Source organism: Streptomyces sp. NBC_01317, assembly GCF_035961655.1.
GTDB lineage: Bacteria > Actinomycetota > Actinomycetes > Streptomycetales > Streptomycetaceae > Streptomyces.
This window is the reverse complement of sequence record NZ_CP108393.1, coordinates 3,480,594-3,595,061: the sequence shown is the minus strand read 5'-3', so window position 1 is coordinate 3,595,061 and position 114,468 is coordinate 3,480,594. Positions and strand designations below refer to the sequence as shown.

Genomic DNA, 114,468 nt, shown 5'->3' with positions numbered 1-114,468 from the left:
GGGCGTCCCGCTGGATGGAGTGGCCGGCGCCCTCTACGACGGACCAGTGGAAGTCCGCCTTCGTCTCCTCGATGCGGCGTCCTTCCTCCGCTGTGAAGGACGGGTCGTGGTGGGGGTCCGCGGCGAGTACGGTCACCGGGCAGGTGGAGCGCGCGAGGGCCGTTTCGTATGACCAGGGGATGTTCTGCCGGAGGACGCTCTCGACGACGTACGGGCTGGTGCGCGCCGCGGCCTGCACCTTGAGGGAGACATCCTCGGGGTGCCAGAGCGGGTGGTCGCGGAGCAGTGTGTCCGGCTCGGCACGGAGTTCGTCGGTCAGCGCGTGTACGAGGTCGTCCGCGCCGCCCGCGATGGTGATCACGGGGTCGATCAGCAGGAGGCGCGCCGCCCACCCGGGGGCGGTGTCGACGGCGGCGGTGGCGATCAGGCCGCCGAGGGAGTGGCCGACGACGAGGTCCCAGGGGCGGGGGACGGTGGTGTGCTCCGGGCTGCCGGTGTGCTCCGGAGTCAGGGCCAGGACGTCGGCGGCGAACCCGGCTATGTCGTAGCGGCGGGTGCGGGGCGCCAGGCCGTGGCCGCGCAGGTCGGGGGCGGTGACGGCCCAGCCCGCCGCCGCCAGGTCGTCCGCCAGTTGCCACCAGCACGCCCCCGCCGAGGTCAGGCCGTGGAGCAGCAGGGCGTGGCGGGAGGCGTCGGGCGGGCCCCAGCGCAGAAGGGGCAGGGTCACGGCGACCGGCGAGGCGGCAAGGCTGTCCATCTCGTCATACAACCACGCCCCCGATCCGGTCTGATCAACGCCTGGTGGACTCTGTGGGTCGCCACCTTCCTCTACGGGACTGGCGTCGCGGATGTACGGCAGGGCGGAGGAAGGACCGACATCCGTCCGGCGCCGCCTGGGCGCTCGCGACGGGGACCGTCAAGGCGAGGAGAGTGACCGCTCCGGCGGCGTACATGCTCAGCTTGTTCATTGGTCCTTCTGTACCTTTCGTGAGGGCCGACATCACGGAGTGACGCGTGACATCAGCCGTTTCGTGTGAGGGTCCGGGCGCGGCTCAGCGCCCCGTACTCCAGCGCTTTCCTGTCCCTGACCTCGGTGGGGTACCGGGCGTCGGTGTCCTCGCGACGGGCGCTCTCCAGCGCCCGCGCCGTTTCCGCCAGGCGCGAGGAGAGGGCACAACGGGCCTCCGCCGTCGCGGTTTCGGTCTCGGTACGGCCGTTGCCGTCCGGCCCGCGCAGGAAGGTCCGCCGTGCCTCGGCGGGGGAGGAGTAACGGTGTCCCTCCGCCCGCATGCACACCGACCAGCGGTCGACGGCCTTGGTGTAGACCGGGTCCGCCTCCACCGCCGTGTGTACGGCGATGACCAGCGCCTCCGTCACCTTGCGTGCGCGGTACCAGGCGCGCAGGTCGGTGTAGAGGGACTTCTGCGCCTCGGACTCGCATCCCTCGTCGCTGTGCCGGACCGTTGCCATGCCCGGCACGTCCGCTTCGAGGCCTTCCGGCTTCGCCCCGTTCGACGTCCGGACCGCCGCGGACTTCCGTTCCGCCGAAAGGCCTCTGAAATAGCGCTGGTTGGGGTTCTCCGCGGCCAGCGCCGTTCTGCGCTCCTGGAGGTCCCGTCCGTATCCGTGCGCCGCCGCCCAGGCCGGGTCGTCGATCACGTGCGGGAACAACCGCTCGACGGGGTCGGGGAGTTCGGCGGTGACCCAGAAGGAGAATCCCCGCTTCTTCATGCAGTCCCGCGTCAGGATCTTCTCCGCCCGCCGCGGCAACTCCTTCTCGGCGGGGGTGGTTTCACGGGGTGCGGTGGTGGCGCGCCGGGCGCCGGTGGCCGGCGGGGCGGTGGCCGTACCGCCCGGGGGCGTACACGCGGCCAGGAGCGGAGAGGCCAGACCCAGCAGACCCAGCAGGGCGAGGGTCACCGCACCCCTGCCCCGCCCGGTGTGTCCGCTCATGTGCGTCCCCCGCCCATGTCCGTCCCCCGTCCCGAAGCGCCGTGGTGGTGCTTCGAACGGTAGGAGGACAGGGCCGCGTGCGGTCCTGACAGATGTCAGGGTCGGGGGAGCAGGGGGGTCACCTGGTGTACTCCCGCAGGTGGCGCAGGACTTGGTCCACATGAGGCTGGACACGCGGGGGTACGCCGCCGGCGTCCACGATCGCCTTGTCGCTCGTCCGGTAGCCGGCCGCGACGAGGGCGGGCATGTTCTCCGTCAGGCCCTCCGCCGTGAAGCGCTGGCCCAGCCAGCACACGTAGACGGCCATGCTGGGGATCGCGCTCGTACGGCTGAAGTTGGACAGCCGCCAGTAGTCCTCGGCCGCCGTGATCCGCCCGGCCCTGCGGGACACCGGGATCCCGCAGCGGTACGGCGACCGGGTCGCGCGGCGTCCCGCGCCCGAAGTCCGCGCTCTCCCCGGGCCCCAGGTGCAGCAGCCTCGGCCGGGGCGCGGGGTCGTCGGGGCGCGGAGCCGCCAGGTCGGGTAACCCCACGGTCACCGTGGTCACTTCGGCCCCCCAGCCGCTCGGGCGTGCTCCGTCAGAGGCGTTCCGGCGACCGGATCCCCAGCAGCGCCAGACCCTGCTGGAGCGTGCGCGCCGTGAGCTCGCAGAGGAAGAGGCGGTTCTCCACCTGCTCCGGCGTAGGCGCCTTGAGGACCGGGCACTGTTCGAAGAACGTCGCGTAGTGCGAGGCCAGTTGGTAGAGGTACGCGGTCAGCTTGTGCGGCTCGTACGCGGCCGCGACCTCCGCCAGCGTCTCGCCGAACTGGTCGAGGTGCAGCCCCAAGGACCGCTCCGCCGGGGCCAGTTCGAGCTCCGGGTGCGCGACGGGCCGGGCGCCCTCCGCCTTGCGCAGGATGGAGCGGTTCCGGGCGTACGCGTACTGGAGGTAGACGGACGTGTCACCGTTGAGCGACACCATCTGGTCCAGGTCGAACTTGTAGTCCCGTACGGCAGAGGTCGACAGGTCCGCGTACTTCACGGCGCCGATGCCCACGTACCGGCCGTTCCTGAGGATGTCCTCCTCGCTGAGGCCGGCCTTGTCGGCCTTTTCCCGTACGACCGCGGTCGCCCGCTCGACGGCTTCGTCCAGCAGGTCCTCCAGCCGTACGGTCTCGCCCTCACGGGTCTTGAACGGCTTGCCGTCCTTGCCGAGCACCGTGCCGAACGCGAGCTGGACGGCCTTCGTCCCGTCGCCCAGCCAGCCGGCCCGCCGTGCCGTCTCGAAGACCATCTTGAAGTGCAGCGACTGCCGGGCGTCGACCACGTACAGCAGCGTCGTCGCGTCCAGCCGCGTCACCCGGTCGCGGATCGCGGAGAGGTCCGTGGCCGCGTAGCCGTACCCGCCGTTCGACTTCTTCACGATCAGCGGGACCTGATTGCCGTCCGGGCCCAGCACGTCGTCGAAGAACACGCACAGCGCGCCCTCGGAGCGGACCGCGACCCCGGTCTCCTCCAGGATCCGGCAGGTGTCCTCCAGCATGTCGTTGTAGCCCGACTCGCCCACGACGTCGGGGTCGTGGATCTCCATGTCGAGCTTGTCGAAGACCGAGTAGAAGTAGATCTTCGACTCGTCCACGAACTTCTGCCAGAGGGCGAGCGTCTCCTTGTCACCGGCCTGGAGCGCCACCACCCGGTCCCGCGACCGGGCCTTGAACTCCTCGTCGGAGTCGAAGAGCGCGCGCGAGGCCTTGTAGAGCCGGTTCAGGTTCGACATCGCCGTCTCGCCGTCGATGTCACCGCGCTGGTGGTCCAGTTCGTGCGGGTGCTCGGTCAAGTACTGGATGAGCATGCCGAACTGGGTGCCCCAGTCGCCGATGTGGTGGCGCCTGACCACCTTCTCGCCGGTGAACTCCAGGATCTCCACCATGGCCGCGCCGATCACGGCCGACCGGAGGTGGCCGACGTGCATCTCCTTGGCCACGTTCGGCTGCGCGTAGTCGATCACCGTCGTGCCCGGGTGGGCCGCGAAGGGCACCCCGAGCCGGTCGTCGGCGGCCCGTGCGGCCAGCGTCTCGGTGATCGCCCGGTCGGTGAGCGTGATGTTCAGGAAGCCGGGCCCGGAGACCTCGATCTCCTTGATCACGTCATTGGCCGCCAGCGCGGCGACGACCTGGCCCGCCAGCTCCCGCGGATTGCCCTTGAGCTTCTTCGCGAGCGCCAGGATGCCGTTGGCCTGGAAGTCCGCCCGGTCGCTTCGACGCAGCAGCGGATCGGCGGAGCCGGCCTCCGGCAGAGCTGCCGAGAGGGCGTCCGCGATGCGCTGATCGACGGTCGAGGCGAGGGAAGTGACCGGGGCCATGGCGGGGAGCCGTTCCTGTCGGGTACGGGGAGTCGTCCCAAGTATCCCATGGGCCATCAATCGATTTTCGCTCTGTCACCGGGACCTGGGACAATGACGGTCGCCGGTTTTTCTGGGGCGTAGCTGAAAGAAGGACGTGCCGATCGTGGCTCAGAGCACCGAGGCCGACTGGGTCTCCCGTTTCGCGGACGACGTCATCGCCGAGTCGGAGCGGCGTGCGCCTGGGAAACCCGTCGTCGTCGCGTCCGGAATCTCCCCCTCGGGCCCGGTCCACCTGGGCAATCTGCGGGAGGTCATGACCCCGCACCTGGTCGCGGACGAGATCCGCCGCCGGGGGTACGAGGTCAGGCACCTGATCTCCTGGGACGACTACGACCGCTACCGCAAGGTGCCGAACGGCGTCCCGGGCGTCGACGCGTCCTGGGCCGAGCACATCGGCAAGCCCCTGACCTCGGTGCCCGCCCCGGCCGGGTCGGCGTACCCGAACTGGGCCGAGCACTTCAAGGCCGCGCTGATCGGGTCCCTGGGCGAGCTGGGCATCGAGTACGACGGGATCAGCCAGACCGGGCAGTACACGGCCGGGACGTACCGCGAGCAGATCCTGCACGCGATGCGGCACCGCGGTGACATCGACGCGATCCTCGGGCGCTACCGGACGAAGGACAAGGCAGCGGGGGACGCGGCCTCGAAAACCCCCGCCAAGCAGCAGCAGAAGAAGCCCGAGGAGGCCGAGCTGGAGGCCGCCGAGGGCTCCGGCGCGGCGGAGGAGGACGACGGCAGCGGCGGGTCCGCCGGCTACTTCCCGTACAAGCCCTACTGCGGCGGCTGCGGCAAGGACCTGACCACCGTCACCGCCTACGACGACGACACGACCGAGCTGACGTACACCTGCACCGCGTGCGGCTTCTCCGAGACGGTCCTGCTGAGCGAGTTCAACCGCGGCAAGCTCGTCTGGAAGGTCGACTGGCCGATGCGCTGGGCGTACGAAGGTGTGATCTTCGAGCCCTCCGGCGTCGACCACTCCTCGCCCGGCTCGTCCTTCGTCGTCGGCGGCCAGATCGTGCGCGAGATCTTCGACGGCGTCCAGCCGATCGGCCCGATGTACGCCTTCGTGGGCATCTCGGGGATGGCGAAGATGTCGTCCAGCAAGGGCGGGGTGCCGACGCCGGCCGACGCCTTGAAGATCATGGAGGCGCCGCTGCTGCGCTGGCTGTACGCGCGCCGCAGGCCGAACCAGTCCTTCAAGATCGCCTTCGACCAGGAGATCCAGCGGCTGTACGACGAGTGGGACGCGCTGGAGCGGAAGGTCGCCGACGGCTCCGTGCTGCCGGCGGACGCCGCCGCCTACGGACGCGCCACGGGCACGGCGGCCGGTGAGCTGCCGAAGACGCCGAGGCCGCTGCCGTACCGCACCCTCGCCTCCGTCGTGGACATCACGGCGGGCGCCGAGGAGCAGACCGTACGGATCCTCAGCGAGCTGGACCCGGACCGGCCGCTGACCTCGCTGGACGAGGTACGGCCCCGGCTGGACCGGGCGGAGAACTGGATCACCACGCAGGTGCCGGCCGAGGCGCGCACGGTCGTGCGCGACGAGCCGGACAAGGAGCTGCTGGGCGCGCTGGACGAGCAGGCGGCGGAATCGCTGCGGCTGCTGTTGGCCGGCCTGGACAGCCACTGGTCGCTGGACGGGCTGACGACCCTCGTGTACGGCGTGCCGAAGGTCCTCGCGGGGCTGGAGGCGGACGCCAAGCCGACGGCGGAGCTGAAGGTCGCGCAGCGGACGTTCTTCGCGCTGCTGTACCGGCTGCTGGTCGGGCGGGACACCGGGCCCCGGCTGCCCACGCTGCTGCTCGCGGTGGGGGCGGACCGGGTGCGGAGGCTGCTGGGGGCGTGAGGGGGAGTGTGTGAAGGGGGCCCTGTCCGGCTGATTCGCCGGGCAGGGCCCCCTTCACACGTCAACTGGTCAGGCGATGTGCTCCGCGTCCAGCTCTTTCTGGAAGCGGTACGGGAACTCGTTGAGGTACTTCTTCAGCGAACCCTCGTTCAGCGGGCCGCCGTTGCGTCCCTGGATTCCGTACAGGTCCATCAGGTAGACCGCGAACTGCCGGGCGTTGGGCATTTCGTTGTTCTCCCTGACGTACTTCCGGAAGGCGGCGAAGTACGCCTCCTCGCGGTTCATGCCCTCGGGGAGGCTGGGAGCGGGCTGCTGCTCCTCGCGCTGGTCCTGGACCATGGCGTCGGGGAGGTCGTCCGTCGCCGTGTCCTGGACGAACGGGGCGCCGGGGCCCACCGGTTGGCCGGGGACGCCGCCGAGCGGGCGGCTGCGGCCGGGACCTGACGGGATCATCACCTGCGGGGACTCGGGCACGTCCGCGTAGGTCGGGTTGTACGAGCCCTCGTACGCGCCGTCCGGGACCAGCGGGGCGGCGAACCACGGGCTGACCGGGGCGGCCATCTGCTCGGCCTGGTCGATCTGCTCGACCTGACCGACCTGACCGACCTGCTCGACCTGCTCGACCTGGCCGACCTGGGCGGCCACGGTCTCGGGGTGCTCCTGCGGGCCCTGGGGATCGCCCTGCGGGGCTTGCTGCGGCTGCTGGACCGGTCCCTGGGGCTGCTGTGGGGCCTGGGCCCGCGCGTGGGGAAGCTGCGCTTGAGGCTGCTGCTGGAGCTGGTCCTGTAGCTGCGCCGGTGCCTGCGGCTGGACTTGGGGCTGGACCTGAGGCGGAAGCTGCGCCTGGGGCGGCAGTTGGGCCTGCGGTCCGGCCTGCACCACACCCGCCGCCATCTCGCCCTGCCCCTGCGGGAGTTCCGCCGGCCGGGGCGCGGGCGGCAGCAGCATCGGCTCGATGCCGGCCGCCGCCAGCCCCGCCGGGGCGGTGTCCGCGAGCGGCACCCCGTACTTCGCCAGCCGCAGCGGCATCAGCGACTCGATCGGCGCCTTGCGCTTCCAGCCGCGCCCGAAGCGCGCCTGGAGACGTGACTGGTAGATGAGCCGGTCCTGTTCGAGCTTGATGACCTGCTCGTACGAACGCAGCTCCCACAGCTTCATCCGGCGCCACAGCATGAACGTCGGTACGGGGGACAGCAGCCAGCGCGTGAGCCGCACGCCCTCCATGTGCTTGTCGGCCGTGATGTCGGCGATCCGGCCGACGGCGTGCCGCGCGGCCTCGACGGCCACGATGAACAGCAGCGGGATCACCGCGTGCATCCCGACACCCAGCGGGTCGGGCCAGGCCGCCGCGCCGTTGAAGGCGATGGTGGCCGTCGTCAGGATCCAGGCCGCCTGGCGGAGCAGCGGGAAGGGGATACGGATCCACGTCAGGAGCAGGTCGAGCGCGAGCAGGACGCAGATGCCCGCGTCGATGCCGATCGGGAAGACCAGTGAGAACTTCCCGAAGCCCTTCTCCTCGGCGAGTTCGCGCACGGCGGCGTACGACCCCGCGAAACCGATCGCGGCGATGACCACCGCTCCGGCGACCACCACCCCGATGAGTATCCGGTGCGTGCGTGTCAGCTGCATCGCGGCCACCCGCGATCCCCTCCCGAATTCGGCCCCGTGGTTCGACACCCCCGGCGCGTCGATCACACGGACCGCACGGGGACTTCGACCTCTGGCGGGGCACAGCCTGGCACATGTGTGCGGACGGCGTGGCGTGTGGCGTGGAGCCCGGCCGTCCGGTAACGGCAGGGCTCCGTGGAAATGGGGAGATAACGACGCGGAGCGACCGCGAAACGATGTCAAACCGTTTTAGGGCGACGGGATCGGAGGGACAACATCCGTAGGGGGTGGTGTCGTCCTAGGACTTGGCGCTCGCCGACGGGGAGGCCTTCTTCGACGCCGAGCCGCCCGCCGGGGCGTCCGGCGTGTCACCCGACCCGGTGGCGACCTCCGTCACCACACCCTGGGCCGCCGACACGGCGTCCTTCGTCAGATCCGCGCTGCTCGGGGACTTGGCGCCCGCGTAGCCCGCGCCGTTGTACGTGAGGGTGACGACGACGTTCTCCGTACGCGCCACGACCGTCACGTACGCGAAGTCCTCGCCGGTCTTCTTGAGCGTGTACGTGACGACGCTCGCCTGGTCGCCGATGTCGGTCGACGGGGTCGCCTTGACGGACTTGGCGCCTTCCGTGGACGTCGCCGCCGCGACCTCCTTGGTGAACTGCGCGCCCGCGCGCTTCGCGCCTGCGCCGAGCGTCACGTCGGAGTCGTACCGCATGAGGGACACGTCGAGCCAGCGGTACTGCGACCCCTTGACCCCGTTGTCGTCCAGGCCGTTCCAGGAGCAGCTGCTCCGGGTGGAGATGTCGCTCGACTTCCCCGCCGAACCGCCCTTGATCTTCGCCTTCGGCACCAGCGAGTTGACCGTCGCGCGGCTGATCGTGTCGCACGAGTCCGGCAGGCCGGTGTACTTCGCGGGCTCGACCGTGGCGGACGCCTTGGGAGCGGGGGCGCTGGAGGTGTCCGCTTCGCTCTTGTCGTCGGAGCCGGACGAGCAGCCGGCGACGACGAGCATCACCGGGACGGCGGCGCAGGCGAGGAGGCGGGTGAGTCGCGAGGCTGATCGGCGCATGGTTCCTTCAGTGTTCCTTGGGTCGGTCAGGGGCGGTCGGCGGCGGCCGGTGGTGGTCGGTGGCGGTCAGGTGGTCGTACGGTCCGATCGGCCACGGTAACCGCCGCGCCGCGTCCATGGCCCCCGCAACGGGAGGACATCCGTCACCCGCGCGGCCCGCGGACCGGTCGCGGGACCCGCTACTCGTTCATCTGGTCGGCGAGCTTCCGGGCCAGGCCACGTGCCCTTTCCTGGAGTTCCGCGCTGTCGGGGACGTCGGTGGGGTGGGCCGGCTGCTCGGTGTACTGGAGGGTCACGATCACGTTCGATGTGCGGAACACCACGCTCACGGTCCGGTTCTGCGCGGCCGAACCGGACCGGGCGACGGCGTCGTCCAGGAAGGCCGCGTCACCGAGACCGTCCAGGACGCGCGGCTGCAATCCCTCAACAGGCGCGCCAGGCGTGCCGGGTGCGCCGGAAGCCCCCGACGCGCCGGCGGAGGGCGATGTGGTGGCCGAGGGGGACACGGTCTGGGTGGTGGCGCCGGAGGCGGTGGAGGTGTCGTCCGGCGATGTGCCGTCCGTCGAGGTGTCGTCGGGGGACGGGGAGCCGGCGGGGTCGCCGTTGCTGTCGCCGTTGCCGGGGGCGGGCAGCTCCGCCGCCGTCTCCTTGCGCGCGTAGACCTCCTGCGCCCGGTCGTCGTCGCTCACGGCGGGGTCGTACGACACCACACGCTCGACGTCGATGACGAGCTGGTGGGAGGCGTCCGGGGAGTCGGCCTTCCAGCTGCACCCCACGCGGCGGTCCGTGTCGTACGTCACGGCGGCCGTGCCCCGGTAGATCTTCTCCTGCTGCTCCTCGGCCAGGCCGGGCGCGGTGGGCAGCAGCTGCTGGAGCGTGGCGAGCGGGACGGATCCGCAGGGCTCGCGGAGCGTGCGGTACTTGCCCGGCGAGGCGACGGGGGTGGGGCCGCCCGGCTTGGGGTCGGTCGGGGAACCGCCGCCGTCTCCGGCGCCGGTACAGCCGGCGGCCACCGCCACGAGGAGCGCCACCAGGCCGGGTACGTACGCCTTTCGCGCTTTTCGCTGCACGGTCCCGGGCTCCGTTCTGTACGAGGTGCTGCACGAGCTGCCGCACGAGGTGCTGTGAAGGGGGTGCTTGTGGTGGAGCGGGTGCTGGACGGGCGGCCCGTACGGGTCCCCGCCCGGGTCCCCGCACGTGGTCGCGCGCGGGAGGCCGGCGGGAGGCCGTACGAAAACAGTTTGCCGCCGCCTGACGGTCGATGGACACAATGTGTATCGCACGCGCCGCCGTCGATGCTGGTCGGGTGGGTCTTTTGACTGCCGCGGTTCCGGTTTTTGCGCTTTCTGACTTTTCGGGGGATCGAGGAATTATGTCGTACGTAGAGGTACCGGGTGAGAACGTCCCGATCCGCATGTGGACGGACCCGGCGTCGGTCGAGGACATCGCGATGCAGCAGCTGCGCAATGTCGCCACACTGCCGTGGGTGCGGGGCCTGGCCGTGATGCCGGACGTGCACTACGGCAAGGGCGCGACGGTCGGCTCGGTGATCGCGATGCAGGGCGCGGTGTGCCCGGCGGCGGTGGGGGTGGACATCGGCTGCGGCATGTCGGCGGTGAAGACGTCCCTCACGGCGAACGACCTCCCGGGCGACCTCTCCCGCCTGCGCTCCAGGATCGAGCAGGCGATTCCGGTCGGCCGGGGGATGCACGACGAGGCGGTGGACCCGGTCGGGATGGACGGGTTCCCGGCGGCGCGGTGGGACGACTTCTGGGGGCGGTTCGACGGAATCGCGGAAGCGGTCAAGTTCCGTCAGGAACGGGCGACGAAGCAGATGGGGACACTTGGAGGGGGCAACCACTTTTGGGAACTTTGCCTCAATACGGACAACTCGGTCTGGATCATGCTGCACTCGGGTTCCCGCAACATCGGCAATGAACTGGCGGACTATCACATCCAGCAGGCCCACAAGCTGCCGCACAACCAGGGGCTGGTCGATCGAGACCTGGCGGTCTTTGTTGCGGACACACCGCAGATGGCCGCATACCGGAACGACCTCTTCTGGGCGCAGGAGTACGCGAAGTACAACCGGGCGATCATGATGGCGCTCTCGCAGGACGTGATTCGTCGCGAATTCAGGAAGGCGAACGTGGCCTTCGGAGAGGTCATTTCCTGCCACCACAACTATGTGTCCGAAGAGCGCTACGACGGAATGGACCTTTTGGTGACACGGAAGGGTGCGATCCGTGCCGGGAGCGGCGACTTCGGCATCATTCCCGGGTCGATGGGGACCGGCTCGTACATCGTCAAGGGACTCGGAAACAAGGCGTCGTTCAACTCCGCGTCGCACGGGGCGGGCCGGCGAATGAGCCGCAACGCGGCGAAGCGCCGGTTCACGGCACAGGATCTGGAGGACCAGACGCGGGGCGTGGAATGCCGTAAGGATTCGGGCGTCGTGGACGAGATTCCGTCTGCGTACAAGCCGATCGAGCAGGTGATCGAGCAGCAGCGGGACCTGGTCGAGGTCATCGCGAAGTTGAAGCAGGTCATCTGCGTGAAGGGTTGAACGGGTGGGTCGGCTCGGGGTCACGTGGCCGGAGCCGACCCACCGGTGGATCCCCGCGCGGCGCTGATCGGTCGCCGTTGCCGGCGTCCGGGGCGTACGGCGGGACGGTCCAGCGCGGGACCGTCCGGTCGTCGCGACCGCGTTCGAGCGTGATCGGGTGGACCTGTGCCGTGCGGAGGGACCAGCTCTCCGCCGAACCGCGTGTGCGCGGCCTTGGCGTGGCCGCCCCAGCACAGGAGGTCGGCGAGCCCGTTGGTCGACGCGTGGTCGGCCCCCGTCCGGTGGTCGAGGGCGACCGCGTCGCCGAGCACCGTGCCGCGACGGTCGACCGGACGGTCGCCGAGGAGGACAGGCCGGTCGCCGTGCGCGGGGGCGTCCCACGGCAGTCCGAGATCGACCTCAAGGACCGCGATGGCCGGTCGTCCGTCGAAGAGAGGGAGCCGGCCCAGTCGCCCGCCCTTCCCCCGTGCCCTCACAGCTCCCGGTGGACCTTCGTGTTCGACGCCTGGGCGCGGGGGCGGACCACCAGGAGGTCGATGTTGACGTGGCTGGGGCGCGTGACGGCCCACGTGATCGTGTCCGCCACGTCGTCCGCCGTGAGGGGCTCCGCGACGCCCGCGTACACCTTCGCCGCCCTCTCCTCGTCGCCGTGGAAGCGTGTCGTGGCGAAGCCCTCCGTCTTGACCATGCCGGGCGCGATCTCGATGACCCGGACCGGTGTGCCGACGATCTCCAGACGGAGGGTCTCGGCGAGGACGTGCGCGCCGTGCTTCGCGGCCACGTAGCCCGCGCCGCCCTCGTACGTGCCGTGGCCGGCGGTGGAGGAGAGGACGACCACCGTGCCGTCGCCGGTCGCGGTGAGCGCGGGCAGGAGGGCCTGGGTCACGTGGAGCGTGCCGATGACGTTCGTCTCGAACATCTGGCGCCACTCGGCGGGGTCCCCGGTGGCCACGGGGTCGGCGCCGAGCGCGCCTCCGGCGTTGTTGACGAGTACGTCCACCGAGCCCCGGCCTTCGAGGCCGGCGGCGAAGGCGTCGACGGCCGCGCGGTCGGTGACGTCGAGGGTGTGGGCCGTGGCGCGGTGCCCGGCGGCGGTGATCTCCTCGGCGAGGGCCTCGACGCGGTCCTTGCGGCGTGCCGTGACGACGACGTGGTACCCGGCGGCGGCGAGCTGCCGTGCGGTCGCGGCGCCGATGCCGCTGCTCGCTCCGGTGATGACGGCGGTGCGGGTGGTCTCCGGGGCGGTCATGGCGTAACCCTTCGTGCGTGTGAGCGACAGAGCCCCAGGATAGGCGGGCCGCGAACGCCTCGCGGGGGTGGTGGGCCGCCCCCACGGGGGCGGGCGCGGGCTGCCACGCGGGTGACCGGGGGCGCGCCGGGCTGACGGTTGGTCAGGATCGCGGTGTGATGATGATTATGTTCGCCGCATGAGTGTCATGCGTAGGTCGCTCCTGGTCGTGGTGTCCGCCGTCACGGCGGTGGTGATGGGCGCGGGTTCCGGTACGGCGGTCGCTCCCGCTCCCACTCCGGCTTCCGCTCCCGCGCCGGGCACGGCGGAGGCGGCCGGTGCTCCCGCGCCGATCGCGCCCGAGGCCGATCTGGCCCACCACGGGCAGGTGTCGTTGTGGGACGGGCAGCTGCACGTCTGGATCGGGTCCGACAACCACGGCCCGTCCGGGCTGCCCGGCGCGACCGTACGGCTGGAGTTCTCGGTCCCCCTGGCACCCGGGCAGTCGTTGCCTCCGGCCTGCCTGTGGGGCGGGGACAGGACGGTGCTGTGCCGTACGGGCGAACTGCGCGCGGGCGGACGGGCCCACGGAACCGCGCTCGACCTCCTGGCGCCCGGTTCCCCGGCCGAGGTGGTCGTGGACGTCGACACCGCGTGGAACGGCGGCGCGAGCGACCGTAACCCCGAGAACAACCACCACCGCGTGCTGGCACCGGCGACCGGGGACCCGTACATCTTCTGAGTCCGAGGTGGGTCCGGCCCGTCACGCCGCCGCGTGGTGTCCGAACTCGCGGACCGCCTCCTCGACGATCGCCGCCAGCCGCGTGTGGTGCGCACCCCGCCAGTACACGCGCTCGCACGACTCGCACTGGGCGAAGACGTCGTACGTACGCTCCGTGCCGCGCTCCAGCTGTTCCCGTACGGCCTCCTTGTCGGCCGGGCCGAGCACGCCGTTGCAGGCGGTGCAGCGCGTCCACGGGGTGAGCGTGGGCGCGAAGCGCTCCAGCACGTCGCGGAGTTGGTCGTGGGGGCGGTCGCTGTAGACGTACGCCCCGGCCCAGATCTCGCGCCGCCGCAGGAGTCCGCGGTCCCGCGAGAGCATCACCCGGCGCTCGGTGGCCGACAGCGTGGCCAGGGCCGGGTCCCCGAGGTCCTCGCTCTCGTAGGCCGCGTCGATGCCCAGAAGCCGCAGGCGGCGGGCGAGGGTCCCGAGATGGACGTCCAGCAGGAAGCGCAGGGGCGCTCCCGGCACCTGTTGCGGCCGGGCCACGCCCCGTACCTCCACGGTCTCGCCCTCGGCGGGGATGTGGGAGAAGGGCACGGGCCGGCCGTCCACCAGCGCCGGGCCCGCCTCGGTGAGCGGGATGCCGAGCGACTCCACGACGTGGCCCAGGGTGGACGAGCCGTCGGTGACGAGGGTCGTGGGGCCCTGGCGTCGGGCGGACGCGACAAAAAGGTGCAGGTCAGGGGCGACGCTGAGCTGGATCTCGGGTCCGTTCACGCCGTCAGGATGTCACCGGGGGAGGGAACGGGCCAGGCAATTGCGGGCGTACGGGTGCCGTACGCGCGACTTTTTGCCGCTTTACGTCCGCACGTCTGTTTACGTCCGCGCGTCTGTCGCCTCCAGGTCCAGCCGCCAGTTGTTGCACCGCATGGGGTGTCCCACCGGGTACTCGAAGTCGCACTCCCCCTGGAGGACGAAGCCCGCCTTGCGGCACACCCCGTTCGACGGCGGATTCCCCACGGAGGGGAAGGCGTGCAGGTAGCGGTGTTTCCTCGCGGCCCGCGCCGCCTCCACCACGGCCCTGGTCGCGGCGACGGCCAGGCCCCGCCCCTGGAACGCGGGCAGCACCGCCCACCCCGACTCGTACACCTGCTCCCCCTGCCAGGTCTGCTCCCAGAACCCGATCGTGCCGACGGCCTCCCCCGACGACGGCAGCACGACGCGGAACATCCGGCCCTTGTCCGTACGGTCCGCGCTCAGGGCCACGTAGCGCGCGTGCCGCTTGACGAGCGCCTCCTCGGTCTCCGGGCCGCCGAGGTGGTGCATCAACTCCGGCGCGTTCGCGGCGCGGAGCAGGCCCAGGTCGTCCTCCGACCAGGGCTCGATCCGTACCGGCGGTGCTTCGATGTCCATGTCTCGCACTGTAGGACCTGGGTCTGACAATCCGGCGTCGGTGGTGTCGGGGGCCGATTCCTTCGCGGCCTGGTCTTTACGAGCCGGTGTGCAGTGGGCGGCCGGCGAGCAGGTTCCAGCGTCCGCCGCGTCCGCTCAGTTCGACGGCGGACAGGGGGCGTACGTCGATCCGCCAGAACGCCTCCGGGGGTGCGCCGAGGGCGTGCGCGGTGGCGGCGCGGACGACGTCGGGCTCGGCCACGGCGAGGACGCGCCCGCGGTGGTCCTCCTGGCCCGCCGCGCTGCCTGCCGGCGCGTCCGGCAGCGCGTCGAGCCACTCGCCCACGCGGGTCAGCAGGACCCTCAGGGACTCCCCGCCGTGCGGGGCGGCGCCGGGATCCGCCAGCCAGGCCGCCACCGCTTCCGGCTCCGCCGCGGCCACGTCGTCCAGGGTGCGGCCCTGCCAGCGGCCCATCGCGCAGGGGGCGGGGCCGGTGAGGGGCGCGGTGCCGGCGTCCAGGCCGAGGGCGCGGGCGGTCGTACGGCAGCGGCGGGTGGGGGAGACGTAGAGCCGGGACGTCCGGGGGAAGCTCTCCCGTACGGCTTCGGCCTGCCGCAGCCCGGCGGGGTCGAGCCCGCCGTCAGTACCCGAGCCAGCGTCACCCGCCCCCTCCGCCTCACCGAAGCGCGCCTCGCGCAGCGCCGTGCTCAGGGCCGGTGCGATCAGCAGCACCCGGGTGGTGGTCATGCGGCTCCCCTCGTCCGCCCCGCGCGTGCCAGTCGCCGAGACCGACCGCGTGTGTGCGATCGTCTCCGACTGTCTCCGGAGCCGACACGTAGTCCAGCACGGCCCGCGCGGTACGGGCGACGGCGCCGGGCCTGAGATCAAGCCCGTCCGGCGATTGAGGACAACGGGTGGCCGTTCAGGTCGGCGCCGCGCTCTCCCAGGGTGCCCGTGGCCCCCAAGGGCCACTTCGCTAGAGTGCGAGTTCGGTCTTCCCCCAGCTCAGAGGTGCCGTAGTGAGCCCCGCAGCCCCCGCCTCCCCGCCGCCGGAGCCCCCCGCGCCCCCCGTGTGCGTGGTCGGGATCGGCGCCGACGGGTGGCCTGGGCTGTCCGTCGCGTCCAAGGACGCGCTGCGCGACGCCGACGTACTCATCGGCGGGCCACGGCAGTTGGACCTCCTCCCCGAGGAGTGCGGCGGCGAGCGGGTCGCCTGGCCCTCGCCCCTGCGGCCCGCCGTGCCCCGGTTGCTCGCCGCACACGCGGGGCGCAGGATCTCCGTGCTGGCCAGTGGTGACCCGATGTTCTACGGCATCGGCCGCGCCCTCTCCGAGGAGGCGGGAGCGGCGGCCCTGCGGATCCTGCCCCACCCCTCGTCGGTGTCGTACGCGTGCGCCCGGCTCGGCTGGCCGGTGGAGGACACCGAGGTCGTCACCCTCGTCGGCCGCCCCGCCGCGCGACTGGCCGCCGCGCTGTACGACGGCCGCCGTGTCCTGGTGCTCAGCGCCGGCGCCTCGACCCCGGCCGAGATCGCCGCGCTGCTCCGCGACCGCGGGTACGGGCCCAGCCGTCTGCACGTCCTGGAACAGCTCGGCGCCGACCGGGAACGCCGCACCGTGGGCACCGCGCACGACTGGGCGGAACCGGCCGGCGACCCGCTCAACGTCGTCGCGGTGGAGTGCCGGCGCGACGCGGACGCGCCGCGTATCGGAGCCGTACCAGGCCTTCCTGATCATTCATACGAACACGACGGCCAGCTGACCAAACGGCATGTACGCGCGGCCACCCTCGGCGCGCTGGCACCCGCGCCCGGCGAGCTGCTGTGGGACATCGGCGGCGGGTCCGGGTCGATCGCCGTCGAGTGGATGCGGACGCACCGCTCCTGCCGCGCCGTGTCCGTGGAGCGCGACCCCGTCCGGGCCGCGCGCATCGGCCGCAACGCGCACACCCTCGGAGTGCCGGCTCTGACGGTCGTGACCGGCGCCGCACCCGCCGCGCTGGCGGGACTGCCGGTGCCCGACGCGGTGTTCGTCGGCGGCGGCCTCACCGCCCCCGGACTGCTCGACGCCTGCTGGGCCGCCCTCCCGGTCGGTGGGCGGCTGGTCGCGAACACCGTGACGCTGGAGTCCGAGGCGCTGCTGGCGCGGTGGTACGGGCGCTTCGGCGGCGAGCTGGTACGGCTGGCGGTGGCGCACGCCGTGCCGGTGGGCGGGTTCACGGGGTGGCGCCAGGCGATGCCGGTCACGCAGTGGGCCGTCACCAAGGACGGGCGCGGGGAGTCCGCCGGGTCCGCCGCTCCCGCCGGGTCCGTCGAGTCCGCTGAATCCGCTGAGTCTGGAGAAGAACGTTGACCGTGTACTTCATCGGCGCCGGGCCCGGCGCCGCCGACCTGATCACGGTGCGCGGCGCCCGCCGCCTCGCGGAGTGCCGCGTGTGCCTGTACGCGGGCAGTCTCGTCCCGCGTGAACTGCTCGCCTCGTGCCCGCCGGACGCGCGTCTGGTCGACACGGCCCGCATGGACCTCGACGGCATCACGGCCGAACTCGTGCGCGCACACGCGGAGGGCCACGACGTCGCCCGGCTGCACTCCGGCGACCCGTCCGTCTTCAGCGCGGTCGCCGAACAGATGCGGCGCCTGGACGCGGCGGGGGTGCCGTACGACGTGGTGCCCGGCGTCCCGGCCTTCGCGGCGGCCGCCGCCGCGCTCAAGCGCGAGCTGACCGTGCCGACGGTCGGCCAGACGGTGATCCTGACGCGCGTCGCCCAGCGGGCCACCCCGATGCCGGAGGGCGAGGACCTGGCGACCCTGGGGCGCAGCGGGGCGCTCCTGGTGCTGCACCTGGCCGCCCGGTACGTCGACCGCGTCGTGGAGGAACTGCTGCCGCACTACGGGCCGGAGTGCCCGGCGGCCGTCGTGGCGATGGCCAGCCGGCCGGACGAACTGGTCCTGCGCGGCACGCTCGCCGACATCGCCGGCCAGGTGAAGGCGGCGGGCGTGGTCAGGACCGCCGTGATCCTGGTGGGCCGGACGCTGGCGGCGGAGACGTTCCGCGACAGCCACCTGTACTCGGCCGCGCGGGACCGCGACGACGACGGACGCGACGACGGGCACGAGGGTCTGCCGATCGTGAGGAACAGCTCCTCCTAAGGATGTGGTCATGAAGCAGCCCCGCACACTTGTCGTCGGCGCCGGGATAGCCGGGCTGGCCCTCGTGCGCGCCCTGCGCGACCGGGGCCTCGACGCCGAGGTGGTCGAACGCGACCCCGACTGGCGGACGACCGGCGCCGGCCTGTACCTCCCCGCCAACGCCGTACGCGCCCTGGAGCGCCTGGGGCTCGGTGCGGAACTGGCCCGGCGCGCCCACCCGGTGACCCGCCAGCGGATGCTCGACCACCGGGGCCGCGCCCTGGCGGACTTCCCCGTCCGCGCGATCTGGGGCGGCGTCGGCGACTGCCTGGCGATCAGCCGCGCCGGCCTGCACGACCTTCTCCGCTCGGCGGTCGGCGACGCTGTGGTGCGGCTGGGCACCGGCGTCGCGTCCGTGGACGACGCCGGTACGGTCACCTTCGCCGAGGGCTCGTCGGAGACGTACGACGTGGTCGTGGGCGCCGACGGGGCCGGGTCCGCCGTCCGTCGTAGCGCGTTCCGGGGCGCCGAGCCGCGCTTCCTGGGCCAGATCTGCTGGCGGTTCCTCGCGCGCGAGGACCCCGCCGCCCCGCCGATCACCGACTGGACGGCGCGGCTGGGCAGCGGGGGCCGTACGTTCCTGACCGTCCCGCTGGGCGACGGGCGCCTGTACTGCTACGCGGACGTCAACAGCGCGGAGCCCGTGGCCCCCGCCGGGGACTGGCGCACGCTGTTCGCCGACTTCGCCGGGCCCGTTCCGTACCTGCTGGAGCAGGGCGCCGACGCGTACTTCGCGCCCCTGTCGGAGATCGACGACACGGACTGGGCGCGGCCCCACGCGGTGCTGGTCGGCGACGCGGCACACGCGTGCTCACCGAGCATGGCCCAGGGCGGCGCGATGGCGCTCGAAGACGTGCTTGTCCTGGCGGAGTTGCTGGGCGAGGCGGCGAGGGCGGGGACGGCCCCTCGGAAGGACATCGGGGACGTACTCGCCGCCTACCAGGCGCGGCGGGCCGACCGCGTGCGCTGGGTCCTCAGCCAGAACCAGCGCCGCGACAAGGCCCGCAACCTGCCCACGCCCCTGCGGAACCTCACCCTCCGGGTCGCCGGCGAGCGCCTCTTCAAGGCCAACCACGCCCCGTTGCACGCCGAGGCGTGATGGCATCCACAGAAGAGCCGTTGTCGGAAGAGCCGTTGCCGTCGTCCCACCTGCTGATCCTGGGCGGGACCACCGAGGCCCGCCGTCTCGCCGAGGCGCTCGACGCCCGGCCCCACGGCGGCCCGCGTGTCACCACATCCCTCGCGGGCCGGGTCGCGCGGCCGACGCTGCCTCCCGGCGAGGTGCGGATCGGCGGGTTCGGCGGCCCTGAGGGGCTGGCAGACTGGCTGCGCGCCCACCGGGTGACCGCGCTGATCGACGCCACCCACCCCTTCGCCGCCACGATCAGCTTCAACGCGGCCCGCGCCGCCGCCGCAGCGGACGTACCCCTGCTGGCCCTCCGCAGGCCCTCCTGGACCCCTGCCGGCGGCGACAACTGGCACGGCGTCGGCTCGCTGGAGGAGGCGGCGGACGCACTCACCGTCCTGCGCGCGCGCCGGGTCTTCCTCACCACGGGGCGGACGGGTCTGTCGGCGTTCGCGGGCCGGGGCGGCGCGATGTGGTTCCTCGTCAGGTCCGTGGACGCGCCGGAACCGCCGTACCCCGTACGCATGGAAACCCTGCTGGACCGTGGCCCGTTCACCCTCGACGGCGAGCGCGAGGTGCTCCGGCGGCACACGATCGACGTCGTCGTGACGAAGGACAGCGGCGGCGAGGCCACCGCGCCCAAGCTGACCGCCGCCCGGGAGGCCGGTCTTCCGGTGGTGGTCGTCCGGCGCCCGCCGGTCCCGGAGGGGGTGACCGAGGTGGCGACCCCGGCCGAGGCCCTGGCGTGGCTGGACGTTCACGCGTAAGGGCCCCGCAGCGGGGCCGGCGGCCCGTCCGGCGTCGGTGACCGTCCTGCGACCGTGCGGCCCGGCCCACGAACGGCGAGATCTCGGCCGGTGGCCGCCGCCGCGTGCGAGGCGTCACCTCGGCCGGTGGTCGGCCTCGCGTACCGCGACGCGTCACCTCGGCGGGCGGCCCGGCTCCGCCGACAGCGGCTCGTCACCGCACCTGGCGACACGCCACCACGCCCGGTGACCTGCCTCCGCCGCCCGGTGACCCGCCACCACGCCTGGCGCCTTGTCACCGCGAACAGCGCCGACGGGACCGCCCAGCCGCGCCCTCAGCCCTCCGGACACCGCCGAGCCCCTCAGCCCTCCGGATACCGCCTCGGCGTCCACACGATCTGCTCGCCGTCCCCCTCGCCCCGCCGTACCGTCACCGTCTGCGTCGAGCCGACCAGCAGGATCGTCCGCATGTCGACCTGCGCCGGGTCGAGTTCGGCGAGCCGTACGATCCGTACGCTCTCCTCAGGACCGCCGACATCGCGTCCTAGGACGACGGGTGTGTCCGGGGCGCGGTGTTCCAGGAGCAGTTCGCGTGCCTTGCCGACCTGCCAGGTGCGGCTGCGCGAACCGGGGTTGTAGAGCGCCAGCACCAGATCGGCCGCCGCCGCCGCGTGCAGCCGTTCGGCGATCACCTCCCACGGCTTGAGCCGGTCGGAGAGGGAGATCACGGCGTAGTCGTGGCCCAGCGGAGCGCCCGCGCGTGACGCGGCGGCGTTCGCGGCCGTCAGGCCGGGCAGCACCCGTACGGGCACCTCTCGGTACGGGTCCTTGGACGCCACTTCCAGTACGGCCGTGGCCATCGCGAAGACCCCGGGGTCGCCGGACGACACCACCGCCACGCGGCGTCCGCGCCGCGCCAGGTCGAGGGCGAACTCGGCCCGTTCGGACTCCACCTTGTTGTCGGAGGGGTGGCGGCGCTGCCCCGGCCGCACCGGAACCCGGTCCAGGTACGTGGTGTAGCCCACGAGGTCCTGGGCGGCGGCCAGTTCGCCGCGCGCCTCGGGCGTCAGCCACAGCGGCCCCGCCGGGCCTGTCCCGACCACCACGACCTCACCCCGGGCGCCGGGCACGGGAACCGCGTCGATACGGCTCGGCAGCACGGCCACCGAGAAGTACGGCACCGAGTCCGGGTCGATGTCGGCGAGCGCGCCGGTGCGTTCGCCGGCCATCGTGGCCCGCTCGACGTACCGCGCGTCCGCGAGCCGGCCCGAGCGTTCGATCGCCCGCCGCACGGTGGGGTACGTCCGGCCCAGCTTCATGACGACGGCGGAGTCGGCCGAGGCCAGCCGGGCGGTCAACTCCTCCTCCGGGAGGGTGCCCGGCAGGATCGTCAGGACTTCCTCGCCCTCGACCAGCGGGGTGCCGAGGCGGGCCGCGGCGGCGCTGACCGACGTGACGCCGGGGACGACCTCCGTGGGATACCGGTGGGCGAGCCGCTTGTGCATGTGCATGTACGAGCCGTAGAAGAGCGGGTCTCCCTCGGCGAGGACGGCGACGGTGCGTCCGGCGTCCAGGTGGACGGCGAGGCGGGCGGCGGACTCGGCGTAGAAGTCGTCCATGGCGCCCTGGTAGCCGCCGGGATGGTCGGTGGTGCCGGTGGTGACCGGGTAGACCAGCGGTTCTTCGATGTGGTCGGGACGTAGGTGCTCGGCCGCGATGGACCGTGCGATGGACCGGCCGTGGCGGGCGCTGTGATAGGCGATCACGTCGGCCTCGGCGATGATCCGCACGGCTCGTACGGTCATCAGGGACGGGTCGCCGGGGCCCAGGCCGACTCCGTAGAGGCGGCCGGTGCCGGACGTGCCGGACGTGCCGGACGTAGGGGCGGTGCTGGTGTCGGTGGGGGGCGTGCCGGGGACGCTGTTCTCGCTCACTATTCTTCCTCGCTCGCGATCGCGTTGACGGCCGCCGCCGCTATCGCGCTGCCGCCGCGCCGGCCCCGTACGACCAGGTGTTCCAGCCCGGAGGGATGGGCGGCGAGCGCGTCCTTGGACTCGGCCGCGCCGACAAAACCGACCGGCACGCCGATGACGGCGGCCGGGCGCGGCGCGCCCTCCTCGATCATCTCCAGCAGCCGGAACAGCGCGGTCGGGGCGTTGCCGACGGCCACCACCGCGCCCTCCATGCGGTCCCGCCACAGCTCCAGGGCCGCCGCGCTGCGGGTGGTCCCCAACGCGGCGGCCAGGCCGGGCACGGACGGGTCGGACAGGGTGCAGACGACCTCGTTGTCCGCGGGCAGGCGCTTCCGGGTGACGCCGCTGGCGACCATGGCGACGTCGCACAGGATCGGCGCGCCCGCGCGGAGGGCCTCGCGGGCGCGGGCCACCACACCGGGGGTGAAGGCGAGGTCGCGCACGAGGTCGACCATCCCGCAGGCGTGGATCATCCGGACCGCGACCTGGGAGACGTCGGCGGGCAGCCCGGTGAGGTCCGCCTCGGCGCGGATCATGGCGAAGGACTGCCGGTATATCGCCGGGCCGTCCTTCTCGTAGTCGAACGCTGTGGACACTGGGGTCTCGCTCATCTCGTCATGGTGGGGGTCGTCGTCCGTGCCGCCGCGACCGCGTCGGCGAGTTCCTGTCCCGCTGCCTGTCCCGCTCTTCGTCCCGCCGCGGTCGTACGGGCGTCTCCGTCGACGGAGACGTCGTAGGTGCCCTCACCCGTCGCGACGACGTCGACCCAGGAGGTGCCCTGGGGGTGGCCGCAGCGGCGGGCGCAGCCGGACCAGTGGACGGGCAGGCCGGGGGGTGGCGGTGAGGGCAGTTGCCTTCCGGGCGGGCGCAGGGCGCGGGCCGCGTCCGCCCGTACGTCGGAGAGGGCCTTGGCGCACCCCGGGCGGCCGGTGCAGGCGCTGACGCCGTGCCAGGGGGAGTCGGGGGCGGTGACCAGTCCGGCGGTACGGAGGCGGTCGAGCAGGTCGTCGGCGGTGTCCGGGGCGAGGCCGGGCACGATCACGCCGCGCCAGGGGGTCACGCGGAGGGTCCCGTACGGCGTGGTTCCGGCCCCGCCCGCGTCCGCCGTTGCCGCGGCCTTCGCCGCCGCCGTCCGGAGTATCCGCCACTGGGCCGCGCTCAGCCGGCCCAGCGGGGCCTGGACGGACAGCGCCACCGTCCCGTCGGGGGAGCGGACCGCTCCGGGTGCCGGGGGGCCGGCCGTAGGCCCGGGTTCCCGATCCGCCGCCGGTTCGCGCTCGGCCGCGATCCCCGCCTCCGCCAGCCGCGTGGTCACCGCCGCCTCCAGGCCGTGGCCGGCGGGCAGTTCCCGTACGCGCCAGGCGCCCGAGCCGCCCGCCGCCGCGACGGTGAGGAAGGTCTCCGCCGTCACGAACGCCGCCCGGGCCGCGTCGGTGGCGGACACTCGCCAGCCTGACGGATTTGTCTGGATGTGCAGGGTGGGGTTGCCGTAGCGTTGTGCGAGCAAGGTCACATCAGCGCCCAAGGCGGCCACATCGCCCCGGCCGTCGTCCAGCGCGAAGAGAAAACGTCCGGAGAGGGCTGTCGCGGTCGCGCTCGCGCACAGCAGCTCGTCCAGTTCCTTCGACCACAACTGCACAGAGTGCGAAGAGGATCGGCCCTGGTCCTGGTCCCTCCCCGACCCCCGGCTGTCCAGCCCGGCCAGGGGCGAGGCGACGATGTTCCGTATCCGCTCGTGCGCCTCGGACGGCAGCAGTCCGGCGTCGTACAGCACCCGCGCGAGCTGCCCGCCACAGCTCTCGCCCAGCCCCCGCAGCTGGATGTTGCCCCGCGAGGTGATGTCCAGGTGTCCGTCGCCCAGGCGCTCCGCCGCGGACTCCAGCACCTCCGCCTGGTGGTACGTCAACACCCCTGCGGGCAGGCGCAGTCGCGCCAGCCGACCGTCGTCGGCGGCGTGCAGCCGGAGCGCGCCGGGGCAGGCGTCACCGCGCTCCCGCACGGGAGCTTCGTCCCGGTTCACGGGTGTTGGCGAGGTGGGCGGCATGGCGGCGAGCATACCCACGTGCCCGGCGTCCGGCCCCGCCCGCAGGGCTCGCCGCCGCCCCGCCGCCGCGGCGCTCGTTCAGGCGCCCTCCCGGCCCTGACCTGCACCACCTACTATGCAGACGTATGCAGACGGCGGGCCGCCAGGTCCGCCACCGTCAGCGACGGCGTCAGGGGAGGAAGCCCGGTGCGAATCCGGCGCGGTCCCGCCACTGTGAGCCCGGCAGCAGCCGGGTGAGTCAGGAACTCCCGCCGTCCTCCCACCGCCCGGGGCGCGGACCCCGAGGAAGGCCAGACGCCGCATGATCCTGCTCCTGTCGACCTCCGACACCGACCTGCTCAGCGCCCGCGCCGCCAACGGGGCGGGCGGCCCGGTCCCGTTCCGGTACGCGAACCCGGCCCGGCTCGCGCCGGACGACCTGCCCGCGCTGCTGGACGGCGCCGACCTCGTCGTCGTGCGGCTCCTCGGCGGGCTGCGTGCCTGGCAGGAGGGGATCGACCTCCTCCTCGCCCACGACCGGCCCCTCGTCGTCCTCACCGGCGAACAGGCCCCCGACGCGCAGCTGATGGAGGCCTCCACCGTCCCCATCGGCATAGCCGCCGAGGCGCACGCGTACCTGGCGCACGGCGGGCCCGCCAACCTCGACCAGCTGGCGCGGTTCCTCTCCGACACGGTCCTGCTGACGGGGCACGGCTTCGAGCCGCCCGAGCCCGCGCCGACCTGGGGGCGGGTCCACCGCCGGGTGGAGACGCTGGACGCCCTCGGCCGGCAGCCGGTTGTCGCCGTGCTCTACTACCGCGCCCACCACCTGAGCGGCAACACTGCCTTCATCGACACGCTGTGCGAGGCCGTCGAGGACGCGGGCGGGCGGGCCGTGCCGATCTTCGTCGCCTCCCTGCGTGCCCCCGAGCCCGAGTTGCTCCAAGCGCTGGGCGGGGTCGACGTGATCGTCACCACCGTGCTGGCCGCCGGGGGCACCCGGCCGGCCGAGGCCTCGGCCGGCGGGGACGACGAGTCCTGGGACGCGGGCGCGCTCGCCGCCCTGGACGTGCCGATCCTCCAGGCCCTCTGCCTCACCAGCAGCCGCGCCGCCTGGGAGGAGAGCGACGAGGGGCTGTCGCCGCTGGACGCCGCGTCGCAGGTCGCGGTGCCGGAGTTCGACGGCCGGCTCATCACCGTCCCGTTCTCGTTCAAGGAGATCGACGAGGACGGCCTCCCGTCGTACGTCGCGGACCCCGAGCGGTCGGCGCGCGTCGCGGGGATCGCCGTACGGCACGGGCGTCTGCGCCACATCGCGAGCCAGGACAAGCGCCTCGCCCTGGTGCTCTCCGCCTACCCGACGAAGCACTCGCGGATCGGGAACGCGGTCGGGCTCGACACCCCCGCGAGCGCCGTCGCCCTGCTGCGCCGCCTGCGCGAGGAGGGGTACGACTTCGGCGACGAAGAGGTCCCCGGCCTGGAGTCCGGCGACGGCGACGAGTTGATCTACGCCCTGATCGAGGCCGGCGGCCACGACCAGGAGTGGCTCACCGACGAGCAGTTGGCCCGCAACCCGGTCCGGATACCCGCCGCCGACTACCGGCGGTGGTTCGGGCAGCTCCCCGCCGACCTGCGGGAAGCGGTCGAGCGGCACTGGGGCCCGGCGCCCGGCGAGATGTTCCTCGACAAGAGCCGCGCGGGCTCGGGCGGCGACCCCGACGGGGACATCGTCCTCGCGGCGCTGCGGCGCGGGAACCTGCTGATCCTCATCCAGCCGCCGCGCGGCTTCGGCGAGAACCCCATCGCGATCTACCACGACCCCGACCTGCCGCCCTCGCACCACTACCTGGCCGCGTACCGCTGGATCCAGGCCACCCGTGAGGACGGCGGCTTCGGCGCCGACGCCATGATCCACCTCGGCAAGCACGGCAACCTGGAGTGGCTGCCCGGCAAGAACGCGGGCCTGTCCGCCTCCTGCGCGCCCGACGCGGCCCTCGGCGACCTGCCGTTGATCTACCCCTTCCTGGTCAACGACCCGGGCGAGGGCACCCAGGCCAAGCGGCGCGTCCACGCCACGCTCGTGGACCACCTGGTGCCGCCGATGGCGCGTGCCGAGTCGTACGGCGACATCGCCCGGCTGGAGCAGCTCCTGGACGAGCACGCGGCGATCGCCTCCATGGACCCGGCCAAGCTGCCCGCGATCCGCGCCCAGATCTGGACGCTGATCCAGGCGGCCAAGCTCGACCACGACCTGGGGGTGGCGGACCGCCCGGAGGACGAGGGTTTTGACGAGTTCATCCTCCATCTCGACGGCTGGCTCTGCGAGATCAAGGACGCGCAGATCCGCGACGGCCTGCACGTCCTCGGCGGGGCGCCCGCCGGGGCCGCGCGCGTCAACCTGGTCCTGGCCATCCTGCGCGCCCGCCAGATCTGGGGCGGTACGTCGTCCCTGCCGGGCCTGCGCGAGGCCCTCGGCCTGGACGAGTCCGCCGCCACCCGCACCACCGCCGACGAGGCCGAGGAACAGGCCCGCGCGCTCGTGCAGGCGATGGAGGACGCCGGCTGGGACCCGGCCGCCGCGCCCCGTATCGCCGCCGGCCACGGCCAAGCCGTCGCGGACATCCTCGGCTTCGCCGCCCGCGAGGTCGTCCCGCGCCTGGCCGGCACCACCGACGAGATCGATCACGTCCTGCACGCGCTGGACGGCGGGTTCGTCCCGGCCGGGCCGTCCGGGTCTCCGCTGCGCGGCCTGGTCAACGTCCTGCCGACCGGCCGTAACTTCTACTCCGTCGACCCGAAGGCCGTCCCGTCCCGCCTCGCCTGGGAGACCGGCCAGGCGCTCGCGGACTCCCTGCTGGAGCGGTACCGCACCGACAACGGCGACTGGCCCACCTCCGTCGGGCTGTCCCTCTGGGGTACGAGCGCGATGCGCACCTCGGGCGACGACATCGCGGAGGCCCTCGCGCTGCTCGGCATCCGGCCCGTCTGGGACGACGCGTCCCGCCGCGTCACGGGCATCGAGCCGATACCCGCCGCCGAGCTGGGCCGCCCCCGCATCGACGTCACCCTCCGTATCAGCGGCTTCTTCCGCGACGCCTTCCCGCACGCGATCGGGCTGCTGGACGACGCGGTCCGGCTCGCCGCCTCGCTGGACGAGCCGGACGACATGAACTTCATCCGCGCCCACGCCCAGGCCGACCTGGCCGAACACGGCGACGAACGGCGCGCCACCACCCGTATCTTCGGCTCCCGGCCCGGTACGTACGGGGCGGGGATCCTCCAGCTCATCGACAGCCGCGACTGGCGTACGGACGCGGACCTCGCCGAGGTCTACACGGTCTGGGGCGGGTACGCGTACGGCCGCGAGCTGGACGGCCGCCCGGCGCGCGGCGAGATGGAGACCGCGTACAAGCGCATCGCGGTCGCCGCCAAGAACACGGACACCCGCGAGCACGACATCGCGGACTCGGACGACTACTTCCAATACCACGGCGGGATGGTGGCCACGGTGCGCGCGCTCAAGGGCACGGCCCCTGAGGCGTACATCGGCGACTCGACCCGCCCCGAGACGGTCCGTACGCGCACGTTGGTCGAGGAGACCTCGCGGGTCTTCCGCGCCCGGGTGGTCAACCCGCGCTGGATCGAGGCGATGCGCCGCCACGGCTACAAGGGCGCGTTCGAGCTGGCCGCGACCGTCGACTACCTCTTCGGGTACGACGCGACGACCGGCGTGGTGGCCGACTGGATGTACGACAAGCTGACGGAGACGTACGTACTGGATCCGGAGAACCGGCAGTTCCTCCAGGAGGCCAACCCCTGGGCGCTGCACGGGATCGCCGAGCGGCTGCTGGAGGCCGAGTCGCGCGGGATGTGGGAGAAGCCGGACCCGGCGGTCCTGGACGCGCTGCGGCAGGTGTTCCTGGAGACCGAGGGCGACCTGGAGGACAACGGCGCCGAGGACTGAGCGCGGGCGCCGACCAGAAGCGCGGGGCGGACGGGCCGGACAGCGCGGCGAGCGGGTCAGGTATCGGGGCGGACGGGCCAGATAGCTGTAGGGACCAGGTGGTGTCCGCCCCGTGTTTCCCCCGCCGCCACTTTCCCTTCATTGCGGAGACCGTCCGTCCGCTTAGCTTCCTCACTGATAGCTGTGCAATTCATGAGGAGCTGCTGTGAACACACGCGTGCTTGGTACGCGATGGGGCGCGCCCGTCGCCGCGGCCGTGACCGCCGCCGTCGCGACGATGGTGCTCAACCCGACGCTGGGTGCGTCGGCCGCTGCTCCGCAGTCCGCGGCGAAGGCCAAGGCGCCCGCCGCGAAGAACGTCATCTTCATCAACGGTGACGGCATGGGCGCCGCGATGCGCGAGGCGGGGCGCCTGCACCTCGCCGGCCTGGAAGGCCAGTTGGCCATGGACCGCCTCACCGCGTCCGGCCAGCTCACCACCACCCCGCACGACCCGAAGGCCGTCGTGACGGACTCCGCCGCAGCGGCGACCGCGTGGGCCACGGGCGAGAAGACGTACAACGGCGCGATCAGCGTCGACGTGGACGGCAACCCGCTGGCGACCCTCGGCCAGCAGGCCAAGGCGGCCGGCAAGGCCACCGGCCTGGTCACCACCGCCCAGGTCACCGACGCGTCGCCGGCGGCGTTCTTCTCGAACACCGCCGACCGCGGCAAGCAGGACGAGATCGCCCGCCAGTACCTCGACGTCAGCAAGCCCGACGTCATCCTCGGCGGTGGCGAGGACTGGTGGCTGCCCGCCGGTACGCCGGGCGCCTTCAAGGACAAGCCCGCCGAGGACACGTCCGAGGCGAGCAAGGGCACCAAGGGCAACCTGATCCAGAAGGCCAAGAAGGCCGGCTACTCGTACGTCACGAGTGCGAAGGAACTGGACAAGGCCAAGAACGGCAAGATCCTCGGCCTGTTCGCCAACGAGGAGCTGTTCCAGCAGCACCCCGAGGGCCAGGGCGACGTCTACAGCCCGGTCGTGGACCTCGGCACCATGACCAGCAAGGCGCTGGGCAGCCTGGACAAGAACAAGAAGGGCTTCTTCCTCGTGGTCGAGGAGGAGGGCACCGACGAGTTCGCGCACTCCAACAACGGCACGCGCGTCCTCCAGTCGATGCAGCAGCTGGAGAAGGCCGTCGCGGTCGCCCGCGCCTACGTGGCGACGCACCCCGACACCCTGCTCGTCGTGACGGGCGACCACGAGACCGGCGGTCTCGCGGTCGAGGAGAACGACGCCACCGACGAGTCCGGGGACGCGATCTCGGCCGAGGACGGGCCGTTCACCATTCGCGGCAGCGACCGTACGTTCACCATCGACTGGACCACGTCGGGCCACACCAGCGTGGACGTCCCGGTGACGGCGAGCGGCCCCCTCTCGGACCGCTTCTCGGGCAAGCACCCGAACACGTACGTGCACGACGTGCTGCGTCAGGTGCTGGCGCCGCGCCGCTGACCAGGGCGAAGCGAAGCAGGAGGGCCCGCGGGCCCCGGGGAGTGATCCCCGGGGCCCGCGGCCGTGTACGACACGTGTCACCCGACGCCCGACCGCGAATCCACTTCGTCGGAAGAAACCGTTGATCAGTCAACTGCCTTCCCCTAAGGTCGCGTTCATCGAACGACCGCCCCCGGTCGGGAGTGCACCACCAGGAGCCCAGCCGTCCCCGTGCGGCGCCGAACAAGGGAGATCCATCATGGTCAAGCACTACGTCAAGTACGCGTTCAGCACGCTCACCGCGGCCATGTTCGCCAGCATGGTCTGACGTTCGGCCCCGGCCTGGACCGGGAGGAAAAACCCCGGTCCAGGCATCAGGAGGCCCCTTGTTCGGCACCGCCCTCAGTCAGCTCCGGTACGGCATGGCGATCCTCCGCAACCGCCGCATCCGCCCGCAGGACCTCGAACGCATAGCCCGCGACCTGATCGCGACCCTGGCCGAGTTCGGCGAGCCGGGGGCGGACTCGGCTCTGCTCCCCGGCCAGGCGGGAGCCGTCGACCCCGCCGTACGACGGACCGTCACGGAGCGCAGCCTGCGGGCCACCGCGGTGGCCGCCGCCCGGCACACCGCCCACTACCGGCGGACGTTCGACGTCCTGGGACTCGACCCGGGCACGCTCACCCCGGAGACCTGGGACCGCGTACCGGTCACGCCCAAAGAGGCCCTGCGCGGTCTGCCGGCCGCCTTCGTCTCCGCCGCCTCCACCCCCGCGCTGATGGCGCTCACCACCGGGACCAGCGGCACCCCCACCGCCGTCTGGTTCTCCCGGGACGAGGTGGAGATCTCGGTCGCCATGAGTACCGTCTCCGCCGTGCTCGGCCTGGGCCTGCGGCCCCGCCACACCATGGCGTACGCGGGCTGCTCCCGGGCGACCCTGCCGCTGCTCAACGTGGAGGAGTCGGTGACCCGTATCGGCGCCTCCTTCGTCCAGATCGGCACTGTGGACCCGGCCGTGGCGCTCGACCGGCTGGCCACCCCGCTCGGCCTGCCGGGCAAGGCCCCCCAGATCACACATCTGACGGTCTCCGCGTCGTACCTCTCCGCCCTCGTCGAGGAAGCGGAGCGGAACGGCTGGCACGCGTCGGACTTCGGCCTGGAATCCATCGGCGTCGGCGGTGAGGTGCTGTCCGATCCCCTGCGGGAGCGTGCCGCCGCCGCCCTGGGCGCCCGGATCACCACGGCGTACATGATGACCGAGAGCATCCCCTCGGGCGGAACGCCGTGCACCGAGGGACATCTGCACCACACCACCGAGTTCGGGCACCTGGAGATCCTCGACCCCGTGACCCACGAGCCGACGCCGCCGGGGTCCGTCGGCGTCATCGTGCAGACGCCGTACGTCCCGTACCGGGACTGCACCTTGCTGCTGCGGTACGCGACCGGTGACCTGGTCGGGCGTCCTGAGAAGGAGCCCACCTGCGAGCTGGCCCACCTGCCCGCCACCTCGCCCGTACTCGGACGCTGGTCGGGTCCGCGGAGCATCGCCGTACCCACCCGGTCGGTGCTGAACCTGCTGGAGTCCGAACCGGATGTCCCGCTGCCGGCGCGCTACGCCCTGGCCGGCGGCCCGGGGGGCGACCACGCGGGGGCCGACAGCCCTGGAGGCACCGTGCTCCATGTCCTCGTCCGCCGGCTGCCCGCCGCCGCCCTCCTCGGCAGGCTGGAGGAGCGGGCCACGGCGGCGGGCCTCGCGCTCGACGGCATCGTGCTCCACGAGGATCCGGCCACGCTGCCGCCGACCGGCCCGGTCCGCGCCGATCTGCGCGAGCACACCTTCGAGTCGCCCCGCCCCGCCGCCGTACGCGTCGCGAGCCCCGCGTGAGTACCGCCGCCGCCCTCGTGGGCCTCAACGGCGCGGTCGCCGCGATCACGGCGGCGGGTGCCGTCTACTTCGCGCGCGTACGGATGCCCCGGCCCCCGGTCGGCAGGTACGAACTGCCCGACGTCGCCGTGATGACCGCCGTCGTGGTGGCGGCTCCCCTGGCGTATCTGGCCATGCCCCGGACCCTGGTGGCCGTCGTCTTCGGCCTGGTCCTGTGCGCGGCGCTCCAGTTCACCCTCGCGCCGCTCATCGGCGGCGGGCGCGCCTGGCTCGCCTCGGCGGTCTCCGTGGCCGCCACCGCCGTGTGCGCGTTCGCGGACCTGCCGGTCGCCGTCACGGCCCTGACCGACGTCCTGCTCGCCGTCGCCGTGGTGGGCGTGGCCAACATGTGGGCGCAGAGCGGGATGCGCTCCGTCCACGCGGCGTGGTTCGCGGGGGTGCTCTGCTGCTACGACCTGGTGGCGACCGGACTCACCTCCGTCATGGACCGGTTCGCGGCCCAGGTCATGGGACTGCCGTTCGCCCCGCTGCTGGCGGTCACCCAGGGCAGGCCACCGGTGGCCCTCGGACTGGGCGACCTGCTGCTCCTGGTGCTCTTCCCGCTGGTGGCGCTCAAGGCGTTCGGGCGGGCCGCCGGCCTTCTCGCGGCCGTAGTCGGAGTGGCGGTGTCGGCGGGCGTCAGCCTGCTGTTCGGCCTGGGAGTGCTGACGGGGGCGTTCCCGCTCCTCACGGCTCTGGGACCGCTGATCGTGCTCCAGCACGTGTTCTGGTCACGCGCCAGGCAGGGTGAGCGGACCACCGCCGAGTGGCGCGCGGGAACCCCGCGCCCGGCGTCGGCGGACACCCCCACGGACCCCGACCCGGCGCTGCTCCAGGCCCTCGAACCGACCGGCGTGGACGCGCTGCGGGCGGATCTGTCCGAGGGCGACTGGCTCGCGGTGGTCGACGGCCGGGCGGTGGGCAGCGGGAGGTCGGCAGGTCAGGCCCGCAGGGACGCCCGGCTGCGCGGCTGTGAGTCGGTGCCTGTGGTACGGCAGAAGTGAGCCGCGCGGTGGTGCGGTTCTGAACTGACGAGCTCTGAACCGCACACAGGCTCCAGGGCGTGTCCGCGAAGGGGCGTCGTTCGGCCGGAGGGCGTGCCAGGCGTCGCGAGCCAGACGCCACTTCGCGGACATGCCCTAGCCTGGCCGGGTGGCCCGAGTCGTGGAGTTGACTACGTATCCCGTCAAGGGATGCGCCGGTGTGGAGCTGACCGAGGCGCTGATGACCGAGGCGGGCCTCGCCCATGACCGCGGTTTCATGGTGGTCGACGGGGACGGGGTGTTCCGCAGCCAGCGGCGGGATCCGCGACTGGCGGTGATACGGCCGGGGATCGGCGCGGACGGTGGTCAACTGACGCTGGGGGCAGGCGGCGTCGAGGACCTGCGCATCGACGTGGACCGTACGTCCCCGCCCGTCGACGTCGAGATGTTCGGTACGCCCTACCGCGCCGTCGACCAGGGCGAGGCGGCCGCCCGCTGGCTCACCCACGTCCTGGGCGCGCCCAGCCGGCTCGTGCGCGTACCGCCCGACCACACCAGGGCGACCGACGGGCTGACCCCCGGCACCTGCGGCTTCGCCGACAGCGGAGCCGTACACCTCATATCGCGTGCGTCGCTCACCGGGCTCAACGCGCGCATCACGGAGGGCGGCGGAGCCGCGCTCCCCATGTCCCGCTTCCGCCCGAACATCGTCATCGACGACGACCGGGCGACGGAGGCGGGGGCAGGGACGGGCGACGCCTCCGTACCGCACCACGAGGACGGTTTCCGCCGGTTGACCCTGGGCGATACGGAACTGGGCTTCACCAAGCTCGCCATCCGGTGCGCGGTGACCCTGGTCGACCAGCCGACCGGCGTACGGGTCGGGCCCGAGCCGCTGCGGACGCTCGCGCTGTACCGCAGGGCGACGGTGGGCGGGGTCGCGTTCGGCACCAAGTACGCGGTGCTGCGGCCCGGCAAGCTCGCGCTGGGGGACCTGGTGGACGTCACGGAGTGGGACGAGCCGCGGCTCTGACGCCGGGGTACGGGCGCGGGCGGCGGTTAGTCTGAGTCGGCCCAAGCCCTCCGGCCCGACCACCGAGCCCCGGCTCGACCACCGAGCCCCGGCCTCACGCCCGAACTCCCGCCCGACCACCGAACCCCCGCCCCACCACCCGCCTTCGCGCCCCGGGAGAATAGTGCCGTGCCGCTGATCTCCCTCCGACCGCCGAGCGACCTCAGCGACCCACCGCTCCTCCCGGCCCGCCCCACCACCCGCCAGGCGGCCCCCGCCCTCGCGCTGTTCGTGGCGATCCGCGCCCTCTGCCTCGTCACCCTGGTCGTCTGGTCCCAGCTCGCCGGCCGGAGCGCCCACGAACTGCTCGCGCGGCGCTGGGACTCCCTCTGGTACGTACGGGTCGCCGACCTCGGATACGGCTACACCCTGCGCGCGCCGGACGGCCGGAACCTTTCGAGCATGGCCTTCTTCCCCCTCTACCCCTGGCTGGAGAAGGCGCTCTCCACGGTCCTGTCCATCGGCCCCGCCGACGCCGGCCTGCTGATCAGCGCCCTGGCCTCGGTGGCCGCCGCCTGGGGCATCTTCGCGGTCGCCGCGCACTGTTACGGCCGCAGGACGGGCGTCGTCCTGGTCGGCCTGTGGGCGGCTCTGCCCGTCGGGATCGTCCAGTCCATGGCGTACAGCGAGTCCTTGTTCGTCGCGCTCGCCGCGTGGGCGCTGTACGCGGTGCTCACCGGGCGCTGGATCGTGGCGGGTTCCCTGGCGTGCCTCGCGGGGCTGACCCGGCCGGTGGGTCTCGCGGTGAGCGCGGCGCTGATCGTCACGGCCGCGCTCGGCGCCCGCACCGCGCGGCCGACGGTACGTATCCTCGCCGGTTGCGCCCTCGCGCCGCTGGGCGCGGTGGGCTACATCCTCTGGGTGGGCGCCCGACAAGGGACCGTCTTCGGCTACCTGGACGTGCAGTCCGGGTGGGGGAACGGGTTCGACGGCGGCCTGGCGTTCGCCCGCTTCCTGGCGGAGAGCATGACCGGCACCCCGTCCGCCGCGCTCGCCGCCGTACTCCTGACCGCTCTTCTGCTTCTGGCGGCGTGGCCGCACTGGATCGGCGTACGGCAGCTCCAGCCGCCCGCGCTCCTGGTCCACAGCGCGGTGGTCACGGTCCTGGCGGTGGGAGCGGCGGGCTACTTCGGTTCCAAACCCCGGCTCCTGCTCCCCGCGTTCCCCCTCCTCCTGCCCCTGGCGGTCGTGCTGGCCCGCTCCCGCCCCTGGGTCACGTACCTCACCCTGACCGTGATGACGACGGTCGCCGCGCTGTACGGCGCCTTCTGGCTGAACGGCTCGGGCCCGCCGTGATCCCCACTCTGGAGCGTTGATGGCTGTTTCCTCCGACCGGTCCGAGAAGCCCTTCCTGTACGTCGTCGTCTGCGCGGCGGGCGTCGCGGGCGGTGTGGGTACGTTGATCACCGCCGCGCACGCGCGAGGCTGGGCGGTGGGGGTGATCGCGACGCCCCAGGGGCTCGGCTTCATCGACGCCGACGCGGTGGTGGAGCGGACCGGCTATCCGGTGCGCTCGGCGTGGAGGCGTCCCGGGGAACCGCGCCCGCTGCCGCCGCCGGACGCCATCGCGGTGGCGCCGGCCACGTTCAACACGGTCAACAAGTGGGCGGCGGGCATCTCGGACACGCTGGCGCTGGGGACGTTGTGCGAGGCGTACGGAACGGGCGTACCCACGGCCGTGCTGCCGTACCTGAACGCGGACCTGGCCGCGCACCCCGCGTACCGCCGGAGCCTCGGTCAACTCCGTGCCATGGGGGTGCTGATCAGCGCGCTCGCGCCTCACCCGGCCGGGGAGAGCGGCGCCGAGGACGCCTTCCGGTGGGAGGAGGCGCTGGACCTGCTGGAGCCTCGGGTGTTCGGGTCCCGTAACCCCTCCGAGCACTGACGGTCCTTCGCCGGACGGCGGCCCTCAGTGCTCGTCCAGCCAGATCACGATCCCCGTCAGGTCGTTGAGCACCGCCGCCACCCCCGCCCTGATCGCCGCCGCGCAGCGCGCCGCCGTGAACGACGCCGGGTCGTACGTCGAGGACGCGCCGAGCCCCTCGCCGCGGAACGACGCGCCGGACCAGTCGACCGCCGTGACATTGCCCGTCGGTTCGGCCAACTCCGCGCCCACGACGAGGAACGGCTGGGACAGGTGGTTGGGGGTGACCATCGCGAGAGGGTCCACCAGGTCGTTGCCCGCGCTGACGATCAGGTCCGGGGCCATGTCCATGGCCTCGGTGATGCTGGGGATGTAGTCGGACGGCCGGTCGGCGACCACCGTCCTGAGGTCGACGTCCTCGTCCCCGGCCCAGTCCTCGACCGCTTTCACCAGGGCCTTGGTCGGGCGGTCGTCCCCCGTGGTGAGCAGGACCACCCGGTAGTTCTCGGACGGGTGGACGTCGCTCCACGAGCCGGGCCGTGGCGTGACGGTCGCCTCCGGGGCGGGCGAGGCGGCGGCGAACTCCCGGCCGAGAGCGCCGACGGCCGTGGGCGCGGGGTGCGGCTGTGACCAGCTGTCGCCGGAGCTGGAGCCGAAGCCGAAGCCGCATCCGGCGGCCAGGACGGCCGTCGCGGCGGTCGCGGCCGACGCGGCGAGGGCCCGAAGGTGGGGGCGCAAGGGGATCGTCCTCCGAGTGATGGCGGATGGTGCGCCTACATCCTCCTATCAGATTTCCCGTCCGCTTCCTCCGCAGGTGTCGTTCTCACGCATGTTTTTCCACGGTTCGCCGCCGGGCCGGTTCGTGTTCATCCCCGACATGCAGCGTGCACACGCAACCTGAAGGAGTCACATGTCACCACGGGCGCGCCGCGTCATCATCGGGATCACCGCGGCGCTGATCGTTTTCCTGGGCACCGGTCCATCGGCGTCCGCCCACGGCTTCTCGTCGACCGTGTACGTCGACGTCGCCGCGGGCGACGAAGGTCATATACGGACGAAGCTCAAGCTCGAATACGACCTCTTCGTCGTGTCCACCGCCGACTTCGAGGACGACGACGCCCTCTTCCGTACGGGAACAGCCGCGTTCGACGCCGGTGACACCGCCCGGCAGGGCGCGGCGCTCAACGCCCACACGAAGGCGGCCGTCGCGTACGTCACCCGGCGCTTCTCGGTCACCTCGGGCGGCCAGGCCTGTGCGCCGGCCCCGGTCGGCCCTTTCACGATGAGCCGGCACGAGGGCGTGCCGTACACCGATCTGCTGCTCGACTGGACCTGCCCGGAGCGGAGCGACGCGCACGAGGTGCGCGGCGGGCTGTTCCCCGACTCCGAGAAGTACGTCACCGGTACGAAGACGATCGTCACGTACGACCTCGACGGCCGGTCGGGCAGTGCGGTGATCGACGCCGAGCATCCGTCCTTCTCGACCGGGCAGGCGTGGTACGAGCGGTTCTGGGAGTTCTTCCGCCTGGGCGCCGAACACCTGCTGAGCGGTATCGACCACATCCTCTTCCTGCTGGCGCTCATCGCCGGGTCGCGGCGGCTGCGGGAGATCGTGCTCGCGGCGACCAGTTTCACCCTGGCCCACTCGGTGACGTTCCTGCTCGCCGCGCTCGGCCTGGTCGACGTGCCCGCGCGGGTCGTGGAGCCCGTCATCGCGCTGTCGATCGCGGTGGTCGCGGGGTGGTACCTCTGGCGGATCTGGCGGCAGGGCGGCCATGCGGCGGACCTGGAGACGGAGGGGCGCGGTCACTTCAGCCTGGACCGCGCGGGCTGGACCCGCCTGGGGGTGGTGTTCTGCTTCGGCCTGGTGCACGGGCTCGGGTTCGCGGGCGCGCTGGGGATCGACGAGGCGTGGTCGTGGACGCTGTTGTGGTCGCTGCTGGTGTTCAACGTCGGCATCGAGACCGTACAGCTGACGATCATCGCCCTCGTCTTCCCGCTGCTGACACTGCTGCGGCACCGGGCGCCGAGGGCGGGGCTGTGGGTGACCGGGGCGATTTCGGCGGGGGTGTCCGCGATGGGGCTGATCTGGTGCGTGGAGCGGTTGTTCGGGATATGACCCCGGGACGGAGTGCGCGTACGGGGCGGACTGCCCGTACGAGCGGCGAAGTTCAGCCAATCCCACCATCGCATTCTCGGCCGGTTCACTCTGTGGAGAGACCTTAACAACGTCATTACATGCACCCCCCCGTGCACATAAAGGAACGAAGAACCGATGAAATTGAGCACCTCGACACAGGCCCCCGGGCTTGTGCGGCGCCGCGTGGCCACCGGGGTCACCGCGGCAGTCCTGGGCTTGACGGTCGCCCTCGGCAGCGGGATGGCGTCCCCTGCCTCCGCCGCCGAACCGGCCACGCTCTCCGGCATCATCCTCGGTGTGGGCGCGAACGAGACCCAGCGCACCGTGACGTGGTACTCCTCCGCCGACACCGCGCAGAAGCTCCAGGTCGCCCCGACCGCGGACCTGGTCAACGGCGAATTCCCCGCCGGTGCGGCCACCTTCGACGCCACCGGCGCGGCGAACATCGCCACCAGCGGCGGTTTCAACCGGCACGCGACGATCACCAGCCTGAAGGAGGACACGGCGTACACGTACCGTGTCGGCACCGAGGGCAACTGGTCCCCGGCGTACTCCTTCAAGACGCAGGACTTCGAAGGCGACTACGACTTCCTGTTCTTCGGCGACCCGCAGATCGGCTCGTCCGGCGACCTGGCGCAGGACCAGGCCGGCTGGCAGGACACGGTGGACGTCGCCACGTCGGCCAACCCGAACGCCGAACTCCTGGTGTCGGGCGGTGACCAGGTCGAGACCGCGAACAACGAGTCCCAGTGGAACTCCTTCCTGGCACCCGACAAGCTGCGCTCGTACCCGTGGGCGGCCACCATCGGCAACCACGACGTCGGCGGCAAGGCGTACGAGCAGCACTTCTCGACGCCGAACACGGACCGCTCGGCCCCGCTGTACTCCAACGGGAACCCGGCGTCCAACACGTCCGGCGGTGACTACTGGTACATCTACAAGGATGTGCTGTTCATCGACCTCAACAGCAACAGCTACGCCACCTCGCAGGGTGGCGGCGGTGACGCGGCGCACCTCGCGTACGTCACCGACGTCATCAACAAGCACGGCTCCGAGGCGAAGTGGAAGGTGCTCACGTACCACCACTCGATCTACTCGCCGGCCGACCACGCCAAGGACAGCGACAACAAGGCGCGGCGTGTCGACTTCCCGACCACGTTCTCCAAGCTCGGTGTGGACCTGGTGCTCCAGGGCCACGACCACAGCTATTCCCGCAGCTACCTGATCAAGAACGGTGAGAAGGCGGACCCGGCCGAGAAGCCCGGTGCCGCCGACGTGTACCCGGGTCCGGGCGGTGTCCTGTACGTCACGGGCAACTCGTCCTCGGGCTCGAAGTACTACGACATCACGAAGCCGGACAGCAGCGGTACGAGCGGGGCCGGCAACGGCGCCGACCCGCTGAACCCGGACAGCTACTGGTACAACTCGGTCCAGAACCAGGAGCACGTCCGCACCTACGTCAAGGTGCAGGTGCGCAACGACAAGCTCGTGGTCGAGAACGTCCGCAGTGGCACGTGCGCGGCCCCGAACTCGGCGGTCTCGCGCGGCTCCTGGTGCAACAACACCACGACCGACCAGCCCGTCGGTTCGCTGGTCGACAAGGTCAGCGTGCACCCGTACCACGGCGACAGCCAGTCGCTCGCGGTCAACGTGCCGAAGGTCGCTCCGGGTGAGTTCGGCTGGACGATCGACGGTTACAACGGCCTGGTGGACCTCGGCACCGCGCAGGAGCGGAACGGCGACCACTTCGAGGCGGCCGGCAAGATCAACCCGCTGCTCGTCTCGGACAGCCGCCGCTCGCTCGCTCCCTGGTCGGTCTCGGCGAGTGTGAGCGACTTCAAGGACGCCGACAAGACGTTCTCGGGTGCCAACCTCGGTTGGTCGCCGATGATCCTCGACGGCGGCGCGGGCGCCAAGGCCAGTGACCCGGTGGCTTCCGGGTACGACGACCACGGCAAGGGTCTGTCCATCGCGCGCGGCCTCGGTTCGGCCGAGCAGGGGCACCCGCGGGGTTCGGCGCGACTGGGCGCCGACCTCGACCTGAAGATCCCGGACAGCGTTCAGAAGGGTGGCTACCGGGCCACGCTGACGATCACGGCGCTGAGCAGCTGAGCAGCTGACATCGCACTGAGCAGCTGACCGGACCCGTTCGACAGGGCGGGGCAGGCGCCGTCCGGCGCCTGCCCCGCCTCCCGTTCCAGGAGAACCTCACGATGCACGCGCCCTTCCGTACCGCCACCCGTATCCGCACCACAGCCGTGATCCTGCTCACCGGGCTCTTCATCGCTGTCGGCCTCCCCACCGGCATGGCGTCGGCGGCCGACGGTGACGTCACCTGGACGGTCAGGACGGCCGCGAACAGCTACGGCGACGACCGGTCCAGCTTCAGCTACGCCGTCAACCCGGGCGGCCAGCTCAAGGACGCCATGGTCGTGGCCAACCACGGCAAGACCTCCCTCGACCTCGCGGTCTACACGGCCGACGGCTTCACGACGGACACGGGCCAACTCGATCTGCTGACACGGGACAAGAAGTCGGTAGGGGTGGGCGCCTGGATCCACGCGACCCGGGCCAACGTCACGATCAAGCCGGGCAAGTCGGCCCAACTCCCCTTCACGGCGAAGATCCCCGCCAACGCCCCGCCCGGCGACTACGTGGGCGGCATCCTCACATCCCTCAAGCAGCCGGACGACGCCGAGGGCATCAACGTGGACCGGCGCCTGGGAATCAAGGTCAAGCTGCGGGTGGGCGGCACACTCAAGCCACAACTCGCCATCGAGAACGTCCACCTGGACCACTCCACCCCGGCGAACCCGTTCGCGAAGGGCGACGCGACGGTCACGTACACGATCCACAACACGGGTAACGCGATCCTGTCGGCGCGCCAGTCGGTAGCGATAGCGGGCCCCTTCAACTGGCTGAAGACTGAGGCGGCCCACCTAACCGCACCCCCGGAACTGCTCCCAGGAGAAACCTGGAAGGTCAAGGTCCCGGTACACGGAGTGGCCTCGGCGATCCGCCTGAAGGCAACGGTGAAGCTCACCCCCATCCTGACGGACGCGTCAGGCTCCAAGACCTCCCTGAAACCCACAGAGGCCACCACCCGAGCCTGGTCCCTCCCCTGGCCCCTGTTGCTGCTGGCGGCAGTCCTGATCGCCCTCCTGCTGACGACACTCCACCTGACCCGCCGCCGCCGAGCCCACCGCAAACTCCGCGAGGACGCCCGCGTACAGGAAGCGGTGGAACAGGCCCTGCGCGACCAGCACACCCCAACACCGTGACCTCCTGACTGCTCCGTGCGAGACCGCTCGGAGAGCCGGCCGGCAGAGCCGGCACGTGCGTCGATCTTCCGTGCGACGACCGAGCGCCGCCGCAGACGGCGCCGGCGACCCCGACGCCCCGGGGCCGAACGTCCCGAGCGGTCAAACATCCCCGAGCGCAACCCAGTTCAGGTCCCCGGACTCGTCGAAGCATCTGACGAGCGGAGCTTCGGTACATCCCAGGGCGACGTGCTCAAGAAGCGCCGGTGACCCGGCTTCGAGCGCCACGGCGACGTCCCGAAGCATCGCCCCTGTCGAGCGCCACAGTGGCACCCCGAGGCCCCATCGCTCGTGATCCCACAAATGTACGGCCCCCTGGGCTTCACCGTCCCGGAGGTCGACAACGAGTCCGTCTCCACCTGTCCCGAGTGCGACGGGCATGAGCTCAGGCAGAAACCGATCGTCACTGTGCCCACCCCCGTGCTCGCCCGCCTCCTCGATCTCATCCTCCTGCTCCGCGACGAGGAGCCAGGTCTCCCGCGTCTCCAGGGCCTCTTCGAGCGACACGGGAGCGAACGCCCCGGGAATCCAGAAGTCAGCACTCACATCGGTCAACGCCCACCACGCCCGCAGATCGGCGGGAAACACCACGCCCAACTCGGCCGCGACCGCGTCAAGGCGCTCTTTGCCCACCGCCGGACGGACGGGGCCCTTCTGCACATGGCTCCTCAGCCAGCGGTCGATCCGATCCCCGGATTGCCGCACATCATGATCAACAGCACCCATGGCGAGCAGTCTTCCAGCGCATGAGTGGTCCGGTGCCGGTGGTCGAGCCGGCGGAGGCGGTTTCCGCATCACTCAGGGCCGGGACCCAGCAGCCCAACTTCCGGCTCCTGAAGTAGCTCGTGACCCCCGTCAGCGATCCGGGAAACGGGGCGCAGGAGGAAACTCGCGGTCAGTGGTGGCGACTTGGCCGCCGGAGCGAGACCGACAGGGGAGCATCACGATGAGTACCGATCCCGAACGGACGCTGCAGTTACGCCGTGGATGTCACGTCGGACGACGTCTGGTCGGTCATGGACTTTCCGATGCCGCGTCTGGAAGCGCTGGCGGGCGCTCACCACGTCGACATTGAGGAGCACCGCGCGGCCTCGGCGCTCATCGAGGCCATGGCCTTCCTCGCGTTGACGATCGACGGGCAGATCCTTCGTCCCGCCAAAAGGCCCCGCCTCCTGCTGCCGGCCACGCCGCGGCCTCCCGTTCCCCCGCCGACCGAGGAGGTACGGCTCGCCTCGGAAGAAGCAGCGGCTCGCCACGATCCAGGGGCGACTGGAACCAGCTGTGCGCGATCGTCGGCCCCTGGAGTGAGAGCGACGGTTACGACCGGTCCCGCTGGCACGAGCTGAGTTTCAGGGACGCCGCCCAAGAGGCAGAGTACGAACGCCGCGTCGCCGAACACGGCCTCCGGCGGCGGGACGAGGAGTGATGAGGTCAGGTCAGGGCCACACCAGGCAATACGGCTGGTGGCCCGCCTCGTGGAGTCTGTGGCTGAAGTCCTGCCATTCGTGCAGGAGTTGGTAGACGTTGAACGCGTCCCTCGGGCCGCCCCGGTCCGGGACCGTGGACCAGATGAAAGCCGCCGCGCCCACGGATTCCTCGCCGATGTCGCGGAGCGGGTCCACGACCGTCATGGGGAGTTTCACCACCGCGTAGTCCGGGTGCAGGACGACCAGTTCGAGTGGGGGCACCTTGTTCAGGGGCATGCCCTGTATGCCCGTCAGGACCATCGCGGCTATCGTCTCCGGCTTGACCTTCGAGAACATCCCGCCCATACCGAGTTCATCGCCGCCCAATTCCTCCGGACGCATGGAAATCGGGACACGGGCAGCCGTCGCCCCGTCGGGTGCGCCGAAATATTTGTAGGTCACCCCCACCCGGCCACCACTCCTGCTTTCCGGAATCTGCTCGCGCGCCTCGCGCTCGCGCCGCCGGTGCTTACCACGCCGGGCAGGCTCCGGACCGAGATCATCGGTTCCCTCGCCCAGTCCGCCACCGCGATGCATATCTCCACCCGACCACTCGCAGCCCCGGCCGCGCAACCCGATCATCGTGACAGTGACCTCCCCCACGCGCGTGCGGTGAAACACCTGACCGCAAGAACGTCCGAGCCTCTGACACCATGGATTGCGTGAGCTTCCCCTATGACGCCCCAGTTTCGCAGACGCTTTTCGACCGTGCGGCCCTCGTGACGCCCGGCGGCGTGAACTCCCCCGTCCGGGCCTTCCGCGCCGTGGGCGGTACGCCCCGGTTCATGGTGTCCGGTAACGGTCCATACCTGATCGATGCGGACGGCCGTGATTATGTCGACCTCGTATGTTCTTGGGGGCCGATGATTCTCGGTCATTCACGCCCAGAGGTCATCGAAGCGGTCCAGGCCGCGGTCGCCCGTGGCACCTCCTTCGGTACGCCGGGGGAGGGCGAGGTCGCGCTCGCCGAGGAGATCGTGGCGCGTGTGGCGCCCGTCGAGCAGGTCCGGCTCGTGTCGTCGGGGACCGAGGCGACCATGTCCGCGATCCGCCTCGCCCGTGGTTTCACCGGGCGCGCGAAGATCGTCAAGTTCGCCGGCTGCTATCACGGGCATGTGGACGCCCTGCTGGCCGCCGCCGGGTCCGGTGTGGCCACCCTCGGGCTGCCCGACACCCCCGGCGTCACCGGTGCGCAGGCCGGCGACACGATCGTCCTGCCGTACAACGATCTCGACGCCGTGCGTCAGGCCTTCGCCGCGCACCCCGGGCAGATCGCCTGCGTGATCACCGAGGCCTCGCCCGGCAACATGGGCGTCGTCCCGCCGCGCCCCGGCTTCAACGCCGGGCTCAAGGAGATCTGCGCCGCCGACGGCGCCCTCTACATCTCCGACGAGGTGATGACCGGCTTCCGTACCTCCAAGGCCGGCTGGTACGGCATCGACGGCGTCGCGCCCGACCTGATGACCTTCGGCAAGGTCATGGGCGGCGGTTTCCCGGCCGCCGCGTTCGGCGGCCGCGCCGACATCATGGGCCACCTCGCCCCCGTGGGCCCCGTCTACCAGGCGGGCACGCTCTCCGGGAACCCCGTCGCCACCGCCGCCGGGCTCGCGCAGCTGCGGCTGCTGGACGACGCGGCGTACGACACCGTCGACCGGGTCTCCGCCGAGATCCAGGGTCTCGTCGGCGAGGCGCTCAGCAAGGAAGGCGTCGCCCACCGGGTGCAGAGCGCGAGCAACATGTTCTCCGTCTTCTTCACCGCCGACGAGGTCCACGACTACGACGGCGCCAGGCGCCAGGAGTCCTTCCGCTTCACCCCCTTCTTCCACTCGCTGCTCGCCGACGGCGTCTACCTGCCGCCGTCGTCCTTCGAGTCCTGGTTCGTGTCCACCGCCCACGACGACCGCGCCGTCGAGCGTGTCGCCGCCGCCCTGCCGGCCGCCGCCCGCGCCGCCGCCCAAGCCGTAGAAGCAACGGAGAGCACCGCATGAGTGACCCCAGCGAAACGACCGTCGTCCACCTCATGCGGCACGGCGAGGTCCACAACCCCGACGGCGTGCTGTACGGCCGCCGCGACGGGTTCCACCTCTCCGAGCTGGGCCGGCAGATGGCCGACCGCGTGGCCGAGCACCTCGCCGCCCGTGACATCACTCACGTCGTGGCGTCCCCGCTGGAGCGTGCCCAGGAGACCGCGGCGCCCCTCGCCAAGAGCCACGGGCTGACCCTCGACACCGACGACCGGCTGATCGAGGCGCGGAACGTCTTCGAGGGCAAGACGTTCGGGGTCGGCGACGGCGCCCTGCGCAAGCCCGCCAACTGGAAGCACCTCACCAACCCCTTCCGGCCGTCCTGGGGCGAGCCGTACGTCGACCAGGTCGTACGGATGATGGGCGCCCTCACGGCGGCGCGCGACGCGGCCCGGGGCCACGAGGCGGTCTGCGTCAGCCACCAGCTGCCGATCTGGATCGTCCGGAGCTTCGTCGAGCACCGCAGGCTGTGGCACGACCCGCGCCGCAGGCAGTGCACCCTCGCCTCGCTGACGAGCTTCACCTTCCAGGGCGACAAGATCGTCTCGATCGGCTACTCCGAGCCGGCGCGTGATCTCGTACCGGCCCATCTCCTGGCCGGTGCCAAGCCGGTCAAGGGCGGGACCAAAGCCTTCGGGGCGTAGGCGTCTCCGCGTCTGTCGTTTCTTTGTCCGCCGTTCCTGTGTCCGCCGTCTCTGTGTCTGCTTTTGTTAAAAGATGACAAGTCCTGGAACCTCCGCGTTCGGTACGACATCTCATGTGTTGCCGCTTGTAAAACCTGCCTGAGCGGCTCACGGGACGTGCGAGCGCGGATGGGGACGGTATGCGCGACATCAGCCGAAGGGGACTGCTGGGAGCGGGAATCGGAGCCGCGGCGGCGATCGGGATCGCCGGCTGCGGGACCTCTTCCGACGGCCGGAACGGTGCGCATCGGGCGGGTACCGGCAAAGGGGACGGGAAAGGCGGGGGCCCGGGCGGGAAGGCCTCCGCCAAGCCTCTCTCTAAGGAGGCCCGGCTCATAGGTGACGGTTCCACTTCCGACACGGGAAAACAGCCGCACCAGCCCCCCGCCCCGGTCCCGCTGGAGCCCGGCCAGACCCCGCCGCAGTTCGTGGTCTTCTCCTGGGACGGGGCGGGCGAGGTCGGCAACGGCCTCTTCCCCCGCTTCCTCGACCTCGCCAAGGACCACGGCGCGGCTATGACCTTCTTCCTCTCCGGCGTCTATCTGCTGCCCGAGTCGAAGAAGGCGCTCTACCGCCCGCCCAACAACGCCGTCGGTGCCTCCGACATCGGCTATCTCACCGACGACCACATCAAGGAAACGCTCAAGAACGTCCGCCGCGCCTGGCTCGAAGGACATGAGATAGGCACCCATTTCAACGGGCATTTCTGCGCCGGCCACGGCACGGTGGACAACTGGACCCCCGCCCAGTGGCACAGCGAGGTCGAACAGGCCGTGTCGTTCGTCACGGAGTGGCGTACGAACAGCGGCTGGACCGATCTCGATCCGCTGCCGTTCGACTACCGCAAGGAATTGACCGGCGGCCGTACGCCCTGTCTCCTCGGCCAGGAGCGGTTGCTGCCGACCGCGCGCAAACTGGGCTGGCGGTACGACGCCAGCTCGCCGGGCGGCACCCAGAAATGGCCGGATAAAAAGGGCGGGGTGTGGGATTTCCCGCTCCAGGGCGTCCCGTTCCCCGGACACAGTTTCGAAGTCCTGTCCATGGACTACAACATGCTCGCCAACCAGTCGGTGAATTCGACCAAGGGCATGCCGGGGAACTACCCGCGCTGGCGCGAGCAGGCCAAGGGCGCGTACCTCAACGGGTTCAAGCGCGCGTACAAATCGAATCGCGCGCCGTTCTTCATAGGCAACCACTTCGAACAGTGGAACGGCGGAATCTACATGGACGCCGTCGAAGAGGCGCTCAAGGAGATGGCCGGCAAGAAGGACGTACGGCTCGTCTCGTTCCGCCAGTTCACCGACTGGATCGACGCCCAGGACCCCGCCGTACTCGCCAAGCTCCGCTCGCTGGACGTCGGCCAGGCCCCGGACGGCGGGTGGAACGCGTTCTTTAAGGCGGCTTGACAACGGGCCTTACGGGCAGTGCGGTCACCGAGGGGGGTGCGCAAGATCCCCCGAAACGCCCATGCGAAACTTTTCACATGAACTTTGGCCGCGCTCCTCGAAGCAGCCCGAGCCGTCGACTCCGCGCTGTTCTGCCGGTCGCCGTCGCCGCGGGCGCGTTGACGCTCTCCGCGTGCGGGGGCGGCGGGACGTCCGGCGGCGGCGGAAAGACCGGTTTTGTGTCGAACACCGGCGGGATCTCCACCGTCGCCAAGGCCGACCGCCGATCCGTCAACGACCTGTCGGGCGAGACCCTGGAGGGCAAGAAGCTCGACGTCGCGGACTACAAGGGCAAGGTCGTCGTCCTCAACGTCTGGGGCTCGTGGTGCGGACCGTGCCTCGCCGAGGCGCCGCACTTCGCCAAGGTCTCCAAGGAGACCGCGAGCCAGGGCGTGGCGTTCGTCGGGATAAACACCCGCGACCTGGAGAAGCAGCCCGCCATCAAGTTCGAGCAGGACTTCGGCATCACCTACCCGAGCCTGTACGACCCGGCGGGCAAGCTCCTCGTGTACGGGTTCCCCAAGGGCAGCCTCAACCCCCAGGCCATCCCCTCCACGATCGTGCTCGACCGGAACGGGAAGATCGCGGCCCGCTCGCTCAAGGCCGTGGACGAGGAGCAGTTGCGCAAGCTGATCGACCCGCTGATTGCGGAGAAGTGATCCCGTGCAGTTTCTCGCCGCGGTGACGGACTCGAACGACACCATCCTCACAGGTGCGCTGCTGCTCGCGTTCCCCCTGGCGGCGCTGGGCGGTCTGGTCTCCTTCTTCTCCCCGTGCGTGCTGCCCCTGGTGCCCGGCTACCTGTCGTACGTGACCGGCATCAGCGGCACCGACCTGGCGGAGGCCAGACGCGGCCGGATGGTCGCCGGGGCGTCGCTCTTCGTCGTGGGGTTCAGCGCGGTCTTCGTCTCCGGCGGCGCCTTCTTCGGCTACTTCGGCTCGGAACTCCAGGCCGAGCGCGGCGTGCTCTCCAAGATCCTCGGCGTGCTGATGATCCTGATGGGCGTGTTCTTCCTGGGGCTGATGCCCTGGCTCACCCAGCGTGAGTTCCGCTTCCACCGGCGGCCGGTGGCCGGCCTCGCCGGTGCCCCGCTGCTGGGCGCGCTCTTCGGAATCGGCTGGACGCCGTGCATGGGCCCGGTCCTCGGCTCCGTCCAGTTCCTCGCGTTCGACCAGGGGACCGCGGGCCGGGGAGCCATACTGACCGTCGCGTACTGCCTCGGCCTCGGTCTGCCGTTCGTCCTCGCCGCCGTGGCCTTCCGCAAGGCGCTGGGCGCGTTCGGGTGGATCAAGAAGCACTACACCTGGGTGATGCGGATCGGCGGCGGCATGATGATCGCGACCGGGCTGCTGCTGGTGACCGGCGCGTGGGACGGCATCGTGCAGGAGATGCAGGGTTGGTCCAACGGCTTCACGGTGGGGATCTAGTCCATGAGCACGACAGAGTCGGACAGCACGACAGAGTCAGAGACCGGCAGCACGACAGAATCAGAGAGCACGAAAGGATCGGAGCGTTCCGCCGAGTCACGCGACGCCCGGGACGTACGGGAACTCGGCGCCGCCGGCTCCCAGCTCTCCACGGCCCCCCGTGAGGAGTCCCTCCTCACCGGCCCCACCCTGAGCGTCATCGGCTGGGCGCGCTGGTTCTGGCGCCAGCTCACCTCCATGCGCGTCGCGCTGATCCTGCTCTTCCTGCTCTCCCTCGGCGCCATCCCCGGCTCGCTGATCCCGCAGACCAATGTGGACGAGCTGAAGGTCCAGGACTTCAAGGCGAAGCACACGGTCGTCTCGCCGATCTACGACCAGCTCCAGCTCTTCCACGTCTACAGCTCGGTGTGGTTCTCCGCGATCTACATCCTGCTGTTCGTCTCCCTCATCGGCTGCATCATCCCGCGCACCTGGCAGTTCGTCGGCCAGCTGCGCGCCCGCCCGCCGCGCGCGCCCAAGCGCCTCACCCGGCTGCCCGCGTACACGACCTGGCGCACCGCGGCCGAACCGGAAGCCGTACGGGAAGCCGCGCTCTCCCTCCTCAAGAGGCGCCGCTTCCGGGTGTACGGGGAAGGCGACGCGGTCGCCGCGGAGAAGGGCTACCTCCGCGAGACCGGCAACCTGATCTTCCACATCGCGCTGATCGTGCTCCTGATCTCGTTCGCCACCGGTCAGCTCTTCAAGTCCGACGGCGGCAAGCTGGTCGTGGAGGGCGACGGCTTCTCCAACACCCTCACCCAGTACGACGACTTCCGGTCCGGCTCGCTGTTCAACACGGACGACCTCGCGCCGTTCAGCTTCACGCTGGACACGTTCACGGGGACGTACGAGCGCAGCGGACCACAGCTCGGCACCCCCCGTACCTTCGAGGCGGCGATCCGCTACACCGCCGGCCCGCGGGACAAGGAGCACAAGGCGGTCGTCAAGGTCAACGAGCCGCTGAAGATCGACGGCTCCAAGGTCTTCCTGATCGGCCACGGATACGCCCCGGTCGTCACGGTCAGGGACCGTGCGAACAAGGTGGTCTTCAGCGGCGCGGTGCCGCTGCTGCCCGTCGACGGCAACTTCACCTCCACCGGCGCCATCAAGGTCGTCAACGGTTACAAGGACAAGGCCGGGAAGAGGGACCAGCTCGGTTTCGCGGCGTTCTTCGTGCCGACCTTCGCGGGAAAGGGCAACGGGCAGATGTTCTCCCGCTTCCCCGCGCTCGACCTGCCCGTCCTCAACCTGGGCGCGTACCACGGCAGCCTCGGCGTCGACTCCGGGCTGGCGCAGAACGTGTACCAGCTGAACACCTCCAAGATGACGCCCTTCAAGGACGCCAAGGGGGACATCCTCAAGAAGACGCTGCTCCCGGGCGAGAAGCTCGACCTCCCGGACGGGGCCGGATCGATCACCTTCGAGAAGGACATCAAGGAGTGGGCGAGCTTCCAGATCACGCACCAGCCCGGTGACGGCTGGGCGCTGACCGGCGCGATCGCCGCGATCGCGGGACTGGCCGGCTCCCTCTTCATCCAGCGGCGCCGGGTCTGGGTCCGGGCCGTGCGGGGCGCCGACGGCGTCACCGTCGTCGAGATGGCGGGTCTCGGCCGCAGCGAGTCCGCCAGACTCCCGGAGGAACTGGCCGACCTGGCCGGCACCCTCCACGCGGAAGCGCCCACCCACGCAGGCGCGCCCACCCACGCAGAAGAGCCTGATCCCGCCGAAGAGACGGTCGAGAAGACCGCCCGGGCGTCCGTCGAAGTCGAAGGGGTTGAGAAGTGAGTCTCGCCGCCGCAGCAACCAACGAGAGCCTGGCGCACACCAGCAACGTGCTGATCTATTCGTCCATGGCCGTCTACATGCTGGCTTTCTTCGCGCACATCGCCGAGTGGCTGTTCGGCAGCAGGAGCAAGGTCGCCAGGACCGCCTCGGCCCTGACCGGTGACACGGGCGCCTCCGCCGCCCCGGCCGTCAAGGTCAAGGCCGCGCGGGGCGGCACCACCGCCGTGCTGGACCGGCCCCGGATCGTCACCCGCTCGGCCTCCGGCTCCCGCGACCTGCCCGACGGCCCCGGCGCGGCCGGCGACGACGTCCAGGGCGACCTGTACGGCCGTATCGCCGTGTCGCTCACCGTCCTCGCCTTCGTGGTCGAGGCGGCCGGTGTGGTCGCCCGCGCCCTCTCCGTACAGCGCGCCCCCTGGGGCAACATGTACGAGTTCAACATCACCTTCTCGACCGTCGCGGTCGCGGTGTACCTCACGCTGCTCGTGCTCAGGAAGAACATCCGCTGGCTCGGACTGCCGCTGGTCACCACGGTCCTCCTGGACCTCGGCCTCGCCGTCACCGTGCTCTACACGGCCAGCGACCAGTTGGTCCCCGCGCTCCACTCGTACTGGCTGTGGATCCACGTCTCGACCGCGATCTTCTGCGGCGCGGTCTTCTACGTCGGCGCGGTCGCCACGCTGCTCTACCTCTTCCGTGAGCGGTACGAGTCGAAGCTCGCCGCGGGCGGCAAGCCCGGCGCCTTCGCCACCTCCGTCATGGAGCGGCTGCCCGCCTCCGGGAGCCTCGACAAGTTCGCCTACCGCGTCAACGCGGCCGTCTTCCCGCTCTGGACGTTCACGATCATCGCGGGCGCGATCTGGGCGGGCGAGGCCTGGGGCCGCTACTGGAACTGGGACCCCAAGGAGACCTGGTCCTTCATCACCTGGGTCGCGTACGCCTGCTACCTGCACGCCCGCGCCACCGCCGGGTGGAAGGGCCGCAAGGCCGCCTACCTGGCGCTGATCGCCTTCGGCTGCTGGCTGTTCAACTACTACGGCGTCAACATCTTCGTCACCGGCAAGCACTCCTACGCCGGGGTCGATTGAGCCGTTTCACCGTACGACGCCCCGCAGGGACCACCGGTCCTGCGGGGCGTCGCGCTGTGGCCGTACGGCAGGGTCCTTACGGGCGTCAGTCGACCGCGATCGCGTCCAGCCGCGCCCGCAGATACGTGTGCGAGTCCACCCCGGCGACGGCCGTCCCCGGGTCGCACTCGTAGAAGTAGACCAGCGACATCAGCTCCTCCGACGGCACGTCGGGCGGCGGCGGAAGGACCCGGTGGCGGCCCGAGCACCAGCGGCCGTCCGTCCAGCGGGCCATCAGGTCCCCGATGTTGACGGTGAAGGCGTCCGGATCGTGCGGGGCGTCCCGCCACCCCTCCTCGTCCGTGAAGACCTGGAGCCCGCCCCGGCCCGCCTCCCGGTCGAGGACGGTGACCGTACCGAAGTCGGTGTGCGGACCGATCCGGAACTGCCCCGGCTCCGCCTCCCCGACGACCTCCGTGCCCGGGTACCAGTTGACGTTGAAGCCCCAGGTCGGGTGCGCGGTGTGCGCGGTGAAGAAGTCCTCGTCCCGGCCGAGCGCGACCGCGAGGAGCCCCAGCAACTCGTCGGACAGCTCCCGCATCCGCGTGAGATACGTCTCCACCAGCTCCCGGAGCCCCGGGGCCTCGTCCGGCCACCGGTTGGGCAGGAACCACTCCGCGTCCACGGCCGGGTCGCCCGTCGGCTCGTACGAGGCGAAGGAGTACGACTCCTTGAGGTCCGGCGGGGGCGGTGTGCCCTCCGCGCCGCCGTTGGCCTCCGCCCCGGAGCGGAGCCAGCCGCGCCCGCCGACCCGGGCCGCGTACGGCTCCTTCACGGCGGCGGGCAGCAGGAAGAACTCCCGCGCCGCCGCCCGGATCCGGGCCCGCAGCGCCGGATCCACCCCGTGGCCCGTGACCAGCAGGAAGCCGGCCCGCCGGAGGGCGTCGTCCACGGTCGCCGCGAGGGCGGCGCGTGCGCCGGGGTCACCGGAGCGCCACGGCCCCAGATCGACGGTCGGCACGGCGGCGGTGGCGTCGGCGGGGGGAGGGGAAGCGTTCGGATCAGTCATGGCCGATGTCCTCGTTCCAGAGGTCGGGACGGTCGGTGACGAAGGCCCGCATCAGCGCGACGCACTCCGGATCGTCCAGCAGGACGATCTCCACCTCGTGCTCCGCCAGCCAGTCGTGACCGCCGTGGAAGGTCCGCGCCTCGCCGATCACCACCCGGGAGATCCCGAACTGCCGGACCAGCCCGGAGCAGTACCAGCACGGCGAGAGCGTGGTCACCATCGTCGTACCCCGGTACGAGCGCTGCCGCCCCGCCGCGCGGAAAGCGGCCGTCTCCGCGTGCAGGGACGGATCACCGTCCTGGACGCGGCGGTTGTGCCCCCGGCCCAGCAGCGCCCCGTCCGCGCCGTAGAGCGCGGCGCCGATCGGGATGCCGCCCTCCGCGAGCCCCGCGCGTGCCTCGGCGACCGCCGTCGCCAGCCATTCCTGTGCCTGTCCCGGCTTCATCAGCATGCCGGCAAGCATCCCGCAGCGGCTCGTGTCCCAGGCCCGCCCGCGTCCCAGGCCGGCGCGGGTCTCAGGCCTTCGGCGGCGTGTCCTCCGTGGCGCCGCCGCCCTTCTCACGGCGCTCGATCTCCTCCTCGCGCCGCCGCAGGTCGGCCTCCCACTGCTCCAGGTGCGCGGCGGCCTCCGCGTCGTCCGCGGCGTCCCCGCCCGTCTCAGGACGGCCCCCGGACGGCTTCGCCTCGTCCTTGAGGGAGTTGAGGAATTCCGGGTTGTCGTCCGGCGCGACCCAGCCGCCGCGCCGCCCCGCCGCTCCCGTCACCCGGCGGTCCCGGCCCGCGATCAGCCAGGAGATGGAGCCGACCAGCGGGAAGAGGAGCACCAGGATCGCCCAGACCGGCTTGGGGAGGTAGCGGACGTCCTTCTCGTCGGTCGTGAGGCAGTCGATGAAGGCGTAGACGCTGAGGCCCAGCGGCACCAGAATCATCAGCACCCTAAGCATGGCGGACCCCCTGCGCATGAAGATCGAGACCGGATCGCGGCCTCCGTGACAGGACCACAGTAGCGAGAACGGGGAAGCCCCGGCGGGTCCCGGAGCCGGGGATGACACACTGGGCGGCATGGCTTATGACGATCTTCGCTCGCTGCTCAGGGCGCTGGAGCGCGAGGGCGACCTCACCCGTGTCAAGGCGGAGGTCGACCCGTACCTGGAGGTCGGGGAGATCGTCGACCGCGTGAACAAGGCCGGTGGCCCCGCCCTGTTGTTCGAGAACGTCAAGGGCTCCTCGATGCCCCTGGCCATGAACGTGTACGGCACGGACCGCCGCCTCCTCAAGGCGCTCGGCCTCACCTCCTACGCCGAGATCAGCGACAAGATCGGCGGGCTGCTCAAGCCGGAGCTGCCGCAGGGCTTCGTCGGCGTACGGGAAGCGTTCGGCAAGCTCGGCACGATGGTCCACGTACCGCCCAAGAAGGTGAAGGACGCGCCCGTCCAGGAAGTGGTCCTCACCGGTGACGACGTGGACCTCGACCAGCTGCCCGCGCTGTTCACCTGGCCGGAGGACGGCGGCTCGTTCTTCAACCTCGGCCTGACGCACACCAAGCACCCCGAGACCGGCGTCCGCAACCTGGGGCTCTACCGCCTCCAGCGCCACGACCGCCGCACCATCGGGATGCACTGGCAGATCCACAAGGACAGCCGCAACCACTACCAGGTCGCCGCCAAGCGCGGCGAACGGCTGCCGGTGGCCGTCGCGTTCGGTTGTCCGCCCGCCGTGACGTACGCCTCCACCGCGCCGCTGCCCGGCGACATCGACGAATACCTGTTCGCGGGCTTCGTCCAGGGCCGGCGGATCGAGATGGTCGACTGCAAGACCGTGCCGCTCCAGGTCCCGGCCCAGGCCGAGGTGGTCATCGAGGGGTGGCTGGAGCCCGGGAAGACCCTGCCGGAGGGCCCGTTCGGCGACCACACCGGCTTCTACACGCCGCAGGAGCCCTTCCCGGCGCTGACCATCGACTGTGTGACGACGCGCAAGCGCCCACTGCTCCAGTCGATCGTGGTCGGCCGGCCTCCTACCGAGGACGGGCCGCTGGGGCGGGCGACCGAGCGGTTCTTCCTGCCGCTGCTGAAGATCATCGTGCCGGACATCGTGGACTACCACCTGCCCGAGTCCGGCGGCTTCCACAACTGCGCGATCGTCTCGATCGACAAGAAGTACCCGAAGCACGCGCAGAAGGTCATGCACGCGATCTGGGGCGCGCACATGATGTCGCTGACCAAACTGATCGTCGTCGTGGACGCGGACTGCGACGTCCACAATCTCCACGAGGTGTCCTGGCGGGCGCTCGGCAACACCGACTACGCGCGCGACCTGACCGTCGTGGAGGGACCGGTCGATCACCTCGACCACTCCTCGTACCAGCAGTTCTGGGGCGGCAAGGCCGGGATCGACGCGACGCGGAAGCTCCCCGAGGAGGGGTACACACGGGACGGGGGCTGGCCGGAGATGGTCGAGTCCGACCCGGAGACGGCGGCGAAGGTCGACCGCCGGTGGAGGGAGTACGGCCTCTCATGAGCGCTGTCCAAGGAGTCCTCGGGCCGGAGCCCGCGCAGCCCAACAGCCGGACACGGGCGTTTCTGCGGCTGGTGATGATCGAACACTCGGTCTTCGCCCTGCCCTTCGCGTACATCGCCGCGCTGACGGCGATGACCCAGCTCGACGGCAACATCCACTGGCTGCGGCTGCTGCTGGTGACGGTCGCCATGGTCGGGCTGCGGACGTTCGCCATGGCGTGCAACCGGATCATCGACCGCGAGATCGACGCCCGTAATCCCAGGACCGCCGGCCGTGAACTGGTCACGGGCGCGGTGTCCGTACGGTCCGCCTGGACCGGGGCGCTCGTCGCCCTCTTCTTCTTCCTGGGCGCGGCGGCGCTGCTGGGGCCGCTGTGCCTGGCGCTCGCTCCCGTCGCGGTCGTCCCGATGGTGCTCTATCCGTACGGGAAGAGGTTCACGAACTTCCCGCACGCGATCCTCGGCATCGCCCAGGCGATGGGCCCGATCGGCGCGTGGATCGCGATCACCGGCGCGTGGTCGTGGGACGCGGTGATCCTGGGGCTGGCCGTCGGCATCTGGATCGGGGGCTTCGACCTGATCTTCGCGTGCCAGGACGTCCAGGCGGACCGCGCGCACGGCGTGCTGTCCGTGCCGGCCCGCTTCGGCATCCCGGCGGCGCTGTACGGCGCGCGCGGCGCGCACGTCGTGACGATGGGGCTCCTGGTCTGGTACGCGCTGGCCACCGACGCGGGCGGGTTCTTCTGGACCGGGCTCGTGATCGTCGCGGGCGCGTTCCTCTACGAGCACACGATCGTGAAGCCGCACGACCTGTCGCGCCTCAACCGCGCGTTTTTCCAGGTCAACGGTTTTGTGGGCATAAGCCTGTTCTTCTTCGCCCTGCTCGACCTGTTGGTGCGCGGCCTCACGGTATGAGCGGGACCGCCGCCCGTGCCCGTACAGGCTGCTTCCTCCGGTAGAGGAACGCCGCCAGGACTCCGCCTGTCAGCCCGAACAGGTGGCCCTGCCAGCTGATGGACGGGTCGGTCGGCAGGACGCCCCACAGCACCGAGCCGTAGACCGCCAGCACCACCAGGCCGACCACCAGGTCCACCGCGCTCCGGTTCACAAACCCGCGCACCAGCAGATAGCCGAGCAGGCCGAAGACCACGCCCGACGCCCCGACCGTGTTCGAGTGGTCGGCGGCGGTCAGCCACACGCCGAGGCCACCCACCACCATGATCGTCAGGACCACGGCGGCGAAGCGGCGTATCCCGCCGAGCGCCGCGAGGAAGCCCAGCACCAGCAGCGGCACGGTGTTGGACGCGAGATGTTCGAAGCCGTGGTGCAGGAAGGCCATCGGGACGACGTCGCGCAGCTCGCCGAAGCTGCGCGGGCTCAGCCCGTACGTGTCCAGCGCGCCGCCCGACGCGGTGTCCACCACTTCGAGCACCCAGAGCAGCGCCACCCAGAGGATCATCACGCCGCCGGCGGCCTTCACCCGGTCGGTGCGGCTCGGCGTCGTGCCCTCGGTCCTCGGATACGTCATCCCGGCCCCCATCCCAGTTCCCGTCCCGGCCCCAGGGGAACGTACGGGGCACCGCCGTCGGTTCCGTCACCAGAGTGCCGGATAGGCTCGGATCCGTGAAGCCCGGACCGTACCCAGACTCCCGCAGCCCGCGACCGGAGCTCCGGCGCCCCTGGATCGTCGGGGTCTCCGGCGCGTCGGGGACGCCGTACGCCGCTGCCGTGCTGCGCGGGCTGCTGGACGCGGGCGAGAGTGTGGACCTGGTCGTCAGCAGGGCGTCCCGGCTGACGCTGCTGGACGAGACGGGGATCGCGTTCCGGGACGCGCACTGGGAGAGCGATCTCGCCGACTGGCTGGCGCGCGGCGCGGACGGCGGTCCAGACACCTTCGCGAAGAGCGTGGCGGAGTACGTGGCGGATGTACGCCACTGGCCCGCCGGCGATCTGGCCGCGGGGCCGTCCTCGGGGTCGTACCCCGCCAAGGGCATGCTCATCGTGCCCGCGTCCACGGCGTCCGTGGCCGGGGTGGCGCTCGGCCTGTCGAAGGACCTGCTCCAGCGGGCCGCGAGTGTGACGCTCAAGGAGCGGCGCCCGCTGGTGGTCGCCGTACGGGAGACACCGCTCGGCGGGCAGACGCTCCGGCATCTGGTGGCGCTGGACGAGGCGGGCGCGGTGGTCCTGCCGGCGTCCCCGGCGTTCTACGCGGGCGCGCGGCACATCCAGGACCTGGTGGACTTCGTCGCGGGGCGGGTGCTCGACGCGGCGGGGGTGCCGCATCGGCTGTACCGCCGCTGGGAGGGTGAACTCGGCGGTGCGCAGGGCGGCACCTGAGCCGACCGCCGACTCCGAGTGAAGGTAAAACGCCGAAAGTGTGGCGGATTCGTAGGAATCGAGCCTTCTATGCCTTAGATTCTATACGTACCTTGTGAGCTCGTTGAACAATGGAAGGCTTCAGGCATATGGACGCCGTGGACAGGCAGCTCATCCAGGCCCTCAGGGAGAACGGGCGGGCCTCGTACGCCGAGCTAGGGCGCCTCGTCGGACTGTCGGGACCCAGTGTCACCGACCGCATCAACCGGCTCGAAGCGGCGGGTGTCATCACCGGGTACCGCGCCACGGTCGACTCGGCCTCGCTGGGCCTCGGGGTCATCGCGCTGATCGGGATCTCGCTCTCGGACGCCGCCGACCACGAGGACGTGGCCCGGAGGATGCGCGATCTCCAGGAGATCGAGGACTGCTGGTTCATCGCGGGGGACGACTCGTACATGCTCAAGGTACGGGCGAGTGACGTGGACGGCCTGGAGCGGACGATCCGCCGGCTGAGCGGGACGAAGGGCGTCTCCCGGACCCGTACGACGATCGTGCTGTCGACCAAGTGGGAGAACCGGGTGGGAGAACTGCCCGAGGAGGACTGACGGATGGTCCGAGGGGGCGGCCCACCGGGCCCGGTGGCCCCCTCGGACCCCGCGTACGTCAGCCGAGCGGCGGGCGCAGCCGCCGGGGGGCGGCCGACGGCGGGGGGATCAGCCCGGCGACGACGGCCTTGTTGACCGCGTCCACCCGGGAGACCGCTCCCAGCTTCGCGAAGATGTTCCGCAGATGGCGCTTGATCGTGCCCTCGGTGAGCCCGAGTTGGGTGGCGGCCCCCCGGTTGCTGAGCCCCGCCGCCACCAGCGTGACGACCTCCACCTCACGCGGGCTGAGCGTGTGGTGGGCGGGCTCTGGCGCCGGCTGCGGTTCCGACTTGGGCCGGGGCGGCAGCGAGACGGTCAGACCGTCCTGGCTGCACGCGTCCCGCAGGGCCGCGACCAGCGAGTGGTGCGTGGCCGTCTTGTGCAGGTAGCCGCGGATGCCGAGGGGGAGCAGGCTCTGGAGCAGCCGGGGATCGTCGTGCATGGTCAGCACCATGATCTTGGTGTCGGGCGAGGCGGCCTGGACCGCCCGTACCGTACGCCCCGGATCCTCGTTCCCCGGCATCTCGATGTCCATCAGCAGGACGTCCGGGCGGTGTTCGGCCGCCATGGCGACGGCGCCCGGCGCGTCGCCGACCGCCGCCGCCACGTCGAAGCCGCCCACACCGCGGATCAGTTCGGCCAGCGCGTCCCTCAGCAGGGTGTGGTCGTCCGCGATGACGACGCTGTACGTGGTCATCCGCGGACGTCCGGCGCGGTGGCGGGATCCGGCTCCGGCAGCAGCAGGGACAGCCGCATCCCCGTGCCCACCCCCGGCGCGCTCGTCAGATGCAGCGTCCCGCCCAGTGCCTGGACCCGCTCCCGCATCGACAGCAGGCCCGTCCCCGACCGCCCGTCGCGCGCCGGCGGCGCCGTCTGGTCGAAGCCGGTCCCGTCGTCGTGCGCGAAACAGTCCACGCGGTGCGGGGCCACGTCGACCTCCAGCGCCACCGTGCTGGGGGCCGCGTGCGTCAGGGAGTTGCGCAGGAACTCCCGCAGCACCAGGAACAACTCCTCGGCGTGCCCCGCCGGGACCCACGACTCGTCGCCGTTCACCTCGATGTGCACCCGGACGCCGGGCGCCTGGTGCGCCTCGGCGTACTCCAGGAGCGCTTCGGCGAGACCGGTCACGCCGGGGCGCGTCCGCAGGTCGGAGATGAGCCCCCGTGTGTAGCCGGTCGCCTCGTCCAACGCCCCCCGGACCCGGCCGAGATGGCGGTCGCGGGTCGCGGGCCCGTACCCCTCGGCCATGGCCTGGTCGTGCAGGTCCAGGCAGCGGTAGGCCAGGGCCAGGCTCTGGCCCAGCCGGTCGTGCAGGTCGCGGGCGAGCCGTTGGCGGTGGCCCGTGGCGCTCTCCTCCACCTTCTTGAGGAGGTACGCGTCGTAGCCGGCCGCCGAGACCTGTAAGCAGGTGGCCAGGCTGTGGTTGAGCGCCGCCACCGCGCGCCCCAGGCAGGCGGAGGACTGCTCGGGCGGCAGGCCGGCCGCCGCCGTCACCAGGTACTGGAGGCAGATCTGGAAGAGCAGTCCCGACGACCGCAGGGTGTCGGCCGGGTGGACCGACTGGAGCGGTCCGCGCGTGCTCAGGCCGACGGAGAGGCCGAGCGCGGCGTTGGCGGCGGAGGGCTGCTCGCTCTCCCGCAGCGCCTCCGCGCACTCCTGGATGACAAGTCTGGCGTGTTCCCGCGCTTCTCCCCACAGCTCCGTGGTGGAGATCAGCGGGCTGGACACGCCTTCGAGGGATTGCCTGAATTGGCAGATGATTTCATCGCTGCCGAGCGCGAGCCGGTCGGCGAGCAGGCGCGCGGAAGCTACGGAAGGATCGGTCTCCTCGATCTGCGTTTGTATCTTCAGCACTGCTGAAGTCCCCCTAGGTCACTGGTCCAGCTTCGGCGGCTCTCCGGTGAGCCGCCCGACCTGACACATCGTGCAGGGGGAGTCTAGGGGAAACGGATTTCCGCACTCGATGTCGTACCTCACGACGATGTGCGGCCCGACGTCAGTCCTTACTTCTTCATTACCCGTTGATACGGCAGGTCAGGGCGTTCCGCAGGCCGTTCGGGCGCTGTTAAGGCAGTGTCACCAGTTGACGAAAATCTGATGTCGAATGGAGGCGTATCCGGACGGGGTTGTTCCGTCCGGCGCGGTCCGTCGCGACCGCGGCGGCGTATCCGTCGTACGGCCGGGGCAGGGCCAGGTCCGCCGCGGGCCAGAAACGGTGATCCAGTTGTGCCCTCGCGGCCGCCGAGAGGCCGAGTCCCGATGCCTTGACGGCCGCCTCCAGCCGGGTCCAGGAGCGGAATCCGTCGTTCGGGTCGGGGCACGGCCGGCCGAGGACCCGGGACCAGTCGACCCCGGGGCGTACGTGTTCCAGGTCCACGCCGACCTCGGCGCCCGGCGCGCGGACGGCGAGCAGGGCCAGTTCGTGCGAGCGGGAGAGGCTGACGGCGGGTCCCGGGCACCAGCCGAGTACGTAACCGGGCTTGCCGCGCCAGGCGTTGCGTACGTGGGTCAGCTCGGCGGGCTCGCACGTCAGGTAGCCGGCCACGATGTCCCTGGCGGCGAGGTGGGCGGCTAGGTAGCGGCGGCGCGCGGCGGGTTTCCGCAGGCCCAGCCGGTGGGCGCGTTCGCGTTCGTACGCGCCGAGTTCGGGGAGGCGGGCCTCGTGGAGGGCCGGGTCCGTGTCCAGGGGGACGATCCAGAGATCGGTGGATTCGGGCAGGGGCATGTCCTGTTCCCTTCTGGTACCCGCCAGGTCCCCGGTGCGCGGGGTGCGCGCTCCGGGGACCTGGGGGAGGGGGGATCAGTCGTCGACGAGGGTCCGTTCGAGCGCGGCGCCGTCCGCGTCCACGGGCCGCGAAGGGGCCTGCTTGCCCGGCTCCCCGGCGGCGGCGGGGCGGTCGGCGAGCATCCGGTACACGACGACGGCGGTGACGGCGCAGAGCGCGGCGGACGCCCACAGCACGACGCGCAGCGCGTCCGTGTGGCCCTGCGACAGGAAGTCGCCGAAGCCGTCGCGCAGGGCGGCCGGGGCGTCCTTCACCACACCGGCCACGTCACCGCTGGCGACCCGGTCGGCCGTCGTGGAGGCGGACTCGCCGCCCTTGGCGACGTACTCCGACAGCCCGTCCGAGATGCGCGAGCGGATCATCGAGGCGACGGCCGCGACCATCACGACGGCCGCGATGGCCTCGCTCGCGAGGCGGATCGTGTTGAACATGCCCGCCGCCATGCCGGCCCGCTCGGGCGGCACGGTGCTCACGGCGGCGCCGTCGAGGACGCCCATGATCAGGCCGACACCCATACCGGCGACGAGCAGCGGCCCGGCGAGGCCGAGGACGCCGATGCCCGGGTGGACGACGGTGAGCCAGGCGCAGCCGGCCGCGATGAGGAGCAGGCCGAGGCCGAGCACGACCCGCATGTGGACGCCGGAGGCGACGAGCCGGCCGCCGATCAGGGGCAGGAAGAGCACGGGTCCGGTCAGCAGCAGCATGATCAGTCCGGCGCCCTGGCTGCTCTCGCCGTTCGCGCCGATCAGGTACGCGGGCAGGACCAGCAGCAGTCCGATGAAGCCGAACGAGAAGGCGACGTTGAGCAGGTTCACCGAGAGGAAGCGGCTCTCGCGGAACAGCGACAGGTCGAACATGGGGCTCTCCTGCCTCCGTTCCACCAGGGCGAACGCGACGACCAGCAGGATCGACCCGGCCAGCAGGATCAGCACGGTCGGGCCGGCCCAACCGCTCTGCGGGCCCTGGATGATGGCCAGCGTGAACAGCACGAGCGCGAGGCTGAACGTGATCGTGCCCGGCCAGTCCACGCCGCCCGCCTGCGGGTTGCGCGATTCCTGGAGGAACGGCAGCCCCAGCATGGACAGGACGACGAGGGCCAGGTGCGCGTAGAACACCGACTCCCAGCCCAGCGCGCCGACGAGCAGCCCGCTGGTGGTCGGTCCGAGCGCGAGGCCGGAGCCGAGGGTGACACCGGCCACGGCGAACGCCTTGGCCCGCGCGGCCCCGTCGAAGCTGGACGCCACGATCGCGGTGGCCGAGGTCATCAGCGCGGCGGCGGCGACACCGGCGACCCCGCGGGCGATGTCGATCACGATGACACTGGGCGCGAGGACGGTCGCCACGAGCGAGACCGCGTACAGGCCGGTGCCGAAGGCGAACATCTTCTTACGGCCGATCAGGTCGGCGAGTGAGCCGGCCACCATCATCAGGCTGGCCGCCATCACGTTGTACGCGTTGACCACCCACTGGAGCGAGGCGAGACTCCCGCCGAGTTCGCGCCCGATGTCGGGAAGGGCGACCGGTGTGCCGCTGACGCCGAGCGGCACGATCAGTACGCCGAGACACACGACGAGCAGGGTGAGCCCTGGGCGGGGCCCGGCTTCGAGCCGGGCGTCGGGGGTGGACATCAGGATTCAGACTCCTTCTTGAACGGGTTCCGCCCGTGGAGGTACGAGGCGGAGTTCCTGGAACAGCTCGGGTCCGCCCGGCGGGCGGACCGCGGAGACCACCGCGTCCGGGCGGACCAGGACGACGGTGGGGGTACGTACGGAGAGGGCGGCGTGCACGCGGCCCCCGGGGTCCGCGAGGACGCGCACCGGGCCGGTGGTGCCTTCCGCGCCGGACACGCCCGTCCTGGCCGCCGAGACCAGGACCGTGCGGTGGCCGGGGCCCGTCAGCCCCTCCGCGAGGACCCGGGCCCGCGCGGTGCGTGCCGCGTCCCGGCCGTCGGCGGCCAGGACCAGCAGCACGGGCCGGCCGTCGTCGAGCAGGTCGTGCAGACGCGGTACGGCGGTGCCCGGCGCGGTCGTACGGTCCGGGGCGAGCGCTCCCGTACGGTCCGGGGCGAGCGCTCCCGTACCGTCCGGGGCCAGTGGGACGTCCGGCAGCCGGGCGCCCTCCCGCAGCCGTCCCCTGGGGCGGCCCGGCGCGGCGTGCACCAGCGAGAGCTGGGTCTGGCGCGGGGTGATGAACCGGTCGAGCAGACCCGTGCGTTCGCCGATGCCCAGCGCCCGGTCCCGGACGTTCCTGCGCCAGCCGCGCATCGTCCACAGCCGCGTCTGGAGGTCGGTGTCGCTCAGCACCTCCAGCGCGACCGCGCGGCGCTCGCGCTCCCAGCGGTCGAGGACGTCGGCGGAGCGTTCGCCCCGTACCACCCCGCCCAGCGGCCCGGCCAGGCTCGCGGCGTCCTCTATGCCGGTGTTGAGGCCCTGGCCGCCCGCCGGGCTGTGGATGTGGGCGGCGTCGCCGACGAGCAGCACCCGGCCCTTCCTGAACCGGTCCGCGATCTTGCGGTGGACCCGGAACACCCCGGTGCGGTGCTCGCCGGTGAGGCGGATCGGGACGGGGCAGCGCTCCGAGGCGGCCCGCTGGACCTCCGCCCGTATGTCGTCCGCGATCTCCGCGTTCGGGGCGAGGCTGGTGAAGACGCGGAAGTTGCCGCCCGGCAGCCCGACCACGACGAGCACACCCTTGGCCGTCATGAAATAGTGCGCCTCGTCCTGGGCCAGCGGGGTGTCGCACACTCCGTCCGACAGCAGGAACTGCTGGGGGTACGTCTCCCCCTCGAAGCCCGTGCCGACGGCCGCGCGGACCGTGCTGTGCGCGCCGTCCGCCCCGATCAGCCAGTCCACGCGGGCGCGTTCGGTGGAGCCCTCGCCGTCCGTCAGTTCGACGGTGACGCCGTCGGGGTCGTCGGGGGACTGGGTGACCGAGGTCAGTTCGACGCCGAACTCGGTCTTCCCGCCCAGCTCCTCGAACCGCTCCCGCAGGGCGAGTTCCGTCTCCTGCTGCGGCAGGGACACGGCGAACGGGAACCGCGTCTCGGGCACCTTGCGGAAGGTCAGCCGGGCGACCCGGCGGCCCGCCGAGTGGTAGTTCTGCGCGTGCAGCGGCAGCCCGCGCGCGAGTATCCCGCCGCCCGCGCCCAGCCGGTGCAGCGCCTCCAGGGCGCGCGGCCACAGCGTGATGGCCTTGGCGTGGGGGTTGGGGCGGTCGGCCCGGTCGATCAGCCGGACCCGTACCCCCTGCTGGAGCAGGGCCGTGGCCGCCGTGAGCCCGACCGGGCCCGCGCCGACCACCAGGACCCCGGAGGGGCCCGAGGAGTGTGCCGCGGCGTCCGTCGTCATGTTCCCTCCCCGGTCCGTACGACGAGGCAGGCCACGTGGCCGTCCTGGCCGATCCCGGTGACGAGGGAGAGCTGTCCGGGGGCGGTACGGGCGAGGACGGCGGCGAGCTGGAACGCGCCGTCCGCGCTGTACGCCTCTCCCGTGACCTCCTTGACGCGCAGTTCGGTGACCGTACGGCCGCCGAGGGCGCGGCGGACCGCGCGCCGCTCCGCCTCCTCGAACCCGACGAGGCCGGTGGCGCCGAGCGAGACGGTGCCGACCTCGGCGGGGTCGACGCCGGCGCGCTCCAGGGCGCGGGTGACGCACCCGGCGAGCACGGACGTCACTCCGGGACGTACGCCCTCCGGGGAGAACGCCGTCTCGCTCGCCAGCAGTTCGGCGAGGACGGGGGCGCCCTCCCGGCGGGCCGCCTCGGCGTCCTGGACGGCGAACAGGGCGCAGCCCTCGCCGACGGGGAAGCCCTGGGCGAGCGCGCCGGACGCGGCCCAGCCCCACGCGGTCTGCGGGCACAGCTCCTCGACGCCGCCGACGAGCAGCCGCTCGGCGTGGCCGCGGTCCAGGGCGTTGCGGGCGTACCGGAAGGCCGCCAGGGCCGCGGTCGTCCCGCCGGAGAGGGTGGCGTTGATGCCGTGCAGCCCGTTCCAGATGGCGATCTGGCCGGTGCAGGAGTTCATCACCGTGTTGGGGAAGGCCGCCGCGTCGACCAGGAAGGGCCGGTCGTGTACGTGGGTGTCCCGGGCGAACTCACTGCTGCTGCGGACACTGCCCGACGTGGAACCGAGCACCACACCGGTGGTGTTCCACGCCGGGTCGGTGTCGTCGCCCACGGGCGGACCCGCCGCCGTGCGCAGCAGCGCGCAGGCGGCGAGTCCGAGACCGGTGGTGCGGTCGAGGTGGCGGGTCCGCTTGCGGCCCACGTGGTCGGCGAGCCGGAACTCCGGCACCACCCTGATGTTGTCGGGCAGCCCGTCGGGCTCGGAGGGCCCGAGGGGCAGCTCCGCCGGGTCGGAGCAGGGCTCGGTGGCGCCGCGCAGGGCGTCGGCCAGGGCGTCCAGGCCGACGCCCGCCGGGGAGATGACACCGAGCGCGGTGATCGCGAGGGGCCGGACGCGGGGGAGCGTACCGGCGGACGGGGCGGTCGCGGGAGTGGGCGTGGCCGAGGGGGCGGTCGCGGTGGAGCTCGTCATGACACCTTCCCCAGGATGGTGATCGCGTTGTTGCCGCCGAAGGCGAAGCCGTGGTTCTGGGCGATACGGACCTCGGCGGGGCGCGCCGTGTTGGGCACGGGGTCCAGGCCGGGGCCGAGGGCGGCGTCGACCTCGCGCAGGTTCGCCGTGGGCGGCAGGAAGCCCTGCTCGATGGCCTTGCAGCAGAGGAGCGCGCCGAAGCCGCTGGCGGCGCCCATGGTGTGGCCGAGCATCGACTTGATGGAGCTGATGGGCGGCAGCCGGTCGCCGAACACCTCGCGTACGGCGGCGACTTCGGTGAGGTCGTTGGTGGGCGTGCCCGTCCCGTGCGCGCAGATGTAGTCCACCTGGTCGGTGGTGATCCCGGCGCTGCGGTGGGCCCGGCGGATGCACTCGGCGACGCTGCCGGAGTCGGGGTGGACCATGTGCTTGGCGTCGCAGCTCAGCCCGTAGCCGAGGACCTCGGCGTAGACGCGGGCGCCGCGTGCCAGGGCGCGGTCCAGGGGTTCGAGGAGCAGGGCGACGCCGCCCTCGGCGGTGATGATGCCGTCGCGGTCCTTGTCGAAGGGCCGGCACACCTCTTCGGCGAGGGCGCCCAGCCGCAGGAATCCGGCGTGGGTGTAGCGGTTCACCGAGTCGGCGCCGCCCGCGAGCATGTAGTCGGCCTCGCCGGTGCTGACCAGGTCGGCGGCGTAGCCGATCGCGTAGTTGCTGGCGGAGCACGCGGTGGGGATGGTCTGGGCCTCGCCGGTCAGGCCGAGTTCGGTGTTGACGGCGGCGGCGATGCGGCCGGCCGGCACCTGCGCGACCAGTCCGGGGTCGAGGCTCTTGAGGCCCTCGCCGATCCACTGCCGGGTGAGCCGGTCCACCACGGGTGCCTCACCGCTGGTGGTTCCCATCGCGGATCCGGCACGCGTACGGGAGAGTTCGGTACGGTCCAGGCCGGCGTCGGCGACAGCCTGGGTGGCCGCCGCGGCGGCCAGGAGCGCGGACCTGCCCCAGCGCTCGGGGTCGAGCGTGCGCAGGGACGCGTGCGCGTCGAAGTCGGGTACCTCGCCGGCCATCACCTGAGGGAAGCCGGTGGTGTCGAAGGAGCGGGCCGGGGAGATGCCGCTGCGGCCCTCCCGTACGGCGGCGGCGAGGGTCTCGGCGTCCTTGCCGAGACTGCTCACCGCGCCGAGCCCGGTCACCACGACACGTCGGGGGCCGAGGTCAGACACGCTCGGCCCCGGAGAGCGCGATGACGTGGTCCGCAAGAGTACGCAGGTCGACGAGGTTCTCCGCCTCCTCGACCGGCACGGATATGGTCAGTTCCTTGTCGATCCGCGCGAGTATCTGGATCAGCGCCAGCGAGTCCGCGTCGAAGTCCTCGACGAAACGGGCGGCCGGGTCGATGGCCGCCGGCTCGTCCTCCAGCTCCAGCTCCTCCGCCACGATGACCCGGACACGCGTGAGGATTTCGTCGGACGACAGCGTCACAGCCTTCTGAGACATGGTGGATCCCCCTCTCGCCGCCGGCGTATTTCACCGGCCGCAGAAGGAAATTAGGCAGGTGGCGGCGGCCACGAGAAGGGTTTTGCTCCCAAGGCGCCGGTTGCTGTTCCCCAGGCGGTAGGAGGCGGGTCCGTAGGGCGTACCACCCGTGCCTCTTCCGGGACACCTCCCGATGTCACTTTCGAGGCAGTGCGGAATCTGTTGGTGGTACGGCCGTTGAGGAGCGGACCGGCGCCTCAGCATGCTGATTCCCGCGAGCGTCCGTACGTATGTCCGTGCGCGGCGGAGAAAGGGAATCCGCGGAACAGAATCCAGGAAAGGGAGAACGATGTCCTCGACAAGCAGGGGAAGCGCCGGAACGGAGCCAGAGATATCCGGCGGCATACCCGGCGACCCGCAGGCCGTGGCAGTAAAGGAAAACAATTCCCCCACCGACACTACCCGCCCTACCGACCCCATCGACCACACTGGTCACACATTCGGCCACGGGACGGGCAAAGGCGTCCGGCTCCCTCCGCTGCACGGGCCGCTGACCGCTTTCTCCTTGTCGATGGGCGTGCTGAGCCTGGCCACCCTCATCGGTCTCGCCGCCGACGACCGGATTCTCAACGGCGCGCCGATCTGGCTGAAACCACTGCACTTCGCGTTCTCGCTCGCCGTCTACAGCGCCACCCTGGCCTGGCTGCTGCCCCGGATCCGCCGCCACCCCCGCACGGCGTGGTGGGCGGGGACGCTGATCGCCGTCAGCTCCCTCGCCGAAGCGGTGATCATCTCCGTGCAGGCGTGGCGGGGCACGTACAGCCACTTCAACACCCTCACCCCGACGAACACCGCCTTCATGAACAGCATGACCGTCGCGGTGATCGTCCTGTGGACCTCCAACTTCGTGGCCGCCGTGGTCGTGCTGCGCGACCGGTCGCTGGCGCGGCCGCTGCGCCTGGCCGTACGGCTCGGGCTGGTGCTCGCGGTCGTCGGCATGTCCCTCGGCTTCCTGATGAACATCCCCACCCCCGAGCAGCAGCAGGCCGTCGACGCCGGGCTGCCCACCCTCGTCGGCGCCCACAACGTGGGGGTGGACGACGGCGGTCCCGGCATGCCGCTCACCAACTGGAGCACCGTCGGGGGCGATCTGCGGATTCCGCACTTCGTCGGCATCCACGCGCTCCAGGTGATCCCCCTGGCGGGCGCCGCCCTGGCCCTGGCGGGGCGCCGCCGTACCACCCGCGACGAAGAGCCCGGCGACGGGGCCGGCTTCGGAGCGGTCCTCGCGGACGAGCGGATTCAGGCCCGCCTCGTCCTGATCACGGGAGCGGCCTGGGCCGGCCTGCTCGCCCTGGTCACCTGGCAGGCACTGCGCGGCCAGTCACTCGTCCACCCCGACGCCGTGACCCTCGGCGCCCTGGGAGCGCTCGTCCTGGCGGTGGCCGCCGCGACGGCGGTCGCCCTGCGCCCGGGCGCCCCGCGCTCCGGCGGCCCGCGTGTGCCCGCCTCCGCCGTGCGACATCCATGACGGACGAAGAGAGACCGAGACCGCACATGTCCGAGAACGCAGTCGGTACGCTCACCGAACCGCCCTTCCACATACGCTTCGCCCACACCGTCGACCGCCATCTGGTCCACCGGGCCGCCGTGGCCGAGGTGTTCGTGACCGACACCCGCCAGATCGGTGAGTCCGTCTATCTCGCGGGCGCCCAGACGCCGCTCTCGCACAGCTACTACAACGACCACATCCAGCGGGGCGCCCTCACGGACGTCCTGCTGGTCCTCGAAGCGTGCCGGCAGGCGGCCGTCTGCGGGGGCCACACCTTCCTCGACATCGCGATGGACACGTCGTTCCTCGTCAACGAGGTGTCGGTGCAGCTGCGCAACCCCGAGGCGCTGCGGACAGGTAGCGACCCCGGCGAACTCCAGCTCCTCACCGAGTACCCGGCGGTACGGATGAAGGGCGGCCGGGTCCGGCAGGTGGGCGTCGAGCAGGAGCTGACCTTCAACGGCGCGGCCGTGGGCGTCTCGTCCATGCGGGTCAGCGCCATGACGAAGCACGAGTACGGGTCCTTCCGCACCTACCAGCGCGGGGGCGTCGCGCCCTCCACGCGCGAGGTGCCCCGGCCCGACCGCTCGGGCATCCTCGCCCCCGCCCAGGTCGGCCGTACATCACCGGGCAACGTCGTCCTGGCCGAACCGGTCTTCGACGCCGGGCGTCTGACGGCCCGGCTGCTGCCGGACTTCGACAACCGCAGTCTCTTCGACCACCAGTACGACCACTTCCCGGCCATGACCCTGCTGGAGGGCGCCCGGCAACTGGCGCTCCTGGCGGCGTTCTGGAGCGGCCGTCAGCTGTCGGTCACCCATGTGCTGGGGATGGACGCGGCGTTCCTGCGCTTCGCGGAACTCGACGCGCCCGTCGTGCTCAGCGCCGAGATGCCCGGGAGCGGCGAGGACACCGTGGATGTGGCGTTCCAGCAGTCGGGCCGGAGCGTGGCCACGGCGTCCGTACGGCTGCACGGGGAGGCGAAGGCATGACGAGCGCCGAGAAGACAGGCGAAAAGACCGACGGGACGACCGGCGTCCGCGCCGTCTGGACCGACTTCCGCGGTGTCCTCACCCCGCCGCTGCCCTGGGCCGTCGCCTCCTTCTGTGAACCCATGGGCCTGGAGCCCGCCGCGCTGCACGCGGCGATGCGCACGGTCGGCCGCCGGTACGGCACCGGCTCGATGGCCCCGCTGGACACCCCGCTCGTGGACGAGGACGAGTGGGGCCGGCAGGTCGAGGCCGCGCTCCTGGACGAGTTCGGGATCCGCGCCGACATGTCCGGCTTCGCCGAACGCTGGTTCGCCGACCGGCGCGTCAACCGGCCGTGGATCGACGAGCTGGAGCGGATTCGCGACGCGGGTGTCTTCGTGGGCCTGCTTTCCAACATGCCGCCCGGCTGGGACCCGTACTGGCGGCAGATGGTCGACCCCGGCCTCTTCGACGCCCTGGTGATGTCGTTCGAGACGGGGTGCCGCAAACCCGACCGGGAGATCTTCGACCTCGCCGCACGGCGCTCCGGGATTCCCGCGGCACAGAGCCTCCTCGCCGACGACCTGGCGGAGAACTGCGAGGGAGCGGTCCTGGCCGGCTGGCACGGGCTGCACTTCACCGACACCGCGGATGCCGTCCGCGTACTGCGAAAGGAACTGGCATGAGCCGCACCGTTCTCATCAGCGGGGGCAACCGGGGCATCGGACTCGCCGTGGCGCGGTCGTTCGCCGAGGCGGGCGACAAGGTGGCCGTCACCTACCGCACCGGCGCCCCGCCGCCCGGCCTGTTCGGGGTGGCGTGCGACGTCACCGAGGAGGAGTCCGTCAAACGCGCGGTCGCCGACGTGGAGGCCCAGTACGGCCCCGTGGAGGTGCTCGTCGCCAACGCGGGCATCACCCGGGACGGCCTCCTGCCGATGATGAGCGAGAAGGACTTCAAGGACGTCCTCGACACCAACGTCATGGGCGCCTTCCGGCTCGCCAAGCACGCCACCGGCGGCATGCTCAGGAAGCGCTGGGGGCGGCTGGTGTTCATGTCCTCCGTGATGGGCTCGCTCGGCTCGCCGGGACAGACCAACTACGCCGCGTCCAAGAGCGCCCTGGTGGGCCTCGCCCGCTCGCTCGCCTGGGAGCTGGGGGCCCGGAAGATCACCTCCAACGTCGTCACCCCGGGCCTGATCGAGACCGACATGATCGAGCACATCACCGACGGCCGCAGGTCGGAGCTGATCGGCAACACCCCGCTGCGGCGCACCGGGACCGCCGACGAGGTGGCGGCGGTCGTACGGTTCCTGGCGAGTGACGCCGCGTCGTTCGTCACCGGGGCCGTGGTTCCGGTGAGCGGCGGCATCGGCATGGGCCACTGAACGGTCGGTTTCCACCATGGAGCACAACGACGTGCACCGGGACGGCGGGACACCCACTGGGGGGCCCGTCGTCCTGATCGACTGCACCCCGCGTACCGGCATCACCCGCCAGGACCTGGAGGTGCTCGACCGCTGGACACCGAACGGCGTGGGACGGGACCCCGAGGCCGTGGCCGGCAAGGAGCGGCGGCTGCGGCACATCGCCCGCACGCTCTACGAGTCGTGGCTCAGGCCGCTGCGCGTACGGTCGGAGGACGTCGGCGGCGGATTCGTGTTCACCCACCCCGCCGCCGGCGTGACCGTGCTGGAATGCTGCGCCCGGCACACCCTGCACGTGGACGTGTGGGACACATGTGACCGGTTGCGGGTGCTCGCGGGCGGGGATCTTGAGGAGAAGGCAGGACGATCCGAGCCACCTGCCGTCGCGCACCTGCCGGTGACCTGAGCACCTGACACCCGGGCGCCCGCGCCCGCCCCCGAGTGAGGAGACAACGTGCGCATCGTGCGCCACCACGAGTACGGCCCGTCCAAGGTCCTGGTCACCGAGGAGGCGGAACAGCCCGCGTACGGCCCCGAGGACGTCCTCGTCCGCGCCGAGGCGATCGGCGTCGACCACGCCGACGTACAGCGCAGGCTCGGCACCTTCCCTCTCGGCCCGCCGCCCCTCCCGCACTGCCCGTCCACGGACGTCGTCGGCACGGTCGTCGCGGCCGGCGACCGCGTGCGCGAGGTCACACCCGGTCAGCGGGTCGTCGTGTGGAAGGCGCGCAACGCCTACGCGGAGTACGTGGCGGCGCCCGCCACGCACCTCCTGCCGCTGCCCGAAGGACTGGACCCCGCCGAGGGCACGCTCCTCGGCTCCACCGGCCGGGTCGCCGTCCACCTGCTCCGTACCGCCCGGGTCGCCGAGGGCGAGACGGTCCTCGTCCACGCGGGCGCAGGAGCCATCGGGCACATCGCCGTCCAGGCCGCCCGCGCGCTCGGCGCCGCCCGCGTCATCGCCACGGCGGGCTCCCCGGCCAAGCGCGACTTCGCCCTCTCCCTCGGCGCGGACGCCGCCGTCGACCACACCGCCCCCGACTGGCCCGAGCGGGCCGCCGAGGCGGCCGGGCCCGGCGGGGTCGACGTCGTCCTCGACGGAATCGGCGGCCGGCAGCTCCTGGACGACGTCAAGCTGCTCGCCCCGTACGGCAGGCTCGTCTTCTACGGCGCCTCCGGCGGCGACACCGCACAGCCCTCGATCCCTGTCCTGTCGCTGATGGGCATGCGGCAGGTCATGGGCTTCAGCATGCCCACGCTCCTGGGCGGCCGGCCCGAGGAGGCGGCGGAGGGCGTACGGCTCCTGCTCCGCTTCGTACAGGACGGATCCGTACGGCCGGTCGTCCACGCGCGCGTCCCGCTGGCCGAGGCGGCGCGCGCCCATGACCTGCTCGAAGAGCGGAGGAGCATGGGGCGCGTCGTTCTCGTGCCGTGAGGGGCGTAGGCTCGACAGGCCCGATTGGCAGACATATGGGAGGCGGCCTGATGACTGCATCTATTCAAGATGTAGGTCTCAAGCGCGAGCTGGAGCAGAAGGTCCGGGCGGGAGAGCGGCTGTCCCGCGAGGACGGTATCGCCCTGTACGAGACGGACGACCTGGCCTGGCTCGGCGGGCTCGCCCACGAGGTGCGGACGCGGAAGAACGGCGACGTCGTCCACTTCAACGTCAACCGCCACCTCAACATGACCAACGTGTGCACCGCGTCGTGCACGTACTGCTCGTTCCAGCGCAAGCCGGGCGAGAAGGACGCGTACACGATGCGCATCGAGGAGGCCGTCCGCCTCGCCACCGCGATGCGCGGCGAGAACCTCACCGAGCTGCACATCGTCAACGGCCTGCACCCGACCCTCCCCTGGCGCTACTACCCGCGCTCGCTGAGCGCCCTCAAGGAAGCCCTCCCCGAGGTCTCCCTCAAGGCGTTCACCGCCACCGAGATCCACCACTTCGAGACGATCTCGGGCCTCTCGGCGTCCGAGATCCTCGACGAGCTGATCGAGGCGGGGCTGGAGTCGCTGACCGGCGGCGGCGCGGAGATCTTCGACTGGGAGGTCCGGCAGCACATCGTCGACCACCACACCCACTGGGAGGACTGGTCGCGCATCCACCGCCTGGCCCACGCGAAGGGGCTCAAGACCCCGGCGACGATGCTGTACGGGCACATCGAGGAGCCCCGCCACCGCGTCGACCACGTGCTGCGGCTGCGGGAGCTCCAGGACGAGACCGGCGGTTTCCAGGTCTTCATCCCGCTGCGCTACCAGCACGACTTCGTGGACATGAAGGACGGCAAGATCCGCAACCGCCTCCAGGCCCGCACCACCATGGCCACCGGCGCGGAGGCGCTCAAGACCTTCGCCGTCTCGCGGCTGCTCTTCGACAACGTCCCGCACGTCAAGGTCTTCTGGGTGATGCACGGCGTCCAGACCGCGCAACTCGCCCTCCAGCACGGCGCGGACGACATGGACGGCTCGGTGGTCGAGTACAAGATCACGCACGACGCGGACAACTACGGCACGCCCAACAAGCTGGGCCGTGAGGATCTGCTCGACCTGATCCGCGACGCCGGCTTCCGGCCGGTCGAGCGCAACACCCGTTACGAGATCATCCGCGAGTACCCGGGGCCGGACGCCGACCGCCGCGAGTCCCCGCAGCCCATGCGGCTCTGAGTCCGGAGAACAGAGGGATGTCGCTCATATTCGAACTGGATCCGGCGGTGGACCGCACCCTGCACGACGGACTCGTCGCGCTGTGGACGGATGTCTCCAACGCCGGCGGCTCCGTCGGCTTCGTGCCGCCGGTGACCGGCGACGACGTACGGCCCGAGCTGGTCAAGCACCTCACCGCGATGGCGGAGGGGCGCTGCCGGCTGCTGGTCGGGTACGACGAGGGGGGCGCCGTCGCCGCGACGGCGTTCCTCACGCTCAACACCCACCGGCTGATGCGCCACTGGCTCTGGCTGTACACGGTGATGGTCCACCCCCGGCACCAGGGCCAGGGGTACGGCCGTGACCTGATGGCCGCCGCCGCGGACGCCGCCCGGCGCGTCGGGGGCATCGAGGCGATCCGCCTCACCTGCCGCGGCGGCACGGGCGTCGACCGCTTCTACGCGTCGTGCGGCTACAAGGAAGTCGGGCGGGTGCCCGACGCGATCCGGGTCGCGCCCGGTGACGACCGCGACGACATCGTCATGTTGCTCCCGCTCCACCACCCGTACTGAACGCGGGAAGAGAGAAGGCCTGTTGTGACCCTCGCTAATCCGAGCCCCACCCTCCGCTACACCGCGATGCGGATCGGCGTCTTCATGGGCTGCCTCGTCTTCTCCGCCGTGCTCGTCCACTTCGGCGTGGTCCCCAAGGGCTTCGGCGACTCCAACGTGATCTGGGTGCTGCTCCTCGCCCTGGTCCTGTCGGCCCCGCTCAGCTTCGTCCTGCTGCGCAGGCAGCGCGACGCGATGTCGGCGCAACTGGTCGACAAGGTCGCGGGCGCGCGCGCCAAGCTGGAGGCCAGCAAGTCCCAGGAGGACGGCGCGGCGCAGAGGTAGGGCCTGTCCGGCGCGGTTTCCTCACGCCGGGCCGTCGTTCACATGTCCGTCAAGTCGTAGGCTTATCAGGCCTACCGGGCAGTTCGGCGGCAGCGGGGGAGGGATGTCTGACGTGGGTGTCGTACGTGCTTCCAGAAACAGGCGCTTACCCCGGGCGGTACGGGAGCGGCAGATGATGGACGCCGCCGTACGGGTCTTCGGGCAGCGGGGTTACCGGGCCGCGTCGATGGACGAGATAGCCGAACTCGCCGGGGTCTCCAAGCCGCTGGTGTATCTGTACCTGCATTCCAAGGAAGAACTCTTCACCGCCTGCGTCCGGCGTGAGGGAGAGGCCCTGATCGAGGCGGTACGGGCGGGCGCGGAGCCGGGGCTGCCGGCCGACCGGCAGCTGTGGGCGGGGCTGACGGCGTTCTTCGCGCACACGGCGGACCACCCGGACGGCTGGGCGGTGCTGCACCGCCAGGCCCGTACGCACGGGGAGCCCTTCGCCGGGGAGGTGACCCTGCTGCGGGAACGGCTGGTGGCGTACGTCGCGGAGTTGGTGGAGGCGGCGGCCGGGGAGTCGCGCGCCGCTGTCCCGTCCGGTGCCCCGGGCGCCGTTTCGCCCACCCCCTCCGACCTCGGCGGGCGGGATGTGACCGGTCTGGCGCAGGCGCTGGTGGGGGCCGCGGAGTCGCTGGCGGGCTGGGCGAACGACACCCCGAGCGTCTCGTCGCGGGAGGCCGCGGCCACGCTGATGAACTTCGCCTGGACCGGGCTCGGCGGCCTGATGGCGGGGGAGCGTTGGTCGGCGGGGGCGGACGCGGACGCGTAGGCCGGCTCCCGGACACGACGCCCGGATACGCCCCCGGCAAGGGCAGGAGCCCTGCTTTCCCCACCCGAGTGGGGGACGCAGGGCTCCTTGGGTACTGCTCTTCAAGATCTTCGCGATCGCCTACCCGGAAGACTAGGCCGGGGTGACGTTCTCCGCCTGGGGACCCTTGGGTCCCTGAGTGACGTCGAAGTTCACGACCTGGTTCTCCTCAAGGGAGCGAAAACCGGACGCGTTGATCGCGGAGTAGTGGACGAAGACATCCGGGCCGCCGCCGTCCTGGGCGATGAAGCCGAAGCCCTTTTCAGCGTTGAACCACTTGACGGTTCCGGTAGCCATAAGCCCTCCTTGGGCCAAAGGGTTGCCCTGCTCCAGAACCTGCAAAGAAGTCTGAAAACTACAAAAGCCTGCGGGTCACATGCTCCGCAGGCTCTGTACTGCAAGGGAAACCAAACTGCAACTTGCGGCGAGCCTAGCACGCAGCGTGTGCGCAGCGGTAGAGGGAAAGATCACTTCACCCGGACGTTTGACAGGGGCCCTGACGTGCTGACGGGAGACACGCGGGACGCGCGCCGGACACACCCGGGAAGCCCCCGGAGCGGGCCCCCGCAGGGGCCGGGTCTAGCCTCGGGATGTGGACAGTCCCGAAGGAATCGCAAGCGCAGAGGCCGCCGGATCCGATCATGGAGACCACGGGGACGGGGCCCATGGAGAGTACGGAGACCACGCGGACCACGCCGGCCACCGTCGTAGCCGGCCGCGCGTCGGCCATATCCAGTTCCTGAACTGCGTGCCCCTCTATTGGGGGCTCGCCAGGACCGGAACCCTGCTCGACCTGGAGCTCACGAAGGACAGCCCGGAGAAGCTCAGCGAGCAGCTCGTCCGGGGCGAACTCGATATCGGGCCCGTCACCCTGGTCGAATTCCTCCGCAACGCCGACGAACTCGTCGCATTCCCCGATCTGGCGGTCGGCTGCGACGGGCCCGTCATGTCGTGCGTGATCGTTTCGCAGCTGCCCCTGGAGAAGCTGGACGGGGCGCGGGTTGCCCTCGGCTCCACGTCCCGTACGTCGGTACGGCTCGCCCAGCTCCTCCTGGAGGAGCGGTACAAGGTGACCCCCGACTACTTCACCTGCCCGCCGGACCTCGGCGTGATGATGCAGGAGGCCGACGCGGCCGTCCTGATCGGCGACGCCGCCCTGCGCGCCTCGCTGCACGACGCCCCGCGGCTCGGCCTCCAGGTCCACGACCTGGGGCTGATGTGGAAGGAGTGGACGGGCCTGCCGTTCGTCTTCGCCGTCTGGGCGGCCCGCAAGGACTACCTGGCGCGGGAGCCCCTGGTCGTACGGAAGGTGCACGAGGCGTTCCTCGCGTCGCGTGACCTGTCCCTGGAGGAGGTCACGAAGGTGGCCGAGCAGGCGGCGCGCTGGGAGTCCTTCGACGCGGAACTGCTGGAGCGTTACTTCACGACGCTCGACTTCCGCTTCGGCGAGGACCAGCTCGCGGGGGTACGGGAGTTCGCCCGCCGCACCGGCCCGGCGACCGGCTACCCGGCGGACGTGCACGTGGAGTTGCTCCGGCCGTGACCCCTTGGTTCCGCCCCTGACACCCGCGGGCCTGGGGGGCGTTCGAAAGACCCCCTACGCTGCTCCGTACGAACGCGCGCGAGGCTGAGGGGGACAACAGCATGCAGCCGTTGGAGGCAGGCGAGGAGACCATCGGGCCGTACACGCTGCTGCGCAGGCTCGGGGCCGGCGGGATGGGCCGGGTGTATCTCGCCCGCTCCACGGGGGGCCGTACGGTCGCGGTGAAGGTCGTCCACCCGCACTACGCGGCGGACGAGCAGTTCCGGGCCCGGTTCCGGCGCGAGGTGGCCTCCGCGCGGCTGGTGGGGACGGGGCCCGGCGCGCACCGCTGGTCGGCGCCGGTGCTCGACGCCGACCCCGAGGCGGCCGTCCCGTGGGTGGCCACCGGCTATGTGGCGGGGCCCTCGCTGACCCAGGCGGTCGCCGGCCACGGGCCGCTGCCCGGGCGGTCCGTCACGGCGCTGGGCGCGGGCCTGGCCGAGGCGCTGGCCGCGGTGCACGGGCTCGGTCTGGTCCACCGTGACGTGAAGCCGTCGAACGTCCTCCTGGCCCTGGACGGCCCCCGCCTCATCGACTTCGGCATCGCCCGCGCCACCGACGGCACCGCTTCCCTCACCGCGACCGGTATGTCCGTCGGGTCGCCCGGCTACATGGCGCCCGAGCAGATCATCGGCAAGGGTGTGACCGGCGCCGCCGACGTCTTCTCGCTGGGCGCGGTGCTCGCGTACGCGGCGACGGGGGCGGGCCCGTTCGCCGGGGACTCGTCCGCCGCGCTGCTCTACAAGGTGGTGCACGGGGAGCCCGAACTGGGCCCCATGGAGGGTGCGTTGCGCGACCTGGTCGCGCACTGCCTGGCCAAGGACCCGGCCGCGCGCCCCACCCCCGCCGAGGTCGCGCGCCGGCTCGCGCCCGGCGGGGCCGAGCGGGCGGTGGCGGCGGGCTGGCTGCCGGGGCCGCTGGTGGAGGAGGTCAGCCGGGCGGCGGTGGCGATCCTGGACCTGGACGTGGTGCCGCGCGCCTCCGGATCCGTACCGGCCGCCGCGCAGCAGCCGGTGGCCACGGGGCCGGTGCCGTTCACGCAGGCGTCGACGGGGGGAGGCGCGACCACCGAGGGTGCGGCAGGCGGGGGTACGGCCGAGGGGGGTAGGGCCCCGAGCGCGGTGACCGGCTTCGGCGGTCAGGCGCCCGCGCTGGGGGTCTTCGGACCGCCGACGGAGCCGCCGCAGGACGCCTCCGTACCGGCGCGGCGGCCGCACGACGGCGGGTTCTCCGTGTCCGTGTCCGGCGACACCGGGCGCCAGGAGGGGCGCGGGGGCCGCAAGGTCAGCTGCACGGTGGTGCTGGCCGTGGCGGGCGCGCTGGCGGCGGTGACCGTGGGCGGCGGCTTCCTCCTGAATCAGTTGCAGGACAACAACAGGTCCGACACGGCCCAGGGCGGGGGGAAGACCGACTCCACGTCGAGCGCCCCGGCCACCCCCGGGCGTCCGGCACCGTCGCCCACCCCGTCGGGCTCGTCCCCGGCCTCCGATTCCCCGGCCCCCGACTCCCCCTCCGCCTCCGCCTCCGACGACCCTGAAGGACCCGCCCCCGGCGCCGGCTCCGTACCGGACGAGCTGATCGGGACGTGGGACGGCTCCATCACCTCCGCCGGAATCCCGGCCGGCACGATGAAGGTGGTCATCAAGAAGGGCACGACCGGGGAGCAGGTCGGCACGGGTGAACAGACCGACATCCTGGGGAACTTCACCTGCCAGGACCTCTTCACCCTCACCGGGGCCGAGGACCGCGCGATCGTCGTCGACGTCAAGAGCGGCCCGCGCAGCCAGAGCCTGTGCACGGAGAGCTCCAAGGGGCTGCGGCTCTCGCTGGAGAAGGACGGACTGCACTACGACTCCGACGACGCGGCGGCCGGGAACCCCACGGGCGTCCTGACGAAGCAGTAGCGGCACGGGGTGAGCGCGACCGCAGGCGGTCGCCGACCTGCGGCGCGCCCCCGCGGCCCGGGCGGGCCGCGGGCCTGGCGTACGCTGGATCGGCCGCTGTACCCCCCTTGGGAAGGACCCGCCCCGGTGACCGAGAAGGCCGACCTCACGTCCGAATACGTCACTGGTGTCCTCGACCGTGCGGCTGCCGGGGGCCGTATCACCCCGGAAGAGGCGCTCGACCTCTACCGCTCCGCGCCGCTCCACGCCCTCGGCTCCGCCGCCGACGCGGCCCGCCGGCTGCGCTACGCCGGGACCGAGCACATCGCGACGTACATCATCGAGCGGAACATCAACTACACCAACCTGTGTGTCACGGCGTGCAAGTTCTGCGCGTTCTACGCCGCGCCCAAGGACACCGAGAAGGGCTGGACCCGGGGCCTCGACGACATCCTGCGCCGCTGCGCGGAGACCGTGGAGCTGGGCGGCACGCAGATCATGTTCCAGGGCGGCCACCACCCGGACTTCGGCGTCGAGTACTACGAAGAGCACTTCGCGGCCATCAAGAAGGACTTCCCCCAGCTGGTCATCCACTCCCTCGGCGCCTCCGAGGTCGAGCACATGGCCCGCATCTCCGGCGTCTCCGCCGAGGAGGCGATCCGCCGCATCCACGCGGCCGGGCTCGACTCGTTCGCGGGCGCCGGCGCCGAGCTGCTGCCCGCGCGGCCCCGCAAGGCCATCGCGCCGCTCAAGGAGTCCGGCGAACGCTGGCTGGAGATCATGGAGATCGCCCACGGCCTCGGCGTCGAGTCGACGTCCACGATGCTGATGGGCACGGGCGAGACCAACGCCGAGCGCATCGAGCACCTGCGGATGATCCGGGACGTGCAGGACCGCACGGGCGGCTTCCGCGCCTTCATCCCGTACACGTACCAGCCCGAGAACAACCACCTCAAGGGCCAGACGCAGGCCACGCTCTTCGAGTACCTGCGCATGATCGCCATCGCGCGGCTCTTCCTCGACAACGTCGCCCACATCCAGGGCTCCTGGCTGACCACGGGCAAGGAGGTCGGCCAGCTGTCGCTGCACTACGGAGCCGACGACCTCGGCTCGATCATGCTGGAGGAGAACGTCGTGTCGTCGGCCGGTGCGAAGCACCGCTCCAACCGGCTGGAGATCATCGACCTGATCCGCAAGGCGGGCCGCGTCCCGGCGCAGCGCGCCACGACGTACGAACACCTCGTCGTGCACGACGACCCGGCGAACGACCCCGTCGACGACCGGGTCCAGTCGCACATCTCCTCGACGGCGATCGAGGGCGGCACGGCCCACCCGGAGCTGAAGCTGCTCGCCTCCAACTGAGCGGGCGGGGGCGGCCGTCGTGCTGACGATCCACCGTGCTGACCTGCTGCTGCCGGGTGCCGGGGAGGAACCGGTCCCGGGAGGTGCCGTCCTCGTGGACGGGTCCGTCCTGGCGGCCGTCGGCCCCTACGAGCGGCTGGCGGCGGCGCGCCCGGAGGCGCGGGTGCGCACGTGGCCCGGGATCATCACCCCGGGCCTGTGCAATCCGTACGGCCCCGAGCTGCTGGAGCGGGCGTACCACCCGGACCCCCGCGAGGCGGACACCCTCGGGACCGACCCTCTCACCGGAGACGCGCTCGACGCGCTGGGCATGACCGACGCCCGGTGGGGCGCGAGCGCGCGGCGCGGGGTGCGGCGGCTGCTCGCCCACGGGGCGGTGGCGGTCGCGGGCGATCTGGGGCGGGAGGCGGTCGTGGACGCCGTACAGCGCTCAGGGCTCGGCATCGAGCAGCGCTTCACGGACCCGCCGGGCCCGGCCACGCTCGACCCGTTCGCGGGACGGCCTGCGGCGGAGGCGTTCCTGCTGCCTCTTCTGGGTGACAAGGGCCTGTACGCGGACTTCGCGGTGTTCGACGTGCCGGTGGACGGGGATCCGTACGCGGCCCTGGGCGGGCACGGCGCCTCCCGCTGTGTCGCCACGGTGCTGGGCGGGCGGCTGGTGCACCGGCGCGCGTGAGGCGGGGGCACGCCTGCGAGAATGGGCGTATCGCGGTGTAGCTGCACCGCACCGCACCGGATCCGAGACAAGCGAGGCCAACGCCAGTGACGCGCGCATCCCTGGACAAGCAGCCGCACGAAGTCGCCTCGATGTTCGACGACGTGGCGGCGAACTACGACCTGACCAACGACGTGCTGTCGCTCGGGCAGGACCGGGTGTGGCGCAAGGCGGTCGCGAAGGCCGTCCACGCGCGCCCCGCCGAGAAGATCCTCGACCTGGCGGCGGGCACGGCCACCTCCTCGCAGCCGTTCGCCGCGACCGGTGCGTACGTCGTGCCCTGCGACTTCTCCCTGGGCATGCTGCGGGAGGGCAAGAAGCGCCACCCGTGGATGCCGTTCACGGCGGGGGACGCGACAAAACTGCCCTTCGCGGACGAGGTCTTCGACGCGGTGACGATCTCCTTCGGGCTGCGCAACGTCCACGACACGGACCGCGCGCTGCGCGAGCTGTACCGGGTGACGAAGCCGGGCGGGCGGGTGGTGATCTGTGAGTTCTCGCACCCGACGTGGGCGCCGTTCCGGACCGTCTACACGGAGTACCTGATGCGGGCGCTGCCGCCGGCCGCGCGCGCGGTCTCCTCCAACCCGGACGCGTACGTGTACCTCGCCGAGTCGATCCGCGCGTGGCCCGACCAGCCCGCGCTGGCTGAGCGGTTGCAGGGCGCGGGCTGGTCGCGGGTGGCGTGGCGGAACCTGACGGGCGGGATCGTGGCGCTGCACCGGGGCGTACGGGACTGAGGGGCCTCTCCCTCTCTCCCTACGGCTCCAGCTATCCACAGGCTCACAGCTCCAGCCGGTAGCAGTGCGCCTCCTTCCCCGACACCGCCCCCGTGTACGTCTCCGCCCGCTCCATGCCGAGGCGCCGGATCACCGCGACCGAGCGGGTGTTCTCCGGGTACACCATCGCCACCACCCGGTCGACGCCCGCCGCGCGGACCCGCTCCAGCGTCGTGCGCGCGGCGGCGGTGACGTATCCGCGTCCCCAGTACTCCCGTCCGAGCCGCCAGCCGATCTCGATCTCGCCCACCGGGCCGAAGGTCTCGTGCGGCCACGGCTGGGCGCCGGTGAAGCCGATCGCGTCGCCGTGCTCGTCCACCAGCGTCCAGAAGCAGAAGCCCCGTTCGGCGTCGTGGCGGCGCTGGCGGGCGGTCAGCTCCTCGTACACCGAGTGCTCGGCGGAGGCGCCGCCGTGGAACTCCATCACCTCGGGGTGGTCGAAGAGCCGGTGCCAGGCGAGGGCGTCCTCCTCGGTGGGGACGCGCAGGTGCACGGCGGGCGGTGACTTGGTCATGTCCTTCACGGGCAGGCCCTTCAACGTGGCGGTCGGTGCGCACGAATAGACTGCACAGGTCCCGTGCCGTCCGGTACGCCATTTTCGAGTCTTCGGGAGAACCCGCCGTGACCGAGCCCCTCTCCGAACACACCGCGGATGTGATTGTCGTCGGTGCCGGTCCGGCCGGTTCGACGACCGCCTACTACCTGGCCAAGGCGGGCCTGGACGTCCTGCTGCTGGAGAAGACGGCGTTCCCGCGCGAGAAGGTCTGCGGCGACGGGCTCACCCCGCGCGCGACCAAGCAGCTCGTGTCGATGGGCATCGACATCTCCGAGGAGGCGGGCTGGCTGCGCAACAAGGGCCTGCGGATCATCGGCGGCGGGGTGCGGCTCCAGCTGGACTGGCCGGATCTCGCCTCGTACCCGGACTACGGACTCGTCCGGAAGAGGGACGATTTCGACGAACAGCTGGCCCGGCAGGCGCAGAAGGCGGGCGCGCGGCTGTACGAGCGGTGCAACGTGGGCGCGCCGATCACGGACGCGCGCACCGGCCGGATCACGGGCGTGAACGCGAAGCTGGGCGAGGAGAAGACCCCGGTCACCTTCCACGCGCCGCTCGTGGTGGCCGCCGACGGCAACTCCACGCGGCTGTCGCTGGCGATGGGCCTGCACCGGCGCGAGGACCGCCCGATGGGCGTCGCGGTGCGCACGTACTTCACCTCGCCCCGCCACGACGACGACTACCTGGAGTCCTGGCTGGAGCTGTGGGACCGGCGCGGTCCCGGCGAGGACCGGCTGCTGCCGGGGTACGGCTGGATCTTCGGCATGGGCGACGGTACGTCCAACGTCGGCCTGGGCGTGCTCAACACGTCCGACTCCTTCAAGGAGCTGGACTGGCGCGAGGTGCTCAAGGCGTGGTGCGCGTCGATGCCGGCGGACTGGGGCTACACCCCGGACAACATGACGATGCCGATCCGCGGCGCGGCGCTGCCGATGGCGTTCAACCGCCAGCCGCACTACACGCGGGGCCTGTTGCTGGTCGGGGACGCGGGCGGGATGGTCAACCCGTTCAACGGCGAGGGCATCGCGTACGCCATGGAGTCGGGCCAGATCGCCGCCGAGGTGATCGTCCAGGCCCACGCCCGCGCGACTCCGGCCCAGCGGGAGCTGGTGCTCCAGCGCTACCCGCGCATCCTGAAGGAGACGTACGGCGGCTACTACACGCTGGGCCGCGCGTTCGTGAAGCTCATCGGCAACCCGAAGATCATGAAGATCGCGGCCCAGCGCGGCCTGACGCACCCGCTGTTGATGAAGTTCCTGCTGAAGATGCTGGCCAACCTGACGGACCCGACGGGCGGCGACGCGTCGGACCGCATCATCAACGGCCTGTCGAAGGTGGCGCCGAAGGCGTGACGATTCGGTCGATATCTCCGGTTCACGTCGAGTTGTGCGAGTGTGGCCTCTGGCCTAGTTCGTTCCCACCGTAGACATGAATCCGCCGGTCGGGGCGTGTGCCCCGGCCAGCGGATCCAGCGATTCACGGTTCGATGTCGCAGAGTCAGTTCGTCCCAGAGGAGCCCCGGGTGACCTGCGGGGCGTAGGCATTCACGCTCGGGCGGCTGGCACGTCGACACGGTTTGCGGGAAGGGGCGTCGCACTCTCCCGCGAGCACCGGCGTAAGGCGATTGTGGCGGTCCGGATGTGGTGCACCTTGGCGGCGACATCGCCGGACAGTAGGGGTGGCGTGACGGGTATGACGGGTGAAATCAGTGACGGGGGCGGAAACTTCCGCAGCTGCGACGACCCGGACGGCCATGGGGGTGAGGCCGAGTTCATATGCGTTTCTGCTCATTGTGGCGGCATCGCGCGCCATTTCCTGGAAGCTAGTGACGGCGCTCTCCCGCGACGTGGAGTTGGCGCCCTTCCTCGCGGTCGGTGACGGGGCGGCCGTCCGGGTGCTCACCTTCCTGCTGGCGCAGGGGCTGGTCGCCGCCTTGCGGAAGGGCGGCTGGGCGTAGAAGTAACGATTACTCCACCTGCTCGGCGATGGCACGCACGACCTTTTCCGCCAAGAGGGGGGGAACGCAATTTCCGAGTTGGGCCTGAACAGCGCCGCGCTTGCCGACGAATTGAAACTCATCCGGAAATGTGAACAGCCGCTTCATCTCTGGCACGCGTAGGCGCCGGTTATCCCAGTGAAACGGGCCGATGTAAGGGCCTGGCTGTGCCTGAATCGTTGGAGAAGGGCGGTTGGGGTCGAGCTTAAGCAGGAACGACCAATACTTGGATCGCCACTTGAACTCAGGGTTACTGTGGCCTCGCTCTTCCGTATAATGGAGGTAATTCTCTCCGGGCGGAATGTCGGGCAGCAGATGCCCATACTTTCCGCCGACTGTCTCGCCGGCTTCAGGCTCCGTCACGAGCCCCTCAAGGGCCTGCCCCACTGTTACATGAGACTGCTCTTCGGTGCCCGTTGCGCGGCGCTCCCACTTGCCCCCGTGTGTCGGTTCTGGGTGCTGCGGCAGGGCCTTACCCTTTGGTACCCCGATCACGAAGAGCCTCGGTCGGGACTGCGGGACTCCGTAGTCGGCAGCATTCAGGACTTTCGTCTCGTAGCTGTATCCTGCCTCGTCAATTTCCCGCAGCAATCGCTCGTAAGCGGGACGCGAGGCCTTGTTGTTGAAAGTGAGTGCGTAGACGTTCTCCATGACAAAAGCGCGCGGTTTCGCCTCACGGAGAAGGCGAGTGTAGGACTGCAAAAGGGAGGCGCCCGGATCGAGTCCTTTGCGCTTGTACTCAAGCCAGAATCCCGACTTTGAGAACGGAGTGCAGGGGGGGCCGCCGACCAGCAAATCCGGGCGTTCGCCCCCCTTGAGGCCAGCAGCGCTTAGAAGGTCTTTGGCTGAAACCTCAAGAATGTCCTTCTGGATCACTTCTGATTGGAGATGGGAAAAATTCTTCTCCATCGTGGCCACGGCGTCGGCGTTGCGCTCAACGGCAGCACGGACCTCGTACCCGGCTTGCTCCACCCCGAGGTCCAGGCCGCCTGCGCCGGAGAACAATGAGATTGCGATGCCTTGACTCGTCACAGAGAACAGAGTGCCATGTGGGACTGACATCGGGGAGATGAGACCCGCTTGGTTCGGCGGTTGGCGGCGCCCTGAGGGAGAGACTAGCTCTCGGCCGGGCTAGTGTGCGAGCCTGTGGCGTCCAGGCTGAGTCGATCACGGATGTGGGCGGAACATGGTGCAGGGCGGGGGGCGGAAAGTGACGCTGCGGGTTCCTAGGGAACCAGCGAGGGAGAAGTTCCTCGAAGCGCTCATGCTGGCGCGATCGGACGAGGACCTTCCGTCCGAGTGGATCACCCGAAGCCGCAAGGTGGGTCAGGCCAAGAACGGCACCAACACCCCAATGCTGGGCACAGCGTTGCTGGCCAAGGCCACGAACAAGCTCGTCAACGCCCTCGCGCTCCAGACCAAGGTGCATCGCGGGTACTCCGCTCGTGGGGTCGCCAAGAACGTCCTGGTGCCTGCCTGTGTCGAGCATGAGATCGACCTGCGGACGAGCGGTGCAGAGCCGCTGAACAACCATCCTTTCTATCAGCAAGAGATGGTCGTCCTCTCGCTGATTCCCGAGAGCAAGCCGGTGGCGCGAGCCGAGCTTGAGTATCTGGTCGAGTGTCTCCAGAGTGCCGACTTCCTTGAGGATGAGAGTGCGCTGAGGGCCTTGGCCGCGTTCCTTCGGGTGCGCATCGAGGATGGCAACAGGGCAACAGTGCTCGAACTCGAAGCCGGTTCGCTGACACTTCCGGTCCTGAGCGACCTCGCAACCGCTTTCATCAACATCAACCGAGAAGGCGGGAGACGCGGGCAAGCCTTCGTCGCAGCCTGCCTTGACCTAGTTCATCCAGGAATGGTCTACGCCGACGCCATCAATGATCCTAGTCGCAATGTCCCCGGTGACGTTGCGATCAAAGTTCCTCCGAGCAGTCAAGAGTCCGCCCAGGACGGTTTTTTTGAGTCGGATGACCCTACGTCCGCCTCTACTGCTGACTACACCGTCGTACTGAGCGCGGAAGCCAAGCAGAAGGCCGTGTCGCAGAGTGAGATCCTTCAGTTCGTTGAGCGACTGGCGGTGGCAGGCATCGGGAAGGGCCTGTATGCGGCGGTTGAACCGAATCAGGCAGATCTCGAGCCGGACAAACTCGCCATGCTTGCGCAAGAACGCAACGGCATCCTTCTTGAGGTGGTTAGCGACCCCAAGAAGCTGCTCCTCACCGCCGTACAGTGGTCACCTCTTCCTCTGGCCGAGTGCCTCAAGCGGTTTCCCCAACTCTTGGTGCAGCGATTGAAGGACTTCCACTGCGGCAAGGACAGCCAGCACGAGTGGGCCGACATGCTTGCTGCGTCCACTGCGAAGTGAGACCAACCGGGACCCCGCCAGTGATCGACCCGTAGGCCACCGTTCCGCAGTAGCGACACGCATCCCTTAGCGGACGTGCGTGCACCCCGCCGAGGGGTGCGCGGCGGGGTGCACAGAATTAGGGGATCCTTTCGGGCGTGCGGAAACGTTACCCACACTAGGCCACGAACTGAACTGATAACGGCACAACCCTTATTCTCGTCCTCGATCTCGGCGAGTACGGCTGCCAGGGCGACGGTCAGTTATCCCCACATGCGCCGCTCCTGCTCGTCGAGGGCACGGTCGTGGCGGTTTTCGGGCCCGTCGAGCACGTCACGCTCAGGGCGATGTGCAGCTCGCGGTCGCAGTCGCGCCACGGGAATGTCGGTCCAGTATTGAGGAGCCACGCGTGCGGAGGCCGGGCGGCTGCGGCAGAGCGCCCCCTCGGGGATCCCGAGCGCCGTACCTCATGGAATAGGTGCTCATGAAGGAAAAGAAGTTGGGGCGTAGCGAGCATGTTGTCGAGCTGATGCTCGGGGCCTCGATTCACGCAAACGAAGCGCAGACCGTGCACCCTACGTGTGCACGTGCCAGGTGCGGGCGGGCGCGTAGGGCGCCGAACTCCCAGTGTCACGGATCGCACTACGCCTCCTGCTCGCCATGGTCGACGGGGGCGAGGGTGCTGGCGAGCGCGAAGTTCAGTCGGCGACTTGCTGTCCGTTGGTGCTGCGTAACAAAGTCCCCAGTGCTGGCACTTCGAGGTCTGCGGGCTGGGAACAGGCGCGGCCCGTCGTGTCGGGGCACCGCAGTTGGCGCGGCCTATGGCAGCCGACTGTCCACCGCTCGCGCTTGCCGAGCAGTGAGTCGTGACTACTGTACAAATAATCGGCAGAGTTTGCCGGGGTCGTGTCCCAGCGGCCCGTGGTCGATGACTTCGCAATATCCGGACGCCATTGCTGTCAGCGTTCGGCCGGCTCGGGGCGAGCTGCTTACGGATCGATTGGCCTTGTTCGCGACCGTTCCTCTGTCTGAGTTCTTGCGGGCGTAGAGTTCGCCACGCAGACCAACGATCCATCTGGCCCCTTTTGGCCGGTAAATGCCTCTATCGTCAATCGAGCCTCCTTGCGAACATCAGTATGCCTCCCAACTCGGGACCACCAAGGTGGTCCCGAAGGCCTAGCTTCCGGCCGGCGCGCGGTACGTGGCCAGCGTGTCGTGCACCGCCTGTTCCGCCGGGGTCGCCGTCGCGCCGAGGTGTTTGGTGATCTTGGTGCTGTCGACGACGAACGGCTCCTGGAACTCGTACAGCATCTCGCTCAGTTCGCGCAGGAGCGGGTTCGCGACGCCCAGCGTGCGCAGCACCACGGGCGGGAGCGAGCGCACCTTGGCCTTCGGGTGGCCCGCCGACTCGTGGACGAGGGTGACGAGTTGGCGGGTGGTGCGGGTGACCGGGTCGTTCGGCAGGTGCCAGACCTCGCCCGCCGCGTCGGGGTGTTCGCCGAGGAGGGCGAGGCCCTCACCGATGTCCGGGATGTACGTGTACGTGTGCGGCTGGTCCGGGTCGCCGAGGACCGTGGCAGTCCGGCCCCGCAGCGCCGCCTTGAAGACCGTGTCGCCGAGGACGGACTGCTTGCCGCCGCCGGGCCCGTAGTAGTCCGAGGCGCGGCCGATGGTGACCTCGACGCGGCCCGCGCGGTGCGCGGCGAGCAGGTCCTGGGCCATCCGCGCGCGGACCGCGCCCTTGCGGGTCGTGGGCGCGTCGGCGTGGCCCTCGGTGAGGGGGCGGCCCAGGGGCGGCCCGTACATGTAGACGTTGTCCATGCTCACCAGCCGCGCCCCGGCGGCCTCCGCGGCGGCCACCACTCCGGCCTGGAGGCCGGGGAACTCCTGGGCCCAGCGGTGGTAGGGCGGGTTGAGGATCTGGTACACCACCTGGGCGCCCTCGGCGACGGCGGTGGTGAAGGCGGGGTCGGTGGCGTCCCCGGCCACGACCTCGACCCCGTCGGGAACGGGCGCGGAGCCCGAGCGGTTGACCATCCGTACGTCCCGCGGGTGTTCGCCCCGGCGCAGCAGCGCGGCGAGCGTGGCCCGGCCGATGGCGCCGGTACCGAAGATGACATGGCGGGGAGTGCTCACGGGGCGTCCTTTGGGGAGGGCGACAGCAGGTGGCGTGTCAGCGCCACGGCTCCGGTGGAGCGCCCAGCGTACGGGTCCTGCCCCGCTCGTTCCCGGGCCGTACAGCGATCGTTGAGCTTCTTCGCGGGCGTACGATCACGGGGTCAGGGGGAGGATGCGATGCGGCGTGACGTCCGGGACGAGGGGCGCGGCGTACGGCGCTTCTCCTTCCCGTGCGACGGCGAGACGCTCACCTGCTCCGTGACGACGCCCGCAGATCCGGCCGCGAGCCGGGCGACCGCCGTCCTGCTCCACGGCGCCGGTACGAGCGAGCACCGGCGGCTGGACGCCCTCGCCGGGGATCTCGCCGCGCGGGGCCACACCGTGGTCACCTTCGACTTCTCGGGGCACGGCGGCAGTTCCGGATCCCTCGGCGAGCTGAGCCTGGGACGGCGGCTCGCACAGGCGCGGGCCGTGATCGACGCGCACGCGCCGCCCGGCGACGGCCTGGTGCTCGTCGGATTCAGCATGAGCGGCCAGACGGTGGCGGACCTCGCCGCCCACTACGGCCCTCGCGTCACAACGATCGGCCTGTGCGCCCCCGCCGTGTACGCGCGCCGGGCGTGGGAGGTGCCGTTCGCGGACGGGTTCACCGGCGTCATCAGGACCCCGGACAGCTGGCGGGACTCGGCCGCGCTCGACGCCTTCCGTACGTTCACCGGGCGCGCGGTCCTGCTCGTACCGGCGCACGACACGGTGATCCCGCCCGCGGTGACCCGGGCCGTCGCGGAGGCGCTGGCCACGCGCGCGGACCTCACCCACCTCGTCCACGCCGACGCGGACCACAAGCTGGGCCTGTGGCTGCGGGAGAACGCGAAGGAGCGGGGCGAGTTCGCGGACGCGCTCCTTCGCCCCGTACAACCGGAGCCCGTACAGCCGGAGCCCCTGCGCCGAAAGCCCGCCTCCCCCTGAACGGGACGCGGGCCGTCGTACGTACGAAAACTCAGAGCACCCGCACCGCACCGGTCGGCGGGTCCCAGTCCAGGGACTTCTCGACCACACCCGTGCCGGGGTTCTGCGCCCCCACGAACTCGCCGCCGCCCACGTAGATCGCCGTGTGGTACGCGCTGCCCGCGCTTCCCCAGTACAGGATGTCGCCCGGCTGGAGGTTGCTGAGGGAGACCTGCGTGCCCGCGGTCGACTGGTCCTGCGAGACGCGCGGCAGGTCCACACCGATCTGCTTGTACGCGGCCTGCACCAGACCCGAGCAGTCCCACGCGTTGGGGCCCGTCGAACCCATCACGTAGGCGTCGCCGACCTGCGCGCGGGCGAAGGCGATGAGGGCCGCGGCCGAGCCGGTGGCCGTCGAGGTGTACGAGGCGGTCTTGGCGGTGGCCGTGGAGCCGGAGCCGCCGGTGCTCGCCGACTGCGTGGAGTACGTGGCCTTCTCGGCCGCGGCCTCCGCCGCCGCCTTGGCCTTGGCGGCCTTCGCGGCGGCCTCTTCGCGCTTCTTCTCCGCCTCGGCCTTGCGGATCGCCTCGGCCTTCGCCTTGGCGACCTTGGCGGTGTGCGCGGCCTTCGTGGCCGCCGCGTCCTCCTGCGCCTGGAGTTCGAGGACGGACGCGACCTGCTGCGTGGCCGCCGCGGACTGCGCGACGCTGTCGGCGAGCCCGGCGGTCAGGGTGGGCATTTCGATGGTCTTCTCGGTCACCGGCTCGGCGTGCGCCGGCCCGGCGGCACCGGCGACCGCGATGCTGCTGAGAACACCCCCGGCAACTCCGGCGCGGATGGCCGTTTTCGACGCGCTGCGGCGGGGTTTCCGGTGGCTGGTTATCTGAGCGGTGTGGGACATGGTCATACCGCTATCAGGCGGTCCCGGGTGGGCGTCAAGAAACGTGTCCTGCGCCACATTTGCGGCTGGAATCTGTGAATCCGCTTTCGAACGGCCTTTATTGACGCCGTAACGGGCAAACCGGGCACGCGTGATCATGGCTGTGATCACCTGCTTTTCGTCAAACGCCCGAATTGCCCCTGACTTACCATCCCTTCACACCCTTGGCCAAGCCCGCCTTTTCGGGCAGTCGGCCGGAGTGGTACAGGTCACAGGATGGTCACCGCACTGCGACCGGATGGTTACGGCGCCACCGCCGGGGCCCGGATGGCCGGGAGTGCACCCCCCTCATCCCCCTCACTCCCTGTCGCTCGTGAACGCGCGCACGTGTCCACCTCGCTCCTGCCCGCCCCCTCGCCCGGGTGACGGCGGATGCCTTATCACCCCAAAGTGTTCCGTCGCCAATTTGCTTGTATATGCCATCGCTTGATAATGCGAACCCCCTCCCACCAGCGACGACCCAGGCGGATGTCACATCTCGTGACCGCCGGGACGCTTCGTGTGCGAAGATCACCGCTCATCCGACTTCATGATCCTTCGTCAGGTGGTGGAGATCACAAAGTCGGTGGTGTACCCCGTGTCGCAGATCACAGACCACCAGGCATAGGATGCGGGGCAGTCGGGCTTGTGAACTGCCTCACATGTACACGATCTTCGGTGATCCGGTGCCGGGGAATCCGTGGTGGGGCGGCGACACAAAATCGCCCGGTGCGGTCCAACGGTCAAGGACGACTGGAAGGAGCTGAGGGGCGTTGAATGCCTACGCACCCATCCTCGTGCTCGGCGCCCTCGGGGCTGGGTTTGCGATCTTCTCCGTGGTCATGGCCACGCTTATCGGCCCAAGACGGTACAACCGGGCCAAACTTGAAGCGTACGAGTGTGGCATCGAGCCCACGCCGACGCCGGCCGGAGGCGGCCGCTTTCCCATCAAGTACTACCTGACGGCGATGCTCTTCATCGTCTTCGACATCGAGATCGTCTTCCTTTACCCCTGGGCCGTCACCTTCGACTCCCTGGGGATCTTCGGGCTCGTGGAGATGCTGCTCTTCGTGCTCACCGTCTTCGTCGCCTACGCGTATGTGTGGCGGCGGGGCGGTCTGGAATGGGACTAAAGGGGCTGAGGGGCCACCAATGGGACTCGAAGAGAAGCTGCCTAGCGGTTTCCTGCTGACCACGGTCGAACAGGCCTCGGGGTGGGTGCGGAAGTCCTCCGTATTCCCCGCCACCTTCGGCCTCGCCTGCTGCGCCATCGAGATGATGACGACCGGCGCGGGGCGGTACGACCTGGCACGGTTCGGCATGGAGGTCTTCCGCGGTTCACCGCGCCAGGCCGACCTGATGATCGTGGCCGGGCGGGTGAGCCAGAAGATGGCGCCCGTCCTGCGGCAGGTCTACGACCAGATGCCGAACCCCAAGTGGGTGATCTCCATGGGGGTGTGCGCCTCGTCGGGCGGCATGTTCAACAACTACGCGATCGTGCAGGGCGTCGACCACATCGTGCCGGTCGACATCTATCTGCCCGGCTGCCCGCCGCGTCCCGAGATGCTGTTGGACGCCATTCTCAAGCTCCACGAGAAGATCCAGAACTCCAAGCTCGGGGTCAACGCCGAAGAGGCGGCCCGCGAGGCGGAGGAAGCGGCCCTCAAGGCGCTCCCGCTGATCGAGATGAAGGGGCTGCTGCGGTGAGCGGCGAGCAGCGTCCCGGCACGTCCGGGCACGACAACGGGTCCGGCGCGGACGGCCGGAACGGCCAGAACGGCCAGGACGGAAAGAACGTTCCCTCCGCGCGCGACGACCACGGTGAGGTCATCGGCGTACGGAAGGGCATGTTCGGCGCCAACAACGGCGGGGACACCTCCGGTTACGGCGGTCTGCGCAGGACGGTCGCCCTGCCGGGCTCGACCTCCCGCCCCTTCGGTGGCCCCAACGGGGTCTTCGACCAGATCGCCGACGAGCTCGAAGGCGCGCTGGAGGAGCAGGGACTCGTCCCCGGCAACGCCATCGAGAAGACGGTCGTGGACCGCGGCGAGGTCACCTTCCACATCGCCCGCGAGCACCTCGTCCAGGTCGCGCGCACCCTGCGCGACGACCCGGCGCTCCGCTTCGAGCTGTGTACGGGGGTGTCGGGCGTCCACTACCTCGGGGACAAGGGCCGTGAGCTGCACGCCGTCTACCACCTGCGCTCGCTCACCCACGGCCGGCTGATCCGCCTGGAGGTCTCGGCGCCCGACGCCGACCCGCACGTGCCGTCCCTGGTCTCGCTCTACCCGACCAACGACTGGCACGAGCGCGAGACGTACGACTTCTTCGGCCTGATCTTCGACGGCCACCCCGCCCTGACCCGGATCATGATGCCGGACGACTGGCAGGGCTTCCCGCAGCGCAAGGACTATCCGCTCGGCGGGATCGCCGTCGAGTACAAGGGCGCCCAGATCCCGGCTCCGGACCAGCGGAGGTCGTACTCCTGATGAGCACTTCACATGCGTCGGCCCGCGAGACCACCGAGGGCACCGTATATACGGTCACCGGTGGGGACTGGGACGAGGTCGTCCAGTCCGCCGCGAAGTCCGACGACGAGCGGATCATCGTCAACATGGGTCCCCAGCACCCGTCCACCCACGGGGTGCTGCGGCTGATCCTGGAGATCGAGGGCGAGACCGTCACCGAGGCCCGCTGCGGCATCGGCTATCTGCACACGGGCATCGAGAAGAACCTCGAATTCCGCAACTGGACGCAGGGCACCACCTTCGTCACGCGCATGGACTACCTGACGTCGTTCTTCAACGAGACGGCGTACTGCCTGGGCGTGGAGAAGCTGCTCGGCATCGAGGACGAGATCCCGGACCGGGCCACCGCCATCCGCGTCCTGCTGATGGAGCTGAACCGGCTCTCCTCGCACCTGGTGTGCATCGCCACCGGCGGCATGGAGCTGGGCGCGACGACGATCATGATCTACGGATTCCGTGATCGTGAACTCATTCTCGATGCCTACGAGCTGATCACCGGCCTGCGCATGAACCACGCGTTCATCCGGCCCGGCGGACTCGCCCAGGACCTGCCTCCCGGCGCCGTCGACCAGCTGCGCGAGCTGCTGCGGACCCTGCGGAAGAACCTGCCCGAGTACGACAAGCTCGCCACCGGCAACCCCATCTTCAAGGCCCGGATGGAGGACGTCGGCTACCTCGACCTGACCGGCTGCATGGCGCTGGGCGCCACCGGGCCGATCCTGCGCGCCGCTGGACTCCCGCACGACCTGCGCAGGTCGGACCCGTACTGCGGTTACGAGACGTACGAGTTCGACGTCCCGACCGCCGACACGTGTGACGCGTACGGCCGCTTCCTCATCCGCCTGGAGGAGATGCGGCAGTCGCTGCGGATCGTCGAGCAGTGCCTGGACCGGCTGGCGCCGGGCCCGGTGATGGTCGCCGACAAGAAGATCGCCTGGCCCGCGCAGCTCGCGCTCGGACCCGACGGGCTCGGCAACTCGCTCGACCACATCAAGAACATCATGGGCACGTCCATGGAAGCGCTGATCCATCACTTCAAGCTGGTGACGGAGGGCTTCCGCGTGCCGGCCGGGCAGGCGTACGCCGCCGTGGAGTCGCCCAAGGGCGAACTGGGCGCGCACGTCGTCTCCGACGGGGGCACCCGCCCCTACCGGGTCCACTTCCGCGACCCGTCCTTCACCAATCTCCAGGCCATGGCGGCGATGTGCGAGGGCGGCCAGGTCGCCGACGTCATCGTCGCCGTCGCGTCCATCGACCCCGTGATGGGAGGCGTCGACCGGTGACCGTCCAGCCGACCAATTCCGAGGTCAGCCTGGGGATGCCCCAGCTGCCGGCCCCCGACTTCCCTGCCGACGTGCGCGCGCGGCTGGAGGCGGACGCCAGGGAGATCATCTCCCGTTACCCCGGCGCCCGTTCCGCGCTGCTGCCGCTCCTGCACCTCGTACAGGCGGAGGAGGGGTACGTCTCCCGTACGGGCATGGCCTTCTGCGCGGAGCTGCTCGACCTGACCACCGCCGAGGTCACGGCCGTCGCGACCTTCTACACCATGTACCGGCGCAAGCCGGGCGGTGACTACCAGGTCGGGGTCTGTACGAACACGCTCTGCGCGGTGATGGGCGGCGACGCCATCTTCGACGAGCTGAAGGAACATCTCGGCGTCGGCAACGACGAGACCACCGAGGACGGCAAGGTCACGCTCGAACACATCGAGTGCAACGCGGCCTGCGACTTCGCGCCCGTCGTGATGGTCAACTGGGAGTTCTTCGACAACCAGACCCCGCAGAGCGCCAAGCAGCTCGTCGACGACCTGCGCGCGGGCCGTCCCGTCGAGCCGACCAGGGGCGCGCCGCTCTGCACGTACAAGGACACCGAGCGGATCCTCGCCGGCTTCCCCGACGAGCGCCCCGGCGCCGTCGGAGCCACCGGCGGAGCGGGCCCCGCCTCGCTGATCGGCCTGCGGCTCGCCAAGGGCGAGGCCCCGCAGCGGGTGGTCAGGCCGCGTGACGGCGGGCACTCCCCGGACGCGCACCCGCAGGACGCGCACCCGAAGGACGCCCCGCCGCAGCCCGGCTCCCAGCACCTCAGCTCGCACGACGCACCGCAGCGGACCTCGGACTCCGATCCGGACCACCCGGCCGGACCCACCGCCGAGGAGGGGGAGTGATGACGATGGCACCCGAGATCGACGAGAACGGCACCAGCCCCGAGAAGCTCCTCGCCCCCGTGCTGTCCGCGTTCTGGGACCAGCCGGAGTCCTGGACGCTGGAGACGTACGAACGGCACGACGGGTACGAGGGCCTCAAGAAGGCCCTCGCCATGACGCCCGACGACCTCATCGCGTACGTGAAGGACGCGGGTCTGCGCGGCCGCGGCGGCGCCGGCTTCCCCACCGGGATGAAGTGGCAGTTCATCCCCCAGGGCGACGGAAAACCCCACTACCTCGTCGTCAACGCCGACGAGTCGGAGCCCGGCACCTGCAAGGACATGCCGCTGCTCTTCGCCAACCCGCACTCCCTCATCGAGGGCATGGTGATCGCCTGTTACGCGATCCGCTCCTCGCACGCCTTCATCTACCTGCGCGGCGAGGTCGTCCCCGTCCTGCGCCGGCTGCACGAAGCCGTACGGGAGGCCTACGCGGCCGGCTACCTAGGCAAGGACATCCTCGGCAGCGGGATCGACCTCGACGTCGTCGTCCACGCGGGAGCGGGCGCGTACATCTGCGGGGAGGAGACCGCGCTGCTCGACTCGCTGGAGGGCCGTCGCGGACAGCCCCGGCTGCGTCCTCCCTTCCCCGCCGTGGCGGGACTCTACGCGAGCCCCACCGTGGTGAACAACGTCGAGTCGATCGCCTCCGTTCCCGCGATCCTGCACCGCGGCAAGGAGTGGTTCCGCTCGATGGGCAGCGAGAAGTCCCCGGGCTTCACGCTCTACTCGCTCAGCGGCCACGTCACCAGCCCCGGGCAGTACGAGGGCCCCATGGGCCTCACCCTGCGCCAGCTGCTCGACATGGGCGGCGGCATCAGGGCGGGCCACCGGCTCAAGTTCTGGACGCCGGGCGGCTCCTCGACCCCGATGTTCACCGACGAGCACCTCGACGTCCCGCTGGACTACGAGGGTGTCGGCGCGGCCGGCTCGATGCTCGGCACGAAGGCGCTCCAGTGCTTCGACGAGACGACCTGTGTCGTACGGGCCGTGACGCGCTGGACCGAGTTCTACGCCCACGAGTCCTGCGGCAAGTGCACGCCCTGCCGCGAAGGCACGTACTGGCTCGTGCAGTTGCTGCGGGACATCGAGGCCGGCAAGGGCGAGATGTCCGACCTCGACAAGCTCAACGACATCGCCGACACCATCAACGGCAAGTCGTTCTGCGCGCTCGGCGACGGCGCCGCCGCCCCGATCTTCTCCTCGCTCAAGTACTTCCGCGACGAGTACGAGCAGCACATCACGGGCAAGGGCTGCCCCTTCGACCCCGCGAAGTCCACCGCGTGGGCAGACCGGAACCCGCACCAGGAGGTGAACGCATGACAGTCACCACGTCGGCCCCCTCCGGAGGCGGCGAGGCGGCGCTCCCGCCGGAAGACCTCGTCTCGCTGACGATCGACGGCATCGAGATCTCCGTCCCCAAGGGGACGCTGGTCATCCGCGCCGCCGAGCTGCTCGGCATCGAGATCCCGCGTTTCTGCGACCATCCGCTGCTCGACCCGGTCGGCGCCTGCCGCCAGTGCATCGTGGAGGTGGAGGGCCAGCGCAAGCCGATGGCCTCCTGCACCATCACCTGCACCGACGGCATGGTCGTCAGGTCGCAGCTCAGCTCGCCCGTCGCCGAGAAGGCGCAGCGCGGCGTGATGGAGCTGCTGCTCATCAACCACCCGCTGGACTGCCCGGTCTGTGACAAGGGCGGCGAGTGCCCGCTCCAGAACCAGGCCATGCAGGTCGGCGAACCGGACACCCGCTTCGAGGGCAAGAAGCGTACGTACGAGAAGCCCGTCCCGATCTCCACGCAGGTGCTGCTGGACCGCGAGCGGTGTGTGCTCTGCGCGCGCTGTACCCGCTTCTCCGAGCAGATCGCGGGCGACCCGATGATCGAGCTGCTGGAGCGCGGGGCGCTCGAACAGGTCGGCACCGGAGAGGGCGACCCCTTCGCGTCGTACTTCTCCGGCAACACCATCCAGATCTGCCCGGTCGGCGCGCTCACCTCGGCGGCGTACCGCTTCCGGTCGCGGCCGTTCGACCTGGTCTCCTCGCCGAGCGTGTGCGAGCACTGCGCGGGCGGCTGCGCGACCCGCACCGACCACCGGCGCGGCAAGGTCATGCGGCGGATGGCGGCCGACGACCCCGAGGTCAACGAGGAATGGGTCTGCGACAAGGGCCGGTTCGGCTTCCGCTACGCGCAGAAGCCCGACCGGCTCACGACCCCCCTCATCAGGAACGCGGACGGTGACCTGGAGCCGGCGAGCTGGCCCGAGGCGCTGGAGGCCGCGGCCCTGGGGCTGGCCGCCGCGCGCGGCCGGGCGGGGGTGCTGGCAGGTGGCCGGCTGACCGTCGAGGACGCGTACGCGTACGCCAAGTTCGCCCGGGTCGCGCTCGACACGAACGACGTCGACTTCCGCGCGCGGGTGCACAGCAGCGAGGAGGCCGACTTCCTGGCCGCCCATGTGGCGGGCCGGGGACGGGACCTGGACGGTACGGGGATCACGTACACCACGCTGGAGAAGGCACCGGCCGTCCTCCTCGCGGGCTTCGAGTCCGAGGAGGAGGCGCCCGGCGTCTTCCTGCGGCTGCGCAAGGCCGCGCGCAAGCACGGACAGCGGACGTTCTCGCTGGCCACGCACGTCACGCCGGGCCTGGAGAAGGCCGGGGGCACCCTGCTCCCCGCCGCTCCCGGCACGGAGACCGACTGGCTGGACGCCCTCGCGGGCAACACGTCCTTGGACGGTGACGGCGCGAAGGCGGCCGAGGCGCTCCGCGCGCCCGGCGCCGTGATCGTCGTCGGCGAACGGCTCGCGGCCGTGCCCGGCGGCCTCACCGCCGCCGCCCGCGCCTCGGTCGCCACCGGCGCTCAGCTGGTGTGGATCCCGCGGCGGGCCGGCGAGCGCGGCGCGGTGGAGGCGGGCGCGCTGCCGTCGCTGCTGCCCGGCGGACGCCCGGCCACGGACCCGCGGGCCCGTGAGGAGACCGCCGCGGTCTGGGGCGTACGCGAACTGCCGCACGCCTACGGGCGCGACACCGGCCAGATCGTCGAGGCCGCCACGACCGGCGAGCTGGGCGCGCTGGTCGTCGCGGGCGTCGAACTGGCGGACCTGCCGGACCCGGCGGGCGCGCGGGCCGCGCTGGACGCGGTCGGCTTCCTGGTCTCGCTGGAGCTGCGGCCGAGCGAGGTCACCGACCGGGCGGACGTGGTCTTCCCGGTGGCGGCCGTCGCCGAGAAGCCCGGCACGTTCCTCAACTGGGAGGGCAGGGCGCGGCTGTTCGAGGCGGCGCTCAAGCCCGAGCAGATGACGCGGCGCCTGGCCCCCTCCGACGCGCGCGTCCTCCACATGCTGGCCGACGCGCTGGACGTGCACTTCGCGCTGCCCGACCTCAGGGCCGTACGGTCCGAACTGGACCGGCTCGGCGGCTGGGACGGCTCCCGGGCCACCGCGCCGCGCGAGTCGGCCCGTCCGGTGCCGCGCCCCGGCGATGGCGAGGCGGTCCTCGCGGGCCACCGGCTGCTGCTCGACCAGGGCCTGCTCCAGCAGGGCGACGAGGCGCTGGCCGGCACCCGGCACGCGGCGGTCGCCCGGCTCTCCGCCACGACGGCCGCCGAGACCGGCGTCAAGGACGGCGACCCGCTGGCCGTCACGGGCCCGGCGGGCACGGTCACGCTCCCGCTGCGGGTCACGGTGATGCCCGACCGGGTGGTCTGGCTGCCGCTGAACTCCACGGGCCGCGGCATCCCGGCGGACACCGGCTCCCAGCCGGGAACGCTGGTCCGTATCGCCCCGGCCGGCGTGCCGGCCGCGGACGCAGAAGCGCCGGAGGTGCGCGCATGACCGCCTTCGCCCCCCTCGCGGCGGCTCCTCACACCGTCCACACCGTCCTCGCCGCCGAGGACCTGTCGCTGTTCGGCCGCGACCCGTGGTGGCTCGTGGTCGTCAAGGCCGTGTTCTGCTTCGCGTTCCTGATGGTCACCGTGCTGTTCTCCATCGTGTGGGAGCGCAAGGTCGTCGCCTGGATGCAGCTGCGGATCGGCCCCAACCGGCACGGGCCCTGGGGCATGCTCCAGTCGCTCGCCGACGGCATCAAGCTGATGCTGAAGGAAGACCTGATCGTCAAGCGCGCGGACAAGGTCGTCTACGTCCTCGCGCCGATCGTCGCCGCGGTGCCCGCGTTCATGGCGATCGCCGTGATCCCGTTCGGCCCGTCCGGCAACGAGGTCTCGATCTTCGGCCAGCGCACCACGATGCAGCTGACCGACCTGCCGATCGCGATGCTGTACGTCCTCGCGATCGCCTCGGTCGGCATCTACGGCATCGTCCTGGCGGGCTGGTCCTCCGGGTCGACGTACCCGCTGCTCGGCGGGCTGCGGTCGGCCGCGCAGATGATTTCGTACGAGATCGCCATGGGCGCCGCGTTCGCCTCCGTCTTCCTCTACTCGGGGTCGATGTCGACCTCGGCGATCGTGGAGGCGCAGGCGGACCGCTGGTACATCGTGCTGCTGCCGGTCTCCTTCATCATCTACATCATCACGATGGTGGGCGAGACGAACCGCGCCCCCTTCGACATGCCCGAGTCCGAGGGCGACCTCGTCGGCGGCTTCAACACCGAGTACTCGTCCATCAAGTTCGCGATGTTCATGCTCGCCGAGTACGTCAACATGGTCACCGTCTCGGCCGTCGCGACCACGCTCTTCCTCGGCGGCTGGCGCGCCCCGTGGCCCATCTCCACCTTCTGGGAGGGCGCGAACCACGGCTGGTGGCCGATGCTCTGGTTCGTCGTCAAGGTCCAGCTGCTGCTCTTCTTCTTCATCTGGCTGCGCGGCACGCTGCCGCGCGTGCGCTACGACCAGTTGATGAAGCTGGGCTGGAAGGTCCTGATCCCGGTCTCGGTGGTCTGGCTGATGCTGGTCGCGACCGTACGGGCCCTGCGCAACGAGAACTACGACTTCCAGTCGATCGTGCTGTACGTCGGCGGGGCGGTCATCGCGATCCTGCTGCTCTCCTTCGTCGCCGACATCTTCCGCGACAAGAAAGAGCGGGCCGACGCCGAACGGGAGCCGGAGCCCCCGGCCTTCGACCCGATGGCGGGCGGATTCCCCGTACCACCGCTGCCGGGGCAGACGCTGCCACCCGTGCCGCGCAGGCGTCCGCGCACCGAGCGCGAGCTCGTTGTCAGTGGTGGGGTCGACACTGTGAGTGACGGTACCGAGAGTGACGGAAAGGAGGCTGACAGTGTCTGACTCTTCGCAGGATTCCTCGCAGGTCTCCCGGCGGGACCCCGCACGGGACTCTTCGCACGATGCTTCGCAGGCGGAGAACCCCCGCGCCCCGAAGAACCCGGTCGCGGGCTTCGGCGTGACCTTCAAGGCCATGTTCAAGAAGCGGCTGACCGAGCAGTACCCGGAGCAGCAGAAGGTGACGGCGCCGCGCTTCCACGGCCGTCACCAGCTGAACCGGCATCCGGACGGCCTGGAGAAGTGCATCGGCTGCGAGCTGTGCGCCTGGGCGTGTCCGGCGGACGCGATCTACGTGGAGGGCGCGGACAACACCGAGGAGGAGCGCTACTCCCCGGGGGAGCGCTACGGCCGCGTCTACCAGATCAACTACGCGCGCTGCATCCTCTGCGGCCTGTGCATCGAGGCGTGCCCGACCCGGGCGCTCACGATGACCAACGAGTTCGAGCTGGCCGACAGCTCGCGCGAGAGCCTCATCTACACCAAGGAGCAGCTCCTCGCGGGCCTGGACGAGGGCATGGTCGAGTCGCCGCACTCGATCTTCCCGGGGACGGACGAGCAGGACTACTACCGGGGGCTGGTCACCGAGGCCGCGCCCGGCACGGTCCGCCAGGTGGCGCTGAGCAAGGGCGAGCGGCCGCAGGAGGCCGCGTCCACCTTCGGCGAGGACGAGCCGGCGTCGAAGAAGGTGATCGGGTCGTGAACGCACTCGCAGCCTCCACCACCCTCGCGGCCTCCGCCACGTCGACCGGCGAGGCCGTCCAGTTCTGGATTCTCGGTACGGTCGCGGTGGTCGGCGCCTTCGCCACGATCCTCATGAAGAGGGCCGTGCACAGCGCGCTGAGCCTGGCCGCGACGATGATCATCCTGGCCGTCTTCTACCTGGCCAACGGCGCCTACTTCCTGGGCGTCGTCCAGATCATCGTCTACACCGGCGCGATCATGATGCTGTTCCTCTTCGTGGTCATGCTGGTCGGTGTCACCGCGGCGGACTCCCTCAAGGAGACGCTCAAGGGCCAGCGCTGGCTGGCCCTGGTCTGCGGACTCGGCTTCGGCGCCCTGCTGATCGGGGGCATCGGCAACGCGTCGCTGAACTCGTTCGCCGGCCTCGGCCAGGCCAACGCGGGCGGCAACGTCGAGGGACTGGCCGCGCTGATCTTCACCAAGTACGTCTTCGCCTTCGAGATCACCGGCGCGCTGCTGATCACCGCGGCCGTCGGCGCCATGGTCCTCACCCACCGCGAGCGCACCGAACGGGCGCTGACGCAGCGGGAGATGGCCGAGGACCGGGTCCGCAAGGGCATCCACCTGCCGCCGCTGCCCGCCCCGGGCGTCTACGCCCGGCACAACGCGGTGGACATCCCGGGCCTGCTGCCGGACGGCACGATCTCCGAGCTGACCGTCAACAAGACCCTCAAGGACCGCGGCCAGATCCGCGACGTGTCGAGCGAGGCCATCGCGGACCTCAAGGCGTTGGAGCAGCGGTCCACCGACCGGCTCGGCCGCGAGGAGGAGATCAAGCGATGAACCCGGTCCACTACCTCTACCTCGCGTCGCTGCTCTTCACCATCGGTGCCACCGGTGTGCTGATCCGGCGCAACGCGATCGTGGTGTTCATGTGCATCGAGCTGATGCTCAACGCCTGCAATCTCGCGTTTGTCGCCTTCGCCCGGCTGCACGGCAATCTCGACGGGCAGGTCATCGCCTTCTTCGTGATGGTCGTCGCCGCCGCGGAGGTCGTGGTCGGGCTCGCGATCATCGTGTCGCTCTTCCGCTCCCGCCACTCGGCCTCGGTCGACGACGCCAGCCTGATGAAGCTCTGAGGGGTCGCTGAATCGTGGAGAACTTGATTGCGCTGCTCATCGCGGCGCCTCTGCTCGGAGCGGCGGTCCTGCTGTGCGGCGGGCGCCGGCTCGACCGCCTGGGCCACTGGCTCGGTACGGCGCTGGCCGGCGCGGCGTTCGTGATCGGCGTGGTGCTGTTCAGCGACATGCTCGGCAGGAGCGGTGAGGACCGCGCCCTGCACCAGCACCTGTTCAGCTGGATCCCTGTCGAGGGCTTCCAGGCGGACGTCGCCTTCCAGCTCGACCAGCTGTCGATGACGTTCGTCCTGCTGATCACCGGTGTGGGCACGCTGATCCACATCTACTCGATCGGGTACATGGAGCACGACGAGCGGCGCCGCCGCTTCTTCGGCTACCTGAACCTGTTCCTGGCGGCGATGCTGCTGCTGGTCCTCGCCGACAACTACCTGCTGCTGTACATGGGCTGGGAGGGCGTGGGCCTCGCCTCGTACCTGCTGATCGGGTTCTGGCAGCACAAGCCCAGCGCGGCCACCGCCGCGAAGAAGGCCTTCCTGGTCAACCGCGTCGGTGACGTGGGCCTGTCGATCGCGATCATGCTGATGTTCACGACCTTCGGGACCTTCGCCTTCGGCCCGGTGCTGGAGAACGCGACGGACGCCACCGAGGGCAAGCTGACGGCCATCGGCCTGATGCTGCTGCTCGCCGCGTGCGGCAAGTCGGCCCAGGTGCCGCTCCAGTCGTGGCTCGGTGACGCGATGGAGGGCCCGACCCCGGTCTCGGCCCTGATCCACGCGGCGACGATGGTGACCGCGGGCGTCTACCTGATCACCCGCTCCGGCGCGATCTTCAACGGGGCGCCCGACGCCCAGCTGGTGGTCGTGGTGGTCGGCGCGGTGACGCTCCTCTTCGGTGCGATCGTCGGTTGCGCGAAGGACGACATCAAGAAGGCCCTGGCCGGGTCGACGATGTCGCAGATCGGCTACATGATCCTGGCGGCGGGCCTCGGCCCGATCGGGTACGTCTTCGCGATCATGCACCTGGTGACGCACGGCTTCTTCAAGGCGGGGCTCTTCCTCGGCGCCGGTTCGGTCATGCACGGCATGAACGACGAGGTGGACATGAGGAAGTACGGCGGCCTGCGGAAGTACATGCCGGTCACGTTCGTCACCTTCGGCCTCGGCTATCTGGCGATCATCGGCTTCCCCGGCCTCTCCGGCTTCTGGTCCAAGGACAAGATCATCGAAGCGGCCTTCGCCAAGGGCGGTACGGAGGGCTGGATCCTCGGCGCCGTCACCCTGCTGGGCGCCGCGATCACCGCGTACTACATGACCCGCGTGATGCTGATGACCTTCTTCGGCGAGAAGCGCTGGGAGCCCGACGCGGAAGGCCACGAGCCGCACCCGCACGAGTCGCCCAAGTCGATGACGATCCCCATGATCGTGCTCGCCTTCGGCTCGGTCTTCGCGGGCGGGCTGTTCTCCCTGAACAGTGCCTTCGTGAACTGGCTGGAGCCCGTCACCGGACATGACCACGGCCACTCGCCGGTCAGCGCCGCGACGGTCACCGCCTCCACGGTCGTGGTGCTCCTCATCGGCGTCGGCATCGCCTGGGCGCAGTACGGCAGGCGCCCGGTGCCCAAGCTCGCCCCGCGCGGCTCGCTGCTCACCCGCGCCGCCCGCCGCGACCTCCTCCAGGACGACTTCAACCACGTCGTCCTGGTCCGCGGCGGCGAACACCTCACCCGCTCCCTGGTGTACGTCGACCACACCCTGGTCGACGGCGTGGTCAACGGCACCGCGGCGTCCTTCGGCGGGCTCTCGGGCCGGCTGCGCAAGCTCCAGAACGGTTACGCCCGCTCCTATGCGGTCTCGATGCTCGGAGGTACGGCAGTGCTCATCGCCGCGACCCTGCTGATGAGGGCGGTGTAAACGGACATGTCGTTCCCCTATCTGACGGTGGCGGCGGCGCTCCCGGCGGTCGGCGCGATCGCCACGGCGGCCGTGCCCGCCGCCCGGCGTACCTTCGCCAAATGGCTGGCGCTCCTGTTCTCCCTCGCCACGCTCGCGGTGGCCGCGGTCGTCCTGGCCCTCTTCGAGCCCGGCGGCGACCGCTACCAACTCACCGAGTCGCACGCCTGGATCAAGGAATTCGGGGTCAGGTACGAACTGGGCGTGGACGGCATCGGCGTTGTGCTGATGGCGCTGACCGCCCTGCTGATCCCGTTTGTCATCCTGGCGGGCTGGCACGACGCCGACCCGCTGGAGGACGCGGCGCCGAACCGCCGCTGGCGGCCGACCCAGGGCTTCTTCGCGCTCATCCTGATGGTCGAGGCGATGGTGATCCTCTCCTTCGAGGCCACCGACGTCTTCCTCTTCTACATCCTCTTCGAAGCCATGCTCATCCCGATGTACTTCCTCATCGGCGGCTTCGGCGACCGGGCGCACGCGGGCGGGGACGAGGCGGCGGCGACGCAGCGCTCGTACGCGGCCGTGAAGTTCCTCCTGTACAACCTGGTCGGCGGGCTGATCATGCTCGCCGCGGTCATCGGCCTGTTCGTCGTCGCGGGGACGTTCTCGCTCTCCGAGATCGCCGAGGCGCGGGCCAACGGCTCGCTGTCCATGGCGACCAGCACCGAGCGGTGGCTGTTCCTCGGCTTCTTCTTCGCGTTCGCCGTGAAGGCCCCGCTGTGGCCGCTGCACACCTGGCTGCCCAACGCGATGGGCGAGGCCACCGCGCCCGTGGCCGTCCTGATCACGGCCGTGGTCGACAAGGTCGGCACGTTCGCGATGCTGCGCTTCTGCCTCCAGCTCTTCCCGGAGGCCTCCAAGTGGGCCACCCCGGTGATCCTGGTGCTGGCGCTGATCAGCATCGTCTACGGCGCGCTGCTCGCCGTCGGCCAGCGGGACATCAAGCGCCTGATCGCCTACGCGTCGATCTCGCACTTCGGCTTCATCATCATGGGCATCTTCGCGATGACCAGCCAGGGCCAGTCGGGCGCCACGCTCTACATGGTCAACCACGGGATCTCGACGGCCGCGCTGATGCTGGTCGCCGGCTTCCTGATCACCCGGCGCGGCTCGCGGCTCATCGCGGACTACGGCGGAGTGCAGAAGGTCGCACCGGTCCTCGCCGGTACGTTCCTGATCGGCGGTCTGGCCACGCTCTCGCTGCCGGGGCTCTCCCCGTTCGTGAGCGAATTCCTGGTCCTGGTGGGCACGTTCAGCAGATATCCGGTGGTCGGCATCATCGCCACCTCCGGCATCGTGCTCGCCGCGCTCTACGTCCTGGTGCTCTACCAGCGCACGATGACCGGTCCGGTGAAGGCGGCGGTCCAGGGCATGTCGGACCTCAGGGTCCGTGAGCTGGTGGTCGTCACCCCGCTGATCGCGCTGCTCCTCTTCCTGGGTGTCTACCCGAAGCCGCTGACCGACATCGTCAACCCGGCCGTGAAACACACGATGTCGGACGTCAAGAAGACAGACCCCAAGCCCGAGGTGGAGGCCGCTCCGTGAGTGCGACAGTCGTCCACAGCCTGTGGACAACTTCGGCGGCCGGGGGGATCGACAAGATCCCGGCCCCCCATATCGAGTACGCGCAGTTGTCGCCCACGCTGATCGTGCTGGGCGCCGCCATCCTGGGGATCCTGGTCGAGGCGTTCGTCCCCCGGGGGAAGCGCTACCACACGCAGGTGTGGCTCTCCGTGGTCGCCCTGGCCGCCGGTTTCGCGGCGGTGATCGCCCTCGCCAACACCGGCTACGGCACGACCAAGGCGCACATCGCGGCCATGGGCGCCATCGCCGTCGACGGCCCGGCGCTCTTCCTCCAGGGGACGATCCTGCTGGCGTCGATCGCCGCCGTGTTCACCTTCGCCGAGCGCAAGCTCGACCCGGAGGCGCACGGCAAGCGTGTCGACTCGTTCGCCGCGCAGGGCGCGTCCGTCCCGGGCAGCGACAGCGAACAGGCCGCCGTCAAGGCCGGGTTCACCACCACCGAGGTGTTCCCGCTGGCCCTGTTCGCGATCGCGGGCATGCTGGTCTTCCCGTCGGCCAACGACCTGCTGACGCTGTTCGTGGCGCTGGAAGTGTTCTCCCTCCCGCTCTACCTCCTCTGCGCCCTGGCCCGCCGCAAGCGGCTGCTGTCGCAGGAGGCCGCGGTGAAGTACTTCCTGCTGGGCTCCTTCTCGTCGGCGTTCCTGCTCTTCGGGATCGCGCTGCTGTACGGGTACGCGGGCTCGGTGTCGTACGCGCGCATCGCGGAGGTGGTCGACGGCACGGTCCAGACCGTGAACCCGGCCCTCGCCGACACCATGGGCAACGACGCGCTGCTGCTCATCGGCGGCGCGATGATCCTCATGGGGCTGCTGTTCAAGGTCGGCGCGGTGCCGTTCCACATGTGGACCCCGGACGTCTACCAGGGCGCGCCCACCCCGGTCACCGGCTTCATGGCGGCGGCGACGAAGGTCGCGGCCTTCGGCGCGCTGCTGCGGCTGCTGTACGTGGTGCTGCCGGGCCTGCGCTGGGACTGGCGTCCCGTGATGTGGGCGATCGCGATCATCACCATGCTGGGCGGCGCGATCGTGGCCATCACCCAGACCGACATCAAGCGCCTCCTGGCGTACTCCTCCATCGCCCACGCCGGCTTCATCCTGGCCGGTGTGATCGCGACGACGCCCGACGGCATCTCGTCCGTCCTCTTCTACCTGCTCGCGTATTCCTTCGTGACGATCGGCGCGTTCGCGGTGGTCACGCTGGTGCGCGACGCGGGCGGCGAGGCGACGCACCTGTCCAAGTGGGCGGGACTGGGGCGGCGTTCGCCGCTGGTGGCCGCGTTCTTCGCGCTGTTCCTGCTGGCCTTCGCCGGTATCCCGCTGACCTCCGGCTTCTCGGGGAAGTTCGCGGTCTTCAAGGCGGCGGCCGACGGCGGCGCGGGAGCGCTGGTGGTGGTCGGTGTGATCTCGTCGGCGATCGCCGCGTTCTTCTACATCCGGGTCATCGTGCTGATGTTCTTCAGCGAGCCGAAGGCGGACGGGCCGACGGTCGCCGTGCCGTCGCTGCTGACCAAGACGACGATCGGCATCGGGGGCGTGGTCACGGTCGTGCTCGGTGTGGCGCCGCAGTACTTCCTGGATCTGGCCAACCAGGCAGGGATCTTCGTGCGGTAGGAAGCACAGTCCGCCATGTCGCGGACCAAGCCCAAGGGTCCGGTACCTCGCAGAGGTGCCGGACCCTGGCTTATTTTCGCCCTGCCGTTCGATGGGAGGGTCCCGCCCGATACGGTGGGGGCGCGTCCGGAACAGCCGTAACAGGGCCATGCCGAAGGGTATTTGAGACCTTGATCAGCATCGAAGCGGTGACGAAGCGCTACGCCGACGGGACGATCGCCGTCGATCGGCTCTCCCTGGACATTCCGGACGGTTCGATCACCGTGCTGGTGGGGCCCTCCGGGTGCGGGAAGACCACCACGCTGCGGATGATCAACCGGATGATCGAGCCCACCGAGGGCAGGATCCTGCTCGACGGGGACGACCTCAGGCAGCGGCCGGTCAACGCGCTGCGCCGGTCGATGGGGTACGTCATCCAGAACGCCGGGCTCTTCCAGCATCGTTCGGTGGCCGACAACATCGCGACGGTGCCGCGCATGCTCGGCTGGGACCGGAAGCGGGCCCGCGAGCGGGCGGTGGAGCTGATGGGGCGCGTCGGGCTGGACCCGGCCCTGGCCAAGCGCTATCCGTACCAGCTCTCCGGCGGCCAGCAGCAGCGGGTCGGGGTGGCCAGGGCGCTGGCGGCCGATCCGCCGGTGCTGCTGATGGACGAGCCGTTCTCGGCGGTCGACCCGGTGGTCCGCAAGGGGCTCCAGGACGAGCTGCTGCGTATCCAGGCCGAGTTGGGCAAGACCATCGTGTTCGTGACGCATGACATCGACGAGGCGATCAAGCTCGGCGACCGGATCGCGGTGATGCGGACGGGCGGCAGGCTCGCGCAGTTCGCGCCGCCCGGGGAACTGCTCTCGGCGCCCGCCGACACGTTTGTCGAGGACTTCCTGGGCAACGACCGCGGGGTCCGGCGGCTGTCGTTCTTCACGTGCGAGGCGCTCGCCCTCGAACCGGCGCCGGTGGTGGATGCCGCTGGAAAGGTGTCCGCCGGGAAGGTGTCCGCCGGGAAGGCGTCCGTGAAGAAGACGACCGCGGCGACCCCGCCCGTACCGTACCTGCTGGTCACCGACGCGGCGGGCAAGCCGCTCGGCTGGCGCGATCCGGCGGCCGGGGAGGGCGCCGGGGAGAGCGCCGACGCGGCGCTGATCCCGTGCGGGCGCCCGTTCCACGCTCAGCGGGACTCCCTGCGGGCCGCGCTGGACGGGGCGGTGCTGTCGCCGACGGGCTGGGCGGTCGCCGTGGACGACACCGGCCGGGTCGCGGGCATCGCCTCCCAGGAGATGATCGCCGCGGCGATCCGTACGGCCCATGCGGCACACGAACGTTCGGGTGCCGCCTCTGCGGAGACCGACGCGCCGGTGGTGGCCGGGACATGAGCGGCGACGGCTTCTTCGACGTCCCCAGCGACCTCCAGCACAGCTACCTCGGCCTGGTGGCCCTGCACCTGGAGGAGGCGCTGATCCCGGTGGCCGGCGGGCTCGTACTGGCCCTGCTGCTCGCCCAGTTGTGCGTACGGCACGGGTGGCTGTACCCGCCGGTGCTCTGGGGCGCCACGGTCGTCTACGCGATCCCCTCGCTGGCGATCTTCGTGGTCCTGATCGACTACACCGGGCAGAGCCGGACCACGGTGATGATCCCGCTGACCCTCTACACCCTGGTGGTGCTCGTCCCGGCCATCGTGGACGGGATCAGATCCGTACCGGAGGAGACGCAGGCGGCGGCCACGGCGATGGGCTTCGGCCCCTGGCGCCGCTTTCTCCGCGTCGAGCTGCCCATCGCCGTCCCGGCGATCTTCGCCGGGCTGCGGGGCGCGACCGCCGCGAGCATCAGCCTGGTGAGCGTGGGCGCGCTGATCGGCAACCAGGGGGCGCTGGGGAACATGCTCACCGACGCGATGTTCTACCACCGGCCCATGCTGGCGGTGAGTTCCGTCGTCACGACGGCCGTGCTGGCGGTCCTCGCGGACGTCCTGCTCGTCGTCGGCCGCAACCTGCTCACCCCGTGGCTGCCGCGCGGCGGCCAGGTGAAGAACCCGGCCGTCATGCTGCCGGGGACCCTGCCCGCGCCCCGCCAGAAGCTGGAGAGCAGCCGGTGAACGTCCTCCACTTCATCAACTCGTTCTTCAGCGAGGGCTCCCGCTGGCACGGTTACGACGGCATCCCGCAGCGCGTCTGGGAGCACATCCAGTACTCGCTGGGCGCGCTGGCCGTCGCCGCCGGGATCGGGCTGCCGGTGGGTCTGGTCACGGGCCACACGGGCCGGGGCGGCAACGTCCTCGGTACGATCGCGAACGCCGCCCGGTCGCTGCCCAGTTTCGGGCTGCTGGTGCTGATGTTCCTCGCGTTCGGGATCGGGCTCACGCCGGTGATGATCCCGCTGGTGGTGCTGGCGATCCCGCCGATCCTGGTGACCACGTACGAGGCCGTGCGGAGCGTGGACCCCTCGCCGGTCGACGCGGCCCGGGGCCTGGGCATGCACGAGGCGAAGATCCTGCTGCGGGTCGAACTGCCCGTGGCGCTCCCGCTGATCCTCGGCGCCCTGCGCACGGCGGCGATCCAGATCATCTCCACCGCCACGATCGCGGCGTACGTGAGCCTCGGCGGTCTCGGCCGGTACGTCATCGACGGCCTCTACCAGCGTGACTACGAGAAGGTCGTGGGCGGCGCGACGCTGGTCGCCTCCCTGGCGCTGCTCACCCTCGGCGTGTTCTGGCTGGCGTCCCGCCTGGTCGTGTCCCCGGGGGTCAGCCGCCGCTAAGTCCGGGGGCGCCCCGGCTACGCCGCCGTGGTCCTGGCCAGGGCCACTTTCAGTACGGTCAGCAGCGCGTCCCGTACCGATCCGCGTTCCCGGGCGTCGAAGGCGAACAGCGGCACGCGCGGGTCGACGTCCAGGGCCCACCGCACCTCGTCCAGCGTGTGGGTGACCGCGCCCTCGAAGGTGTTGATCCCGATCGCGAAGGGGATGCCCTTCGCCTCGAAGTAGTCGACGGCCACGTAGCAGTCGTCCAGGCGCCGCGTGTCCACGATCACCAGCGCGCCGAGCGCGCCCTGGACGAGGTCGTCCCACATGAACTTGAAGCGGTCCTGGCCCGGCGTGCCGAAGAGGTAGAGCTTCAGCGTCGGGTCGATGGTGATGCAGCCGAAGTCCATGGCGACCGTGGTGGTCGTCTTGCGCGGGGTGTGCGCGAGGTCGTCCACCCCGGCCGAGACCGACGTGATCGACGCCTCGGTGGTGAGCGGGGTGATCTCGGAGATCGAGCCGACCGTGGTGGTCTTGCCCACGCCGAAGCCGCCCGCGACGACCATCTTCACCGGCAGCGGCGGCTGGACGGCACCCTGGGCGCCCGTGGTCGTGCCGGGCTGCGGACGGCCGCGGTCAGGCGGGGGAGTCGGGGATGGCGAGTAGCCCATCGATAACCCTTTGCAGAATCGAGGGGTCCTGGGCGGTCCTGGTGTCCGGCTCGTACACGGCCAGATGTCCTTGGACCCGGAGGTCTTCGGCCAGAACGCGGACCACGTTGAGGTGCAGGCAGAGGTGTGCGGCGATCTCGGCGAGGGACTGGGGCCGGCGGCATACGGAGACGATGGCCAGGGGTTCGAAGGTGAGGGTGTCGAGTACGGCGAGTGCCTCCGCGGTCGCCACGACCTGGGTCTCCAGGGGGAGCGCGTTGCCGGCGTCGGCCACCCGGCCCGCGGTGAGCAGGAACGGGCGGATCGCCGGGGCGCGGCCGGACTGCTCCGGTACGGTGCCGGCGCCCGCGTCCTCGTCGGCTCCCGGTGCACCGGCCGCCATGACGGTCCTTCCTCCTTCCCTCTGGGGCTTCTTCCGCTGTTTCCGGGGCGGCTCAGCCGGCCGGGGCGGAGACGCGCTTCTGGAGCTCGACGATCAGCTCGGGGCTGATGACGGCTCCGGCCCGCTCGGTGAAGAGGGTCATCTCGTAGGCGACGTCGGCGAGTTTGGCCTCCTTCGAGGCGACCACGCCGAGGACGGCGCCGCCGCCGAGCGCGGACACGAGGAGCCGGCCGCCCAGATAGTCCATGATCACCCGGCTCAGGTCGCCGAGGCCGTAGTTGGCGGAGGCGCCGGCGGCGAGGCTCAGCATGCCGGAGATCACCGCGCCCAGGCGTTCGGAGTCGGCGTGGCCGTCCCGGCGGGAGACGGCGATGAGCATGCCGTCGGAGGAGACGGCTATGGCGTCGAGGACACCGGCCGATTCGGCGGCGAACCGTTCGAGGAGCCAGGTGAAATTCGCCGCCGATTCACCGAGCCCCTCGGCCGTCGCCGGGTCGGTGGTGAGGTCATCCGTCATTGCCAGGTCCTTCCGGGGTGAGCGATACCTGGGGCCCAGGTCCTGTTCTGTCACGCGCGGAGTCCCGTCGTGCCCGCTCGGTGGCGGCCTCCAGGTCCTCCAGTTCGTCACGGACGTGCGCCGCGTCGGCGGGGTGCCGCGCGGGGGAGACCGCAGGGGTACGGGGCGTCGTGTCGGGAGCCAGGGTCGCGCCCCGCACACGCCGCCGCAACGGCCGCGACTCGCCGTCGTGCTCCATGGGGCCCTGCCGGGCCCCTGACCCGGTGGTCTCGACACCACGATCGTGCCGCGCGTCGTCACCACCGGGGGCGACCGAGGGGGCGCCGGGCTCTCCGGCCGCCCGGCCTGCGCCTGGGCCGCCGCTTCCGTCCGCGCCCGGCCTGTCGGCCGCGACGCCGTGTGCCCCCGCGCCTGCGACGCCTCGCGGTCCGGGGTCCGCGACGCCGTGCGCGTCGGCGCCCGTGGCGCTGCCCGCGTCGGCGTGCGGCTCGGTGTCCGCCTCGCCGCTCGGCTCACCGTCCGACGCCCCGCGCGCGACCCGCTGCGGCAGGCCGCTGCCGCTCGGGGTGGCCGCCACCAGCGCCGCCCGTGGGCGCTGTTCCGAGCGGGGGGTCGGGATGGCCGGGGACGGGGCCGTGGGGGGCGGGGGTGCCGGTATCGCGTTCGCGGGGAGCAGCAGGGTGGACGGGATGGTCACCGTGCTCGTGACGCCCTCGCCGGGGGTGCGAGTCAGTACGACCCCGATGCCGAAGCGGCGGGCTATGCGGCCCACCACGAACAGGCCCAGCACGTGCGTGGGCGCCAGGTCGAGCCGCTCCCTGCGGAGCAACCGCGCGTTCTCCTCGGCCAGTTGCTCCGGCGGCATGCCCAGCCCGTGGTCGATGATCTCGATCACCGCGCCCTCCGCCGGGGGCCGTATCTGCACCGCCACGTCGACCTTGGTGTGCGTGGGGGAGAAGAAGACGCCGTTCTGGAGCAGTTCGGCCAGCATCAGGGTCAGGTCGCTGACGGCCGCCGGGACGACGACCACCTCCGCCGACGGCCGCAGGGAGACCCGTTCGTACCCGCCGATGGTGGACAGCGCCGCCCGCAGCACGTCGGTGAGTCCCGTGGGCTGCGGCGCGTCCACGTCCTCCGCCGCCTGCCGCTTCCCGGCGATCACCTGGAGGCTCTCGGCGTTACGGCGCAGCCGCGTCGCGATGTGGTCGATCTGGTAGAGCGGGCGGAGCGTCGCCGGGTCGGTCTGGGCCTGCTCAAGACCCTCGATCAGGTCGAGCTGGCGCGACGCCAGGTTGCTCACCCGGTGCCCGATGTTGCCGAACATCTGCTCCACGTTGGCGCGCACGGTGATCTGCCGCTCCAGCAGCGCCGACGCCGTCGACTGCACCTGGTTGAACGCTTCCGCGAGCGCGCCGATCTCGTCCCGTACCGGCACCGGAATCTCGCGCAGCCGGGGCGGCCCCGTCTCGGCGGACTCGTCGTCCGCGACCCGCGCCAGCTCCTTCCCGGTGGCGTCCGCGACCTGCCGCGCGGCGGCCGTGAGAATCCGTACCGGCCTGGCCACCGAGCGGCGGACCAGGAAGGAGAAGACCAGCCAGGCCACCAGCGCCAGCGTCGCGGAGCCCACCAGGGTGAGCGTGTGCCGCCACGCCTTGTCGGAGGCGGCGTCCGCCTGGGCCGCGATCCCGTGGATCAGCGTGTGGGTGATCCTGAGCCGGTCCTCGGCCTGCCGGGCGTAGACGGGCTCGGCCTCCAGGGCCTTCGCGATGGCCGCCCGAAGCCGCTCCGGGGTCTGCGCCTGGAGCGAACTGGGGTCCACCCGCAGGGCGTTGTACTGCTCCTCGATCAACTTCCGCTGGGAGCTGCGCTCGACGCCGTCCAGGGTGGTGCCCTGCGCCTCGGAGGACAGCGCTTTGAACCGCTCCGCCTTGTCCTCGTACGAGCGGTGGTCACCGACCGCACGCAGGAACTCGATGAGCGCGTTGGAGTCACCGGTCTGCGCGCCGAACACACTGGTCTCGAAGGCCGCGTGGGCGGCATCCGCCCCCAGCAGCGTCTCCAGCCTGCCCTCCGGGGATCCGCGCGACGCGGTGGTGGACTCCCCGAGCCCCAGGCCGCTGATCAGCTGATCGACCAGATCGGAGTAGGTGGGATCGATGTTGTCCGCGGGGATGTACCCCCGCTGGATCAGCTGCCGCAGATCGGTCAGCCCGCCGATTGTCGCGATCGCCTCGTCCTCCGCGGCGGGCAGCAGGGACCCGAACGCCTCGCGCACCACCCGCGCCTGGACGTCGACCCGCTGCTGCGCCTGGAGGTACGGGATGTCCGACGGCTCACCCGCCCCGCCCTCGGCCGCCTGGTGGCGTACGGAGAGCAACAGGGCCTGCCGGTGCTCACGTTGGAGGTCGTCCACGAGCGTGGCGACGCTCTCGCTGTTGCGTACGAGCGCGGCGGTGTCGGCGGCCGCCCTGGCCTGGCTCATCTCGTCGTCCACGACGTAGGCGAGCATGCCCGCCACCACCAGGACGGGCACCAGCACCAGGAGGTGCAGTTTCCTGCCGAACGGCCAGCGCTCCAGGAGCGTGACGATCCGGCGGCGGCGGCTCCGCGGCGGGGCGGGCGGCTGTCCGGAAACGGTCCCTTCCTGCGAGGACACCAGGGCTCCTTGAGCGGGTACTCCCCGACGGGCGCCCAGGCGTGGGCGCCTGCCGACCGTGAGGCTGAATGGGGTGGTTGTGGTGCGAACGGCCCAGCACTGTGTGCGAACAGCCCAGCACTGTGGGGGCATTGGGCCGGAAGCCGGTGGACGGGGCGCCGACAGCCGGGACTTTACCGCGCCCCCGGCTCTTTGCGACGGGTCACAGCGAAGAAAACGTTTCAATCAATCGGCGAATGACGCGTCATTACTCTCACCATTCCACGCACCTGTTCCCCACCACACCTCGTCGTGATCCGATGCCAATCGGTAATCAGGCGGCTCTTGACGATGCGTGAGACGGGTGGCTTGGATCGATGCGTGCGGCGAACGGGCCGCACGGCGGGCCCCGTACGCCATGTCGCCACCCTCACTGACACACAGGATCGGGAAACGTGACTGATACCGCGAACAGGCCTCGGCGCCGCACCGTCGCCGCCGCACTCGCCTCCCTCACCGCCGCCGCTTTGCTGGCCGGGTGCGGTTCGTCCGACGACAACGCCGATCCGCTGGAGCCGGCGGCGGTGCCCGAGGGCAAGGTCGTCGTGGGGTCGAACAACTTCCCCGAGAGCATCCTGCTCGCCTACCTGTACGGCGAGGCGCTCAAGGCCAAGGGTCTCGACGTCACGTACAAGCACAACATCGGCAGCCGCGAGACGACGTACGGCATGCTCAAGAACGGCACCGTGACGGTCATGCCCGAGTACAACGGCGCCCTGCTCGCCTACCTGGACCCGAAGGCCGTGGCGAAGACGGCGCAGGGCACCACCGCCGCCGTCACCGCCCAGCTGCCGTCCCACCTCGCCGTCCTGAAGTCGGCCTCCGCCGAGAACAAGGACGCCGTCGCGGTCAATGCCGAGACGGCGGAGAAGTACGACCTGACCGCCGAGTCCTCGATCGCCGATCTGGCCGACGTCGCACCCGAGTTGGTCATCGGCGGTTCACCGGAATTCCAGTCGAGGCAGCAGGGTCTCGTCGGGCTCAAGGAGCTGTACGGCCTGAATTTCAAGTCCTTCAAGGGCCTGGACGCGGGTGGTGCGCTGACGATTGCGGCGTTGAAGAAGAACAACATCCAGGCCGCCGACGTCTTCACCACGGACCCGTCCATCGAGAAGGAGAAATTTGTTGTCCTCAAGGACACGAAGAACCTC

Annotated in this window: 103 protein-coding genes, 1 pseudogene and 1 riboswitch (2 of these 105 running past the window's edge); of the genes and pseudogenes, 65 read left to right on the top strand and 39 right to left on the bottom strand. The window is 70.9% G+C overall.

Features of this window, described 5'->3' with window-relative positions; all coding sequences use genetic code 11:
* The 4 genes and pseudogenes from OG349_RS15230 to argS all read right to left on the bottom strand — a co-directional run.
* Positions 1–757 carry the 5' portion of an alpha/beta fold hydrolase gene (locus OG349_RS15230; RefSeq protein WP_327235119.1) on the bottom strand. 35 nt of this gene lie to the left of the window's left edge, so only the first 757 of its 792 coding nucleotides appear in the window; its start codon is at positions 755–757; the stop codon falls past the left edge of the window.
* Between the two features lie 263 nt (positions 758–1,020).
* Positions 1,021–1,953, bottom strand: coding sequence for a hypothetical protein (locus OG349_RS15225; protein WP_327235118.1), 933 nt, complete (start codon positions 1,951–1,953; stop codon positions 1,021–1,023).
* Between the two features lie 325 nt (positions 1,954–2,278).
* A pseudogene (locus OG349_RS15220) lies at positions 2,279–2,501 on the bottom strand (serine/threonine protein kinase); the annotation flags it as partial.
* 31 nt (positions 2,502–2,532) lie between these two features.
* Positions 2,533–4,296, bottom strand: coding sequence for an arginine--tRNA ligase (gene argS / locus OG349_RS15215; protein ID WP_327235117.1), 1,764 nt, complete (start codon positions 4,294–4,296; stop codon positions 2,533–2,535).
* A gap of 136 nt (positions 4,297–4,432) precedes the next feature.
* On the opposite strand from argS, the gene lysS reads away from it, so the two are divergent.
* Positions 4,433–6,190 carry a lysine--tRNA ligase gene (lysS, locus tag OG349_RS15210; RefSeq protein ID WP_327235116.1) on the top strand — a complete coding sequence of 586 codons (1,758 nt, stop codon included), beginning with the start codon at positions 4,433–4,435 and terminating at the stop codon, positions 6,188–6,190.
* A 69-nt stretch (positions 6,191–6,259) separates the two neighbouring features.
* On the opposite strand, the gene OG349_RS15205 is transcribed toward lysS, so the two are convergent.
* The 3 genes from OG349_RS15205 to OG349_RS15195 all read right to left on the bottom strand — a co-directional run bounded on the left by OG349_RS15205 (position 6,260) and on the right by OG349_RS15195 (position 9,940).
* Positions 6,260–7,828 (bottom strand): DUF2637 domain-containing protein, encoded by a 1,569-nt coding sequence (locus OG349_RS15205; RefSeq protein WP_327235115.1) that lies wholly within the window; start codon positions 7,826–7,828, stop codon positions 6,260–6,262.
* 268 nt (positions 7,829–8,096) lie between these two features.
* The gene (locus tag OG349_RS15200) at positions 8,097–8,870 is read right to left on the bottom strand and encodes a DUF3558 domain-containing protein (RefSeq protein ID WP_327235114.1); all 774 of its coding nucleotides are present in this window, start codon (positions 8,868–8,870) and stop codon (positions 8,097–8,099) included.
* Positions 8,871–9,049: 179 nt separating this feature from the next.
* Positions 9,050–9,940 carry a DUF3558 domain-containing protein gene (locus OG349_RS15195; protein ID WP_327235113.1) on the bottom strand — a complete coding sequence of 297 codons (891 nt, stop codon included), beginning with the start codon at positions 9,938–9,940 and terminating at the stop codon, positions 9,050–9,052.
* 302 nt (positions 9,941–10,242) lie between these two features.
* Between OG349_RS15195 and OG349_RS15190 the strand changes: the two genes are divergently transcribed.
* Entirely contained in the window at positions 10,243–11,436 is a 1,194-nt protein-coding gene (locus OG349_RS15190) for an RtcB family protein (protein ID WP_327238582.1), read from the top strand.
* A gap of 20 nt (positions 11,437–11,456) precedes the next feature.
* Here OG349_RS15190 and OG349_RS15185 read toward each other — a convergent pair whose 3' ends face one another.
* Together OG349_RS15185 and OG349_RS15180 are read right to left on the bottom strand one after the other, a co-directional pair.
* The gene (locus tag OG349_RS15185; RefSeq protein WP_327235112.1) at positions 11,457–11,912 is read right to left on the bottom strand and encodes a hypothetical protein; all 456 of its coding nucleotides are present in this window, start codon (positions 11,910–11,912) and stop codon (positions 11,457–11,459) included.
* Positions 11,909–12,685: an SDR family NAD(P)-dependent oxidoreductase gene (locus tag OG349_RS15180; protein ID WP_327235111.1), complete on the bottom strand. Its 777-nt coding sequence runs from the start codon at positions 12,683–12,685 to the stop codon at positions 11,909–11,911. Before OG349_RS15180 ends, OG349_RS15185 begins: the two co-directional genes overlap by 4 nt.
* Positions 12,686–12,863: 178 nt before the next feature.
* On the opposite strand from OG349_RS15180, the gene OG349_RS15175 reads away from it, so the two are divergent.
* Positions 12,864–13,406 (top strand): hypothetical protein, encoded by a 543-nt coding sequence (locus OG349_RS15175; RefSeq protein ID WP_327235110.1) that lies wholly within the window; start codon positions 12,864–12,866, stop codon positions 13,404–13,406.
* A gap of 21 nt (positions 13,407–13,427) precedes the next feature.
* On the opposite strand, the gene OG349_RS15170 is transcribed toward OG349_RS15175, so the two are convergent.
* The 3 genes from OG349_RS15170 to OG349_RS15160 form a co-directional block, all read right to left on the bottom strand.
* Positions 13,428–14,165, bottom strand: a complete 738-nt coding sequence (locus tag OG349_RS15170) for a Mut7-C RNAse domain-containing protein (protein WP_327235109.1) — start codon at positions 14,163–14,165, stop codon at positions 13,428–13,430.
* Positions 14,166–14,264: 99 nt separating this feature from the next.
* Complete coding sequence (locus OG349_RS15165; RefSeq protein ID WP_327235108.1) at positions 14,265–14,801, bottom strand: GNAT family N-acetyltransferase; 537 nt, start codon at positions 14,799–14,801, stop codon at positions 14,265–14,267.
* Between the two features lie 76 nt (positions 14,802–14,877).
* Complete coding sequence (locus tag OG349_RS15160; protein WP_327235107.1) at positions 14,878–15,528, bottom strand: histidine phosphatase family protein; 651 nt, start codon at positions 15,526–15,528, stop codon at positions 14,878–14,880.
* Between the two features lie 272 nt (positions 15,529–15,800).
* Between OG349_RS15160 and cbiE the strand changes: the two genes are divergently transcribed.
* Genes cbiE through OG349_RS15140 form a run of 4 tightly spaced genes read left to right on the top strand, consistent with a single transcriptional unit; the run spans position 15,801 to position 19,861 of the window.
* Entirely contained in the window at positions 15,801–17,132 is a 1,332-nt protein-coding gene (gene cbiE / locus OG349_RS15155; protein WP_327235106.1) for a precorrin-6y C5,15-methyltransferase (decarboxylating) subunit CbiE, read from the top strand.
* Complete coding sequence (gene cobM / locus OG349_RS15150; RefSeq protein ID WP_327235105.1) at positions 17,129–17,929, top strand: precorrin-4 C(11)-methyltransferase; 801 nt, start codon at positions 17,129–17,131, stop codon at positions 17,927–17,929. The genes cbiE and cobM overlap by 4 nt, the downstream gene beginning before the upstream one ends.
* 10 nt (positions 17,930–17,939) lie before the next feature.
* Positions 17,940–19,067, top strand: coding sequence for an FAD-dependent monooxygenase (locus OG349_RS15145; protein ID WP_327235104.1), 1,128 nt, complete (start codon positions 17,940–17,942; stop codon positions 19,065–19,067).
* On the top strand, positions 19,067–19,861 hold the full coding sequence (locus tag OG349_RS15140) for a cobalt-precorrin-6A reductase (RefSeq protein WP_327235103.1): 795 nt from the start codon (positions 19,067–19,069) through the stop codon (positions 19,859–19,861). The genes OG349_RS15145 and OG349_RS15140 overlap by 1 nt, the downstream gene beginning before the upstream one ends.
* A gap of 341 nt (positions 19,862–20,202) precedes the next feature.
* Here OG349_RS15140 and OG349_RS15135 read toward each other — a convergent pair whose 3' ends face one another.
* The 3 genes from OG349_RS15135 to OG349_RS15125 form a co-directional block, all read right to left on the bottom strand.
* On the bottom strand, positions 20,203–21,669 hold the full coding sequence (locus OG349_RS15135) for a precorrin-2 C(20)-methyltransferase (RefSeq protein ID WP_442806386.1): 1,467 nt from the start codon (positions 21,667–21,669) through the stop codon (positions 20,203–20,205).
* A gap of 104 nt (positions 21,670–21,773) precedes the next feature.
* Positions 21,774–22,424 (bottom strand): precorrin-8X methylmutase, encoded by a 651-nt coding sequence (locus OG349_RS15130; protein WP_327235101.1) that lies wholly within the window; start codon positions 22,422–22,424, stop codon positions 21,774–21,776.
* Entirely contained in the window at positions 22,421–23,869 is a 1,449-nt protein-coding gene (locus tag OG349_RS15125; protein ID WP_442806385.1) for a cobalamin biosynthesis protein CobG, read from the bottom strand. The genes OG349_RS15130 and OG349_RS15125 overlap by 4 nt, the downstream gene beginning before the upstream one ends.
* A 163-nt stretch (positions 23,870–24,032) precedes the next feature.
* Positions 24,033–24,105, top strand: a riboswitch (cobalamin riboswitch).
* 53 nt (positions 24,106–24,158) lie between these two features.
* On the opposite strand from OG349_RS15125, the gene cobN reads away from it, so the two are divergent.
* The 7 genes from cobN to OG349_RS15090 all read left to right on the top strand — a co-directional run bounded on the left by cobN (position 24,159) and on the right by OG349_RS15090 (position 35,139).
* Complete coding sequence (gene cobN, locus OG349_RS15120; protein WP_327235099.1) at positions 24,159–27,800, top strand: cobaltochelatase subunit CobN; 3,642 nt, start codon at positions 24,159–24,161, stop codon at positions 27,798–27,800.
* A gap of 205 nt (positions 27,801–28,005) precedes the next feature.
* Positions 28,006–29,298: an alkaline phosphatase gene (locus OG349_RS15115; protein ID WP_327235098.1), complete on the top strand. Its 1,293-nt coding sequence runs from the start codon at positions 28,006–28,008 to the stop codon at positions 29,296–29,298.
* A gap of 365 nt (positions 29,299–29,663) precedes the next feature.
* On the top strand, positions 29,664–31,160 hold the full coding sequence (locus tag OG349_RS15110) for a phenylacetate--CoA ligase family protein (RefSeq protein WP_327235097.1): 1,497 nt from the start codon (positions 29,664–29,666) through the stop codon (positions 31,158–31,160).
* On the top strand, positions 31,157–32,203 hold the full coding sequence (locus OG349_RS15105) for a hypothetical protein (protein WP_327235096.1): 1,047 nt from the start codon (positions 31,157–31,159) through the stop codon (positions 32,201–32,203). The genes OG349_RS15110 and OG349_RS15105 overlap by 4 nt, the downstream gene beginning before the upstream one ends.
* A gap of 148 nt (positions 32,204–32,351) precedes the next feature.
* Positions 32,352–33,215, top strand: a complete 864-nt coding sequence (locus OG349_RS15100; protein ID WP_327235095.1) for an MOSC domain-containing protein — start codon at positions 32,352–32,354, stop codon at positions 33,213–33,215.
* 168 nt (positions 33,216–33,383) lie between these two features.
* Positions 33,384–34,550, top strand: coding sequence for a hypothetical protein (locus OG349_RS15095; protein ID WP_327235094.1), 1,167 nt, complete (start codon positions 33,384–33,386; stop codon positions 34,548–34,550).
* Positions 34,551–34,569: 19 nt separating this feature from the next.
* Positions 34,570–35,139, top strand: coding sequence for a flavoprotein (locus OG349_RS15090; RefSeq protein ID WP_327235093.1), 570 nt, complete (start codon positions 34,570–34,572; stop codon positions 35,137–35,139).
* A gap of 24 nt (positions 35,140–35,163) precedes the next feature.
* Here OG349_RS15090 and OG349_RS15085 read toward each other — a convergent pair whose 3' ends face one another.
* On the bottom strand, positions 35,164–35,856 hold the full coding sequence (locus OG349_RS15085; RefSeq protein ID WP_327235092.1) for a hypothetical protein: 693 nt from the start codon (positions 35,854–35,856) through the stop codon (positions 35,164–35,166).
* Between the two features lie 172 nt (positions 35,857–36,028).
* Here OG349_RS15085 and OG349_RS15080 point away from each other — a divergent pair, with 172 nt between their 5' ends.
* From OG349_RS15080 to OG349_RS15070, 3 genes are all read left to right on the top strand, one after another.
* Complete coding sequence (locus OG349_RS15080; protein WP_327235091.1) at positions 36,029–37,237, top strand: HupE/UreJ family protein; 1,209 nt, start codon at positions 36,029–36,031, stop codon at positions 37,235–37,237.
* A gap of 156 nt (positions 37,238–37,393) precedes the next feature.
* A complete protein-coding gene (locus OG349_RS15075; RefSeq protein ID WP_327235090.1) occupies positions 37,394–39,370 on the top strand; it encodes a metallophosphoesterase family protein in 1,977 nt (658 codons plus the stop codon).
* 101 nt (positions 39,371–39,471) lie between these two features.
* Positions 39,472–40,539 (top strand): WxL protein peptidoglycan domain-containing protein, encoded by a 1,068-nt coding sequence (locus tag OG349_RS15070; protein WP_327235089.1) that lies wholly within the window; start codon positions 39,472–39,474, stop codon positions 40,537–40,539.
* Positions 40,540–40,680: 141 nt separating this feature from the next.
* On the opposite strand, the gene OG349_RS15065 is transcribed toward OG349_RS15070, so the two are convergent.
* Both OG349_RS15065 and OG349_RS15060 read right to left on the bottom strand, forming a co-directional pair.
* Positions 40,681–41,304, bottom strand: a complete 624-nt coding sequence (locus tag OG349_RS15065; RefSeq protein ID WP_327235088.1) for an SMI1/KNR4 family protein — start codon at positions 41,302–41,304, stop codon at positions 40,681–40,683.
* A gap of 710 nt (positions 41,305–42,014) precedes the next feature.
* Positions 42,015–42,581 (bottom strand): hypothetical protein, encoded by a 567-nt coding sequence (locus tag OG349_RS15060; RefSeq protein WP_161308980.1) that lies wholly within the window; start codon positions 42,579–42,581, stop codon positions 42,015–42,017.
* A gap of 116 nt (positions 42,582–42,697) precedes the next feature.
* Here OG349_RS15060 and hemL point away from each other — a divergent pair, with 116 nt between their 5' ends.
* The 7 genes from hemL (at position 42,698) to ccsB (ending at position 50,536) form a co-directional block, all read left to right on the top strand.
* Positions 42,698–44,032 carry a glutamate-1-semialdehyde 2,1-aminomutase gene (gene hemL / locus OG349_RS15055; protein ID WP_327235087.1) on the top strand — a complete coding sequence of 445 codons (1,335 nt, stop codon included), beginning with the start codon at positions 42,698–42,700 and terminating at the stop codon, positions 44,030–44,032.
* Positions 44,029–44,712 (top strand): histidine phosphatase family protein, encoded by a 684-nt coding sequence (locus tag OG349_RS15050; protein ID WP_327235086.1) that lies wholly within the window; start codon positions 44,029–44,031, stop codon positions 44,710–44,712. The genes hemL and OG349_RS15050 overlap by 4 nt, the downstream gene beginning before the upstream one ends.
* 179 nt (positions 44,713–44,891) lie before the next feature.
* A complete protein-coding gene (locus OG349_RS15045) occupies positions 44,892–46,157 on the top strand; it encodes a hypothetical protein (RefSeq protein ID WP_327235085.1) in 1,266 nt (421 codons plus the stop codon).
* 77 nt (positions 46,158–46,234) lie between these two features.
* Complete coding sequence (locus OG349_RS15040) at positions 46,235–46,855, top strand: TlpA family protein disulfide reductase (RefSeq protein WP_327235084.1); 621 nt, start codon at positions 46,235–46,237, stop codon at positions 46,853–46,855.
* Positions 46,856–46,859: 4 nt separating this feature from the next.
* On the top strand, positions 46,860–47,624 hold the full coding sequence (locus OG349_RS15035) for a cytochrome c biogenesis CcdA family protein (protein WP_327235083.1): 765 nt from the start codon (positions 46,860–46,862) through the stop codon (positions 47,622–47,624).
* A 3-nt stretch (positions 47,625–47,627) separates the two neighbouring features.
* A complete protein-coding gene (gene resB, locus OG349_RS15030) occupies positions 47,628–49,448 on the top strand; it encodes a cytochrome c biogenesis protein ResB (RefSeq protein WP_327235082.1) in 1,821 nt (606 codons plus the stop codon).
* Positions 49,445–50,536, top strand: coding sequence for a c-type cytochrome biogenesis protein CcsB (gene ccsB / locus OG349_RS15025; RefSeq protein WP_327235081.1), 1,092 nt, complete (start codon positions 49,445–49,447; stop codon positions 50,534–50,536). The genes resB and ccsB overlap by 4 nt, the downstream gene beginning before the upstream one ends.
* Positions 50,537–50,621: 85 nt before the next feature.
* Here the strand turns inward: ccsB and OG349_RS15020 are convergent, their stop codons facing one another.
* From OG349_RS15020 to OG349_RS15010, 3 genes are all read right to left on the bottom strand, one after another.
* Positions 50,622–51,584 (bottom strand): isopenicillin N synthase family dioxygenase, encoded by a 963-nt coding sequence (locus OG349_RS15020; RefSeq protein ID WP_327235080.1) that lies wholly within the window; start codon positions 51,582–51,584, stop codon positions 50,622–50,624.
* A complete protein-coding gene (locus OG349_RS15015) occupies positions 51,577–52,035 on the bottom strand; it encodes a nucleoside deaminase (RefSeq protein ID WP_442806254.1) in 459 nt (152 codons plus the stop codon). Before OG349_RS15015 ends, OG349_RS15020 begins: the two co-directional genes overlap by 8 nt.
* Positions 52,036–52,099: 64 nt before the next feature.
* Entirely contained in the window at positions 52,100–52,528 is a 429-nt protein-coding gene (locus OG349_RS15010; protein ID WP_327235079.1) for a PLD nuclease N-terminal domain-containing protein, read from the bottom strand.
* A gap of 118 nt (positions 52,529–52,646) precedes the next feature.
* On the opposite strand from OG349_RS15010, the gene OG349_RS15005 reads away from it, so the two are divergent.
* Together OG349_RS15005 and mqnP are read left to right on the top strand one after the other, a co-directional pair.
* Positions 52,647–54,101, top strand: coding sequence for a menaquinone biosynthesis decarboxylase (locus tag OG349_RS15005; RefSeq protein WP_327235078.1), 1,455 nt, complete (start codon positions 52,647–52,649; stop codon positions 54,099–54,101).
* Positions 54,098–55,015, top strand: a complete 918-nt coding sequence (gene mqnP / locus OG349_RS15000) for a menaquinone biosynthesis prenyltransferase MqnP (RefSeq protein WP_327235077.1) — start codon at positions 54,098–54,100, stop codon at positions 55,013–55,015. Before OG349_RS15005 ends, mqnP begins: the two co-directional genes overlap by 4 nt.
* Here mqnP and OG349_RS14995 read toward each other — a convergent pair.
* A complete protein-coding gene (locus tag OG349_RS14995) occupies positions 55,005–55,640 on the bottom strand; it encodes a rhomboid family intramembrane serine protease (protein ID WP_327235076.1) in 636 nt (211 codons plus the stop codon). The two genes, mqnP and OG349_RS14995, sit on opposite strands and share 11 nt — an antisense overlap.
* An 83-nt stretch (positions 55,641–55,723) precedes the next feature.
* On the opposite strand from OG349_RS14995, the gene OG349_RS14990 reads away from it, so the two are divergent.
* On the top strand, positions 55,724–56,437 hold the full coding sequence (locus OG349_RS14990) for a UbiX family flavin prenyltransferase (RefSeq protein WP_327235075.1): 714 nt from the start codon (positions 55,724–55,726) through the stop codon (positions 56,435–56,437).
* Between the two features lie 128 nt (positions 56,438–56,565).
* A complete protein-coding gene (locus OG349_RS14985; RefSeq protein WP_161310788.1) occupies positions 56,566–57,021 on the top strand; it encodes an Lrp/AsnC family transcriptional regulator in 456 nt (151 codons plus the stop codon).
* A 58-nt stretch (positions 57,022–57,079) separates the two neighbouring features.
* Here OG349_RS14985 and OG349_RS14980 read toward each other — a convergent pair whose 3' ends face one another.
* The 8 genes from OG349_RS14980 to OG349_RS14945 form a co-directional block, all read right to left on the bottom strand.
* A complete protein-coding gene (locus OG349_RS14980) occupies positions 57,080–57,757 on the bottom strand; it encodes a response regulator transcription factor (RefSeq protein WP_327235074.1) in 678 nt (225 codons plus the stop codon).
* Positions 57,754–58,914, bottom strand: coding sequence for a sensor histidine kinase (locus tag OG349_RS14975; RefSeq protein WP_327235073.1), 1,161 nt, complete (start codon positions 58,912–58,914; stop codon positions 57,754–57,756). Before OG349_RS14975 ends, OG349_RS14980 begins: the two co-directional genes overlap by 4 nt.
* 211 nt (positions 58,915–59,125) lie before the next feature.
* Positions 59,126–59,785 carry a 4'-phosphopantetheinyl transferase family protein gene (locus OG349_RS14970; RefSeq protein WP_327235072.1) on the bottom strand — a complete coding sequence of 220 codons (660 nt, stop codon included), beginning with the start codon at positions 59,783–59,785 and terminating at the stop codon, positions 59,126–59,128.
* Between the two features lie 75 nt (positions 59,786–59,860).
* Positions 59,861–61,474, bottom strand: a complete 1,614-nt coding sequence (locus OG349_RS14965; protein WP_327235071.1) for an MFS transporter — start codon at positions 61,472–61,474, stop codon at positions 59,861–59,863.
* A gap of 6 nt (positions 61,475–61,480) precedes the next feature.
* Positions 61,481–63,193, bottom strand: coding sequence for an FAD-dependent monooxygenase (locus tag OG349_RS14960; RefSeq protein ID WP_327235070.1), 1,713 nt, complete (start codon positions 63,191–63,193; stop codon positions 61,481–61,483).
* Positions 63,190–64,380, bottom strand: coding sequence for a beta-ketoacyl synthase N-terminal-like domain-containing protein (locus OG349_RS14955; RefSeq protein WP_327235069.1), 1,191 nt, complete (start codon positions 64,378–64,380; stop codon positions 63,190–63,192). The genes OG349_RS14960 and OG349_RS14955 overlap by 4 nt, the downstream gene beginning before the upstream one ends.
* Complete coding sequence (locus OG349_RS14950; RefSeq protein WP_327235068.1) at positions 64,377–65,600, bottom strand: beta-ketoacyl-[acyl-carrier-protein] synthase family protein; 1,224 nt, start codon at positions 65,598–65,600, stop codon at positions 64,377–64,379. The genes OG349_RS14955 and OG349_RS14950 overlap by 4 nt, the downstream gene beginning before the upstream one ends.
* Positions 65,593–65,874, bottom strand: coding sequence for an acyl carrier protein (locus tag OG349_RS14945; RefSeq protein WP_327235067.1), 282 nt, complete (start codon positions 65,872–65,874; stop codon positions 65,593–65,595). The genes OG349_RS14950 and OG349_RS14945 overlap by 8 nt, the downstream gene beginning before the upstream one ends.
* A gap of 550 nt (positions 65,875–66,424) precedes the next feature.
* Here OG349_RS14945 and OG349_RS14940 point away from each other — a divergent pair.
* The 10 genes from OG349_RS14940 to OG349_RS14895 all read left to right on the top strand — a co-directional run bounded on the left by OG349_RS14940 (position 66,425) and on the right by OG349_RS14895 (position 74,155).
* Positions 66,425–67,384, top strand: a complete 960-nt coding sequence (locus OG349_RS14940; protein WP_327235066.1) for a hypothetical protein — start codon at positions 66,425–66,427, stop codon at positions 67,382–67,384.
* Positions 67,385–67,410: 26 nt separating this feature from the next.
* Positions 67,411–68,397 (top strand): ScbA/BarX family gamma-butyrolactone biosynthesis protein, encoded by a 987-nt coding sequence (locus OG349_RS14935; protein ID WP_327235065.1) that lies wholly within the window; start codon positions 67,411–67,413, stop codon positions 68,395–68,397.
* The gene (locus tag OG349_RS14930) at positions 68,394–69,062 is read left to right on the top strand and encodes an HAD-IA family hydrolase (RefSeq protein WP_327235064.1); all 669 of its coding nucleotides are present in this window, start codon (positions 68,394–68,396) and stop codon (positions 69,060–69,062) included. The genes OG349_RS14935 and OG349_RS14930 overlap by 4 nt, the downstream gene beginning before the upstream one ends.
* Positions 69,059–69,763, top strand: coding sequence for a 3-oxoacyl-ACP reductase FabG (gene fabG / locus OG349_RS14925; RefSeq protein WP_327235063.1), 705 nt, complete (start codon positions 69,059–69,061; stop codon positions 69,761–69,763). Before OG349_RS14930 ends, fabG begins: the two co-directional genes overlap by 4 nt.
* 16 nt (positions 69,764–69,779) lie before the next feature.
* A complete protein-coding gene (locus OG349_RS14920; RefSeq protein WP_327235062.1) occupies positions 69,780–70,208 on the top strand; it encodes a hypothetical protein in 429 nt (142 codons plus the stop codon).
* Positions 70,209–70,256: 48 nt separating this feature from the next.
* Positions 70,257–71,237 carry a quinone oxidoreductase family protein gene (locus OG349_RS14915; protein ID WP_327235061.1) on the top strand — a complete coding sequence of 327 codons (981 nt, stop codon included), beginning with the start codon at positions 70,257–70,259 and terminating at the stop codon, positions 71,235–71,237.
* 50 nt (positions 71,238–71,287) lie between these two features.
* Positions 71,288–72,466: an aminofutalosine synthase MqnE gene (gene mqnE / locus OG349_RS14910; protein WP_442806253.1), complete on the top strand. Its 1,179-nt coding sequence runs from the start codon at positions 71,288–71,290 to the stop codon at positions 72,464–72,466.
* Positions 72,467–72,483: 17 nt separating this feature from the next.
* Positions 72,484–73,017 (top strand): GNAT family N-acetyltransferase, encoded by a 534-nt coding sequence (locus tag OG349_RS14905; RefSeq protein ID WP_327235059.1) that lies wholly within the window; start codon positions 72,484–72,486, stop codon positions 73,015–73,017.
* 24 nt (positions 73,018–73,041) lie between these two features.
* Complete coding sequence (locus OG349_RS14900; protein ID WP_327235058.1) at positions 73,042–73,341, top strand: DUF4229 domain-containing protein; 300 nt, start codon at positions 73,042–73,044, stop codon at positions 73,339–73,341.
* 172 nt (positions 73,342–73,513) lie between these two features.
* Complete coding sequence (locus OG349_RS14895) at positions 73,514–74,155, top strand: TetR/AcrR family transcriptional regulator (protein ID WP_327235057.1); 642 nt, start codon at positions 73,514–73,516, stop codon at positions 74,153–74,155.
* Positions 74,156–74,287: 132 nt separating this feature from the next.
* On the opposite strand, the gene OG349_RS14890 is transcribed toward OG349_RS14895, so the two are convergent.
* Complete coding sequence (locus OG349_RS14890; RefSeq protein WP_003967102.1) at positions 74,288–74,491, bottom strand: cold-shock protein; 204 nt, start codon at positions 74,489–74,491, stop codon at positions 74,288–74,290.
* A gap of 433 nt (positions 74,492–74,924) precedes the next feature.
* On the opposite strand from OG349_RS14890, the gene OG349_RS14885 reads away from it, so the two are divergent.
* The 5 genes from OG349_RS14885 (at position 74,925) to OG349_RS14865 (ending at position 80,476) form a co-directional block, all read left to right on the top strand.
* Positions 74,925–75,737: a menaquinone biosynthetic enzyme MqnA/MqnD family protein gene (locus tag OG349_RS14885; RefSeq protein ID WP_327238580.1), complete on the top strand. Its 813-nt coding sequence runs from the start codon at positions 74,925–74,927 to the stop codon at positions 75,735–75,737.
* Between the two features lie 101 nt (positions 75,738–75,838).
* The gene (locus tag OG349_RS14880) at positions 75,839–77,680 is read left to right on the top strand and encodes a serine/threonine-protein kinase (protein WP_327235056.1); all 1,842 of its coding nucleotides are present in this window, start codon (positions 75,839–75,841) and stop codon (positions 77,678–77,680) included.
* A gap of 126 nt (positions 77,681–77,806) precedes the next feature.
* On the top strand, positions 77,807–79,021 hold the full coding sequence (mqnC, locus tag OG349_RS14875) for a cyclic dehypoxanthinyl futalosine synthase (protein WP_327235055.1): 1,215 nt from the start codon (positions 77,807–77,809) through the stop codon (positions 79,019–79,021).
* A gap of 19 nt (positions 79,022–79,040) precedes the next feature.
* Positions 79,041–79,697 (top strand): hypothetical protein, encoded by a 657-nt coding sequence (locus OG349_RS14870; protein ID WP_327235054.1) that lies wholly within the window; start codon positions 79,041–79,043, stop codon positions 79,695–79,697.
* A gap of 86 nt (positions 79,698–79,783) precedes the next feature.
* Positions 79,784–80,476, top strand: coding sequence for a demethylmenaquinone methyltransferase (locus OG349_RS14865; RefSeq protein ID WP_327235053.1), 693 nt, complete (start codon positions 79,784–79,786; stop codon positions 80,474–80,476).
* Between the two features lie 43 nt (positions 80,477–80,519).
* Here the strand turns inward: OG349_RS14865 and OG349_RS14860 are convergent, their stop codons facing one another.
* Positions 80,520–81,029: a GNAT family N-acetyltransferase gene (locus OG349_RS14860; RefSeq protein WP_327235052.1), complete on the bottom strand. Its 510-nt coding sequence runs from the start codon at positions 81,027–81,029 to the stop codon at positions 80,520–80,522.
* A 107-nt stretch (positions 81,030–81,136) separates the two neighbouring features.
* Between OG349_RS14860 and OG349_RS14855 the strand changes: the two genes are divergently transcribed.
* Entirely contained in the window at positions 81,137–82,423 is a 1,287-nt protein-coding gene (locus tag OG349_RS14855) for a geranylgeranyl reductase family protein (RefSeq protein WP_327235051.1), read from the top strand.
* Between the two features lie 473 nt (positions 82,424–82,896).
* Entirely contained in the window at positions 82,897–83,028 is a 132-nt protein-coding gene (locus OG349_RS14850) for a hypothetical protein (protein ID WP_327235050.1), read from the top strand.
* 9 nt (positions 83,029–83,037) lie between these two features.
* Here the strand turns inward: OG349_RS14850 and OG349_RS14845 are convergent, their stop codons facing one another.
* On the bottom strand, positions 83,038–84,099 hold the full coding sequence (locus OG349_RS14845) for a DNA cytosine methyltransferase (RefSeq protein WP_327235049.1): 1,062 nt from the start codon (positions 84,097–84,099) through the stop codon (positions 83,038–83,040).
* 154 nt (positions 84,100–84,253) lie between these two features.
* Here OG349_RS14845 and OG349_RS14840 point away from each other — a divergent pair, with 154 nt between their 5' ends.
* Entirely contained in the window at positions 84,254–85,432 is a 1,179-nt protein-coding gene (locus OG349_RS14840) for a restriction endonuclease, SacI family (RefSeq protein WP_327235048.1), read from the top strand.
* A gap of 1,155 nt (positions 85,433–86,587) precedes the next feature.
* Here the strand turns inward: OG349_RS14840 and OG349_RS14835 are convergent.
* Positions 86,588–87,547, bottom strand: a complete 960-nt coding sequence (locus OG349_RS14835; RefSeq protein ID WP_327235047.1) for an NAD-dependent epimerase/dehydratase family protein — start codon at positions 87,545–87,547, stop codon at positions 86,588–86,590.
* Positions 87,548–87,706: 159 nt separating this feature from the next.
* Here OG349_RS14835 and OG349_RS14830 point away from each other — a divergent pair, with 159 nt between their 5' ends.
* Complete coding sequence (locus tag OG349_RS14830; RefSeq protein WP_327235046.1) at positions 87,707–88,498, top strand: alpha/beta hydrolase; 792 nt, start codon at positions 87,707–87,709, stop codon at positions 88,496–88,498.
* Positions 88,499–88,529: 31 nt separating this feature from the next.
* Here the strand turns inward: OG349_RS14830 and OG349_RS14825 are convergent, their stop codons facing one another.
* A complete protein-coding gene (locus tag OG349_RS14825) occupies positions 88,530–89,378 on the bottom strand; it encodes a C40 family peptidase (protein WP_327235045.1) in 849 nt (282 codons plus the stop codon).
* Positions 89,379–90,169: 791 nt separating this feature from the next.
* On the opposite strand from OG349_RS14825, the gene OG349_RS14820 reads away from it, so the two are divergent.
* The 17 genes from OG349_RS14820 (at position 90,170) to OG349_RS14740 (ending at position 109,070) form a co-directional block, all read left to right on the top strand.
* Positions 90,170–90,529, top strand: a complete 360-nt coding sequence (locus OG349_RS14820) for an NADH-quinone oxidoreductase subunit A (RefSeq protein ID WP_161310778.1) — start codon at positions 90,170–90,172, stop codon at positions 90,527–90,529.
* A gap of 19 nt (positions 90,530–90,548) precedes the next feature.
* A complete protein-coding gene (locus tag OG349_RS14815; protein ID WP_161310777.1) occupies positions 90,549–91,103 on the top strand; it encodes a NuoB/complex I 20 kDa subunit family protein in 555 nt (184 codons plus the stop codon).
* Positions 91,100–91,885: an NADH-quinone oxidoreductase subunit C gene (locus tag OG349_RS14810; RefSeq protein ID WP_327235044.1), complete on the top strand. Its 786-nt coding sequence runs from the start codon at positions 91,100–91,102 to the stop codon at positions 91,883–91,885. Before OG349_RS14815 ends, OG349_RS14810 begins: the two co-directional genes overlap by 4 nt.
* On the top strand, positions 91,885–93,207 hold the full coding sequence (locus OG349_RS14805) for an NADH-quinone oxidoreductase subunit D (RefSeq protein ID WP_327235043.1): 1,323 nt from the start codon (positions 91,885–91,887) through the stop codon (positions 93,205–93,207). The genes OG349_RS14810 and OG349_RS14805 overlap by 1 nt, the downstream gene beginning before the upstream one ends.
* Before the next feature lie 35 nt (positions 93,208–93,242).
* Positions 93,243–94,088 (top strand): NADH-quinone oxidoreductase subunit NuoE, encoded by an 846-nt coding sequence (gene nuoE / locus OG349_RS14800; RefSeq protein WP_327238579.1) that lies wholly within the window; start codon positions 93,243–93,245, stop codon positions 94,086–94,088.
* The gene (gene nuoF / locus OG349_RS14795; protein ID WP_327235042.1) at positions 94,088–95,449 is read left to right on the top strand and encodes an NADH-quinone oxidoreductase subunit NuoF; all 1,362 of its coding nucleotides are present in this window, start codon (positions 94,088–94,090) and stop codon (positions 95,447–95,449) included. The genes nuoE and nuoF overlap by 1 nt, the downstream gene beginning before the upstream one ends.
* Complete coding sequence (locus OG349_RS14790; RefSeq protein ID WP_327235041.1) at positions 95,446–97,956, top strand: NADH-quinone oxidoreductase subunit G; 2,511 nt, start codon at positions 95,446–95,448, stop codon at positions 97,954–97,956. Before nuoF ends, OG349_RS14790 begins: the two co-directional genes overlap by 4 nt.
* The gene (nuoH, locus tag OG349_RS14785; RefSeq protein WP_327235040.1) at positions 97,953–99,362 is read left to right on the top strand and encodes an NADH-quinone oxidoreductase subunit NuoH; all 1,410 of its coding nucleotides are present in this window, start codon (positions 97,953–97,955) and stop codon (positions 99,360–99,362) included. The genes OG349_RS14790 and nuoH overlap by 4 nt, the downstream gene beginning before the upstream one ends.
* Positions 99,355–100,059 (top strand): NADH-quinone oxidoreductase subunit NuoI, encoded by a 705-nt coding sequence (gene nuoI, locus OG349_RS14780; protein ID WP_327235039.1) that lies wholly within the window; start codon positions 99,355–99,357, stop codon positions 100,057–100,059. Before nuoH ends, nuoI begins: the two co-directional genes overlap by 8 nt.
* Positions 100,056–100,883 carry an NADH-quinone oxidoreductase subunit J gene (locus tag OG349_RS14775; protein WP_327235038.1) on the top strand — a complete coding sequence of 276 codons (828 nt, stop codon included), beginning with the start codon at positions 100,056–100,058 and terminating at the stop codon, positions 100,881–100,883. The genes nuoI and OG349_RS14775 overlap by 4 nt, the downstream gene beginning before the upstream one ends.
* Positions 100,880–101,179: an NADH-quinone oxidoreductase subunit NuoK gene (gene nuoK, locus OG349_RS14770; protein ID WP_161306881.1), complete on the top strand. Its 300-nt coding sequence runs from the start codon at positions 100,880–100,882 to the stop codon at positions 101,177–101,179. The genes OG349_RS14775 and nuoK overlap by 4 nt, the downstream gene beginning before the upstream one ends.
* Positions 101,180–101,193: 14 nt before the next feature.
* A complete protein-coding gene (nuoL, locus tag OG349_RS14765; protein ID WP_327235037.1) occupies positions 101,194–103,089 on the top strand; it encodes an NADH-quinone oxidoreductase subunit L in 1,896 nt (631 codons plus the stop codon).
* A gap of 6 nt (positions 103,090–103,095) precedes the next feature.
* Entirely contained in the window at positions 103,096–104,673 is a 1,578-nt protein-coding gene (locus OG349_RS14760; RefSeq protein WP_327235036.1) for an NADH-quinone oxidoreductase subunit M, read from the top strand.
* On the top strand, positions 104,670–106,322 hold the full coding sequence (nuoN, locus tag OG349_RS14755; RefSeq protein ID WP_327235035.1) for an NADH-quinone oxidoreductase subunit NuoN: 1,653 nt from the start codon (positions 104,670–104,672) through the stop codon (positions 106,320–106,322). Before OG349_RS14760 ends, nuoN begins: the two co-directional genes overlap by 4 nt.
* Positions 106,323–106,492: 170 nt before the next feature.
* Positions 106,493–107,689, top strand: a complete 1,197-nt coding sequence (locus OG349_RS14750; protein ID WP_327235034.1) for an ABC transporter ATP-binding protein — start codon at positions 106,493–106,495, stop codon at positions 107,687–107,689.
* Positions 107,686–108,408: an ABC transporter permease gene (locus OG349_RS14745; RefSeq protein ID WP_327235033.1), complete on the top strand. Its 723-nt coding sequence runs from the start codon at positions 107,686–107,688 to the stop codon at positions 108,406–108,408. Before OG349_RS14750 ends, OG349_RS14745 begins: the two co-directional genes overlap by 4 nt.
* Positions 108,405–109,070: an ABC transporter permease gene (locus tag OG349_RS14740; protein WP_327235032.1), complete on the top strand. Its 666-nt coding sequence runs from the start codon at positions 108,405–108,407 to the stop codon at positions 109,068–109,070. Before OG349_RS14745 ends, OG349_RS14740 begins: the two co-directional genes overlap by 4 nt.
* 17 nt (positions 109,071–109,087) lie before the next feature.
* Here OG349_RS14740 and OG349_RS14735 read toward each other — a convergent pair whose 3' ends face one another.
* The 4 genes from OG349_RS14735 to OG349_RS14720 are packed head-to-tail and all read right to left on the bottom strand — an operon-like array spanning position 109,088 to position 113,278.
* Positions 109,088–109,723: a GTP-binding protein gene (locus OG349_RS14735; RefSeq protein WP_442806252.1), complete on the bottom strand. Its 636-nt coding sequence runs from the start codon at positions 109,721–109,723 to the stop codon at positions 109,088–109,090.
* Positions 109,689–110,105, bottom strand: a complete 417-nt coding sequence (locus tag OG349_RS14730) for a DUF742 domain-containing protein (RefSeq protein ID WP_327235031.1) — start codon at positions 110,103–110,105, stop codon at positions 109,689–109,691. The genes OG349_RS14735 and OG349_RS14730 overlap by 35 nt, the downstream gene beginning before the upstream one ends.
* A 52-nt stretch (positions 110,106–110,157) precedes the next feature.
* Positions 110,158–110,622: a roadblock/LC7 domain-containing protein gene (locus OG349_RS14725; protein ID WP_327235030.1), complete on the bottom strand. Its 465-nt coding sequence runs from the start codon at positions 110,620–110,622 to the stop codon at positions 110,158–110,160.
* Positions 110,612–113,278 (bottom strand): ATP-binding protein, encoded by a 2,667-nt coding sequence (locus OG349_RS14720; RefSeq protein WP_327235029.1) that lies wholly within the window; start codon positions 113,276–113,278, stop codon positions 110,612–110,614. The genes OG349_RS14725 and OG349_RS14720 overlap by 11 nt, the downstream gene beginning before the upstream one ends.
* A 434-nt stretch (positions 113,279–113,712) precedes the next feature.
* Here OG349_RS14720 and OG349_RS14715 point away from each other — a divergent pair, with 434 nt between their 5' ends.
* On the top strand, positions 113,713–114,468 hold the 5' portion of the coding sequence (locus OG349_RS14715; RefSeq protein WP_327235028.1) for an ABC transporter substrate-binding protein. The gene runs 192 nt beyond the window's last position; only the first 756 of its 948 coding nucleotides appear in the window; the start codon lies at positions 113,713–113,715; its stop codon lies off the right edge, out of view.

What these genes read in the sequence shown, in the direction of transcription:
- OG349_RS15225 (WP_327235118.1), bottom strand. Translation starts at nt 1,953, where the DNA reads ATGAGCGGACACACCGGGCGGGGCAGGGGTGCGGTGACCCTCGCCCTG.
- argS (WP_327235117.1), bottom strand. Translation starts at nt 4,296, where the DNA reads ATGGCCCCGGTCACTTCCCTCGCCTCGACCGTCGATCAGCGCATCGCG.
- OG349_RS15200 (WP_327235114.1), bottom strand. Translation starts at nt 8,870, where the DNA reads ATGCGCCGATCAGCCTCGCGACTCACCCGCCTCCTCGCCTGCGCCGCC.
- OG349_RS15190 (WP_327238582.1), top strand. Translation starts at nt 10,243, where the DNA reads ATGTCGTACGTAGAGGTACCGGGTGAGAACGTCCCGATCCGCATGTGG.
- OG349_RS15180 (WP_327235111.1), bottom strand. Translation starts at nt 12,685, where the DNA reads ATGACCGCCCCGGAGACCACCCGCACCGCCGTCATCACCGGAGCGAGC.
- OG349_RS15175 (WP_327235110.1), top strand. Translation starts at nt 12,864, where the DNA reads ATGAGTGTCATGCGTAGGTCGCTCCTGGTCGTGGTGTCCGCCGTCACG.
- OG349_RS15165 (WP_327235108.1), bottom strand. Translation starts at nt 14,801, where the DNA reads ATGGACATCGAAGCACCGCCGGTACGGATCGAGCCCTGGTCGGAGGAC.
- OG349_RS15160 (WP_327235107.1), bottom strand. Translation starts at nt 15,528, where the DNA reads ATGACCACCACCCGGGTGCTGCTGATCGCACCGGCCCTGAGCACGGCG.
- OG349_RS15145 (WP_327235104.1), top strand. Translation starts at nt 17,940, where the DNA reads ATGAAGCAGCCCCGCACACTTGTCGTCGGCGCCGGGATAGCCGGGCTG.
- OG349_RS15140 (WP_327235103.1), top strand. Translation starts at nt 19,067, where the DNA reads ATGGCATCCACAGAAGAGCCGTTGTCGGAAGAGCCGTTGCCGTCGTCC.
- OG349_RS15130 (WP_327235101.1), bottom strand. Translation starts at nt 22,424, where the DNA reads ATGAGCGAGACCCCAGTGTCCACAGCGTTCGACTACGAGAAGGACGGC.
- OG349_RS15125 (WP_442806385.1), bottom strand. Translation starts at nt 23,869, where the DNA reads ATGCTCGCCGCCATGCCGCCCACCTCGCCAACACCCGTGAACCGGGAC.
- cobN (WP_327235099.1), top strand. Translation starts at nt 24,159, where the DNA reads ATGATCCTGCTCCTGTCGACCTCCGACACCGACCTGCTCAGCGCCCGC.
- OG349_RS15090 (WP_327235093.1), top strand. Translation starts at nt 34,570, where the DNA reads ATGGCTGTTTCCTCCGACCGGTCCGAGAAGCCCTTCCTGTACGTCGTC.
- OG349_RS15080 (WP_327235091.1), top strand. Translation starts at nt 36,029, where the DNA reads ATGTCACCACGGGCGCGCCGCGTCATCATCGGGATCACCGCGGCGCTG.
- OG349_RS15075 (WP_327235090.1), top strand. Translation starts at nt 37,394, where the DNA reads ATGAAATTGAGCACCTCGACACAGGCCCCCGGGCTTGTGCGGCGCCGC.
- OG349_RS15070 (WP_327235089.1), top strand. Translation starts at nt 39,472, where the DNA reads ATGCACGCGCCCTTCCGTACCGCCACCCGTATCCGCACCACAGCCGTG.
- OG349_RS15065 (WP_327235088.1), bottom strand. Translation starts at nt 41,304, where the DNA reads ATGGGTGCTGTTGATCATGATGTGCGGCAATCCGGGGATCGGATCGAC.
- OG349_RS15060 (WP_161308980.1), bottom strand. Translation starts at nt 42,581, where the DNA reads ATGCATCGCGGTGGCGGACTGGGCGAGGGAACCGATGATCTCGGTCCG.
- hemL (WP_327235087.1), top strand. Translation starts at nt 42,698, where the DNA reads ATGGATTGCGTGAGCTTCCCCTATGACGCCCCAGTTTCGCAGACGCTT.
- OG349_RS15050 (WP_327235086.1), top strand. Translation starts at nt 44,029, where the DNA reads ATGAGTGACCCCAGCGAAACGACCGTCGTCCACCTCATGCGGCACGGC.
- OG349_RS15045 (WP_327235085.1), top strand. Translation starts at nt 44,892, where the DNA reads ATGCGCGACATCAGCCGAAGGGGACTGCTGGGAGCGGGAATCGGAGCC.
- OG349_RS15040 (WP_327235084.1), top strand. Translation starts at nt 46,235, where the DNA reads ATGAACTTTGGCCGCGCTCCTCGAAGCAGCCCGAGCCGTCGACTCCGC.
- resB (WP_327235082.1), top strand. Translation starts at nt 47,628, where the DNA reads ATGAGCACGACAGAGTCGGACAGCACGACAGAGTCAGAGACCGGCAGC.
- OG349_RS15020 (WP_327235080.1), bottom strand. Translation starts at nt 51,584, where the DNA reads ATGACTGATCCGAACGCTTCCCCTCCCCCCGCCGACGCCACCGCCGCC.
- OG349_RS15015 (WP_442806254.1), bottom strand. Translation starts at nt 52,035, where the DNA reads ATGCTGATGAAGCCGGGACAGGCACAGGAATGGCTGGCGACGGCGGTC.
- OG349_RS15010 (WP_327235079.1), bottom strand. Translation starts at nt 52,528, where the DNA reads ATGCTTAGGGTGCTGATGATTCTGGTGCCGCTGGGCCTCAGCGTCTAC.
- OG349_RS15005 (WP_327235078.1), top strand. Translation starts at nt 52,647, where the DNA reads ATGGCTTATGACGATCTTCGCTCGCTGCTCAGGGCGCTGGAGCGCGAG.
- mqnP (WP_327235077.1), top strand. Translation starts at nt 54,098, where the DNA reads ATGAGCGCTGTCCAAGGAGTCCTCGGGCCGGAGCCCGCGCAGCCCAAC.
- OG349_RS14995 (WP_327235076.1), bottom strand. Translation starts at nt 55,640, where the DNA reads ATGGGGGCCGGGATGACGTATCCGAGGACCGAGGGCACGACGCCGAGC.
- OG349_RS14985 (WP_161310788.1), top strand. Translation starts at nt 56,566, where the DNA reads ATGGACGCCGTGGACAGGCAGCTCATCCAGGCCCTCAGGGAGAACGGG.
- OG349_RS14980 (WP_327235074.1), bottom strand. Translation starts at nt 57,757, where the DNA reads ATGACCACGTACAGCGTCGTCATCGCGGACGACCACACCCTGCTGAGG.
- OG349_RS14970 (WP_327235072.1), bottom strand. Translation starts at nt 59,785, where the DNA reads ATGCCCCTGCCCGAATCCACCGATCTCTGGATCGTCCCCCTGGACACG.
- OG349_RS14965 (WP_327235071.1), bottom strand. Translation starts at nt 61,474, where the DNA reads ATGTCCACCCCCGACGCCCGGCTCGAAGCCGGGCCCCGCCCAGGGCTC.
- OG349_RS14960 (WP_327235070.1), bottom strand. Translation starts at nt 63,193, where the DNA reads ATGACGACGGACGCCGCGGCACACTCCTCGGGCCCCTCCGGGGTCCTG.
- OG349_RS14955 (WP_327235069.1), bottom strand. Translation starts at nt 64,380, where the DNA reads ATGACGAGCTCCACCGCGACCGCCCCCTCGGCCACGCCCACTCCCGCG.
- OG349_RS14945 (WP_327235067.1), bottom strand. Translation starts at nt 65,874, where the DNA reads ATGTCTCAGAAGGCTGTGACGCTGTCGTCCGACGAAATCCTCACGCGT.
- OG349_RS14940 (WP_327235066.1), top strand. Translation starts at nt 66,425, where the DNA reads ATGGGCGTGCTGAGCCTGGCCACCCTCATCGGTCTCGCCGCCGACGAC.
- OG349_RS14935 (WP_327235065.1), top strand. Translation starts at nt 67,411, where the DNA reads ATGTCCGAGAACGCAGTCGGTACGCTCACCGAACCGCCCTTCCACATA.
- OG349_RS14930 (WP_327235064.1), top strand. Translation starts at nt 68,394, where the DNA reads ATGACGAGCGCCGAGAAGACAGGCGAAAAGACCGACGGGACGACCGGC.
- fabG (WP_327235063.1), top strand. Translation starts at nt 69,059, where the DNA reads ATGAGCCGCACCGTTCTCATCAGCGGGGGCAACCGGGGCATCGGACTC.
- OG349_RS14920 (WP_327235062.1), top strand. Translation starts at nt 69,780, where the DNA reads ATGGAGCACAACGACGTGCACCGGGACGGCGGGACACCCACTGGGGGG.
- mqnE (WP_442806253.1), top strand. Translation starts at nt 71,288, where the DNA reads ATGACTGCATCTATTCAAGATGTAGGTCTCAAGCGCGAGCTGGAGCAG.
- OG349_RS14905 (WP_327235059.1), top strand. Translation starts at nt 72,484, where the DNA reads ATGTCGCTCATATTCGAACTGGATCCGGCGGTGGACCGCACCCTGCAC.
- OG349_RS14895 (WP_327235057.1), top strand. Translation starts at nt 73,514, where the DNA reads ATGATGGACGCCGCCGTACGGGTCTTCGGGCAGCGGGGTTACCGGGCC.
- OG349_RS14890 (WP_003967102.1), bottom strand. Translation starts at nt 74,491, where the DNA reads ATGGCTACCGGAACCGTCAAGTGGTTCAACGCTGAAAAGGGCTTCGGC.
- OG349_RS14880 (WP_327235056.1), top strand. Translation starts at nt 75,839, where the DNA reads ATGCAGCCGTTGGAGGCAGGCGAGGAGACCATCGGGCCGTACACGCTG.
- OG349_RS14860 (WP_327235052.1), bottom strand. Translation starts at nt 81,029, where the DNA reads ATGACCAAGTCACCGCCCGCCGTGCACCTGCGCGTCCCCACCGAGGAG.
- OG349_RS14840 (WP_327235048.1), top strand. Translation starts at nt 84,254, where the DNA reads ATGGTGCAGGGCGGGGGGCGGAAAGTGACGCTGCGGGTTCCTAGGGAA.
- OG349_RS14830 (WP_327235046.1), top strand. Translation starts at nt 87,707, where the DNA reads ATGCGGCGTGACGTCCGGGACGAGGGGCGCGGCGTACGGCGCTTCTCC.
- OG349_RS14825 (WP_327235045.1), bottom strand. Translation starts at nt 89,378, where the DNA reads ATGTCCCACACCGCTCAGATAACCAGCCACCGGAAACCCCGCCGCAGC.
- OG349_RS14815 (WP_161310777.1), top strand. Translation starts at nt 90,549, where the DNA reads ATGGGACTCGAAGAGAAGCTGCCTAGCGGTTTCCTGCTGACCACGGTC.
- OG349_RS14805 (WP_327235043.1), top strand. Translation starts at nt 91,885, where the DNA reads ATGAGCACTTCACATGCGTCGGCCCGCGAGACCACCGAGGGCACCGTA.
- nuoE (WP_327238579.1), top strand. Translation starts at nt 93,243, where the DNA reads ATGCCCCAGCTGCCGGCCCCCGACTTCCCTGCCGACGTGCGCGCGCGG.
- nuoF (WP_327235042.1), top strand. Translation starts at nt 94,088, where the DNA reads ATGACGATGGCACCCGAGATCGACGAGAACGGCACCAGCCCCGAGAAG.
- OG349_RS14790 (WP_327235041.1), top strand. Translation starts at nt 95,446, where the DNA reads ATGACAGTCACCACGTCGGCCCCCTCCGGAGGCGGCGAGGCGGCGCTC.
- nuoH (WP_327235040.1), top strand. Translation starts at nt 97,953, where the DNA reads ATGACCGCCTTCGCCCCCCTCGCGGCGGCTCCTCACACCGTCCACACC.
- nuoK (WP_161306881.1), top strand. Translation starts at nt 100,880, where the DNA reads ATGAACCCGGTCCACTACCTCTACCTCGCGTCGCTGCTCTTCACCATC.
- OG349_RS14760 (WP_327235036.1), top strand. Translation starts at nt 103,096, where the DNA reads ATGTCGTTCCCCTATCTGACGGTGGCGGCGGCGCTCCCGGCGGTCGGC.
- OG349_RS14745 (WP_327235033.1), top strand. Translation starts at nt 107,686, where the DNA reads ATGAGCGGCGACGGCTTCTTCGACGTCCCCAGCGACCTCCAGCACAGC.
- OG349_RS14735 (WP_442806252.1), bottom strand. Translation starts at nt 109,723, where the DNA reads ATGGGCTACTCGCCATCCCCGACTCCCCCGCCTGACCGCGGCCGTCCG.
- OG349_RS14730 (WP_327235031.1), bottom strand. Translation starts at nt 110,105, where the DNA reads ATGGCGGCCGGTGCACCGGGAGCCGACGAGGACGCGGGCGCCGGCACC.
- OG349_RS14725 (WP_327235030.1), bottom strand. Translation starts at nt 110,622, where the DNA reads ATGACGGATGACCTCACCACCGACCCGGCGACGGCCGAGGGGCTCGGT.